At 62.7% G+C, this 114,416-nt stretch carries 104 protein-coding genes (2 of these 104 cut by a window edge); 58 read left to right on the top strand and 46 right to left on the bottom strand.

Annotation, left to right across the window (positions count from 1 at the left end; translation table 11 throughout):
* Together KW842_RS11770 and KW842_RS11765 are read left to right on the top strand one after the other, a co-directional pair.
* On the top strand, positions 1-350 hold the 3' portion of the coding sequence (locus KW842_RS11770) for a sigma-70 family RNA polymerase sigma factor (protein ID WP_218304255.1). It extends 205 nt beyond the left edge of the window; the window shows 350 of its 555 coding nt (coding positions 206-555); its start codon lies off the left edge, out of view; its stop codon occupies positions 348-350.
* The gene (locus tag KW842_RS11765; protein ID WP_218304254.1) at positions 347-1,081 is read left to right on the top strand and encodes an anti-sigma factor domain-containing protein; all 735 of its coding nucleotides are present in this window, start codon (positions 347-349) and stop codon (positions 1,079-1,081) included. Before KW842_RS11770 ends, KW842_RS11765 begins: the two co-directional genes overlap by 4 nt.
* A 23-nt stretch (positions 1,082-1,104) precedes the next feature.
* Here KW842_RS11765 and KW842_RS11760 read toward each other — a convergent pair whose 3' ends face one another.
* The 4 genes from KW842_RS11760 to KW842_RS11745 form a co-directional block, all read right to left on the bottom strand.
* Entirely contained in the window at positions 1,105-1,278 is a 174-nt protein-coding gene (locus KW842_RS11760) for a DNA gyrase inhibitor YacG (protein WP_218304253.1), read from the bottom strand.
* Positions 1,279-1,286: 8 nt separating this feature from the next.
* A complete protein-coding gene (zapD, locus tag KW842_RS11755) occupies positions 1,287-2,042 on the bottom strand; it encodes a cell division protein ZapD (protein WP_218304252.1) in 756 nt (251 codons plus the stop codon).
* Positions 2,043-2,138: 96 nt separating this feature from the next.
* Entirely contained in the window at positions 2,139-2,771 is a 633-nt protein-coding gene (coaE, locus tag KW842_RS11750; RefSeq protein ID WP_218304251.1) for a dephospho-CoA kinase, read from the bottom strand.
* A complete protein-coding gene (locus KW842_RS11745; protein WP_218304250.1) occupies positions 2,768-3,640 on the bottom strand; it encodes an A24 family peptidase in 873 nt (290 codons plus the stop codon). The genes coaE and KW842_RS11745 overlap by 4 nt, the downstream gene beginning before the upstream one ends.
* A gap of 154 nt (positions 3,641-3,794) precedes the next feature.
* On the opposite strand from KW842_RS11745, the gene KW842_RS11740 reads away from it, so the two are divergent.
* Positions 3,795-4,586 (top strand): sensor histidine kinase, encoded by a 792-nt coding sequence (locus KW842_RS11740; RefSeq protein ID WP_218304249.1) that lies wholly within the window; start codon positions 3,795-3,797, stop codon positions 4,584-4,586.
* Here KW842_RS11740 and KW842_RS11735 read toward each other — a convergent pair.
* The gene (locus KW842_RS11735) at positions 4,583-5,239 is read right to left on the bottom strand and encodes a response regulator (RefSeq protein ID WP_307729822.1); all 657 of its coding nucleotides are present in this window, start codon (positions 5,237-5,239) and stop codon (positions 4,583-4,585) included. The two genes, KW842_RS11740 and KW842_RS11735, sit on opposite strands and share 4 nt — an antisense overlap.
* A 156-nt stretch (positions 5,240-5,395) precedes the next feature.
* On the opposite strand from KW842_RS11735, the gene KW842_RS11730 reads away from it, so the two are divergent.
* Positions 5,396-6,034 carry a cysteine hydrolase family protein gene (locus KW842_RS11730; RefSeq protein WP_218304248.1) on the top strand — a complete coding sequence of 213 codons (639 nt, stop codon included), beginning with the start codon at positions 5,396-5,398 and terminating at the stop codon, positions 6,032-6,034.
* On the opposite strand, the gene KW842_RS11725 is transcribed toward KW842_RS11730, so the two are convergent.
* The 6 genes from KW842_RS11725 to uraH all read right to left on the bottom strand — a co-directional run bounded on the left by KW842_RS11725 (position 6,031) and on the right by uraH (position 13,039).
* Positions 6,031-7,254 carry a type II secretion system F family protein gene (locus KW842_RS11725; RefSeq protein ID WP_218304247.1) on the bottom strand — a complete coding sequence of 408 codons (1,224 nt, stop codon included), beginning with the start codon at positions 7,252-7,254 and terminating at the stop codon, positions 6,031-6,033. The genes KW842_RS11730 and KW842_RS11725 overlap by 4 nt on opposite strands.
* A 10-nt stretch (positions 7,255-7,264) precedes the next feature.
* The gene (pilB, locus tag KW842_RS11720) at positions 7,265-8,989 is read right to left on the bottom strand and encodes a type IV-A pilus assembly ATPase PilB (protein WP_229223625.1); all 1,725 of its coding nucleotides are present in this window, start codon (positions 8,987-8,989) and stop codon (positions 7,265-7,267) included.
* Positions 8,990-9,113: 124 nt separating this feature from the next.
* Positions 9,114-10,403, bottom strand: coding sequence for an HlyC/CorC family transporter (locus tag KW842_RS11715; protein ID WP_218304246.1), 1,290 nt, complete (start codon positions 10,401-10,403; stop codon positions 9,114-9,116).
* A 166-nt stretch (positions 10,404-10,569) separates the two neighbouring features.
* Positions 10,570-11,181, bottom strand: a complete 612-nt coding sequence (locus tag KW842_RS11710) for a VOC family protein (RefSeq protein ID WP_218304245.1) — start codon at positions 11,179-11,181, stop codon at positions 10,570-10,572.
* Positions 11,172-12,665, bottom strand: coding sequence for a tetratricopeptide repeat protein (locus tag KW842_RS11705; protein ID WP_218304244.1), 1,494 nt, complete (start codon positions 12,663-12,665; stop codon positions 11,172-11,174). Before KW842_RS11705 ends, KW842_RS11710 begins: the two co-directional genes overlap by 10 nt.
* A gap of 20 nt (positions 12,666-12,685) precedes the next feature.
* The gene (gene uraH / locus KW842_RS11700; protein ID WP_218304243.1) at positions 12,686-13,039 is read right to left on the bottom strand and encodes a hydroxyisourate hydrolase; all 354 of its coding nucleotides are present in this window, start codon (positions 13,037-13,039) and stop codon (positions 12,686-12,688) included.
* A gap of 109 nt (positions 13,040-13,148) precedes the next feature.
* On the opposite strand from uraH, the gene puuE reads away from it, so the two are divergent.
* The 10 genes from puuE (at position 13,149) to KW842_RS11650 (ending at position 28,725) form a co-directional block, all read left to right on the top strand.
* Entirely contained in the window at positions 13,149-14,102 is a 954-nt protein-coding gene (gene puuE, locus KW842_RS11695) for an allantoinase PuuE (RefSeq protein WP_218304242.1), read from the top strand.
* Between the two features lie 7 nt (positions 14,103-14,109).
* Complete coding sequence (gene xdhA / locus KW842_RS11690; protein ID WP_218304241.1) at positions 14,110-15,579, top strand: xanthine dehydrogenase small subunit; 1,470 nt, start codon at positions 14,110-14,112, stop codon at positions 15,577-15,579.
* 11 nt (positions 15,580-15,590) lie between these two features.
* Entirely contained in the window at positions 15,591-17,891 is a 2,301-nt protein-coding gene (xdhB, locus tag KW842_RS11685) for a xanthine dehydrogenase molybdopterin binding subunit (protein ID WP_229223624.1), read from the top strand.
* On the top strand, positions 17,891-18,910 hold the full coding sequence (xdhC, locus tag KW842_RS11680) for a xanthine dehydrogenase accessory protein XdhC (protein WP_218304297.1): 1,020 nt from the start codon (positions 17,891-17,893) through the stop codon (positions 18,908-18,910). Before xdhB ends, xdhC begins: the two co-directional genes overlap by 1 nt.
* A gap of 30 nt (positions 18,911-18,940) precedes the next feature.
* A complete protein-coding gene (gene guaD / locus KW842_RS11675; RefSeq protein ID WP_218304239.1) occupies positions 18,941-20,248 on the top strand; it encodes a guanine deaminase in 1,308 nt (435 codons plus the stop codon).
* A gap of 13 nt (positions 20,249-20,261) precedes the next feature.
* Complete coding sequence (locus KW842_RS11670; RefSeq protein WP_218304238.1) at positions 20,262-21,740, top strand: adenosine deaminase; 1,479 nt, start codon at positions 20,262-20,264, stop codon at positions 21,738-21,740.
* A gap of 445 nt (positions 21,741-22,185) precedes the next feature.
* Complete coding sequence (locus tag KW842_RS11665) at positions 22,186-24,561, top strand: TonB-dependent receptor (RefSeq protein ID WP_218304237.1); 2,376 nt, start codon at positions 22,186-22,188, stop codon at positions 24,559-24,561.
* Positions 24,562-24,734: 173 nt separating this feature from the next.
* A complete protein-coding gene (locus KW842_RS11660; RefSeq protein ID WP_218304236.1) occupies positions 24,735-26,441 on the top strand; it encodes a bifunctional UDP-sugar hydrolase/5'-nucleotidase in 1,707 nt (568 codons plus the stop codon).
* A gap of 2 nt (positions 26,442-26,443) precedes the next feature.
* The gene (locus KW842_RS11655) at positions 26,444-27,667 is read left to right on the top strand and encodes a phospholipase D-like domain-containing protein (RefSeq protein WP_218304296.1); all 1,224 of its coding nucleotides are present in this window, start codon (positions 26,444-26,446) and stop codon (positions 27,665-27,667) included.
* Positions 27,664-28,725 carry a S1/P1 nuclease gene (locus KW842_RS11650; RefSeq protein ID WP_218304235.1) on the top strand — a complete coding sequence of 354 codons (1,062 nt, stop codon included), beginning with the start codon at positions 27,664-27,666 and terminating at the stop codon, positions 28,723-28,725. Before KW842_RS11655 ends, KW842_RS11650 begins: the two co-directional genes overlap by 4 nt.
* On the opposite strand, the gene KW842_RS11645 is transcribed toward KW842_RS11650, so the two are convergent.
* Both KW842_RS11645 and KW842_RS11640 read right to left on the bottom strand, forming a co-directional pair.
* Positions 28,726-29,595, bottom strand: coding sequence for a hypothetical protein (locus KW842_RS11645; RefSeq protein WP_218304234.1), 870 nt, complete (start codon positions 29,593-29,595; stop codon positions 28,726-28,728).
* A 65-nt stretch (positions 29,596-29,660) separates the two neighbouring features.
* Positions 29,661-30,434, bottom strand: a complete 774-nt coding sequence (locus tag KW842_RS11640) for a DeoR/GlpR family DNA-binding transcription regulator (protein ID WP_218304233.1) — start codon at positions 30,432-30,434, stop codon at positions 29,661-29,663.
* A 69-nt stretch (positions 30,435-30,503) separates the two neighbouring features.
* Here KW842_RS11640 and KW842_RS11635 point away from each other — a divergent pair, with 69 nt between their 5' ends.
* Positions 30,504-31,079, top strand: coding sequence for an NUDIX domain-containing protein (locus tag KW842_RS11635; protein WP_218304232.1), 576 nt, complete (start codon positions 30,504-30,506; stop codon positions 31,077-31,079).
* On the top strand, positions 31,076-31,435 hold the full coding sequence (locus KW842_RS11630; protein WP_218304231.1) for a cytochrome c family protein: 360 nt from the start codon (positions 31,076-31,078) through the stop codon (positions 31,433-31,435). The genes KW842_RS11635 and KW842_RS11630 overlap by 4 nt, the downstream gene beginning before the upstream one ends.
* 7 nt (positions 31,436-31,442) lie before the next feature.
* Here KW842_RS11630 and KW842_RS11625 read toward each other — a convergent pair whose 3' ends face one another.
* The 4 genes from KW842_RS11625 to KW842_RS11610 form a co-directional block, all read right to left on the bottom strand.
* Positions 31,443-32,414 carry an ABC transporter permease gene (locus tag KW842_RS11625; protein WP_218304230.1) on the bottom strand — a complete coding sequence of 324 codons (972 nt, stop codon included), beginning with the start codon at positions 32,412-32,414 and terminating at the stop codon, positions 31,443-31,445.
* 7 nt (positions 32,415-32,421) lie between these two features.
* Positions 32,422-33,495 (bottom strand): ABC transporter permease, encoded by a 1,074-nt coding sequence (locus KW842_RS11620; RefSeq protein ID WP_229223623.1) that lies wholly within the window; start codon positions 33,493-33,495, stop codon positions 32,422-32,424.
* A complete protein-coding gene (locus KW842_RS11615; RefSeq protein ID WP_218304229.1) occupies positions 33,492-35,030 on the bottom strand; it encodes an ABC transporter ATP-binding protein in 1,539 nt (512 codons plus the stop codon). The genes KW842_RS11620 and KW842_RS11615 overlap by 4 nt, the downstream gene beginning before the upstream one ends.
* Before the next feature lie 75 nt (positions 35,031-35,105).
* Entirely contained in the window at positions 35,106-36,101 is a 996-nt protein-coding gene (locus KW842_RS11610; protein WP_090186160.1) for a BMP family protein, read from the bottom strand.
* A 498-nt stretch (positions 36,102-36,599) separates the two neighbouring features.
* Between KW842_RS11610 and KW842_RS11605 the strand changes: the two genes are divergently transcribed.
* Positions 36,600-38,873 carry a TonB-dependent receptor gene (locus tag KW842_RS11605; RefSeq protein ID WP_218304228.1) on the top strand — a complete coding sequence of 758 codons (2,274 nt, stop codon included), beginning with the start codon at positions 36,600-36,602 and terminating at the stop codon, positions 38,871-38,873.
* Between the two features lie 2 nt (positions 38,874-38,875).
* On the opposite strand, the gene KW842_RS11600 is transcribed toward KW842_RS11605, so the two are convergent.
* From KW842_RS11600 to mrtJ, 9 genes are all read right to left on the bottom strand, one after another.
* The gene (locus KW842_RS11600) at positions 38,876-40,045 is read right to left on the bottom strand and encodes a PLP-dependent aspartate aminotransferase family protein (RefSeq protein WP_218304227.1); all 1,170 of its coding nucleotides are present in this window, start codon (positions 40,043-40,045) and stop codon (positions 38,876-38,878) included.
* On the bottom strand, positions 40,042-41,409 hold the full coding sequence (locus tag KW842_RS11595) for a cystathionine beta-synthase (RefSeq protein ID WP_218304226.1): 1,368 nt from the start codon (positions 41,407-41,409) through the stop codon (positions 40,042-40,044). Before KW842_RS11595 ends, KW842_RS11600 begins: the two co-directional genes overlap by 4 nt.
* 130 nt (positions 41,410-41,539) lie before the next feature.
* Positions 41,540-42,487, bottom strand: a complete 948-nt coding sequence (trxB, locus tag KW842_RS11590) for a thioredoxin-disulfide reductase (RefSeq protein WP_218304225.1) — start codon at positions 42,485-42,487, stop codon at positions 41,540-41,542.
* A gap of 12 nt (positions 42,488-42,499) precedes the next feature.
* Entirely contained in the window at positions 42,500-44,299 is a 1,800-nt protein-coding gene (gene dsbD / locus KW842_RS11585) for a protein-disulfide reductase DsbD (protein WP_218304224.1), read from the bottom strand.
* Positions 44,296-45,189 carry an FAD:protein FMN transferase gene (locus KW842_RS11580; protein WP_373925172.1) on the bottom strand — a complete coding sequence of 298 codons (894 nt, stop codon included), beginning with the start codon at positions 45,187-45,189 and terminating at the stop codon, positions 44,296-44,298. Before KW842_RS11580 ends, dsbD begins: the two co-directional genes overlap by 4 nt.
* On the bottom strand, positions 45,186-46,319 hold the full coding sequence (locus KW842_RS11575; RefSeq protein WP_218304222.1) for a DUF3570 domain-containing protein: 1,134 nt from the start codon (positions 46,317-46,319) through the stop codon (positions 45,186-45,188). The genes KW842_RS11580 and KW842_RS11575 overlap by 4 nt, the downstream gene beginning before the upstream one ends.
* Positions 46,320-46,330: 11 nt before the next feature.
* Positions 46,331-46,564, bottom strand: coding sequence for a DUF4266 domain-containing protein (locus KW842_RS11570; RefSeq protein ID WP_218304221.1), 234 nt, complete (start codon positions 46,562-46,564; stop codon positions 46,331-46,333).
* Positions 46,561-49,194 carry a choice-of-anchor D domain-containing protein gene (locus KW842_RS11565; protein WP_307729820.1) on the bottom strand — a complete coding sequence of 878 codons (2,634 nt, stop codon included), beginning with the start codon at positions 49,192-49,194 and terminating at the stop codon, positions 46,561-46,563. Before KW842_RS11565 ends, KW842_RS11570 begins: the two co-directional genes overlap by 4 nt.
* An 11-nt stretch (positions 49,195-49,205) precedes the next feature.
* On the bottom strand, positions 49,206-49,577 hold the full coding sequence (mrtJ, locus tag KW842_RS11560) for a JDVT-CTERM system glutamic-type intramembrane protease (RefSeq protein WP_218304220.1): 372 nt from the start codon (positions 49,575-49,577) through the stop codon (positions 49,206-49,208).
* Positions 49,578-49,721: 144 nt separating this feature from the next.
* Between mrtJ and KW842_RS11555 the strand changes: the two genes are divergently transcribed.
* The 7 genes from KW842_RS11555 to pcp are packed head-to-tail and all read left to right on the top strand — an operon-like array spanning position 49,722 to position 55,349.
* Positions 49,722-50,291: an RNA polymerase sigma factor gene (locus KW842_RS11555; RefSeq protein WP_218304219.1), complete on the top strand. Its 570-nt coding sequence runs from the start codon at positions 49,722-49,724 to the stop codon at positions 50,289-50,291.
* Positions 50,288-50,986: a zf-HC2 domain-containing protein gene (locus KW842_RS11550; RefSeq protein ID WP_218304218.1), complete on the top strand. Its 699-nt coding sequence runs from the start codon at positions 50,288-50,290 to the stop codon at positions 50,984-50,986. Before KW842_RS11555 ends, KW842_RS11550 begins: the two co-directional genes overlap by 4 nt.
* Positions 50,983-52,323 (top strand): S8 family serine peptidase, encoded by a 1,341-nt coding sequence (locus KW842_RS11545; RefSeq protein ID WP_218304217.1) that lies wholly within the window; start codon positions 50,983-50,985, stop codon positions 52,321-52,323. The genes KW842_RS11550 and KW842_RS11545 overlap by 4 nt, the downstream gene beginning before the upstream one ends.
* Complete coding sequence (locus KW842_RS11540; protein ID WP_218304216.1) at positions 52,275-52,994, top strand: TorF family putative porin; 720 nt, start codon at positions 52,275-52,277, stop codon at positions 52,992-52,994. The genes KW842_RS11545 and KW842_RS11540 overlap by 49 nt, the downstream gene beginning before the upstream one ends.
* A 27-nt stretch (positions 52,995-53,021) precedes the next feature.
* The gene (locus KW842_RS11535; RefSeq protein WP_218304215.1) at positions 53,022-53,708 is read left to right on the top strand and encodes a DUF969 domain-containing protein; all 687 of its coding nucleotides are present in this window, start codon (positions 53,022-53,024) and stop codon (positions 53,706-53,708) included.
* Positions 53,705-54,661, top strand: a complete 957-nt coding sequence (locus KW842_RS11530; RefSeq protein WP_218304214.1) for a DUF979 domain-containing protein — start codon at positions 53,705-53,707, stop codon at positions 54,659-54,661. Before KW842_RS11535 ends, KW842_RS11530 begins: the two co-directional genes overlap by 4 nt.
* A gap of 37 nt (positions 54,662-54,698) precedes the next feature.
* A complete protein-coding gene (gene pcp / locus KW842_RS11525) occupies positions 54,699-55,349 on the top strand; it encodes a pyroglutamyl-peptidase I (RefSeq protein ID WP_218304213.1) in 651 nt (216 codons plus the stop codon).
* Between the two features lie 5 nt (positions 55,350-55,354).
* On the opposite strand, the gene KW842_RS11520 is transcribed toward pcp, so the two are convergent.
* The 3 genes from KW842_RS11520 to KW842_RS11510 are packed head-to-tail and all read right to left on the bottom strand — an operon-like array spanning position 55,355 to position 58,328.
* Positions 55,355-56,263, bottom strand: a complete 909-nt coding sequence (locus KW842_RS11520; RefSeq protein WP_218304212.1) for a LysR family transcriptional regulator — start codon at positions 56,261-56,263, stop codon at positions 55,355-55,357.
* Between the two features lie 15 nt (positions 56,264-56,278).
* Positions 56,279-57,193: a pseudouridine-5'-phosphate glycosidase gene (locus KW842_RS11515; protein ID WP_218304211.1), complete on the bottom strand. Its 915-nt coding sequence runs from the start codon at positions 57,191-57,193 to the stop codon at positions 56,279-56,281.
* 4 nt (positions 57,194-57,197) lie between these two features.
* Positions 57,198-58,328 (bottom strand): carbohydrate kinase, encoded by a 1,131-nt coding sequence (locus tag KW842_RS11510; protein ID WP_218304210.1) that lies wholly within the window; start codon positions 58,326-58,328, stop codon positions 57,198-57,200.
* Positions 58,329-58,535: 207 nt separating this feature from the next.
* Here KW842_RS11510 and xapA point away from each other — a divergent pair, with 207 nt between their 5' ends.
* The 7 genes from xapA (at position 58,536) to KW842_RS11475 (ending at position 67,147) form a co-directional block, all read left to right on the top strand.
* The gene (xapA, locus tag KW842_RS11505; protein ID WP_218304209.1) at positions 58,536-59,375 is read left to right on the top strand and encodes a xanthosine phosphorylase; all 840 of its coding nucleotides are present in this window, start codon (positions 58,536-58,538) and stop codon (positions 59,373-59,375) included.
* Between the two features lie 52 nt (positions 59,376-59,427).
* A complete protein-coding gene (locus KW842_RS11500) occupies positions 59,428-60,621 on the top strand; it encodes a phosphopentomutase (protein WP_218304208.1) in 1,194 nt (397 codons plus the stop codon).
* Positions 60,618-61,571 carry a deoxyribose-phosphate aldolase gene (deoC, locus tag KW842_RS11495; protein ID WP_218304207.1) on the top strand — a complete coding sequence of 318 codons (954 nt, stop codon included), beginning with the start codon at positions 60,618-60,620 and terminating at the stop codon, positions 61,569-61,571. The genes KW842_RS11500 and deoC overlap by 4 nt, the downstream gene beginning before the upstream one ends.
* Positions 61,572-61,586: 15 nt before the next feature.
* Positions 61,587-63,968, top strand: coding sequence for an aldehyde dehydrogenase family protein (locus KW842_RS11490; RefSeq protein ID WP_373925171.1), 2,382 nt, complete (start codon positions 61,587-61,589; stop codon positions 63,966-63,968).
* Between the two features lie 119 nt (positions 63,969-64,087).
* Positions 64,088-65,413: a thymidine phosphorylase gene (gene deoA, locus KW842_RS11485; RefSeq protein WP_218304206.1), complete on the top strand. Its 1,326-nt coding sequence runs from the start codon at positions 64,088-64,090 to the stop codon at positions 65,411-65,413.
* An 85-nt stretch (positions 65,414-65,498) separates the two neighbouring features.
* The gene (locus KW842_RS11480) at positions 65,499-65,906 is read left to right on the top strand and encodes a cytidine deaminase (protein ID WP_218304205.1); all 408 of its coding nucleotides are present in this window, start codon (positions 65,499-65,501) and stop codon (positions 65,904-65,906) included.
* A 5-nt stretch (positions 65,907-65,911) separates the two neighbouring features.
* Complete coding sequence (locus KW842_RS11475) at positions 65,912-67,147, top strand: nucleoside deaminase (protein ID WP_218304204.1); 1,236 nt, start codon at positions 65,912-65,914, stop codon at positions 67,145-67,147.
* Here KW842_RS11475 and KW842_RS11470 read toward each other — a convergent pair.
* From KW842_RS11470 to KW842_RS11450, 5 genes are all read right to left on the bottom strand, one after another.
* Positions 67,093-67,554: a VOC family protein gene (locus tag KW842_RS11470; RefSeq protein WP_218304203.1), complete on the bottom strand. Its 462-nt coding sequence runs from the start codon at positions 67,552-67,554 to the stop codon at positions 67,093-67,095. The genes KW842_RS11475 and KW842_RS11470 overlap by 55 nt on opposite strands.
* A 56-nt stretch (positions 67,555-67,610) precedes the next feature.
* Positions 67,611-68,372, bottom strand: coding sequence for a LytTR family DNA-binding domain-containing protein (locus KW842_RS11465; RefSeq protein ID WP_218304202.1), 762 nt, complete (start codon positions 68,370-68,372; stop codon positions 67,611-67,613).
* A complete protein-coding gene (locus tag KW842_RS11460) occupies positions 68,369-69,298 on the bottom strand; it encodes a sensor histidine kinase (RefSeq protein ID WP_218304201.1) in 930 nt (309 codons plus the stop codon). The genes KW842_RS11465 and KW842_RS11460 overlap by 4 nt, the downstream gene beginning before the upstream one ends.
* The gene (locus KW842_RS11455) at positions 69,295-69,546 is read right to left on the bottom strand and encodes a hypothetical protein (protein ID WP_218304200.1); all 252 of its coding nucleotides are present in this window, start codon (positions 69,544-69,546) and stop codon (positions 69,295-69,297) included. The genes KW842_RS11460 and KW842_RS11455 overlap by 4 nt, the downstream gene beginning before the upstream one ends.
* A gap of 101 nt (positions 69,547-69,647) precedes the next feature.
* The gene (locus KW842_RS11450; protein WP_218304199.1) at positions 69,648-70,226 is read right to left on the bottom strand and encodes a GNAT family N-acetyltransferase; all 579 of its coding nucleotides are present in this window, start codon (positions 70,224-70,226) and stop codon (positions 69,648-69,650) included.
* A gap of 74 nt (positions 70,227-70,300) precedes the next feature.
* Here KW842_RS11450 and KW842_RS11445 point away from each other — a divergent pair, with 74 nt between their 5' ends.
* Entirely contained in the window at positions 70,301-71,410 is a 1,110-nt protein-coding gene (locus KW842_RS11445; protein ID WP_229223621.1) for a collagen-binding domain-containing protein, read from the top strand.
* A 78-nt stretch (positions 71,411-71,488) separates the two neighbouring features.
* Positions 71,489-72,433: a choice-of-anchor A family protein gene (locus tag KW842_RS11440; protein ID WP_218304198.1), complete on the top strand. Its 945-nt coding sequence runs from the start codon at positions 71,489-71,491 to the stop codon at positions 72,431-72,433.
* On the opposite strand, the gene KW842_RS11435 is transcribed toward KW842_RS11440, so the two are convergent.
* Together KW842_RS11435 and KW842_RS11430 are read right to left on the bottom strand one after the other, a co-directional pair.
* The gene (locus KW842_RS11435) at positions 72,390-73,052 is read right to left on the bottom strand and encodes a TetR/AcrR family transcriptional regulator (RefSeq protein ID WP_218304197.1); all 663 of its coding nucleotides are present in this window, start codon (positions 73,050-73,052) and stop codon (positions 72,390-72,392) included. The two genes, KW842_RS11440 and KW842_RS11435, sit on opposite strands and share 44 nt — an antisense overlap.
* Positions 73,040-74,509, bottom strand: a complete 1,470-nt coding sequence (locus tag KW842_RS11430) for a PLP-dependent aminotransferase family protein (protein ID WP_218304196.1) — start codon at positions 74,507-74,509, stop codon at positions 73,040-73,042. The genes KW842_RS11435 and KW842_RS11430 overlap by 13 nt, the downstream gene beginning before the upstream one ends.
* A gap of 189 nt (positions 74,510-74,698) precedes the next feature.
* On the opposite strand from KW842_RS11430, the gene KW842_RS11425 reads away from it, so the two are divergent.
* From KW842_RS11425 to KW842_RS11385, 9 genes are all read left to right on the top strand, one after another.
* The gene (locus KW842_RS11425) at positions 74,699-76,015 is read left to right on the top strand and encodes an aspartate aminotransferase family protein (RefSeq protein ID WP_218304195.1); all 1,317 of its coding nucleotides are present in this window, start codon (positions 74,699-74,701) and stop codon (positions 76,013-76,015) included.
* Positions 76,016-76,026: 11 nt separating this feature from the next.
* Positions 76,027-77,142: an alanine dehydrogenase gene (gene ald / locus KW842_RS11420; RefSeq protein ID WP_218304194.1), complete on the top strand. Its 1,116-nt coding sequence runs from the start codon at positions 76,027-76,029 to the stop codon at positions 77,140-77,142.
* A gap of 22 nt (positions 77,143-77,164) precedes the next feature.
* Positions 77,165-78,658, top strand: coding sequence for a CoA-acylating methylmalonate-semialdehyde dehydrogenase (locus KW842_RS11415; RefSeq protein WP_218304193.1), 1,494 nt, complete (start codon positions 77,165-77,167; stop codon positions 78,656-78,658).
* A 13-nt stretch (positions 78,659-78,671) separates the two neighbouring features.
* Positions 78,672-80,042 (top strand): NAD(P)-dependent oxidoreductase, encoded by a 1,371-nt coding sequence (locus KW842_RS11410; protein WP_218304292.1) that lies wholly within the window; start codon positions 78,672-78,674, stop codon positions 80,040-80,042.
* A complete protein-coding gene (gene preA / locus KW842_RS11405) occupies positions 80,042-81,331 on the top strand; it encodes an NAD-dependent dihydropyrimidine dehydrogenase subunit PreA (RefSeq protein WP_218304192.1) in 1,290 nt (429 codons plus the stop codon). The genes KW842_RS11410 and preA overlap by 1 nt, the downstream gene beginning before the upstream one ends.
* Positions 81,332-81,425: 94 nt before the next feature.
* Complete coding sequence (locus KW842_RS11400; protein ID WP_218304191.1) at positions 81,426-82,883, top strand: NCS1 family nucleobase:cation symporter-1; 1,458 nt, start codon at positions 81,426-81,428, stop codon at positions 82,881-82,883.
* Complete coding sequence (hydA, locus tag KW842_RS11395; RefSeq protein ID WP_218304190.1) at positions 82,883-84,277, top strand: dihydropyrimidinase; 1,395 nt, start codon at positions 82,883-82,885, stop codon at positions 84,275-84,277. Before KW842_RS11400 ends, hydA begins: the two co-directional genes overlap by 1 nt.
* A 10-nt stretch (positions 84,278-84,287) precedes the next feature.
* The gene (locus tag KW842_RS11390) at positions 84,288-85,514 is read left to right on the top strand and encodes a Zn-dependent hydrolase (RefSeq protein ID WP_218304189.1); all 1,227 of its coding nucleotides are present in this window, start codon (positions 84,288-84,290) and stop codon (positions 85,512-85,514) included.
* A 32-nt stretch (positions 85,515-85,546) separates the two neighbouring features.
* Positions 85,547-86,920 (top strand): tetratricopeptide repeat protein, encoded by a 1,374-nt coding sequence (locus KW842_RS11385; protein ID WP_218304188.1) that lies wholly within the window; start codon positions 85,547-85,549, stop codon positions 86,918-86,920.
* Here KW842_RS11385 and KW842_RS11380 read toward each other — a convergent pair.
* On the bottom strand, positions 86,883-87,773 hold the full coding sequence (locus KW842_RS11380) for an SDR family oxidoreductase (protein WP_218304187.1): 891 nt from the start codon (positions 87,771-87,773) through the stop codon (positions 86,883-86,885). The two genes, KW842_RS11385 and KW842_RS11380, sit on opposite strands and share 38 nt — an antisense overlap.
* Before the next feature lie 96 nt (positions 87,774-87,869).
* Between KW842_RS11380 and KW842_RS11375 the strand changes: the two genes are divergently transcribed.
* Entirely contained in the window at positions 87,870-88,781 is a 912-nt protein-coding gene (locus tag KW842_RS11375; RefSeq protein WP_218304186.1) for an AraC family transcriptional regulator, read from the top strand.
* Here the strand turns inward: KW842_RS11375 and KW842_RS11370 are convergent.
* Positions 88,769-90,517, bottom strand: coding sequence for an allantoate amidohydrolase (locus KW842_RS11370; protein ID WP_218304291.1), 1,749 nt, complete (start codon positions 90,515-90,517; stop codon positions 88,769-88,771). The genes KW842_RS11375 and KW842_RS11370 overlap by 13 nt on opposite strands.
* Before the next feature lie 71 nt (positions 90,518-90,588).
* Positions 90,589-91,527 (bottom strand): LysR substrate-binding domain-containing protein, encoded by a 939-nt coding sequence (locus KW842_RS11365; protein ID WP_218304185.1) that lies wholly within the window; start codon positions 91,525-91,527, stop codon positions 90,589-90,591.
* A 117-nt stretch (positions 91,528-91,644) separates the two neighbouring features.
* Between KW842_RS11365 and KW842_RS11360 the strand changes: the two genes are divergently transcribed.
* From KW842_RS11360 to KW842_RS11350, 3 genes are read left to right on the top strand one after another with little or no spacing between them, the layout of a single operon-like run.
* Entirely contained in the window at positions 91,645-92,853 is a 1,209-nt protein-coding gene (locus KW842_RS11360) for a urate hydroxylase PuuD (RefSeq protein ID WP_218304184.1), read from the top strand.
* 11 nt (positions 92,854-92,864) lie between these two features.
* Entirely contained in the window at positions 92,865-94,091 is a 1,227-nt protein-coding gene (locus tag KW842_RS11355; protein ID WP_373925170.1) for a M20/M25/M40 family metallo-hydrolase, read from the top strand.
* A 1-nt stretch (position 94,092) separates the two neighbouring features.
* Positions 94,093-94,542, top strand: a complete 450-nt coding sequence (locus KW842_RS11350) for a thioesterase family protein (RefSeq protein WP_218304182.1) — start codon at positions 94,093-94,095, stop codon at positions 94,540-94,542.
* On the opposite strand, the gene KW842_RS11345 is transcribed toward KW842_RS11350, so the two are convergent.
* Positions 94,529-95,257 (bottom strand): transporter substrate-binding domain-containing protein, encoded by a 729-nt coding sequence (locus KW842_RS11345; RefSeq protein WP_218304181.1) that lies wholly within the window; start codon positions 95,255-95,257, stop codon positions 94,529-94,531. The two genes, KW842_RS11350 and KW842_RS11345, sit on opposite strands and share 14 nt — an antisense overlap.
* Positions 95,258-95,350: 93 nt before the next feature.
* Here KW842_RS11345 and KW842_RS11340 point away from each other — a divergent pair, with 93 nt between their 5' ends.
* From KW842_RS11340 to KW842_RS11330, 3 genes are read left to right on the top strand one after another with little or no spacing between them, the layout of a single operon-like run.
* The gene (locus KW842_RS11340; protein ID WP_218304180.1) at positions 95,351-96,619 is read left to right on the top strand and encodes a paraquat-inducible protein A; all 1,269 of its coding nucleotides are present in this window, start codon (positions 95,351-95,353) and stop codon (positions 96,617-96,619) included.
* Positions 96,612-98,234, top strand: coding sequence for an intermembrane transport protein PqiB (locus tag KW842_RS11335; protein ID WP_218304179.1), 1,623 nt, complete (start codon positions 96,612-96,614; stop codon positions 98,232-98,234). Before KW842_RS11340 ends, KW842_RS11335 begins: the two co-directional genes overlap by 8 nt.
* The gene (locus KW842_RS11330; protein ID WP_218304178.1) at positions 98,231-98,839 is read left to right on the top strand and encodes a membrane integrity-associated transporter subunit PqiC; all 609 of its coding nucleotides are present in this window, start codon (positions 98,231-98,233) and stop codon (positions 98,837-98,839) included. Before KW842_RS11335 ends, KW842_RS11330 begins: the two co-directional genes overlap by 4 nt.
* A gap of 1 nt (position 98,840) precedes the next feature.
* Here KW842_RS11330 and KW842_RS11325 read toward each other — a convergent pair whose 3' ends face one another.
* Both KW842_RS11325 and KW842_RS11320 read right to left on the bottom strand, forming a co-directional pair.
* On the bottom strand, positions 98,841-99,680 hold the full coding sequence (locus KW842_RS11325) for an alpha/beta hydrolase (protein ID WP_218304177.1): 840 nt from the start codon (positions 99,678-99,680) through the stop codon (positions 98,841-98,843).
* A 34-nt stretch (positions 99,681-99,714) separates the two neighbouring features.
* Positions 99,715-100,620 (bottom strand): LysR family transcriptional regulator, encoded by a 906-nt coding sequence (locus tag KW842_RS11320; protein ID WP_218304176.1) that lies wholly within the window; start codon positions 100,618-100,620, stop codon positions 99,715-99,717.
* A gap of 84 nt (positions 100,621-100,704) precedes the next feature.
* On the opposite strand from KW842_RS11320, the gene KW842_RS11315 reads away from it, so the two are divergent.
* From KW842_RS11315 to KW842_RS11305, 3 genes are all read left to right on the top strand, one after another.
* Complete coding sequence (locus KW842_RS11315) at positions 100,705-101,400, top strand: histidine phosphatase family protein (RefSeq protein ID WP_218304175.1); 696 nt, start codon at positions 100,705-100,707, stop codon at positions 101,398-101,400.
* Between the two features lie 9 nt (positions 101,401-101,409).
* Positions 101,410-102,624 (top strand): acyl-CoA dehydrogenase family protein, encoded by a 1,215-nt coding sequence (locus tag KW842_RS11310; RefSeq protein ID WP_218304174.1) that lies wholly within the window; start codon positions 101,410-101,412, stop codon positions 102,622-102,624.
* Positions 102,625-102,763: 139 nt separating this feature from the next.
* On the top strand, positions 102,764-105,265 hold the full coding sequence (locus KW842_RS11305) for a TonB-dependent receptor (RefSeq protein ID WP_218304173.1): 2,502 nt from the start codon (positions 102,764-102,766) through the stop codon (positions 105,263-105,265).
* A 149-nt stretch (positions 105,266-105,414) separates the two neighbouring features.
* Here the strand turns inward: KW842_RS11305 and KW842_RS11300 are convergent, their stop codons facing one another.
* The 3 genes from KW842_RS11300 to KW842_RS11290 are packed head-to-tail and all read right to left on the bottom strand — an operon-like array spanning position 105,415 to position 108,642.
* A complete protein-coding gene (locus KW842_RS11300) occupies positions 105,415-105,975 on the bottom strand; it encodes a hypothetical protein (protein ID WP_218304172.1) in 561 nt (186 codons plus the stop codon).
* Positions 105,976-106,030: 55 nt separating this feature from the next.
* The gene (locus KW842_RS11295) at positions 106,031-107,959 is read right to left on the bottom strand and encodes a sensor histidine kinase (protein ID WP_218304171.1); all 1,929 of its coding nucleotides are present in this window, start codon (positions 107,957-107,959) and stop codon (positions 106,031-106,033) included.
* Complete coding sequence (locus KW842_RS11290; RefSeq protein ID WP_218304170.1) at positions 107,959-108,642, bottom strand: response regulator transcription factor; 684 nt, start codon at positions 108,640-108,642, stop codon at positions 107,959-107,961. Before KW842_RS11290 ends, KW842_RS11295 begins: the two co-directional genes overlap by 1 nt.
* 130 nt (positions 108,643-108,772) lie before the next feature.
* Between KW842_RS11290 and KW842_RS11285 the strand changes: the two genes are divergently transcribed.
* The 3 genes from KW842_RS11285 to KW842_RS11275 are packed head-to-tail and all read left to right on the top strand — an operon-like array spanning position 108,773 to position 112,647.
* Entirely contained in the window at positions 108,773-109,429 is a 657-nt protein-coding gene (locus KW842_RS11285; RefSeq protein ID WP_218304169.1) for a hypothetical protein, read from the top strand.
* Between the two features lie 55 nt (positions 109,430-109,484).
* Complete coding sequence (locus KW842_RS11280) at positions 109,485-111,854, top strand: DNA polymerase II (RefSeq protein ID WP_218304168.1); 2,370 nt, start codon at positions 109,485-109,487, stop codon at positions 111,852-111,854.
* A 10-nt stretch (positions 111,855-111,864) separates the two neighbouring features.
* The gene (locus KW842_RS11275) at positions 111,865-112,647 is read left to right on the top strand and encodes an isocitrate lyase/phosphoenolpyruvate mutase family protein (RefSeq protein WP_218304167.1); all 783 of its coding nucleotides are present in this window, start codon (positions 111,865-111,867) and stop codon (positions 112,645-112,647) included.
* Here KW842_RS11275 and KW842_RS11270 read toward each other — a convergent pair.
* Positions 112,637-113,005: a DoxX family protein gene (locus KW842_RS11270; protein WP_218304166.1), complete on the bottom strand. Its 369-nt coding sequence runs from the start codon at positions 113,003-113,005 to the stop codon at positions 112,637-112,639. The genes KW842_RS11275 and KW842_RS11270 overlap by 11 nt on opposite strands.
* A 102-nt stretch (positions 113,006-113,107) precedes the next feature.
* On the opposite strand from KW842_RS11270, the gene KW842_RS11265 reads away from it, so the two are divergent.
* The 3 genes from KW842_RS11265 to KW842_RS11260 all read left to right on the top strand — a co-directional run.
* Positions 113,108-113,995: a LysR family transcriptional regulator gene (locus tag KW842_RS11265; protein WP_218304165.1), complete on the top strand. Its 888-nt coding sequence runs from the start codon at positions 113,108-113,110 to the stop codon at positions 113,993-113,995.
* Between the two features lie 123 nt (positions 113,996-114,118).
* The gene (locus KW842_RS27610; RefSeq protein WP_255583959.1) at positions 114,119-114,244 is read left to right on the top strand and encodes a hypothetical protein; all 126 of its coding nucleotides are present in this window, start codon (positions 114,119-114,121) and stop codon (positions 114,242-114,244) included.
* Positions 114,245-114,305: 61 nt separating this feature from the next.
* A protein-coding gene (locus KW842_RS11260; protein ID WP_218304164.1) for a glycoside hydrolase family 9 protein crosses the window boundary here: on the top strand, positions 114,306-114,416 show its start. The gene runs 1,593 nt beyond the window's last position; the window shows 111 of its 1,704 coding nt (coding positions 1-111); the start codon lies at positions 114,306-114,308; its stop codon lies off the right edge, out of view.

The raw sequence follows: 114,416 nt of genomic DNA, 5'->3' as shown, positions 1-114,416 counted from the left end.
ATGCCGGGCGCGGCGCCGGGCGTGGTTGGGTCTACAGCGTGGTGCGGCATCAGGCGCTGAACGCCCTGCGCGGCAGCGAGCGTGAGGTAGCGGTCGATACTGAAACGCTGGATGCGCTGCAGGAAGCACAGGGCGATACGGTGGCCGAGCAGTTTGAACTGCAAGCCAGCATGGGACGTTTGCATGACTGTCTTGAGCATCTCGATAGCGCCAAGCGGAATAGCCTGCTGTGCGCCTATGTCGATGGTTGCAGTCATCGCGAAATCGCGGAGCGCCTGAAGGCGCCGCTGGGCTCGGTGAAGGCCTGGCTTAAGCGCGGCCTCGCCGCATTGCGGGAGTGCATGGGATGAGCGAAACACCGGAACAATTACAGCAGCTGGCTGGGGAGTATGTGCTGGGCACGCTGTCGGCCGCCGAGCGGCGTGCGCTCGAACAGCGGATGACGCGCGAGCCGCTGCTGCGCGCCGAGGTGGCGGCATGGGAGCGCCGCTTGCTGCCCCTGACTTCGCTGGCGCCGCCGGTAGAGCCGTCAGCAGCGGTGTGGCCACGTATCGCGGCCAGCGTGCAGGCGGCGTTCAGCCCCGCAGGCGCAGCAGGGCCGGTGGACGCTGGCGTGACGCTGGCGGGCGGCTGGCGGCGCTGCTGGGATGATCTGCGGCTGTGGCGCGGCCTGGCTGGCGGTGCAGTGGCTGCCAGCCTGGTCTTGGCGGTACTGCTGGGCTTGCGTCCTTCCGCGCCCGAGGCGGCCTATATGGTGGTGCTGGTGGCGCCGCAAGACCGTGGCGCCGGCTGGGTGGTGCAGGCCAGCCTGAACCGTCAACTGACGCTGACGCCGCTGCACGGCACCGTCGTGCCGGACCGCAAGGCGCTGCAATTCTGGACCAAGGCGCCCGGCTGGAGCGGGCCGGTCTCGCTGGGACTGGTCGAGTCGGATCGCTCGCTGAAGCTGGCGCTGGATAAATTGCCGCCGGTGCAGCCGGATCAGCTGTTCGAAATCACGCTGGAGCCGGCTACAGGCTCGCCGACCGGCAAGCCGACCGGCCCGGTGCTGTACATCGGCAAAGCAGTGAAAGTGATGTAATCCGCAGCATCATGCTGCGCGGATTATTCTTCGTCGTTTGGATCTTTCGGCGGTGCGGCGGGAATCGCGTATTTTTCCTCGGCCCAGGCGCCGAGGTCGATCTTCTTGCAGCGTTCCGAGCAGAACGGGCGAAACTTGTTTTCCGGCTTCCACGCCACTTTGGCGGAGCAGGTCGGGCATTCAACTACAGTGGTCATGGGTATCGTCAGAAGTTACAGAGCGTGAGCTCGAATGGTACATCATCTTCCAACGGTTTGGGTTTCAGGTCGCCGCCTTGCGAGGTAAAGCGCGCCCACAACATGTATTTGTTGGCGGAGATCTCCGGAATCGCACCCTGCGATTCATCCAGCGTCAGGCGCAGCATCTGGTAGACCTTACCCTGCAACATTTGCTGATAGCTGCCAGCCACGGCGATCATCTTCACCGGCCCGCCGGAATCGCGCAGCAGGCGCAGCACCAGGGCCAGCGCGTCAAACAGCGGCGCCAGCGGGGTGAACCAGTTGATGATGTCGTTGAAGCGCGCCTCGGCCGGGCGCTGCTGCCAGGCGTAATACGAGGGCAGGTCGAATTCGCAGGCGCCGCCCGGAATGATGGTGCGGCCACGGATGCTCATCAGCCATTCATTCTCGCGCACGTTCTGGCCGGTCTTGCCCTGGGCCGCCACCAGCGCGCTGCTGACGCCGTCCACTTCGTTCAGGATGGCGTCCAGCATTTCCGGTTCGACATTGGGATTCATGCGGTAGCCCAGCAGCGTTTGGCGCTGGCGCTCCAGTTCTTGCAGCAGATCGGATTTCAGGTCGGCGCGGCCGGCCACTTCCAGCATATCGAAGATAGTCGCCAGCGCGACATGGTGCTGCATTGGATGTTCTTGATGCACAAAGAACTTGAATTTCTCGTACAAATCCTCCAGGCGCAACAACGTGCGTATGCGCTCGTTGAAAGGATATTCGTAGACGATCAAAATAACATCCCTCTATAGATGGACATGCAGCAATTAATTCTCGTGATTTTGAAGCAAGCCAAGCAAAATTACAAACGTTGCGAAGGCATTATTGCCTTATTCCGTGAAATTACCAGCGAATTCGCTGCGAATGTGCAGATAAAACGCATGCAAACGCTCAACTTGCGCCGTCAGATCCTCGATTCCTGCATTATTGACAATAACATCGTCCGCCGCCGCCAGCCTTTGCGCGCGGCTCACTTGTGCCGCCATGATGGCGCGGACCTGCGCTTCCGGCAAATTGTTACGCGCCATAACGCGCGCAATTTGCACTTCTTCCGCACAGTCTACCGCCAATAGCCGCGTCACCCGTGCACGCCAGGTGCCGGATTCGATCAGCAAGGGCACCGCGTAGATCACATAGCTGCCGGTCGCGGCGGCGGCGGCGGCCAGTGCCGCGTCGCGGATGCGCGGATGCAGGATGGCTTCCAGCCGCGCCTTGGCGCTGGTGTCGCTGAACACCAGCGTGCGCATGCGGGCGCGGTCCATGGCGCCGTCGGCGTCGGCAAATTCCGGCCCGAACGCGCGCAGGATGTCTGGCATGGCCGGGCCGCCGGGCGCGGTCATGCTGTGGGCGATCAGGTCGGTGTCGACGATGCTGGCGCCGCGCGCGGCGAACATGTCGGCCACCGTGCTCTTGCCGCTGCCGATGCCGCCGGTCAGACCGATGGCGAAGGGCGGACGGCTCATGGCCGGCCCAGGCTCATGGTCAGGCCCAGCAGTGGGCCGCCGTACAGCATGGCGATCAGGCCGGCGGCCGCCAGATAGGGGCCGAAGGGCATCGGATTGCTGCGCGCGCGTTTGGCAAACACGATCAGGCCGATGCCGACCACCGCGCCGACCAGCGACGATAGCAGGATGATGGCCGGCAGCATGGTCCAGCCCATCCACGCACCCAGCGCCGCCAGCAGCTTGAAGTCGCCATAGCCCATGCCTTCCTTGCCGGTGGCCAGCTTGAATAGCCAGTACACCGACCACAGCGCCAGGTAGCCGGCGGCTGCGCCGATCACTGCGTCCTGCAAGGGCACGAAAGTGCCGTTGATGTTGATCAGCAGGCCGGCCCAGATCAGTGGATAGGTCAGGTCGTCGGGCAGCAGCTGTGTGTCGGCGTCGATGAAGGTCAGTGCGATCAGCATGTACAGGAAGAACAGCGCCGCCAGCCCGGCATAGCCGCTGCCGAAGCGCCACACCACCGCCACCGACAGCACGCCGGTCAGCAGTTCGACCAGCGGGTAGCGCGCCGAAATGCGCGCCTTGCAGCTGCTGCACTTGCCGCGCAGGGCCAGCCAGCTGAACACCGGGATATTCTCCATGGCGGTGATCTGGTGCTGGCAATGCGGGCAGGCCGAGCGCGGCGCCATCAGGTTGTAGCGCTCGCTGTGCGGCAGTGGCTTGCCGCTTTCTTCGGCCACGTAATTGTCCGACTCGCGCTGCATCATGATCGGCAGGCGGTGGATGACCACGTTGAGGAAACTGCCAAACAGCAGGCCAAAAATGCCGGCGATGAGGCTGATGGCCAAGTCGCCGGCCGGCGCGAACAGCAGGGTGGTGTGCAGCATGGATATGGGGGGCTTAAATAGTCACGCGGCCATATTAAAGCATTCTGTCTGCGTTGCCGACCCTTTTTGAGATTGCACTCCCCCGTCGGGGAGATAGTAAAAACATTGGAACAATGGCAATGTGGCCGCTCTGCTTTTCCGCTCGGAGCACTCATTGTCGTCGTTTTCCCAGACACCGCTATTCCTGCTGCTCGGGCTGTTGCTGGCGTGCCTTGCGTTTGGCGCCGCCTTCCTGATCTGCCTGCGCCGTGTGCGGCGCACTTTCGAGGCACGCCTGCGCCTGCTGGCCGAACGCGAGCGCGTGGCCAGCAGCCTGCATGACACGCTGCTGCAAAGCATGCAGGGCATGATCCTGCGCTTCCAGGGCGTCGGCCACCGCCTGGCTGCCGACAGCCCGGAACGCGCCGCCATCGAGCAAATTCTCGACCAGGCCGATGAGGTGCTGGCCGAGGGGCGCCACCAGATACTGGCGCTGCGCATGCCGGTCGTGTATGGCGACAACCTGGGCGGCGCGCTGGCGGCGGTGGGGCAGTCGCTGCAGGAGAGTTTCAACACGCCGTTCCGCATGGTGATCGGCGGCGAGCCGGCGCTGGTCAACGGCGACTGTGGCGAGGAAATCTACGCCATCGCGCGCGAGGCGCTGTACAACGCATTCCAGCATGCGCAGGCCGGGCGGATCGAACTGGAGCTGCTGTACGGCTGCGAATTCCTGACACTGTACGTGCGCGACAACGGCAAGGGCATGGCGCGGCCACCGCGCAGCCTGGCCAGCATGCACGAGCGTGCCACCGCCATGGGCGGCATGCTGGAAGTGCTGAGCCTGCCGGAGCAGGGCACCGAAGTGATCCTCAAGCTGCCCGCCGAGGTGTGCTATCAGACGCCGCGCCATGCGGGCTGGCGGCGCCGGCTGGCGGCCTGGCTGGGCCGCACCGAAACGCACGGTTAATTGCTTGGCGGGCGAGGCCGGTTGCGCGTGCCGATGATGCCGCGCCCCAGCCCGATCAGCACGGCGTGCGTGCGGTCGTTAGCTTGCAGCTTGCTCATCAGGTTCTTCATGTGCACTTTGACGGTTTCCTCAGCGATGCACAGCTGGCGGCCGATCAGCCGGTTGCTCTTGCCCAGCGCGGCCAGTTCCAGCACCTGGATTTCACGCGGCGTCAGCGCGTCGCCCGGCAACTGGCGAGCCACCGCCCGCACCAGCAGCGGCGGCACCAGGCGCCGTCCCGCATGGACCGCGCGCATGGTGTCCAGCATTTCGCCGCGGGCGGCGCTTTTCAGCAGGTAGCCGGCGGCGCCGGCCTTCATGGCGCGCAGTACCAGCGCATCGCCTTCATAAGTGGTCAGCACGACGATGGCGGCACTGGGGAATTCTCCGCGGATCGCCTGCGTGGCCTGCACGCCGTCCAGGTCCGGCATCTGGATATCCATCAGCACCAGGTCGGGATGCTGGCGCCGGTACAGCGCGATTGCCTCGCGTCCGCCGCTGGCCTCGGCCACCAGCTGGAACGCAGGATCGCTTTCCAGCACGCTGGCAATGCCTTGCCGGAACAGCGGATGGTCGTCCGCCGTCATCACCGTTATGGGAGCCTGATCCATCATGTCGTCACTAGGGCGTGGAAAACATGACAGTGCCATAAAAGTGGCACCTTCGCCATAACTCGGTGGTGGTAGAGCTAACTACCATCGTGCAGGGATGGCGCGGCGGCGGCTTGCAACTAAGCTATGACTTCCCACCCACCACCGCAAAGGAAAGCCATGTCCACGCTCGCCCCGGCGCCACGCCGCGCCCTGGTTGTCATCGATGTGCAGAACGAATACGTTTCCGGCAACTTCAAGATTGAATATCCCGACGTGCAAGCGTCGCTGGTGCAGATTGGCCGGGCCATGGACGCGGCGCGCGCGCGCCAGATCCCGGTGGTGATGGTGCAGCATGTGCTGCCGCCGGATGCACCGATTTTCGCCAAGGGCAGCTTTGGCGTGCAGCTGCACCCGGAGGTGGCGCAGCGCCACTACGACAAGCTGGTCACCAAGGATTTGCCGTCCACCTTTGCCGGCACCGATTTTGGCGTCTGGCTCAAGGAACATCAGATCGACACGCTGGCCATCACCGGCTATATGACCCACAACTGCAACGACTCCACCATCCGCCAGGCCATGCATGACGGCTACAACGTCGAATTCCTGCATGACGCGGCTGGCTCGCTGCCGTACCGCAACCGCATGGGCAGCGCCAGCGCCGAGGAAATCCACCGCGTGGAATGCATTGTGCTGGAGTCGTCGTTCGCGGCGGTGATCGGCACCGACGAATGGATCGCCAGCCTGGATACCGGCAAGCCCGCGCCGCGCGACAATATTTACGCGTCCAATCAGCGCGCGATTGCCGAGCGCGGCTAGACCACCGAGCCGAGCTTGAAGATCGGCAGGTACATGGCGACCACCAGGCCGCCGATCAGCACCCCCAGGATGACCATGATGGCAGGCTCCATCAGCGAGGACAGCGAGGCCACTGCCTCGTCCACCTCGTCCTCGTAAAAATCGGCCACCTTGGCCAGCATGGCGTCCAGCGAACCGGATTCCTCGCCGATGGACACCATCTGCGTAACCATATTCGGGAATACTTCCGCGTTCTGCATGGCCACTGTGAGGCTGGTGCCGGTGCTGACCTCGGTCTGGATGCGGCGCGTCGCGTCCAGATAGACGGCGTTGCCGGCCGCGCCGCCGACCGAGTCCAGCGACTCCACCAGCGGCACGCCGGCGGCAAACATGGTCGACAGCGTGCGCGTCCAGCGCGCGATGGTGGCCTTGCGTATCACTTCGCCGAAGATCGGCAGCTTGAGCATCAGCTTGTCCATGAAGCGCTGCATCTGCGCCGAGCGCTGCCAGGCGCGCAAGAAGAAGTAGATGGCCGCGCCCAGCCCGCCGAAAATCACATACCACCACTGCACAAAGAATTCCGAGATCGCCATCACCAGCAGCGTCGGCGCGGGCAGGTTGGCGCCAAAGCTGGCGAACACTTCCTTGAACGCCGGCACCACCCAGATCATGATCACCGAGGTGACAATCATCGCCACCGCCAGGATCGACACCGGATACATCAGCGCCGATTTGATCTTGGCCTTCATGGCCTGGGTCTTTTCCTTGTAGATCGCCAGCCGCGTCAGCAGGTCTTCCAGAATACCGGCCTGCTCGCCGGCGCCAACCAGGTTGCAGAACAGCGGATCGAAGTACAGCGGGAATTTGCGGAATGCCTGGTTCAGGCTGGTGCCGGTTTCGATATCGGCGCGCAAATCCATCACCAGCTTGGATACGGACGGATTGGCGTGGCCTTTGCCGACGATGTCGAACGATTGCAGCAGCGGCACGCCGGCCTTCATCATGGTCGCCAGCTGGCGGGTGAACAGGGTGATGTCCTTGTCGGTGACGCGCTTGCCGGAGCGGTAGGCCTTCTTCCTGACCTTGGTGACCATGATGCCCTGGCGGCGCAGCGTGACGTTGACCACCGCCTCGCCGCCGGCGCGCAATTCGCCGCGCACAGTCTTGCCGGTCTTGTCCTTGCCTTCCCAGGCGAACACCGATTCCTTGACCTGACTGCCCGCGTTGCGCGATATCGCCATGTTCACCGTCCTATTCGTTGGTGCAGCCCAGTACTTCTTCCAGGCTGGTCAGCCCGGCCCTGACTTTGACCAGGCCGGACTGGCGCAGCGATTTCACGCCTTCGGCCTCGGCCTGGGCGGCGATCTGCATCGCGTTGCCATGCGCCAGGATCAGCGTCTCGATGGCCGGCGTGATCGGCATGATCTGGTAGATGCCGACCCGTCCCTTGTAGCCGCCGCCGTTGCAGCGCTCGCAGCCGACCGGGCCATAGGGGCGCCACGAATCGTCCACGTCCTCTTCCTTGAAACCGGCCTTGACCAGCAGCGCCGGCGCGATGTCCACCGGCTGCTTGCAGCTGCACAGGCGGCGCGCCAGGCGCTGGGCGGTGATCAGGATTACCGAAGAGGCGATATTGAACGGCGCCACCCCCATATTCATCAGCCGCGTCAGCGTGGACGGCGCGTCATTGGTGTGCAGCGTGGAGAACACCATGTGGCCGGTCTGGGCCGCCTTGATGGCGATGTCGGCGGTTTCCAGGTCGCGGATCTCACCGACCATGATGATGTCCGGGTCCTGGCGCAGGAAGGACTTCAGCGCCACCGGGAAGGTCAGGCCGGCCCTGTCATTGACGTTGACCTGGTTGACGCCGGGCAGATTGATCTCGGCCGGGTCTTCGGCGGTGGAGATGTTGATGCCGGGCTGGTTCAGGATATTCAGGCAGGTGTATAGCGATACCGTCTTGCCGGAGCCGGTGGGGCCGGTCACCAGCACCATGCCGTAGGGGCGCTGGATGGCGTCCAGCATCAGCTCCTTCTGGTCGGGCTCGTAGCCTAGCGAGTCGATGCCCATCTGCGCCTGCGTGGCGTCGAGGATACGCATCACGGTCTTTTCGCCAAACAGCGTCGGCAGCGTCGAGATACGCAGGTCGATGGTCTTGGTTGGCGACACGATCAGGCGCATGCGGCCATCCTGCGGCACGCGCTTTTCCGAAATGTCCAGCTTGGCCAGCACCTTGATGCGCGACACCAGCTTTTCCTTGATCGACAGCGGCGGCTGCGCATGCTCGATCAGCACGCCATCGACGCGGAAGCGGATGCGGTAGAACTTTTCAAACGGTTCAAAGTGCAGGTCGGACGCGCCCAGGTTGACCGCGTCCATCAGCATCTTGTTGAGGAAGCGTACCACCGGCGCATCTTCTACCTCGTTGGCGGCATCGGCGGCGGCCGGTGTTTCCTCTTCCTCGGCGAACTGGATATCGCCCTCGTCGCCGGCCAGGTCGGCGATGCTTTGTTCGCTGCTTTTGTTCAGGCGCGCCAGCAGTTGCAGCAGGCCGTCATGCGCGACGATCACCGGCTCGACTGTGGATTCGGTCTGGAACTTGATCTGGTCCAGCGCCTGGGTGTTGGTCGGATCGGAAATCGCCACCGACATCCGGTTGCCGCGCTTGGCCAGCGCGATAACGCGCTGAGTCTGCATCAGCTTGTTGTCGATGATTTTGGGCGGCAGCGCGTCGAGGTTCAGCGTGCTCACATCCAGCAGCGGATAGGAGAAGGTTTCAGCACAGAAGGCGGCCAGTGCCTTGGATTCAATCGCGCCGCTTGACAGCAGCACGTCGATGAATGCCAGCTTGTCCGCCACCGACTTTTTTTGCAGCGCTTCCGCCTGCGTGGCGGTGAGCCGGCCTGCCTGCATCAATGCCCGCGCCAGCCCCGGCATGGGGGCGCCTGAGATTGCGTTCGGTAGGACAGTGGCCATGGAAACGTCTAGTCAGGTTGGAGGGCTGATCCATTAAATGATGCTCTCCGGCATTACTTTTGTAAAGCCGTATCACTGACAGTGTACTCTGCTCTGTTGCGCGCGCCCACGCGTTTGTTTTGGTTTACAACAAGGCTTTGTTGCCGGCGCGCCGCAGCTTGACGACTTTGATCGCCTGGTCGTGCACCTGCACCACTTCGACGATGCATTGCTCAACCTTGAGGCTGACCGGCGCGTCCGGAATATCCTGCAGCAGCTCCAGCAGCATGCCGTTCAGCGTCTTCGGACCATCGAGCGGGAAGCGGAGATCGAGGCGCTTGTTGACGTCGCGCAGCGGGGTGGTGCCGTCCAGCAGGCATTCGCCGCTGGCGTCCCAGCCGAAGCTTTCAGCTTTGGAGGCGCTCGGGGTGGAGGTGGTGAATTCGCCGATCATCTCTTCGATGATGTCGTCCAGCGTGACCAGGCCTTGCACTTCGCCGTATTCATCGACGATGATGCCCAGCCGCTCCTTGTTCTCCTGGAAATACTGCAACTGGGTGAACAAACGGGTGTCTTGCGGAATGAAATACGGGGTGGTCAGCAATTCGCGGAAGTGCCCGGTGGTGAGTTCTTCTTGCTGGTTCAGCAGCGCCACCGCCTTGCGTACGTGCAGGATACCGACGATGCGGTTGATCTCGCCTTCGTAGACGGGCAGCTTGTTGTGGTAGCAGGTGGTCAGCTCGCGCTTGATTTCTTCGACCGGCATTTCCAGGTTCAGCGCCTCGACCTGGGCGCGTGGCGTCATGATGTCGGCCACCGAGATGGTTTCCAGGTCAAACAGGTTGAGCAGGATGCTCTTGTGCTTTTGCGGGATGAAGTTGCCGCCCTCCAGCACGATGGAACGCAGCTCTTCCGGCGACAGGCGCGGATCGTGGTTGTGCGAGCCGGCCTTGATGCCGAATACCTTCAGCAGCTGCGACACGAACAGGTTGACGAACCAGATCATCGGCTTGGACAGCGACATCAGCGGCTTCAGCACCATGCTGGTCGGCAGCGCGATTTTTTCCGGAAAGGTGGCGCCGATGACCTTGGGCGAAATTTCCGCGAACACGATCAGCAGGAAGGCAACCGCGCCAGTGGAGACGGTGATGACGTTATCGTCGTGGCCGAAGGACTGGATGGCGATCGAGGTCACCAGCGCGGTGGCGGCGGCGTTGAACAGCGTGTTGGCGATCAGTACCAGCGACAGCAGCTTATCGGTGCGGTCGAGCAGCCACAGCGTGGTGATTGCCTTGCGGCTGCCGCGTTTTGCTTCATGGCGCAGGCGATAGCGATTGGCCGCCATCAGGGCGGTTTCCGCCATCGCGAAGAAGGCTGAGCAGAGTATCAGGAAAAAGAGTGCAAGGAATTGCACCCAAAGGGGAACGGTATCCAAGGGGAAATGGCGTCCCATTCAGGCGCCAGCAGAACGCAATAGCGCAAATTCTAAGCGAATGATGCGTTGCGCGCAACTTGCTTAAAACAGCTCGTCCAGCTCCTTGAAGAATGTGCGCTTGGCGTTGCAGAACAGCATCTCCGATGAAAGTGGCTGGCATCATGATTCAATACCTGAAAACGAGTGGCAGGGCGGGACGGAAGTCGTGCGTACGGCCTTGGACTTCGTCGTCAAAGCTGATTTCCAGCAGATGCTCGCTGCCTTCGGCGAAAGTGACGCCGCTGGCGACTGCCGCAGCAGATAGCGCGGCGGACGGCTGGGTACAGCGTACGGCGGTGATCCGGCTCACGCCGGCCGCGTGGCGGGGCGGTGGCGGGAGCGGTTGGCCGCCAGCGAGGTAAAACCACATCGGCTCTGACAGTGGCGCTTCGCTGGCGATGCCGATGCTCATGTCCGGCGGCAGATAGGTTGGCCTGTAGTCAAAGACCGGGAGCGTCAATGCGCCGGCGTCGCGGAAACAGAGGCCGAAGGGTGAGGTGTCGCTGCCGGCGGAAAGCCGCTCGTGCAGTCTGGTCGGCGTGGTGAGCGGGCTGGTGGCTTCGACTGCGTCGGCGACCCACAATAGTTCAAGGAAGGCGTTGGCGAAGAAGAAGCGGCGATTGGCTGTGCCTTGGCCGGGATGCACATTGCCGCTGCCTTCGCTCAGGCCGAACGCACGCAGTGCAGCGGCTTCGGGCGCGCTGACACTGGCGCGGATGAAGATGTGATCTATTTGCATAACACCAGTGCATGCGCGGCGATAGGCGCGCCGTTTTCTTCACGGGCCTCCAGCGCTTGCGTAGCTAGCACAGCGAAGCCGGTGTCGGCGGCCAGTCGCTGCAGGTATGCCAGTGTGTGGGCGTAGCGGTTGGACGGGCGCAGCACATAGTCCGCACCTTCGCCAGCTTCGACTGAGAAGCAGAAACGTCCCCCCGGACGCAGCGCCGTATGCACCGCGCGGAACACCGGCGCCAGGTCGCCGATGTAGACGAAGACGTCGGCGGCAACGGCGAGGTCGAAAGCGGCGCCGCGGCCGTCCAGGTAGGTCAGCAGATCGGCGCAGGCCAGTTCGTCGTACAGGCCGCGCTCGGCCGCCTTGTCCAGCATCTGCTGCGACAGATCGACGCCATACAGCTTGCGCGAGTAAGCGCGCAGATAAGGGCCACACAAGCCGGTGCCGCAGCCCAGGTCCAGCGTCGCCAGCTCGGACGATGGCGCGACGTGGCGCAGCAGCGCATCCAGCACTGCGGGCGTTTTGTAGCCCAGCACTTCGGTCAAGTGCTGGTCGAAGTGGTTCGCGTATTGGTCGAACAGCGAGCGTACATAGTCGTTCGGCAGCGCGGCCGGTGTTTCTCCTTCACCGACGGAGGCCAGCGCGAAGGCAATGGTTTCCGGATTATCGCCATGCGCCAGCGCGGCACGGTAGGCAGCGATGGCTTCTTCCCGCCGCTCCAGCGAACGCAGAGCGTTGCCGCGATGGTAGTGCGCCAGCGCGTAGCCGGGCTTGTGCTTGAGCGCCTGATCGTAGCTGTCCAGCGCCGCCGCAAATTCGCCCAGCCGCTGCAACGAGGCGCCTTGCGCGCTGTACGCCTCCGCCCAGTCGGGACGCAGGTGAATGGCGCGGTCGAAGCTCTCCACCGCCTCAGGCAGATAACGCAGGCAGTGCAGCGCATGGCCGCGTGCCAGCCAGGCGTCGGCGTAGCGGTCTTTGAGATTGAGCGCATCCTCGGCCGCGCCCAGCGCGTCCAGATAACGCCCCTGTTCCTGCAGTACGATGGCGCGGTTGCAGTGCGCTTCCGCATACTGCGGCTGGATCGCCAGCGCGCGCTGGTAGCTTTCCAGCGCCTCGTCCAGGCGTGCGAGCCGACGCAGCGCGTTGCCGCGATTGCTCCAGGCCAGCGCATAGGCAGGAATCAGCGCCAGCGCGCGCTCATGGCTGGCCAGCGCTTCATCGGCGCGGCCGCTGTCGAGCAAGGCCACGCCCAGGTTGCAATGGGCGCCGGCCTGGCCGTCATTGACGGCGATTGCGCGCGAAATCAGTTCGATGGCAGTCGCGGCGTCACCCTGCTGGCGTGCGATCACGCCCAGCAGATGCAAGGCATCAAACTGCTGTGGATTGAGTTCAAGGACTTGCCGGTACAGCGCCTGCGCCGGCTGTAGCCGCCCCTGCTGGTGCAGTTCGACGGCTTGTTGAAGTAAGGATGCGGCCAGGGATTCAGTCATAGTGCCCGCATCTTATCATTTCAGCTTCCCCGGTAAGTTGAATAGGCCCATGGCGAGACGACCAGCGGCACATGGTAGTTCTGGTCGGCGTGGGCGATGCCGAAGGCCAGCGTCACCTCATCGATAAAGCGCGGCTCCGGCAGCGCCACGCCTTGCGCGGCGAAATAGTCGCCGGCGCTGAAGACCAGCTCATATTTGCCCTGTTTCAGTGCATCGCCCTCCAGCAGCGGGGCGGAACAGCGGCCATCTGCGTTGGTGACATCGCTCTTGATCAGCGTACGGCCCTGCGGCTGTACCGCATACAAAGCCACTTTGACGCCGGCGCCGGGCTTGCCCTGGGTGATGTCCAGAACGTGCGTGCTGAGTTTTCCCATGCTTGGTCCTATATTTGCTTGTGACAGGTATCTATTGTGTAAATCATATACTGCCATGGATCTGGGCATATATGATTAAGGTTATATTCCCCATAGACTTGCCATCGCCATGAGCACTTACGACAACTACCCGCGCGACCTGATCGGCTACGGCCCGAAACCGCCGCATGCGCAGTGGCCCGGCCAGGCCCGCGTGGCGCTGCAGTTCGTGCTGAATTACGAAGAGGGCGGCGAGAACAATGTGCTGCACGGCGACGCCGGCTCGGAGACTTTCCTGTCCGAGATCATCGGCGCGGCCTCGTTCAGCAGCCGCCACATGAGCATGGAGTCGCTGTACGAGTATGGCTCGCGCGCCGGCCTGTGGCGCATGCTGCGCATGTTCGAAGACCGCAAGCTGCCGTTGACGGTGTTTGGCGTATCGATGGCGCTCAAGCGCAATCCGGAGGCGGTGGCGGCGTTCCAGCAGCTGGGCCACGAAATCGCCTGTCACGGCCTGCGCTGGATCAGTTATCAAAACATGGACGAAGCCACTGAGCGCGCGCACATGAAGGAAGCGGTAGACATCATCCGCGAACTGACCGGCAGCGCGCCGCAAGGCTGGTACACCGGCCGCGATTCGCCGCAGACGCGCAGGCTGGTGATCGAGCATGGCGGCTTCCGCTACGACGCCGACCACTACGGCGACGACCTGCCGTTCTGGCAGAAGGTCGCCTACACCGATGCGCAAGGCCAGCCGGCCAGTGCGCCGCAACTGATCGTGCCGTACACGCTGGACACCAACGACATGCGCTTCGCCGCTGCGCAGGGTTTCAACTCCGGCACGCAGTTCTTCGACTATCTGAAGGACGCGTTTGACGTGCTGTACGCCGAGGGCGATCCGAACGGCCTGAATCAGCCGAAGATGCTGTCCATTGGCCTGCATTGCCGCATCGTCGGACGTCCGGCGCGCGCCGCCGCGCTGGCGCGCTTCCTCGACTATGTACAAAGCCACGACAAGGTGTGGATCACCCGCCGCATCGATATCGCCGAACACTGGCGCAAGGTTCACCCATTTGCTGAATGAGATTGTGATGTCCGAACCAATTCGCTTTTACTTCCGGGGCGCCGTCCAGGAAATCCACCATGCCGCGCCAACCCGCACCGTGCTACAGCACCTGCGCGAGGATCTGCATTGCACCGGCACCAAGGAAGGCTGCGCCGAAGGCGATTGTGGCGCCTGCACGGTGGTGGTGGGCAGCCTGAACGCCGAAGGCCAGCTGGAGATGAAGGCGGTGAATTCCTGCATCCAGTTCGCGCCCACGCTGGACGGCAAGGCGCTGTTCACGGTGGAGGATATGCAGCAGCCGGATGGCGCGCTGCATCCGGTGCAGCAGGCGATGGTGGAATGTCATGGCTCGCAATGCGGCTTCTGTACGCCTGGTTTCGTGATGTCGCTGTGGGGCATGTATCTGGACAAGGATGGCCAGCCGGCGCAGCGCAAGGAAATCGATAACTGCCTGTCCGGTAATCTGTGCCGCTGCACCGGCTACCGTCCGATCATTGATGCGGCGCAGCGCATGACCGAGTTGCCGAAAGTGTCGTTTGACCGCGCGGCGCTGACGCGGCAGTTGCAGGCATTGCAGCGCACCGCCGGCGCGACCTACACAGCGCAAGGGCATTCTTTCCACGCACCGCGCACGCTGGAGGAACTGGTGGCGCTGCGCGCCGCGCATCCGCAAGCGACGCTGTTGGCCGGCTCCACCGACATCGGCCTGTGGGTGACCAAGCAGATGCGCGAACTGGGCGACATCATCTATCTCGGCCATGTGACGGCGCTGCAAAGCGTGCAGCAGAAAGACGGTATGCTGGAAATTGGCGCGGGCGTATCGCTGAACGATGCGTATGCAGCGCTGTGCGAGCTGTATCCGGCGGAGCTGGGCGAGCTGTGGCAGCGTTTCGCTTCGCTGCCGATCCGTAACGCGGGCACGCTGGGCGGCAATGTCGCTAATGGCTCGCCGATTGGCGACTCCATGCCGTGGCTGATCGCGCTGGGTAGCGAGGTGGTGCTGCAAGGCCCGTCTGGCCGCCGCGTGCTGGCGCTGGAAGCCTTCTATCTCGATTATCAGAAAAAGGATTTGCAGGCCGATGAATTCGTCGCTGCCGTGCGCGTGCCACTGCCGCGCGCCAAGGTGCAGTTCCGCACCTACAAACTGGCCAAGCGCTTCGATCAGGACATCTCGGCCGTATGTGCGGCCTTCGCCTTCACACTGGATGGCGACACCGTGACCGATGCGCGTATCGCCTTTGGCGGCATGGCGGCCACGCCGCGCCGTGCGCCGCGCGCCGAAGCCGCACTGACCGGCTTGCGCTGGAACGAAGCCAATCTGCGCGTGGCGATGGACTTGCTGCAACAGGACTTTGCGCCGCTGTCGGATATGCGCGCATCCAGCACCTATCGCATGCAGACGGCGCAGAATCTGTTACGCCGCTTCTGGCTGGAGACACGCGCCGATGCGCCACTTGCGGCGGACGCCGTCAACGCTTACACCTGCCGCGCATGAAGGAGTCCAGCATGAATGAATGGAAAGCGGTTGGCGTCGCGCGTCCACATGAATCGGCCGAGCTGCACGTGCTGGGGCAGGCCACTTATACCGACGACATCCCCGAACTGCAAGGCACGCTGCATGCTGCGCTGGGCTTGTCGTCCAAGGCGCACGCGCGCATTGTAGCGATGGATCTGGCGCCTGTACGCAGTGCGCCAGGCGTGGTGGCGGTGTACAAGGCCGAGGATATCGTCGGCACCAATGATTGCGGGCCGATCATCCATGACGATCCGATCTTGTCGGCCGGTGAAGTGATGTATGTCGGCCAGCCGATCTTTATCGTGGTGGCCGATACGCACGATAACGCCCGCCGCGCCGCGCGCCGCGCTGTCGTCACCTATGAAGAACTGCCAGCTATTTTCACGCCACAGGAAGCCAAGGCTGCCGGTTCCTATGTACTGCCGCCGATGCAATTGAAGCGCGGCGATTATCAGGCTGCGTTTGAGAAGGCGCCGCGCGTGGTGAAGGGACAGCTGTTTGTCGGCGGCCAGGAGCAGTTCTATCTGGAAGGCCAGATCGCCTACGCGATTCCGAAGGAAGACAATGGCCTGCTGGTGCAGTGCTCGACGCAGCACCCGAGCGAGATGCAGCACGTCGTGGCGCATGCAATCGGCGTGCATTCACACAAGGTGCAGGTCGAATGCCGCCGCATGGGCGGCGGCTTTGGCGGCAAGGAATCGCAATCGGCCTTGTGGGCGGCATCGGCGGGCATCGCAGCATCCAAATTGCGCCGTCCGGTCAAGCTGCGCGCGGATCGCGATGACGATATGCTGGTCACCGGCAAGCGCCATTGTTTTTATTATGAGTATGAAGTTGGCTACGACGACAGCGGCAAGATTCTTGCGGCACGCGTTGATATGACCTTGCGCGCCGGCTTCTCGGCGGATTTGTCCGGGCCGGTGGCGACGCGCGCAGTCTGCCATTTCGATAACACTTACTATCTGTCGGACGTGGACATCCGCGCCGGATGCGGCAAGACCAACACCCAGTCGAATACCGCTTTTCGTGGCTTCGGCGGCCCGCAAGGCGCCATCGCGATTGAATACATCATCGACGAGATTGCGCGCAACCTGGGCCGCGATGCGCTGGATATCCGCCGCCTCAATTTCTACGGCCAGACCGAACGCAACGTCACGCCATACGGCCAGCAGATCAACGACAACGTGATCGAAGCGCTGACGACCGAGCTGGAACAGAGCAGCGAATACCGCGCGCGCCGCGAGGCGATTGCAGTGTTTAACGCCAGCAGCCCGGTGCTCAAGAAAGGCATCGCCCTCACGCCGCTGAAGTTCGGCATCGCGTTCAACGTCACGCATTTGAATCAGGCGGGTGCGCTGGTGCATGTGTATGTCGACGGCTCGGTATTGGTCAATCACGGCGGCACCGAGATGGGGCAGGGCATCAACACCAAGGTGATGCAGGTGGTGGCGCACGAACTGGGCGTGGATATGTCGCATGTGCGCGCCACGGCGACCGATACCAGCAAGGTGGCGAATACCTCGGCCACGGCGGCATCGACCGGCGCGGATTTAAATGGCAAGGCGGCGCAGGATGCGGCGCGGCAGATCCGCGAGCGGCTGGCTGCTTACGCGGTCAAGCTGTATGGCGGCGAGGACGGCCAGCCGGTGCGCTTCCAGGATAATCAGGTACTGGTGAACGGCCACCGGGTGCAGTTTGCGGAGCTGGTGCAGAAGGCTTATCTGGCGCGCGTGCAGCTGTGGTCTGACGGTTTCTACGCAACGCCAGGCCTGCACTGGGACCCGAAGACCATGAGCGGCCATCCGTTCTCGTACTACGCTTACGGCGCGGCCGTGTCGGAAGTGGTGGTCGATACACTGACCGGGGAATGGAAGCTGCTGCGCGCGGACGCTCTGTATGATGCGGGCCGTTCACTGAATCCGGCCATTGATATTGGCCAAGTGGAGGGGGCGTTCATCCAGGGCATGGGCTGGCTGACCACCGAGCAGCTGTGGTGGAACGCGGCGGGCAAGCTGATGACGCATGCGCCGTCCACCTACAAGATTCCTGGCATCTCTGATTGTCCGGAGGATTTCCGCGTCAAGCTGTTCGATAACGGCAACGTGGAAGACAGCATCCACCGCTCGAAAGCCGTGGGCGAGCCGCCGTTGCTGCTGCCGTTCTCGGTGTTCTTTGCGATACGCGACGCGATTTCGGCAGTGGGTGGGCATCGCGTGAATCCGCCGTTGAACGCGCCGGCAACCAGCGAAGAGATTCTGCGCGCCGTCTCCATCGTGGAAGTGATGGCGTGATGCATGCCTGGCTGACAGCGCAAGTGCAGGAGCCAGCGGTGCTGGTGACCGTGGCCATCGTTGAGGGCTCCGGCCCGCGCGAGCCCGGCGCCAAGATGCTGGTGACGGCGCGCAACCAGTACGACACGATCGGCGGCGGCCACCTGGAAATGTGCGCCATCGAACTGGCGCGCGAAATGCTTGAAGGCGCGGCCAGCGCGCGGCTGGAGCGTTATGCGCTCGGGCCGACGCTGGGGCAGTGCTGCGGCGGCGTGGTGCATCTGGCGTTTGAGCTGGTTGGCCACGATCTGGCTGCCGTGCTGCAAGGCTTGCGCGCCCGGCCGCGTGAAGACTGCTGGCGCCTCAGCGCCATCGATGGCCCGGCCGCCGCACTGCTGCTCGGCGCTGATGGCTTGCGCCCGGTGGCGGGCGGGCAGGGGGCGTCCGCTCCGGCGATTGACCGCGAGCGCGGTACGCATGTGCTGCGCGATGCGGACGGACGCCGCTGGCTGGCCGATCCCTGCCTGGCGCCGCGCGCACACCTGGTCTTGTTCGGCGCAGGCCACGTCGGAGCGGCCATCGTCCGGCTGCTGGGCGAGCTGCCGTGCACCGTCACCTGGGTCGATGAGCGCGAAGACATGTTCCCAGCCAGCCTGCCTGCCAACGTCACCGTGGAAGCCACCGATATGCCGGAAGCCTGCGTCAGCGCCGCCCCGGCCGACGCCAGCTATCTCGTCATGACCCACAGCCACGCACTGGACCAGCGCCTCAGCGCAGCCATCCTTTCGCGCGGCGACGTGGGCTGGTTCGGGCTTATCGGATCGCACACCAAACGGGTACAATTCGAGCGCCGCCTGGCCGCACGCGGCCTGCCGCAAGAGCGCATAGACGCCATGGCCTGTCCCATCGGCCTGCCTGGCATTTCCAGCAAACTTCCCGCCGCCATTGCCGCCTCCGTGTGCGCGCAGCTGTTGATGGTGTGGGAGCGGCAGCAAATTGCTGCGCTCAGCACGCCGGCACGGCTGGCCTTCGCAAGCTAAACTACGCACTCAGATTTAAGAAAGACCGATATGACCTCCAACCTGCAAGCCTATCGTGGCAGCTTGCTGCACTTCGTCGCCGATCCGGCCTTCAACGACCAGTCCCACAACTGGCACGAAGATGGCCTGCTGATCGTCGAAGACGGCAAAGTCCAGGCGGCCGGCGACTACGCCGCGCTGCACGCCACCCTGCCTGCGGGCACGGTAGTGCACGACTACAGCGGCAAGCTGCTGATGCCGGGCTTTATCGACACCCACATCCACTATCCGCAGACCGATATGATCGCCTCGCCGTCGGAAGGCCTGCTGCCATGGCTGGAGAGCTACACCTTCCCATCCGAGCGCCAGTTCGGCGACAGCCAGCACGCAGCCAACGTGGCCGATTTCTTCCTCGACGAGCTGCTGCGTTGCGGCACCACCACCGCCATGGTCTACTGCACCGTGCATCCAGAATCAGTGGACGCCTTCTTCGCCGCCAGCGAGCAGCGCGGCTTGCGCATGGTGGCCGGCAAGGTGATGATGGACCGTAACTGTCCCGACTTCCTGCGCGACACCGCTGAAAGCAGCGCGCGTGATACCGAAGCGCTGATCCAGCGCTGGCACAAGCGTGGCCGTTCGCTGTATGCGATCACGCCGCGCTTCGCGCCTACATCGACCGAGCGCCAGTTGCAGCTGGCTGGCGAGCTGGCGGCGGCCTATCCGGATACCTATATCCAGACCCACGTATCGGAAAACGAAGCCGAATGCGCGTGGGTGCGCGAGCTGTTTCCCAATTCGCGCAGCTACATCGACGTGTACGACAGCTATGGCATGATGCGGCCGCGCGCCATGTACGGCCACTGCATCTGGCTAAATGAGCATGACCGCCGCCGCATGGCCGAAACCCAGTCCGCAGCTGCCATCTGCCCGACCTCCAACCTGTTCCTCGGCAGCGGCCTGTTCGACTTTGAGCGCGCAGACGACGCGGGCGTGCTGCTGTCACTGGCGACCGATGTCGGCGCCGGCACTTCGTTCTCGATGTTGCAAACGATGAATGAAGCCTATAAAGTAGCGCGCTTGAAGGGCAGTTACCTGCCGGCTTTGCGCATGTTTTATCTCGCCACGCTGGGCGCCGCGCGCAGCATGCAGCTTGAAGGCACCATCGGCAATTTCGCCAGCGGGGCGGAGGCGGACTTCATCGTCATCGACCCGCAAGCCACGCCGCTGCTGCAGCGCCGTACCTCGCGCAGCAACAGCCTGGAAGAGCTGCTGTTCGCATTGGCCTTGCTGGGCGACGACCGCGCGATAGCGGCCACCTATGCGGCCGGCCGACAGGTGCATGCCCGTGACATGACTTAACCAAGGACCTACCATGAAGAAAAACCTCGTCAGCCTGAAAGCCGCCGCGCTGGCCGCCGCCGTGTTCTGCGCCATGCCGCAGGCACAAGCCGCCAACGCCAACGAAGAGGCCACCAAGCGCCACTTCGCCACCCTGGTCGCGGCGGGCAAGGAGCCGAAACTGGCCGAGCTGACGATGTTCTTCACGCTGATGCCCAAGGGCGGCGACCTGCACCACCATTATTCCGGCGCGATCTATGCCGAACAGTATCTGAGCTGGGTGGACAAGGAGGGCTTCTGTGTCAACAAGAGCAACTATCAGATCGACACCAGCAAAACGTTGACCAAGACCGAGCAGGCCAAGCCGCTGGCGGAGCGTAGCTGCCTGTCCGGCGTGGACACGCTGCAGGACAACACCTTCCTGGCCAATCTGCTGCAGCGCTGGTCGGACAAGGACTTCTACAACCACAGCGCCATCCAGTCGCCGCCGGACCGCCAGTTCTTCGACACCTTCGCCTATTTCAACCCGGTGGCGTCGACCAATGCTGTCGACGGCCTGCAGCGCCTGAAGCAGCGCGCCATCCAGGAAAACGTCAGCTACATCGAAACCATCTACGAGATCGCACCGATCGCGCAGGATGCGGACTTCGACAAGAAAGCGCTGTCCGGCGGCGTTAGCGACGCCGACTTCGCCGCGCTGTCGGCCAAGCTGGAAAAAGACCAAGCCTTCCAGGGCTGGATCGCTTCTTACCTGAAGAACGTGGACACGGTCAGCGTTGGCATTGACGATGCCAACTTCACGCTGCGCTACCAGCCGTTCGCGCTGCGTTTCCTGTCGCCGTCGCAGGTGTATGCGCAGATCGTGTCCAGCTTCAAGCTGGCCACCTCGAATCCGAAGATCGTCGGCGTCAACATCGTCGGCCAGGAAAGCGTGCATGTGTCGATGCGCGACTATGCGCTGCACATGCAGATGTTCAAATACCTCAAGTCCAAATTCCCGCAGGTGAAACTGGCGCTGCACGCCGGCGAGCTGTCGCTGGGCATGGTGGAGCCGGAAGGCCTGACCTTCCATATCAAGGATGCCATTGATGTGGCCGGCGCCAGCCGTATCGGCCACGGCATGGACATTGCTCACGAGAGCAATCCCCTGGCCATCATGAAAAAAATGCGTGATCAGAAGATCCCGGTCGAGGTCAACCTCAGCAGTAACGACTTCATCCTCGGCATCAAGGACCAGGCGCATCCGGTGACGCTATTCCGCAAATATGGCGTGCCATATGTGTTGTCGACTGATGACGCGGGCGTTTCCCGCAACAACTTATCCGGTGAATATGTACTGTATGCGGCCCGTTACCAGCCGGATTACGCGGAAGTGAAAAAACTGTCCTACGACAGTATTCGCTACTCTTTCCTTGCTGAAGCGGAAAAACAACGTATTTTGAAAGCGCTGGACGGTAAATTTGCCAAATTTGAGGCTGATATTGCCGGCGCCGCCGCCAATAGCAAACGCTAAATAAAGTATTTTCCTCAAACAAAGCCGGCGCCTCCATGCGCCGGCTTTGTTTTTTGTCAAAATTTAGCGCCATTTTGTCGCAGTTTTACTACATTTTAAAGAAATCTCTTCAATAGTTGTCATGAACAAAATTCATCGACATCCGCAGCTCTTATAATTCCGCCGAATTACGCCTCTGCTATCTATGAAAATTGCACGTTTGCAATCATTTCATATTCATTTATATGTTTTTCCACTTAATTGCTTAGTAAAAACGTATTTGTCGCGGGTTTTGCGGCATGCAATAGTTATTGGCAGTTAGAGCAATTTGACAACTTTTGTTGTCATACCAGTGTCATTTAACGCAGATACACTCTCACTTTGGTGCAGAGAAAGATTGCTCTTCACATACAATTTCGGTTCGTTTTCGTTAAAGTTTTTACAATAACACTCTAAGGGGTTTTTAATGCAATCCAAACAATCTCCGGTCTTGCGCTTGAGCGTAATCGCCGTGGCGGCTCACCTGGCTGCAATGGCAGCGGGTTCCGCTTTTGCACAGGAGGCAGCAACCGCCACTCCAGGCAAGGCCGAGGTGGTCATCACCGGTAAAAAACTGGGTATGGGCCTGATGGTAACGGAAGACGCGCCAAAAGCACGTTCGACGATTACTGCGGAAGAATTGGAAAAGCAGCGCCCAACCGGCAACGCTTATGAAGCACTGGAAATGCTGCCAGCAGTTAACAGCTACAACTACGACGCGACCGGCCTGTTCGGCGGCGGCATGACCCTGCGCGGCTTCAACTCCGACCAGATCGGCGCCACCATCAACGGCGTGCCAGTCAATGACTCCGGTAACTTCGCTATCTACCCACAAGAGTATGTGGACCAAGAGAACACCTGCACCCAGTTCGTGACCCAGGGTTCGACCGACGTGGATTCGCCACAAGTTGGCGCCACCGGTGGTAACTTCGGCATCACCACCTGCGCGCCAGAGAAAAAACAGCGCGTGCGCGTAATGCAGACCATCGGTCAGCTGAACATGCAAAAAACCTTCGTGCGCTATGACACCGGCGCTCTGCTGGATGGCAAGTTCACCGCCTTCATCTCCGGCTCGCACGCCGAAGCCGACAAATGGAAAGGCAAAGGCGAAGCAAACCGTAACCACATCGATCTGGGTGTGAACTACGACTGGGACCGTTTCAACTACGTCCACGCCACCGTTCTGTTCAACAAAGCAGTCAACAACAACATCAACAACCTGACCCTGGCCGAGATCAACGCCAACGGTTACTACTTCGACTACGCCGACACCTTCAAAGGTCACCTGACCCCAGTCAAGGGCACCGTGCAGAACGAAACCACCCAGTCGCCAGCCTACTATGGCCTGGGCGTGAACCCGTTCAAAAACATCGTCGCTTCGGCAGTCAGCAAATTCCGCCTGACCGAAAACCTCGACCTGGCTGTGACTCCATACCTGTGGTACGGCTTCGGTAACGGCGGCGTGCAGCAACGCGCCCAGTCGGAAAAGGCTTTCTACAACCCAGCCACCGGCAAGCGTGACCTGGCAGTTGACCTGAACGGCGACGGCGATACCCTGGACACCGTCCTGGTAGCCAACGCCAGCGTGACCCGCACCGTGCGTCCTGGTGTGAACATCGCCACCATCTACAACCTGGAAAACCACGAAATCAAGGCAGGCGTTTGGTGGGAACGTGCTCGCCACGAGCAGACCGGCCCTATGCTGGCACTGACCAACGACGGCAACCGCGCCGACGTATGGCTGCAAGATGGCCAGATTCAGCGTCCTGACGGCCACGCCGCCAACAGCCGCGACTGGATCTCGATCTCGACCGCTTACCAGGCCTTCATGCAAGACACCATCAGCCTGATGGACGACAAGCTGAAGCTGAACATCGGTGTACGCGCTCCGCACATCAAGCGTGACTTCACCAACTTCGGTGACGAGAACAACAACGTCAAGCCGTACCAGTACGTCAAGACCTACAGCGAAGTGCTGCCACAGTTCGGTGCCCGCTATCGCATCACCAACGATGACCAGATCTTCACCTCGATCGCCAAAAACATGAAGGCGCCGCCGAACTTCGTGTTCGGTAACATCGGCACCAGCGTGGTGGTTGATCCAGTGACCCTGCTGCCGACTTCCTTCGTGGACGTGACGCCAGAAACCTCGTGGAGCGGCGACGTGGGCTACCGTCACCAGGATTCGAAGTTCATCGCAACCGTGACCGCGTTCTACACCGACTTCAAGAACAAGCAAATGACCGCGTTTGATCCAGACACCGGCCGTAGCTTCTACCGTAACATCGGTGGCGAGAAGCACAGCGGTCTGGAAATCGAAGTGGGTAACACCCCAATCAACGGCTGGGCATTCTACGGCTCGCTGGGCTACCTGAAATCGGAACTGGAAGACAACCTGCGTGGCAGCGCCACCGTGGTTCTGCCAACCGCCGGCAAGGAAGCGCCAAACGCGCCACGCCGCAAGGCTGGCCTGTCGGTTGAGTACCAGGACGGTGCGTTCTGGGTTCGTGTAAAAGCACGCGCCACCAGCAAGCAATACGCTTCGCTGCTGAACGACGAAGTCGCTCCTGGCTACACCACCTACGGTCTGGACGGTGGCTACACCTTCGCCAACTACGGCTGGCTGAAGCGTCCTAAGCTGACCGTCAACGTCAGCAACCTCACCGACAAGCAGTACCGCAACCCGTCGTCGACCACCGTGATCAACTCGCTGCCATACCAAGGCCTGGCAGCGAACGGCGCCACCCGCTACTACCTGGGCGCCCCACGCTTCGTGTCGGCAACCCTGTCGGTTGACTTCTAATCGTTTATCGCGGCGGGTTGCTGCCCGCCTCTGATGCACGCTCAACACCCTATAAGTCCTGTACTTATAGGGTGTTTTTCATTTGGCGGCGCATTTTGTAACGTAATATTTTCCGCTCTGCGCAAGGCGCTTTGGACGGTACAATGACCGATTCAACACAACGGTTTACTGCAATGAAAAAACATCTGAGCCCGCTCGTCGGCATGACGCTGGCGGCCTTGCTGGGCGGCTGCGCATGGCTGCCGAAACAGCCGCTGCCGCCTGGTGTGACCGAGATCCAGCTGGTGGCGCTGAATGATTTTCACGGCAATCTGGAAGCCAGCAAATACACGCTGGACAGCGCCTCAGGCGGCGGTGAAAAGGTGATCACCGCGGGCGGCATCGACACGCTGGGTGCGGCGCTGCAAGCGTGGCGCAAGGATGATCCTGAGCTGCTGCTGGTCGGCGCCGGCGACCTGATAGGCGCCAGCCCGGCCATCTCCGCGATGTGGGCCGACGAACCGACCATCGGCGCGATGAACTTGCTGGGCCTGCGCGCCACGTCGGTTGGCAATCACGAATTCGACCAGGGCCGCATCGAGCTGCTGCGCCAGCAGAAGGGCGGTTGCGTATCGCCACGCGCCGACAAGGCCTGCAAGTTTGAAGGCGCCTATCAAGGCGCGCAGTTCCAGTACCTGGCGGCGAACGTGGTGGACATGGTCACCCGCAAGCCGGTGCTGCCGGCCTATAAAATCGAAACCGCGCATGGCGTCAAGATCGGCTTCATCGGCACGGTGCTACGTGAGACGGCCGAGTCGGCGCTGGCGTCCGGCATCGCCGGCCTGGAGTTCATCGACGAGGCGGACGCCATCAACCGCCAGCTGCCGGAACTGCGCAAGGAAGGCGTGGGTGTGTTCGTGGTGCTGATCCACCAGGGCGGCCTCACCACCGATAAATTCGACCAGCAGAATTGCAGCAATCTGAAAGGGCCGATCGTGGATGTGGTCAAGCGCCTCGATCCGGCGATCCGCCTGGTGATCAGTGGCCACTCGCATCAGGGTTATCTGTGCAAGGTTGATGGCCGCCTGGTGACGCAGTCCGATATGGGCGGCCACGTCATGGGCCGCATCACGCTGAGCGTGGACACCAACAGCAATAGCGTGCGCGATGTCAGCGCACAGCAGGTGGTGATGGTGCCGGGTAAATGGCCCGCCGACCCGGCGCTGGACGCCTATCTGAAGAAAGCCCGCGCCAGCAGCACCGCCGCGCTGGCGCGTCCGGTGGCGAAGATCGCGGTGGGCAGCGTGAAGCGCGACAAGGACCACAAGCGCGAGTCCGCGCTGGGCGACCTGGTGGCGGACTCCATGCTGGCCGCAGGCCGTCCGTTCGGCGCGCAGATCGCGCTGCAGAATCCGGGCGGCATCCGTCAGGACCTGGAGACGGCGCCGGGCAATGTGGTGACGCTGGGACACGCGATGGCGGTACTCCCGTTCGGCAATACGCTGATCGCGATGAATTTGCGCGGCGCACAGATCGTCGAGCTGCTGGAAGAACAGTGGGCCGGTGCCCGCGACCAGAAGCGCGGCCTGCTGCAAGTTTCGGAAGGCTTCAGCTACGAGTGGGACGAGTTCAAGCCGGAAGGCCAGCGCATCGTGCCGGACAGCGTGAAACTGAACGGCGTCAGGCTGGACATGGCCTCCACCTATCGCGTGGTGACCAATAACTTCCTGGCCGAAGGCGGCGACGGCTTCCCGGCCTTCAAGCAAGGCAGCAACCGCGCACCGACCAATATCCGTGACATCGACGCGCTGACCAGCTATCTGGCCAAGCGCGAGCAAGACCAGAAACCGGCCGGCGCAGCCGCGCCGCAGACACGCTACCAGAGCATACAAAAGGAGTAATGATGCGTCGTATTTTAGTTTCCGCCCTGATGGCGGCTGGCGTGCTGGCCGCGCCGGCGCATGCCGAATTTTCGATACCCGGCTATGAACTGGTGCAGACCGCGCCGGTCGAAACGCCGCTGCACAGCGATGACCTGCGCAGCGCGGCGCAAGTGTGGACCGAATTGTTTGACAACGCCAAAAGCGAGATCGTCATCGGCCAGTTCTACGCGGTGATCAAGCCGGGCAGCGTGTTCGACAAAGTGGTCGAGCATCTGGAGACGGCCGGCAAGCGCGGCGTGAAGATCCGCTTCCTGCTCGACCAGAAAGGTGTGGGCCTGTCGGAGAAGCCGACCATCGAACGGCTCAAGGCGATTCCTAACCTGGAATTCCGCGTCCTCGATTTCAATAAGCTGACCGGCAACGGCATCATCCACGCCAAGTACCTGGTGGTGGACGGCGCGACCGCCTTCATCGGCAGCCAGAATTTTGACTGGCGCTCGTTCGAGCATATCCACGAAACCGGCTTGCGCATCACCGATCCGAAAGTGGTGTCGCAGGTGCTGGCAATCTTCAACCAGGACTGGCGCGCGCAGGCGCTGACTTCGGCCGGCCAGGTGGCGCCGGCGCTGAACGTCAAGACTGTGGCGGCGGACATCCATCAAAACGCCTTCCTGCTGTCCAGCCCCAACCAGTACAACCCGGCCGGCGTGGGCGATTCCGAGAGCGGCCTGCCGGCGCTGCTGGCCGAAGCCAAGAGCGAAGTGCGCATCCAGCTGCTGGACTACGCGCCGCTGAGCTACGGCCCGAAAGGCACGCGTCCTTACTACGCGGTGATCGACAACGCAGTGCGCTCGGCCGCCAACCGTGGCGTCAAGGTCAAGCTGATGGTCTCCAACTGGAACCTGGAGCAGCCGGCGCAGGTGTACCTGAAATCGCTGGCCATCCTGCCGAACGTGGAAATCCGTGTGGTGACGCTGCCGGTGGCCTCGGCCGGCTTCATTCCATTTGCGCGCGTCATCCACAGCAAGACCATGGTGATCGATAACCAGGTCGCGTGGGTCGGCACCAGCAACTGGAGCGGCGGTTATTTTGACCTGTCGCGCAATCTGGAAGTGGTGATGCGCAACGAGAAAATGGCGCAGCGCCTGGCCGCGCTGCAGGAGCAGACCTGGAACTCGCAGTACGCGCAGCCGCTGGACATCAACAAACAATACCCTAAGCCATCGAAAGGCAGCCCTGAATGAAAAAGCTTGCATGCATACTGGCGCTGAGCAGCGCCTTCGCTTCCTTCAATGCCCACGCCTGGGGCAATGACGGCCACCGCGCGGTCGGCGCGATTGCCGACCAGCTGATCAAGGGCTCCAACGCCGAGAAGCAGGTACAGGCCTTGCTGCTGCCGGGCGAAAGCCTGGCCAAGGTGGCCTCGTGGGCCGACTGCGTGAAAGGCACTTACTGCGGTCCGCAGACCGAAGAGATGGTGGCTTACACGACCGCCAATCCGAAGCACAGCGAATACCACTACACCGACGTGCCGTACCAGCTGGCGCATTACGAAGACCATGGCGTCGGCACCGCCGAGCATGACATCGTGCAGACGCTGAAGCAGTGCATCGCCGTGCTGCAAGGGAAGGGCGATGCCACCACCAATCCGCACAATTTCACGCCACGCCAGGCGCTGCTGATGCTGACCCACCTGACCGGTGATATCGCGCAGCCGCTGCATGTGGGTGAAGGCTATGTCGCCAAGAATGGCGGCTTCATGGTGCCGACGCAAAAGCAGCTGGATGACAAGGAAGCCTTTGGTACATCGGGCGGCAACAACCTGCAACTGGACGATATCAAGCTGACGCAGAAAAGCGGTGAGCTGATCCCTGCCGGTCCAGCGGAGGACAAGCCTGCACCAGCCACGCCGGCGCGTCCGGCGCAGACCACGCGCGCCTTCCACTCCTACTGGGACACGACGGTGGTCAACTATGCGTTCCGCCGCATCGGCGCACGCACGCCGGAACAGTTCGCGCAGATGGTCATTGCCGGCAATCCGGTGGTGGCGGCGAACAGCGGCGATCCGGTGACCTGGCCGTATCAGTGGGCGGATCAGACGCTGGTGGTGGCCAAGCTGGCCTACACCGACGTGACGCCGGGCGCGGCGATGCAACAGACCAGCAAAAAGGGCGAGACTTACTACACCTGGCCGCTGGCGATTCCGGACAACTATCCGGTGCCGTCGTCGGCCGCCGCCAAGGCGCAGCTGATTCAGGGCGGCTACCACCTGGCCGCGGTGCTGAAAGCGATCTGGCCATAATCACTTCCCGGTAATCGGATTGAACCAGAGTTCGCCGCGTGACAGCGGCGTCTCTGTTGTCAGGTGTGGATTCTTCAGGTGCAGCACGCGCCGTCCGGATAGCTTGCCCGCCTTGATGCTGTCGCCTTTGTATTGCTGGAACAGAGCGTTCAGCGAACCATCCCTGATCATGATCTCCATGCCATCCGTGATGCGGCGCGCCAGCTGCTGGCCTTCGGCATCGCGCCGCAGGAAAAAATACAGCGGCAACGGATACTGCAACAGCAAGGCCGGCTCGATCGTCATGCCAGGATACGTCAAACGGCGCTCCCGCCACTCGCGCTGCGCTTCATCAATGCCGCGCGAGAACCAGTCGAAGCGGCCCGCGTTCAGCATCGCAAACAGGCCCGTATAGCTGGTGCCTTCAACGACCGTCAAGCCTGCACCGCGCAGCAGCGACACATCCACCCAGCCCTTGCCCTGGCCAGCGCGCAGCTCGCGCAAATCATCCAGTGTGCGCACTGCTGCAAAGCGCGGCAGATCCTCATCGCGCACCAGGAACATGCGGTAACCCAGCAGCCCCTTATCGATCGGAAGGCGCACCGGCAGGAACTGGCGCTCCAGTTCAGGTGACGTGGCGCGTGCGAACACATTGATGCGGCCGCCCGGCGTCAGCAGCTCCTGCGTCACGCGCGGCGGCGACATGGCCTGTGGCGACTGATGCAGCTCGAACGGCCCATAGCGCGCCGCAGTCTTTTGCAAGGCCACGCGCAGCACCGCCCAGTCATAATCGTAACGGCTGTCCGCATCATCCACGCTGGTGAGCGGATACACCAGGCGGGTAACGGCGCCGCAACTGCCCGCCGCCAGCCAGCAGGCTGCCAGCAGCATGGACCACAAGCCGAATTTTTTTGAAGCGTGAGACGTCGACATCCAGCCAGTGTGTCACACAAATATTAAGCCTTGGTGACTTCGATCCCCAGCGCGCGATAGCGCTCCACCGCTGCTTCCGGCGCGTCGCGGCTGACGATGATGGCGCTTACCTGCGTCAACGGCGCAATCTGGTAGGGCGAAGCGGTGTCCAGTTTCTCCGGCGACGCCAGCACCACTGTCCGCCGCGCCATGCGGCTGATGGCGCGCTTGACACCGGCCTCGTCGAAGTCACCGGTGCTGATGCCCGATTCCGGATGCAGGCTGCACACGCCCATGAAGTAGATGTCGGTGCCGATCTGCGCGATCGCTTCCAGCGCCGATGGTCCCATCGCCACGATGGAGTGCTTGAACAGCCGGCCGCCGATCAGGATCACCTCGGCCAGCGGATGCCCGGCCAGCTCCACCGCCACCGACGGGCTGTGCGTCACCACCGTGCAGCACAGCGTCGGCGGCAAGGCGCGCGCCAGTTGCACGGCGGTGGTGCCGCCATCGATGAACACCACCTGGCCGGGCGCGATCATGGCGGCCGCCGCGCGCGCGATCGACGGCTTGGCCTCGCTGGAGATCTGCTGGCGCGCGCCGAAGTCGCCCATGGCCGGCGAGGGCGGCAGCGGCGGATCCAGCGGCAGCGCGCCGCCATGTACGCGTTGCAGCAGCCCCTCTGCGGCCAGTTCGCGCAGGTCGCGGCGGATGGTGTCTTCTGACAGGCCCAGCTCATCGCTGAGCGTGCGGGCGACGATCTGCCCATCCTGTTTCAGGCGGGCGAGCAGCAGTTCTTTGCGTTGGCGGGTTAGCATATGCACGAATTTTCTTGATATTGCACGATATTGCATGATATCGTCAAAAAACGCAAACAGGAGAGCGCCATGCCCGAAGACCGTATCCGCATTCATCAGGTTGAGACTTTGTCCGACGACTGGTTCCTGCTGAAGAAGACCACCTTCGATTACCGCCGCCGCGACGGCAGCTGGCAGCGCCAGACGCGCGAAACCTATGATCGCGGCAATGGCGCCACCATCCTGCTGTATAACCGTGCACAGCGCACGGTGGTGCTGGTGCGGCAGTTCCGCTTTCCGACCTACGGCAACGGCCATGACGGCTTTCTGATTGAAGCGGCGGCCGGGCTGCTGGACCAGGCCAGCCCGGAGCAGCGCATCAAGGCCGAGGTGGAGGAGGAAACCGGCTACCGCATCGGCGAGGTGCGCAAGGTGTTCGAGGCGTTCATGAGCCCCGGTTCGGTGACGGAACGCCTATACTTCTTCGTGGCGGAGTACGAGGCCGCAGCGCGCATTGGCGAAGGCGGCGGCATCGTTGAAGAGGGCGAAGACATTGAAGTGCTGGAGTTACCGCTGGAACGCGCCCTGCAAATGATCGCCTCCGGCGACATCGCCGACGGCAAAACCATCATGCTGCTGCAGTATGCGGCACTACATTTGTTATGAAGAGACTGTTGTTGATTGCATTGCTGGCGGCAGGCCAGGCCGGCGCTGCTGGCGATCCCAAAGTTGGCGCGCGGCTGTTCCAGCGCTGCGCGTCCTGCCACGCGGTGGGGCCGTATGCAAGCGCAGGCTATGGGCCGCAGCTGAACGCCATCGTTGGACGCAAGGCGGCGTCCACCAGGGACTACAAGTATTCGGAAGCGATGCGGAAGTCGGGCCTGGTGTGGACCGAGAAGAATCTGGCGGCATTTGTGCGCGCGCCGCATGACGTGGTGCCCGGCACCAGCATGCGTTTCTGGGGAATCAAGGATGAACAGCAGGTCGCCGACCTGCTGTCCTATATGAAGACCTTTAAATGAAGGCCGTTTAACGCGACTTGACGAACGGCGTACCCAGCGCTTTCGGCGCCACCGACTTGGCCATCAGACCAGCCAGCACGATCACGGTCAGCACGTAAGGCACCATCTGGATCAGCGCACCCGGCACGCGGCCGATCACTGGCAACTCGACGCCTTCGATCTGGATCTGCACCGCGCCGAAGAAACCGAACATCAGGCAGCCGAGGAAGGTGTAGAGCGGACGCCAGTTACCGAATACCATGGCGGTCAGCGCCAGGTAGCCAGCGCCGGCCGACATATCGCGCAGGAAGAAGCCGCTCTGCACGATCGACAGATAGGCGCCAGAGAAGGAGCACAGCACGCCGGCGATGATCATCGCCATGTAGCGCTGACGCTCGACGTTCACGCCGGCCGCATCGGCCGCGTGTGGATTCTCGCCGCAGGCGCGCAGGCGCAGGCCGAAGCGGCTGTGGTAAATCACCCAGTGCACCAGCGGCACCAGCAGGAAAGCCAGATAGACCAGCACCGAGTGGCCGCCGATCAGGTGCGCATACAGCCAGCCGATGAAGGGGATGCCTTCCACCGCCGCAGTACCCGGCAGCACCACGTCAAACAAACGCGCCGAACCCAGGTCCGGCGTGCGGCCGCCTTGCTGGAAGATGTACTGCGCCACCACGAAGGTCAGGCCGCTCATGGCGATGTTGATGGCGATGCCGGCCACCAGCTGGTTGCCCTTCTGGGTGATGGCCACATAGGCTTGCAGCGTGGCCAGCAGCACCGACACCAGGATGCCAGCCATGACGCCGTTCCATGGATTTTGCGTGGTGTAGGCCACCGCCGCCGAGACAAACGCCGATGCCAGGATCTTGCCTTCCAGGCCGATGTCGATCACGCCCGAACGTTCGGCGAACAGGCCGGCCATGCCGGCGAAAATCAGCACTGGCGCATTGCGCACGGTGGATACCAGGATACTGCCGATATGCAGGTCATCTAAAGTCATATCGTCCTCACTTCTTGAATTTCAGCGCTTTGGCGATGGCCGGCGCGTACAAGTTTTCCATCGCGCCGCAGAACAGGATGATCAGGCCCTGGATCAGGATCACCGTCTCAGGCGGGATGTTCTGCTTTTCCAGCGACAGATCGAAGCCACCTTGCGTCAGCGCGCCGAACAGTACCGCCGACAGGAAAATCCCTACTGGGTGCTGCCGCCCCATCAGCGCAATCGCGATGCCGATGAAGCCCGCGCCGCCGACGAAGTTCAGCGACAGGTAGTGGGTCGAACCCATGATGGAGTTGACTGAACCCAAACCGGCCAGCGCGCCCGAGATCAGCATGACGATGATGATCATCTTGCTGATGCGGATGCCGGCGTAGTGCGCGGCGTGCTTGTTCAGGCCGGTGGCCCGCAGCTTGTAGCCCCATGCCGAACGCGATACCACCACGCCGTAGATCACCAGCGCGATGATGGCGATGAAGAAGCTGATGTTGAGCGGCGTCTCGCCCAGGATAGGAAACCATTCGTTCAGGCGCGGCATTTCGGCGGCGGCGCTGAAGGCGCGGCTGGCCGGATTCTGTTCGCCCGGCGGCACCAGCTTGACGATCACGGTGTTCATCAGCGAAGCGGCGATGTAGTTGAACATGATGGTGGTGACCACCACATGGCTGCCGCGTTTCGCTTGCAGGTAGCCGGGCACAAAGGCCCACAGCGCGCCGAACAAGGCCGCGCCCAGCATGCCGGTCGGGATCAGCAGCCATGGCGACAGCGAGCTGTCGAAGGCCAGCATGGCCAGGGTCAGGCCCAGGCCTGCAAAGTACATCTGGCCTTCTGCGCCGATGTTGAACAGGCCGGCCTGCATGGCGATCGATACCGCCAGGCCGGTGAAGATGAAGGTCGAGGCGTAGAACAGCGTGTAGCTCAGGCCTTCCGGGTTGATGACGGCGCTGTTGATCAGGATCGCCAGCGATTCGACCGGGCTCTCGCCCAGGTAGTGAATCACCAGCGCGGTCACCAGCAGTGCCGACAGCAGGTTCAGAACGGGCATTACAAACGCGGTTGCCCAGCGTGGCAGGTCTTTATTCATGATTTGTGCATCCCGCCCATCAGCAAGCCGATACGGGTTGTGTCGAATTCTTCAATTTTCAGTTCGCCGGTGATGCGGCCGCCGCACATGACCAGGATACGGTCCGCCAGCGCGCGCACTTCTTCCAGCTCCACGGACACCAGCAGGATGGCGACGCCCTGGTCGCGCAGCTTGAGCAGCTGGGTGTGGATGCTTTCGATGGTGCCGATGTCGACGCCGCGCGTAGGCTGGCCGACCAGCATCAGCTTAGGCTGCGCCAGCACTTCGCGCGCGATCACCACCTTCTGCTGATTGCCGCCGGAGAGCAGGCCGATACGCAGGTCGTGGTTGTTCGGGCGCACATCGAAGTTGCGCATCAGTTCCGCGCAACGGCCGGCGATAGCCTTGAAGTCCAGCAGGCCCCACTTGTTTTTCAGCTTGTCCTGGTAGCCGAAGATGGTGTTGTGCATGACCGAGAAGGCCTTGATCACGCCATCGCGCAGACGGTCTTCCGGCACATGGCCGATGCCCAGTTCGCGGAAGGTGCGCGGCAGGCCGTCGGCGTCGGCACGATCGCGGGGGGACAGACCGGGCAGCGGCTTGCCGAGGAAGTCCAGCTTGCCGGAGGTCGGCAGGCGCATGCCCGACAGGATTTCCATCAACTCGCTCTGGCCGTTGCCGGACACGCCCGCCACCGCCACGATTTCGCCGGCGCGCAGCGTGAAGCCGATATCGGCCAGCAGTTTGACGCCCTGGCCGTCCAGCAGTTGCAGGTCCTGCACTTGCAGCACCGGCGCGCCCGGATTGTAGGGTGCGCGCGGCAGGTTGTTTTCGATCGGACGGCCGACCATCATATTGGCCAGGTCTTCCTTGGTGGTGCCGGCGGTCGGCACCGCGCCGATCACGCGGCCGCCGCGCATCACGGTCACGGTGTCGGTGATGTCGAGGATCTCTTGCAGCTTGTGGGTGATCAGGATGATGGTCTTGCCCTGTTCCTTGAACAGGCGCAGGATTTCAAACAGCGACTCGGTTTCCTGCGCGGTCAGTACGGCGGTCGGCTCGTCCAGGATCAGGATGTTGGCGCTGCGGTAGATCTGCTTGAGGATCTCGACGCGCTGCTGCGCGCCCACCGACAAATCGTGGATGGTGGCCAGTGGATCGACGTCGAGGCGGTAGCGCGTGCAAATCTCGCGCAGCTCGGCTTCCACGGCGGCGCGCTTGGCTTTCAGCTTGAAGCCGCCTTCGCTGCCCAGCATCACGTTATCCAGCACGGTCATGTTCTCGACCAGCATGAAGTGCTGGTGCACCATGCCGATACCGAGGGAAATCGCCTCCTGGCTGTTGTGGATGCGACGCGCCTGGCCATCGAGCAGGATCTCCCCGCCGTCGGCGCGGTAGTATCCGTACAGGATGCTCATCAGGGTCGATTTGCCGGCGCCGTTCTCGCCCACCAGGCCATGGATGGAACCCTTGGCGATGGCGAAGCTGACGTCCGTGTTCGCTTTCACAGCTCCGAAATGCTTGGAGATGCCGCGAAATTCTACTGCTGGCTGCATAGGATCGTTTTTTAATTAAGTAAAACGCGCCGCAGGGGGCAATCCCCGGCGGCGCGCTCTATATTCAAACAGGTATTAAACCGGGCAGGCTGCGCCCGAGCGGATGTCGATGACCTTGATCTTGCCATCGATAATATCCTTGCGTGCACCCAGCACGCGCTTCTCGATTTCCGGCGTGATCAACTTGCGATTGTTCTCGTCCAGCGCCCAGTCCACGCCGCCTTCCTTCAGGCCCTTGGCGGTGACGCCGGCCTTCCAGGTGCCGTTCTTCATCTGCATGAAGGAATCGTAGACGGCGTTGTCGACGCGCTTGACCATCGAGGTCAGGATGCTGCCTGGGTACAGGCTGTTCTGGTTCGAATCGACGCCGATCGCCAGCTTGCCTTTTTCCTTGGCGGTTTGCAGCGTGCCCAGGCCGGAACCGCCGGCCACGGCAAACACCACATCGACGCCACGGTCGAATTGCGAACGGGCCAGCTCACCGCCCTTGGCCGGGTTGTTCCACGAGTCCGACGAGGTGCCGACCATGTTCGAGGTCACATCGACTTTGGGATTCACCGCCTTGGCGCCCTGCGTGTAGCCGCAGGCGAAGGTGCGGATCAGCGGGATATCGACGCCGCCGATGAAGCCCAGCTTCTTCGACTTGGACGCCATGGCCGCAGCCACGCCCGCCAGGTAGGAACCTTCTTCTTCCTTGAAAGTGATGGAATTGACGTTGGCGCCTTGCGCCACACCGTCGATCAGCACGAAGTGTACTTTAGGGAATTCTTTGGCGACCTTTTGCACGGCGGCCTGCTGAGCAAAGCCGATGGCGGCGATCAGGTCGAGATTTTTGCGGGCGAGGCCGCGCATTACCTGTTCAGCCTGGGTATCGCTGGAGGCTTGCACCTCGATGAAATTGATATTGGTTTCTTTTTTGAAGCGCGTTGCGCCTTCGAAAGCGGACTGATTGAACGACTTGTCGAACTTGCCGCCTGCGTCATACACGATGCCCAGTTTTGGGGCAGCCGCGGACGCGCTGGCAGCGATAAACAGTGCTGCAACCGTCAAACTAAGTTGTGAAAGTTTCATGAATAGGCTCCTGGAAGAACGATATTGTATATTTTTATTGGCCGTAGCATGTAATTACTGGCCGTTTTATTCCTCTAAATCCCTGATTTCTATCGCTAAGTGCTAGCAACTTGCTAAATTATTGCCTGAATTGCAATCCGTGGGCGCCGGCTGAATTGTCGATTGCTTGTCGCAATGCAGCAACAGGGCGCGCCGAATTAAATATTTTTATATCGTTGCTTTTTTGTCCTGGTGGACCGAGGTCGCGCCGTCGATGACAACCTGGTTTCATAGAGAAAACCCCGGAAGCGGGCGCGGCGGGCCGATCCATGACTATGCACCAGCGCGAATATGTACGACAAATTCGTTTTTTCTTAGCTATTTATACAAAATAGATATGAATCAAGTCCCGCAAAAGTCCGCTTTCCTGGGTTTTTTTCCGTGCTAGCATGATTGGTAATGTGTATATCGTTATAACTAAAACATACACTCACACATACATTCAAGGGAGCAGGACATATGAGCAAGCAACGCAATTTCGCCATGCGGTCGATGGTCGCACTGGCGGTCGCCAGCGCTTTTCCACTGGCACAGGCACAGGAAGCGCCAGCCAGCAAAGATCAGCTGGAAACCGTGATCGTGACCGCGCAGCGCCGCGCCGAGAACATCAAGGACGTGCCGATGTCGATCGCCACCATCAAGGGCGACAAGCTGGACACGCTGACCGCCGGCGCCGGCGATATCCGTATCCTGTCCGGTCGCACGCCGTCGCTGAATATCGAGTCCGACTACGGCCGCGCTTTCCCGCGCTTCTATATCCGTGGCCTGGGCAATACCGACTTCGACCTGAACGCCTCGCAGCCGGTCGGCTACGTGATGGACGACATCGTGATGGAAAACGCCATGCTGAAAGGCTTCCCGGTGTTTGACGTTGACCAGGTCGAGGTGCTGCGCGGTCCGCAGGGCACGCTGTTCGGCCGCAACTCGCCGGCTGGCGTGATCAAGTTCGATTCGGCCAAGCCGGTCTTTAAACAAGAAGGCTACGTACAGTTCGGCGTGGGCAATTACTCGGCCAAGACCGCCGAAGGCGCGTTCAACATCCCGGTCAGCGACACCGTGGCGCTGCGCTTCGCCGGCACCAGCCAGCATCGCGGCAACCGCGTGCACAACACCAATCCGGATACCACCAAGGGCACCCGCGACTTCGAAGGCTACGGCGACAACGCCTTCCGCATCCAGGCGCTGGTCAAGCCGACCAAGGACTTTGACGCGCTGTTCAACTACCACCAGCGTAATTACCACGGCAGCGCCACGCTGTTCCGTGCGAATATCCTCAAGCAGGGCACCAATGACCTGGTCGACAACTTCGACTATGGCTCCTACCCGACCGACGGCGTCAACTATCAAAAGCTGAAAACCCAGGGCGGCAGCATTCGCCTGAAATACAATCTGAGCGACATCACGCTGCACTCGATCACTGGCTACGAAAAACTCGACTTCAACAGCCGCGCCGACGTCGATGGTGGCTACGGTGCCGTCTACGCGCCGCCATATGGCCCTGGCCGCATTCCATTCGTGGTGGAAACCGCCGACCTGCTGCCTAACCACAAGCAGTTCTCGCAAGAGTTCCGCGCCGAGTCCAACTACAGCGGCCCGCTGCAATGGATCGGCGGCCTGTACTACTTCAACGAAGCGATCCAGATCGACAGTATCAGCTTCGACAGCCTGGCGCCGGGCAATCCGCAGAACATTCCGTACGCACGTCAGAATCAGAAATCGAAATCGTGGGCGGCTTTCGGCTCAGTCAACTATGCCGTGTCGGACAAGCTGAAACTGCGCGCCGGCCTGCGCTACACCGACGACAAGAAAGACTTCTTCGCTTCGCGCACCGACTACAACGCCGCCAATGTGCTGGTCACCGTGCCGCACACGCTGGACAGCAAGACCGACAATGTCAGCTGGGACGTCAGCGGCACCTACGAGCTGACCAAGGAAACCAATGTGTTTGCCCGTATCGCTACTGGCTACCGCGCGCCATCGATGCAGGGCCGCCTGAACGGCCTGGGTGATGTGCCTACCATGGCCGGCGTTGAGCGAGCGCTGTCGTATGAAGCCGGTATCAAGCAGGATCTGTTTGACAAGCGTGCGCGCCTGAGCGCCACCGTGTTCCAGTACCGTATGAAGGACAAGCAGCTGACCGCCGGCAGCGGCGGCGTCAATATGAATCGTCTGCTGAATGCCGACAAGGTGACGGGCCAGGGGATCGAGCTTGATCTGCAAGCCAATCTGGGTTACGGCTTCAGCGGCTCGGCGGGTTATAGCTTCAACGATACCGAGATCAAGGACAAGAACGTGCGCGTGCAGTACTGTGGTAACGGCGCCAACAATCTGGGCATGGGCTGCACGCCGACCAACGTCGCAGCGCCAGGCTACCCAGGCTACGTTCTGATCGACGGCAACGACATGCCGCGCGCACCGCGCAATCAGGCCAACTTCTCGCTGAAGTACAGCACCGAAGTGGGCAATGGCGAGCTGTATGCAATCACCGACTGGAGCTATCGCAGCAAGTACAACTTCTTCCTTTACACCGCTGTCGAGTACACCGCCAAGCCACTGACCGAAGGCGGCCTGCGCGTTGGCTACAAGTGGGGCGACGGCAAGTATGAAGTGGCTGCCTTCGGCCGTAACATCACCGACAAGGTGGTGGCACTCAGCGCGATTGAGTTCAACAACCTGACCGGCATGCTGAACGAACCGCGCACCTACGGCGCCACGTTCAAGATGAACTTCTAAGTTCAGATCGCATCGAGGGCGGCGCGCAGGTCGCGCCGCAGGTCTTCCACATCCTCGATGCCGACCGACAGCCGTATCAGCCCGTCACCGATTCCCAGCCGCGCACGTTGCTCGGCGGGGATCGATGCATGGGTCATCAGGGCCGGATGTTCAATCAGGCTTTCCACACCACCTAAACTCTCCGCCAGGGCAAAGATCTCGCAGCGTTCGAGGAAGCGGCGCGCGCCCGCCAGGTCGGTATCCAGGTCGATCGAGATGATGCCGCCGAAGCCGTGCATCTGGCGCTTGGCCAGCTCGTGCTGCGGATGCGAGGCCAGACCAGGGTAGTAAACCTTGCGCACTTCCTTTTGCTGTTCCAGCCACTGCGCCAGTTGCAGCGCACTCTCGCAATGACGCTGCAGGCGGATCGCCAGCGTCTTCACGCCGCGCAGTGCCAGGAAGCTGTCGAACGGGCCGGCAATCGCACCGACCGAGTTTTGCAGAAAGGCCAGTTGCTCGCGCCATGCCTGCTGGCGTGGCTCAGCGCCAACTACGGCGATGCCGCCGATGATGTCTGAGTGGCCGTTCAGGTATTTGGTGGCCGAGTGCACCACGATGTCGAAACCCAGTTCCAGCGGGCGCTGCACAATCGGACTGGCGAAGGTGTTGTCGGCCACGGCGATGATGTTGTGTTCGCGGCAGATGGCAGCGATGGCTTGCAGGTCGGCCAGCTTGAGCATTGGATTGGTCGGCGTCTCCACCCACACCATGCGCGTCTCTGGACGGATGGCCTTGCGCAGATTTTCAGGATCGGTCAGGTCAACATAGGTGAACTCATGGCCGGCGCTGCGGCGGCGCACGCGCTCGAACAGGCGATAGGTGCCGCCATACATATCGTCACCGGCGACGATGTGGGCGCCGGCGTCCAGCAGTTCCAGTACCGTCGAGATGGCCGCCAGGCCGGAGGCGAAGGCGAACGCCTGTGCACCGCTTTCCAGATCGGCGACGCAGCGCTCCAGCGCCCAGCGGGTCGGGTTGTGCGAGCGGCCATAGTCCAGCCCCTTGTGCACGCCGGGACTCTGCTGCACGAAGGTGGAGGTGGCGTAAATCGGCGGCATGATGGCGCCGGTGGAGGGATCGGGCGACTGGCCGGCGTGGATCACGCGCGTGGCGAGGTTGAGTTTATCGGTCACGGTAAAGTCCTGCGCAAATGGTTGAGAAGGTCGAAGCGGGTAATCAGGCCATGGAACACGCCGCCTTCGGACACTACGGCAGTCAGGCCCCGGTCCAGCGTGCTGCGCAGCGCATGCAGGCTGGCGTTGGGCCGCAGCGTTTCCAGCCGCGCGGTCATGGTGGCGCCAACCAGGCTGGTGAACTGGGCGGCGTCATTGTCCACTTTCAGCAGCAGGTCGGATTCGTCGATGATGCCAACCAGGCGTTCACCGTCCAGCACCGGCAATTGTGCCAGATCGGCGGCGCGCATGCGATTGAAGGCGACCAGCAGCGTGTCTTCGGGCGAAACGCTGATAACTTCACCGCGATCATGGCGGCGGCCGATCAGGTCGCGCAGATCGCCGGTCGGCTCATGGCGTAGCAGGCCCTGGTCATGCATCCAGCCGTCGTTGTAGACTTTGGACAGATAGCGCGTGCCGGTATCGCACACCAGCGTCACCACGCGCTTGGGCGTAGTCTGTTCGCGGCAGTATTTGAGTGCGGCGGCGAGCAGCGTGCCGGTCGACGAGCCGCCAAGAATGCCTTCGGCGCGCAGCAGCAGGCGCGCGCTGTCGAAGCTTTCCTGGTCGGTGATGGTGTAGGCTTTTTTGACGGAACTCAGGTCGGCGATCGATGGAATGAAATCCTCGCCGATGCCTTCCACCGCCCACGAGCCGCTGGTGTCGCTGACTTTTCCGGTGGCCACGTATTCAGTCAGGATAGAGCCTTGCGGATCGGCCAGTACGAATTCCACGTGCGGAGCGACTTTGCGGAAGTAGCGGCTCAAGCCGGTCAGCGTGCCGGCCGAGCCCACACCGACCACAATCGCATCGACCTCGTGTCCCATCTGCGCCCAGATTTCCGGACCGGTGCTGGTTTCATGCGCCAGCGGGTTGGCAGGATTGTTGAACTGGTCGGCGAAGAAGGCGCCGGGGATCTCTGCGGCGAGACGCGCCGCCATATCCTGGTAATACTCCGGGTGGCCCTTGCCGACGTCGGAGCGGGTGGTGCGCACTTCGGCGCCCAGCGCTTTCAGGTGCAGCACTTTTTCGGTGGACATTTTGTCGGGCACCACCAGCAGCACGCGGTAGCCCTTGAGGCGGCCGGCCAATGCCAGGCCCAGGCCGGTGTTGCCGGCGGTGGCTTCGATGATGGTGCCGCCCGGCTTCAAACGGCCATCGCGTTCGGCGGTTTCGATGATCGAGAGGCCGACGCGGTCCTTGATCGAACCGCCGGGATTTTGGGATTCCAGCTTGGCGTACAGCTGGCACACGCCGGTATCCAGTTGGGTAAGTTGGACCAGCGGCGTGTTGCCGATCAGTTGGAATAGTGCAGGGGTAGGCATCGACTCTCCTGGAGTGAGCGGCGCGCGGCGATTGTGTCGGCGCGGCCCTCGGTAAAAGCTGCGGATGTTAGGCCGCACGATTGCAGGAGTGAACGAATTTTTCCGTGCTTAGTTATAAATAAATTGTGTTTTAACCTTCCTGCTGCTCCAGGTAGCGCTGCGCGTCCAGCGCCGCCATGCAACCGCTGCCGGCGCTGGTGATGGCCTGGCGATACACATGGTCCTGCACATCGCCAGCGGCAAACACGCCGGCGACTGAGGTCAGGGTCGCCATGCCCGCGCTGCCGCTACGGGTCTTGAGATAGCCATTGTGCATTGCTAGTTGGCCCTCAAAGATGCCGGTGTTGGGCCGATGGCCGATGGCGATGAACACGCCGTGCACCGGCAGCTGTTCCAGCTCGCCGCTGAGGTGTTGCAGCCTCAGGCCGGTCACGCCGCTGTCGTCGCCGCATACTTGATGCAGCGTGGTGTCCAGTTTTAGCGTGATGTTGCCATGTCTGACCTTGTCCATCAGGCGATCGATCAGGATAGGCTCGGCGCGGAACTTGTCGCGCCGGTGTACCAGCGTGACGTGCGAGGCGATGCCGGACAAGTACAGCGCTTCCTCGACGGCGGTATTGCCGCCGCCGATCACAGCTACCTCGCGGCCACGGTAGAAAAAACCGTCGCAAGTGGCGCAGGCCGAAACGCCGCGTCCCAGGTAAGCCTGTTCCGATGCCAGCCCCAAATACTGCGCCGACGCGCCGGTGGCGATAATCAGCGCGTCGCAGGTGTACTGGCCTGCGTCGCCGACCAGGCGGACCGGTTTTTCGTCCAGATGGGCGGTGTGAATATGATCGGTCACCATGCGGGTGCCGAAGCGCAGTGCGTGGCTGCGGAAGCGCTGCATCAGCTCCGGGCCTTGCACACCGAGTGGATCGGCTGGCCAGTTCTCGACGTCGGTGGTGGTCATCAGCTGGCCGCCTTGTTCGGCGCCGGTGATCAGCGTGGGGTGCAGATTGGCGCGCGCCGCGTAGACGGCGGCCGAGTAGCCGGCCGGGCCGGAACCGAGGATGAGCAAACGGGAATGTTGGGGCATGGGTGGACTCGCTTAGCTGGCGGTGCGCTGCAATTGGCGCAGGAATGAATCGGGCGGCATGAAGCCGATCACGCGGGCCTTTGGCACTTCCTGGCCGCTGGCGTTGAACAGGATGATGCCGGGCGGGCCAAACAGCTGGAAGCGTTTCATCAGCGCGCGGTCGTCGGCGCTGTTGGCGGTCACGTCAACCTGGATCAGCTGCATGCCGCGCATGGCGGAGGCGACGCGGCTGTCGGAGAAAGTCATGCGCTCCATTTCCTTGCAGGCGACGCACCAGTCGGCGTAAAAGTCCAGCATGACCGGCTGCTTGGCGTTGGCCAGTAGCTTTTCCAGTTCGGCGACGCTGCGGATGCGGGTGAAGCGTGGCTCGGCGTGGCCGGCGTCCGCTGTGCCGGCGCCACTGCCGGCGCGCAGATGCGCCAGCGGTTGCAGCACGTCGGTGCCGTTGCTGGCCGCGCCGATCAGCTGGAACAGGCCGGCCAGCAGGAACACCACGCCCAGCGCCCTGGCCGCGTGAGCGCCGATGCCTGCGCCGGCCGGCACTGCGGCGCCCGGACGCAGGAATACCGCGCACAGGATGGCGAGCGCACCCCAGAGCGCCATGCTGGCGGTTACCGGCAGCACCGGGCCGATCATCCAGATCGCCACTGCGATCAGCAGCAGGCCGAACACGGTTTTGACGTGGTTCATCCAGGCGCCGGCGCGCGGCAGCAGGCTGCCGGCGGACAGGCCGGTCAGCAGCAGCGGCACGCTCATGCCGGTCGCCATGGCGAACAGCGCCCAGCCGCCTATGACCGCGTTGCCGGTTTTGCTGATGTAGAGCAGGGCGCCAGCCAGCGGCCCGGCCACGCAAGGACCGACGATCAGCGCCGACAATGCGCCCATGATGAACACGCCGGCAATCTTGCCGCCGCTCTGGCGGCCGCTGGACTCGCTGAGCCGGCTTTGCAGCGCGCCTGGCAGCTGCAACTGGTAGACATCGAACATCGACAAGGCCAGCGCAAACAGCAGCGCGCCAAAGGTCAGCAGCACCCACGGTTTTTGCAGCGCGCCGGCCAGTCCTTCGCCGGCGATCCCTGCCGCCACACCCAGTGCGGTGTAGACCATCGCCATGCCCAGGCTGTAGGCACCGGCCAGCAGCAAGCCACGGCGGCGCGTGACGTTCCCTTCGCCGACGATGATCGAGGACAGGATAGGCACCATCGGCAGCACGCATGGGGTGAACGACAGCAGCAGGCCAAACACCAGGAAGGCGCCGCCAATGCGCCACACGCTGCCGCCTTGCAGCATGCGCTGGGCCAGCGAGGCGTCATCCTCGGCGTGTTCCGGCGTTGCCGTAGTCGTCGGCTGGCTCGCGGTTGGCGGCGCTTCTACGCCGCCGGCCAGTGCCGTCAGCAAGCCCACTGCAGCCGGATCGATGCTATAGCTGCGCACCTCGGGCGGATAGCACAGGCCAGCGTCGGCACAGCCTTGGTAGCCAACCGTCAGCGTGAACGGTCCGGTGCCGCTGATCGGCACATCCAGGCTGAGCGACGAATAATACGTCTCCATCTCCTTGCCGAAGTTCTCATCAAACTTGCGCTGCCCGGCCGGCAGCTGCGGCTGTCCGATGCCGGGGCCGGTGAACGAAAGACGCTCGCGATACAGGTGGTAGCCCGGTGGAATGCTCCAGTGCAGCTTGACGGTATGCGCGTCGCGCAGTTCCGCCTTCAGCACGAAGGCTTGTTCCGGCGGCAGGAAGTCATCCGCCTGCGCCAGCGGCAGCGATGCGGCGAGCAGCAGCGCGCACAGCCAGTTGAAAATTGCCTTCATATTGTTCTCCGAAAAATGTGTCCAGCGTGATCGACAGCGAGGTAGCTCATGCCGCAGCGATCAAGGAAATCCAGTCCATCCTGTTCCAGCAGCATGGCGATGGTGGTGCAGCTGCCGGCGGTGATCGCCAGCGGCGCCACCACGCTGACCGAGCGCCAGTACGACACCGGCATGCCGCTGTGCGGATCGAGCACATGGCAGTAGCGCTGGCCGTCTATCTCAATAAAGCGTTCGTAATCGCCGCTGGTGGTCAGTGCGCCACGGCTGACCGGAATGGCGGCCACCGTGGCCGCCATGTCACGCGGGTCCTGGATGCCAATTTGCCAGGGCGCGCCATCCGGACGCGGGCCGAGGAAGCGCATATCGCCGCCCAGGTTGACGTAGCCGTGCCTGACATCCAGGCCGGCCAGTACCTCGGCCGCGCGGTCTACCGCATACTCCTTGCCGAAGCCGCCGAAATCCAGCTCCATGCCGGGCAGCGGCAGGAATACGCTGGTGTCGTCGTAGCTCACACTGCGCCAGCCGACCAGCGGCAGCAGGTCTTCCAGTGCCCCCGGCTGCGGCACGCGGCCGTGACGGAAGTCCCAGGCCTTGCGCAGCACGCCGGAGGTGATATCGAAGCAGCCCTGGCTGGTGGTGTACAGCGTGTCGGCATAGGCCAGCAGCGACGCCGTCTCGCGGTCGCAGGCGATCGCATGGCGGCCGGCGGCGGCGTTGATCCGGCTTAGCATGCTGTCGTCGCGGTAGCGCGAATACTTGCGCTCGATGCGCTGTACCTCGTCGATGGCAGGAGCGGCGATGGCATGCGCCTGCCTGGCGCCAGCCGCCGCCAGGATGATTTCGCAGCGGCTGCCCATGGCGGCGAAGCTGACGGTGTGCAGATCGCTCACCACAGCCGCGTAAAGCCGATTTGCAGGCTGGTGGCGCGCAGCGGCGCCAGGCCGGGACTGCCGCTGCCGAACACGCGCCAGGCGCCGCGCTGCTGGTAGCGCTCCAGCTTCACATCGACGCTCCAGTCCTGGTCGATCTGTTTGGCCAGCTTGAGGCCAGCGGTGACCGCACCAAAGCCGGATAGCCGCTGGTCGGCCGAGGTGAACGCCGCCCCGCCAAACACATAGCCGGGCGGGAAGGGCGCACCGATATTGGCGTCGTACACCGGATCGAAGTAGAAATCGGCTGCGCGCTGCGTGTACAGCCGCAGCGCGGGCGTGATGGTCCAGCCGCCCGCCAGCGATTGCACCCATTCGCCCGACAGCGTGTGGGCGCTGATGCCGAAGGTGTCGCGGTAGTAGCGGTAGCTCAGGCGGCTGGTGGCGTCCAGCGCGACGAAACGGTGATTCCACTGCGCCAGCACGGTGTGCTGCTCGCGCGTGCGCGGCCGGTTGTCGACCAGCTTGTACGGGTCGGAGTAGTAGCCATGGCCGGTGGAGTAGGTGTAGGTCAGCTGGCCGATATCGAATGGCGTGAACACCTGCGTCACGCCGGCCAGCAGGTTGACGGTCTGGCGGCTCTCATTGGTGACGATGCGGTTGACCGGATTGATCGCGTCATCCGATCCACCAATGCCCAGCGCCCAGATGGTGTTCTTGTCAGCGCTGTCGATGGTCGCCTGCAAGGACAGCGCGCGCGAGCGGTAGTCATGCTCGGTGGAGAAGGCCGTCCCCACGCTAACGGTACCGCCCGGCAGATAGCGGGTGACGCTGACATCGCCGGCCTTGCGGTCGTCGCTCATGCGCGATGCGCCGGATACCGCCGTGTGATAGCGCGGCGTGGCGCCGGATACCGCGTCGGAGGTGGCGCTGGCGGAGATCGACCATTCACCCGCCACCGGCGCCATCACCGAGATGGCTGGTGCATGCACGCGGATGCGGTCCAGACCGGACTGGTCTTCGCGGTAGTCCAGGTATTTGAAGCTGATGGCGCCACGTTCCGGCGCCGTCTCGGCATGCGCTACGCCGGGCAGCAGCATAGCCGCCGCCAGCAATGCCGGTCCAACGGCTGCTTGTTTGTGCTTGTCCATGAAGTTCCTTGTCAGTTACAGCCGCAGCCGCCGCCGCCAACCGCGCTGCCGCCCGAAGCGGCTTCCTTGCTGGCGTAGATGTGTTCATTGAAGCGGGTGGCGAGGCCGTCGCCCTGGATCAGCATGTCGGGCCGCGCCAGTTCGCCTTTTTCCCATGGCTGCACCGGCGTCAGCGCGCAGCCGGACAGGCCGGCTGCCGCCGCGCACAGTAGCAGTGCGCGCACAGCGTTGATACGGGCGCTCATTTGGCTGCTCCCAGCGCAGCCTTGATGCGGCTTTCCAGCACATCGCGGTCGGCGGCGCGGAAGCCGCTGTGTTCATACAGGACCTTGCCATCGGGGCCGATCAGCACGCTGCTGGGCATGCCCTTGACGCCGTAGGCGCGCGGTGTTGCGCCAGTGGCGTCGAAGGCGATCACGAAGCGCGCCGGCGTAGTGCCCAGGAAGTTGCGGGCGTCGTCGGTCTTGGCGTCCACATTGACGCCGATGATCTGCAAGCCCTGGCTGCCGTAGCGGGCCTGCATATCGTTCATCCACGGGAAGGACTGGCGGCACGGGCCGCACCATGAGGCCCAGAAGTCGAGGTACACCAGCTTGCCACGGTACTGTTCCAGTTTGACCGCGCCATCCGGGCCGTTCAGGTTGAACGCAGGTGCCGGATTGCCGGTCGCCGTTTCGGCCGCCTGTGCCGGCAGCGACACCAGCGACACTGCGCAGGCGGTGACGCCAGCCAGCGTGCCCGCGACGATGGCGGCGCGCGCTTTGCGGCGGCGCCACAGCAGCACGGCAGTCGCCAGCACCAGCAATACCGCCAGCATCGGATCGTCACCGTCCTGCGCAGCGGAGCAGCCGCCACCGCCACGGTTGTGCGAAACGCCGCCGCCCGATGCTGCCGCCGCGCCCTGGCCGCTGAGCGCGATGTTCCAGCTGGCGCCACTTGCTTGCAGGCTGACGTTGCCGCTGGCATTGCCGGCGGACGCCGGGGTAAAGCGTACCGGCAGTTCGCACGATGCGCCTGCGGCCAGCGTCAACGGGAAGGCTGCGCAGCTGCTGCTGTCGCTGGCCGCCGTGAATGGACCGCTGAAGCTGGCGCTGTTGATGGTCAGCGCCGCGCTGCCGCTATTGGTCAGCGTGAAACGCTTGACCGGACCTGCGTCGCCGACGGTGGCGCTGCCGAAATCAAATGCCTGCGGATTGACGGTCAATGCAGGTGTGACGACCGGTACGGCCACGCCATTGCCGTTCAGGACGAGCGTCAGTTGCGCGCCGCCGTCGGTCATCAGCACCACATCGGCGCTGCGCGCACCGGCCGCGCCGGGCTTGAAGCTGGCGTCGATGCTGCAGCTGGCGCCAGGGCTGACGGTGGCGCCGACCACGCAGCTGCCCGCCAGCGCGAAGTCGCCGGGGTTGCTTCCACCAAGCGCCAGTGCGGTGATCTTCAATGCCGCGCTGCCGTTGTTGCTGAGCGTAGTGCGGTGCGCAGCCGCCTGCTGGCCAACCTGGGTGGCGGTGAAAAGGACCGGTGCTGTATCCGACAGCACAGGACGCGCCACGGCCGCAGTGGTGCCGGCGCCGGTGACGCTGACCGACAAGTCAGGCGCATTCGAGCGTACCAGCAAGGTGGCGTTGACCGCGCCTTCCGCCGTCGGGGCGAAGGATAACGTCAGGTCGCAGCTGGCCGCCACCGCCAGCGTGCCGGCGCAGCCGCCGCTACCCAGCGTGACTGATGGCGCGCCGCTGACAGCGATGCTGCTGAAGTTGACCGGTACATTGCCGCGATTCGTCACGGTCACGCTTTGCGTGGCCGCAGCCGCGCCAACCGTCTGCGTGCCGAACGACAGCGCGCTTGGGTTGGCCGCCAGCGCCGGTGCGGCCACGCTGGCGTTGCCGGACAGGCCGACCGCCAGATTGCCATTGCTGGCGTTGGACGCCAGGTTCAGGCTGGCCGTGAACGCACCGGCCACGGTTGGCGTGGCCACCACCGTGACGGTGCAGCTGCCGCCCGCCGCCACAGCGGTGGACGTGGCGCAGCTGCCGCCCAGCTGGAAGATGGCGGCATTGGCGCCGGACAGGCTGATGCTGCTGAAGTTGAGTGCCGCCTGGCCGGCGTTGCTGACGGTGATGGTCTGCACCGCCGAAGCGCTGCCGGTCAGCAGCGCGCCGAAGTTCAGCGCATTGGCGGACAGCGCGACGGTTGCGGCAGGCGCCGCGTTGCCGGTGCCGCTCAGTGCGACGCTGCTGCCGCCGCCGGTCGCATTGTGGCTGAAGTTCAGCGCCGCGTTGCGCGCGCCGCCGGCGCTGGGGCGGAACACCAGCTGCACGTTGCAGCTGGCGCCGGCCGCTACGCTGACGCCGGCGCCGCAGTTGCCGCCGCTGATGCTGAAATCGCCGGCGTTGGCGCCAGCGACGCTGACGGCGCTGATGGCCAGCGCCGCGTTGCCGGAATTGGTGAGGGTGGTGCTGAGCGCGGCGCTAGCCTGGCCGACGGTAGTGCCGGCGAACGAGAGGCTGGCCGGCGCCAGCGACGCTGCCGGTGCGGCGGTTACGTTCGGATTGCCGATGTAGGCCGCCAGATCGGACAGCTCGGCGGCCGTAAATTTGCCGTTGTATAGCGAACCCATGCCGCCGCGATTGGCGGCAAAGGCGCTGCTGATCACGCCGGGATTGTTCGCTGCGGCGAGGATGCCGTTGACATTATTGGCGGGCGACGGGCCGTGGCAGGAAGCGCAAGCGGTGCCGCCGGATGCCGGGCCGTTCTGGTACAGGCTTTTGCCGTTCAGGGCGTCGGCAGCCTGCGCGGACGGCGCCAGCATCAGCAGGGCCCACGCGCCGGCTGCGCATAGCACGCCGGTGTGGGGTGGTCGAATTCTCTTCATCGCTTCTCCAATCAGCTAAGGGCAAAATAAGGTGCAACAACAGATCCGCAGACGGTCAGTGCGCCGGCGTTGCATAGCGCGTGCAGCAGCGCGCACCTGCGCCAGTCCTGCCAGCGCTGGTAGACCGCACCAAACAGCAGGCCAGGTCCGAACACCAGCGCGGCTGCCGTCAGGCCCGAGCCCAGGTGCAGGGCGCTGAACGCCAGCGCGCTGGCCAGCAACGCGGGCGCGGGCGCGGTGCGTTGCAACAGCCACGCGTGCAGTCCGGCGCGCATAATCCATTCCTCAAGCAGCGGCGCCAGCAGCACCAGGCGCAGCACAGTGGCCAGGTCCGGCTGTAGCAGGGCCGGACCGCAGAAGAGGGATGAGGGTGAGGCAAGCACGCTGGCTGAACAATCCGTCAATGTTGTGACGGTCAATACCCACGGGCCTGAAAATGGTTCAAAATTGCTAGTGAATTTATTTTTGCTTTTTTATTGAACCTTTTTTCCTGCGCCTGGTATTCACGGCATTACAGGAGAATTTGCATGCGGATTGAGGCGGTTGTGTCGGACGAGCTGGATGAAAATGCCTTATTGCGGCGTATCGTTGGCGGCGACCGGCTGGCCTTCCAGGCCTTGTATCGCGCATATTTTTCCCGCCTGGCGCGTTTTTTGGACCGCATGACCCGCGATGTGCCGCTGATTGAGGAAATCATCAACGACACTATGCTGGTGGTGTGGCAGAAGGCGGATACGTTTGATGGCAGCTGCAAGCTGTCCACCTGGATTTTTGGCATCGCCTACCGGCAGGGACTGAAGGCGCTGCGCGGCGCCGATGCGCCACAGGAGCCGCCGGAGGAGCAGTCCGGCGAGGATGCTGCGCAACCGGAACACGCGATGGCGGCGCAGCAGTTGCGTCAGGGCGTCAGCCGGGCGCTGGATGCGCTGCCGGTGGAGCAGCGGGTGGTTGTCAGCCTGACTTATTACCATGGCATGGCCTATCAGGAAATTGCCGACACCATGGGGTGTCCGGTGAACACGGTGAAAACGCGCATGTTTCATGCGCGGCAGAAGCTGAAAGGCATGCTGTCCGATCATATGGAAGAAATGCAATGAGTACCCCACGCATGATGAGCGGCGCCGAACATCTGGCGCTACAGGAACTGCTGCCCTGGTACGCGTCCGGCGCACTGGGCGAGGAAGAGGCCGGGCGCGTGCAGCAGCATTTGCGCGACTGCGCGGCCTGCCGCGAAGACCTGGCGTGGCAGCGCAAGCTGCTGGAAACGGCAGGGCCGGCGCCTGCCGGGCTGGACCCGGAGCGCGCACTGGCGCGACTGTTGCCTCGACTGGAACCGCTACCGTCACCAGCCACCGCTGCAATGCCTGCACCTGTCGGCGCCGCAGTTCTCTCGCCTGCGCCGGGGCTGGGCCAGCGCCTGCGCGCCTGGCTGGGTACTTCGCCAGGTGGCATCGGGTGGCGTGGCTTGGCGCTGGGGGCGCAGTGCGCGGCGATCACTGTGCTGGCGTCGTTGCTACTGTGGCCGCGCGATGAGCCTGCGTCCTATCAAGCGCTGGGACGCGGCGCGGCGGCGACGCCGGATCTGCTCGTGGTGTTCAAGCCGGCGGCGCGGCTGGAAGAGGTGCAGCGCATCCTGCAGGCGCATGGCGCCCAGATCATTGGCGGCCCCACGGTCACCGGCGCGTATATGCTGGAAGTGGAGCACAGCCGCCAGGCCCAGCTCCTGGAGGCGCTGCGCGCCGATCCGGCAGTCGAGCTGGCGGAATCGCTGACGGCCGGAAGCGCGCCATGAAAACCATTCTGTGCTTGTGCTTGTGCCTTTGCCTGAGCTTGTTGGCCGGCGTCGCCAGTGCGCAGTCGGCGGCCGATCTGCCGCAGATCGGACTGGAGACGCAGCAGCAGGCTGCAGGCGTGGGCGCCAGCGTTGGCGAAGGCGGCGACGGCCCGGCCAATAGCGCGGCCAGCACTGCGGCCAACACCGCCGAAGTGCTGGTCATGTTCCACCTGCCTGCACCACACTTCCGCAGCGATAGCTACGGCAGCGCCGACTACCGCGATGACGCCGGCCGCGCGGCGCGCCAGCGGCTGGCATCGGCGGTGGCGCGCGACTACCAATTGACGCTGGTGGAAGACTGGGCGATGCCGGTACTCAGCATCGATTGCTACCGCATGCGCCTGCCGGCCGGGATGGCCGCCGCACCGCTGCTGGAAGCCCTGTCGCGCGACAAGCGCGTAGCGTGGGCGCAGCTGATCCAGGACTTTGTTGCACAAGCCGGCGCCGATCCGCTTTACCGCGCGCAGCCCGCCGCCGGCGCATGGCAGCTGGATCAAGTGCGCAAGATTGCCACCGGCCGCAAGGTCGTGGTGGCGGTGGTGGACAGCGGCGTGGAAAGCAGCCATCCCGACCTGGCCGGACAGGTTCTGCTGGAAGAGAATTTCGTCGACCGCCAGAAGTATGTGCCGGAGCTGCACGGCACTGCCGTCGCGGGCGTGATCGCTGCGCGCGCCGGCAATGGCGTCGGCATCGAAGGCGTGGCACCGGAAGCGCGGCTGCTGGCGTTGCGGGCCTGCTGGCAAACCGGCACAGCCACCCGCTGCAACAGCTTTACGCTCGCCAAGGCGCTGAATTTCGCACTGGCGAACGGCGCGCAAATCATCAACCTCAGTCTGTCCGGCCCGCAGGACCGCCTGTTGCAGCAACTGGTGGAAGTAGCGCTGGCGCGCGGTATCCGCGTGGTCGGCGCGGTCGATCCGGGCCGCGCGGACGGCGGCTTTCCGGCCAATACGCCCGGCGTGTTTGCAGTGGCCTCGGACGGCGCCACGCCGTCTGCCGCCAGCCACGCCTTGCTGGCGCCGGGCCGCGACATCCCCACCACCATGCCGGGCGGGCGCTGGGGCGTGGTGGCCGGCTCCTCATACGCCGCCGCCCACGTTTCCGGCATGCTGGCCCTGCTGGAGCAACTCAAGCCGCAGCTGCCGGCGGCCAGGCTGCGCGACGGGATTGTCGTCAATGAGGCCAGCGTGGCGTTGACGGGAATAGATCTGTGTGCCACCATCAGCCGCATTTCAGGAAAGTGCTCATGCGCGTGTACACCCAGTTCCAGCAGCCGATACGCACACTCGCCCTGAGCATGTCGCTATGCTGGCTGGCGCCGGCGGCGCAGGCCCAGCTGAGTGGCAGCGCCGGTCTGCTATCCAATTATCTGTATCGCGGCATCTCGCTGAGCGACGACCAGGCGGCGGCGCGGCTGGCGCTGAATTATGACGGCGCCGATGGCTGGTTCGCCGGCGGGCAGGTGGTGAATGGCCAACTGGCGGTGGAACAGCATCGCAGCCTGCAGTGGACCGGCTATGCCGGCTATGCACAGCGGCTGGCGTCCGGCTTGTCCTGGGAGGCCGGGGCCAGCGCCTACGCCTTTCCGCGCAACTCCAGCTGGAATTTTCACGAGATGTATGTGGGCCTGTCCGGCGCCAAGCTCAGTGGCCGGCTGCATTACTCGCCCGACTATCTGGGGCTCGGCGAGCGTACGCTGTATGGCGAACTCAACGGCGGCTGGGTGCTGGCTCCGCGCTGGCAGGCGTTCTGGCATGGCGGCTATCTGTATTCGCGCGATCAGGCGCTGAGCAACCGCGCCGAGGCGCGCATCGGCGTGGCCACCGGACTGCATGGCTGGCAGGCGCAGGTATCGCTCGACCTGACGCGCACACGCAGCGCCATGCGCAACAATGCCTATACGGGCGCCAATGTCGAGGCGGACTGGCGCCGCCAGATGGTGGTAAGCTTCGCGCGCGCCTTCTGAGCAAGGCCATTCTTATGGGAAGCGGATATGCAAACTGTGGTTAATCTGTGGCCGCTGCTGGGCGTGGCCGTTATCGTCGCCGGCTTCGCGCTGCGCGCACACCCGGTGCTGGCGGTGGTGGCGGCATGTTTTGTCACCGGCTTTGCCGCCTTCATGCCGGTCGAGCAGTTGCTGGCCACGCTGGGCGCGGCCTTCATCAAGACCCGCAACCTGCCGCTGATCCTGCTGCTGCCGATTGCCGCCATCGGCCTGCTGGAGCGCTACGGATTGCGCGAACATGCGCAGGCCTCGATTGCACGCATCCGCTCGGCCACCACCGGCCGGCTGCTGATCGTCTACCTGGCCATCCGCGAAATCAGCGCCGCCTTCGGGCTGACCAGCCTCGGCGGCCATGCGAGCATGGTGCGGCCGCTGGTGGCGCCGATGGCGGAAGGCGCGGCCGAGGCACGCTACCCGAATATCACCATGGACATGCGCTACCGCATCCGCGCCATGTCCGCCGCCACCGACAACGTCGGGCTGTTTTTCGGGGAGGATATCTTTGTTGCCTTCGGCGCCATCGTGTTGATGCAAACCATACTGCAAGGCGAAGGCATCGAGGTCGATCCGCTGCACATGGCGCTGTGGGGCATACCGACCGCCATCTGCGCCTTTATCATCCACTCGTGGCGGCTGTACCGGCTGGACGCGCAGATTGCCCGGAGCGTCAAATGATACTCTCGCTGGATTTCTTCTACTACGTGCTGGGCGCGATGCTGCTGCTGATCGCCGGCATGGCGCTGCGCGACCGGCACAACCCGAAGCGCTACAGCAGCGCCCTGTTCTGGGCCTTGTACGCGGTGATCTACCTGGCCGGCGAGCAGCTGCCGCCGGTGGCGGCCGGCCTGCTGATGGTGCTGATGGCGCTGATCGCCGGCTTCGGCGGCGTCACGCTGGGCCGCTATGGCGAACGCTCCGCCGAACAACGGCGCGACAGCGCGCAGCGGCTGGGCCACAAGCTGCTGATCCCGGCGTTGCTGATCCCGTTGACCACGGTGATCGGTTCGACGCTGTTCAAGGACGTGCAGTGGGACGGCCGCTTCCTGATGGACCCGAAACACATCACGCTGATCAGCCTCGGCTGTGGTTCGCTGTTCGCGGTGGCCACCGCCTGCTGGCTGACCCGCTCGACGCCGCTGCAGGCGATGCGCGAGTCGCGCCGCCTGGTCGATCATCTGGGCTGGGCGGTGGTGCTGCCGCACATGCTGGCGGTGCTGGGCCTGCTGTTCACCGAGGCCGGCATGGGCAAGGCGGTGGCGCATGTGGTCACCTCGTATATCAATATGGATGCGCGGCTGGTGGCGGTGGCGGTGTACTGCCTCGGCATGGCGCTGTTCACCATCATCATGGGCAATGGCTTCGCGGCGTTTCCGGTGATTGCCGGCGGGGTGGGCATACCGGTACTGGTCGGCGTGTATCACGCCAATCCGGCGGTGATGGCGGCGATCGGCATGTTCAGCGCCTATTGCGGCACGCTGATGACGCCGATGGCGGCCAATTTCAACATCGTGCCGGCGGCGCTGCTGGAACTGCCGGACAAGAATGCTGTGGTCAAAATGCAGGTGCCGACCGCATTGCCATTATTGTTAGCAAATATTGCGCTGCTTTATTTTTTAATGAATCTGTGAGAGGCTGCTGGGTTAACGCATCACGGAGTTCGTGGAGATGAAAAAGATAATATTGTTAACGGGCTTCGAGCCGTTTAACAAAGAGACCATCAATCCCTCCTGGGAGGCAGTACGCAGCCTGCAGGGCTGGCACGAAGGCGATTTTGTGGTCCATGCGCGGCAGCTGCCGTGCGTGTTCGGGCGCGCGCTCAAGGTCATGCACCAGGCGGTGGAAGAACTGCAGCCGAGCATCGTGATCGCGGTCGGGCAGGCTGGCGGCAGGGTGGATATTTCGGTGGAGCGCATCGCCATCAATATTGATGATGCGCCGATTCCGGACAACCAGCAACGCCAGCTGGTGGATCAGCCCATCGTCAACGGCGGCCCGGCGGCGTATTTCTCCACCTTGCCGATCAAGGCCATCGTCAGCGAGCTGCGCGATGCCGGCTTGCCGGCGTCGGTGTCGCAGACGGCCGGCACCTTTGTCTGCAACCATGTGTTCTATGGTTTGATGCACCAGGCGCACGAATGGGGCACCACCATGCGCGCCGGTTTCATCCACATTCCCTATCTGCCGGAACAGGCGGCGCGCAATCCGGGGACGGCCAGCATGAAGCTGGAAGATGTTATCGAAGGCTTGCGCATCGCCGTGCGCACCACGCTGGCGCACACGGTTGATGTGCGCGCCGTGGGCGGGCTGACGCATTAGTCAAATTAATCGGCGCGCGCTGGGGGATTCAAAATATTCAGGAAGGCGCGCACCACCGGTGCGTCGTCGGTGGTGGTGTAGCTGATGTACAGATTGGCCGATGGCGGATCGGTGCGGATCGGCACGAACACCACGCCGGGCCAGCCGATGCGGCTGGTGGTTTCCGGCATCAGCGCCACGCCCAGGCCGGCGCCGACCATGGCCAACAGGGTTTGTGGCTCGGACGCCTCCTGGAAGATGGTCGGCTGGAAGCCGGCTTTCACGCAGCATTGAATCAGATAGCGCGGGAACGAGGATTTATCCAGGGCCAGCGTCAGCATCGGCTCGTCGGCGATGTCGATCAGTTCGATGGCTTCCTGCTTGGCCAGCGGATGATGCTCATTCAGCGCCACGCACACATCTTCGCGGAAGCAGAGTTCCTGGCGCAGGTTGTCGTTCTTTAGCACGTCCTCGTCCAGCTTCGGCTCGCGCCAGAAGCCGACGTCGATCTGCTTGGCGCGCAGCGCTTCGTATTGCAGCGTGGGACCCAGCTCGTGCAGGGTCCAGGTCACGCGCGGGAACTTGGTCTGGAATTCTTCCAGCAGGCTGGGAATCGGCCCCCACATCGCCGAGCCGACAATACCGACCCGCAGCCGGCCCACTTCACCACGGTCGATCTGGCGGATGGTGTCGATGGTCATGCGCATCTTGGCCAGCAGCTCGGAGGCTTCGCCCATCAGCGCCTTGCCTGCCACCGTCAGCTCGAAGGTGCGGGTGGTGCGGGCGAACAGTTTGACGCCCAGTTCGCTTTCCAGTTTCATGATCTGCTGGCTCAGCGGCGGCTGCGAAATATGCAGTCGCTCGGCGGCACGGCTGAAACTTTTTTCTTCAGCGACAGCGAGGAAGTACTTCAGTTGTTTCAGATCGATGGACATGGCGGGCCGCCGTCGTTAATGGGTGGATTGCATGGCCACCGCCAGCGCGGCGCCGCAACGGGCATTATTTTTCACCAGGGCGATATTGGTGGCCAGGCTGCGGCCCTCGGTCAGCGCCTTGATACGGCTGAGCAGGAACGGCGTGACGTTCTTGCCGGTGATGCCTTGCTGATCCGCTTCCTGCAAGGCTTGTCCAGTGATGCGGTCGATTTCTTCTTTCTGCATCGCCTCGGCGGCCGGCACCGGATTGCTGACCACGACGCCGCCTTTCAGGCCCAGCTGCCACTTGGTCTGGATGAAGCTGGCTTGTTCAGCGGCGCTGTCCAGCTGGAAGTCGGCGTTGAAGCCGCTCTCGCGGGTGAAGAAGGCAGGGAAACCGCGCTGGCCTACGCTCACCACCGGCACGCCGAAGGTTTCCAGGTATTCCAGCGTCAGGCCGATGTCGAGGATGGACTTGACGCCGGCGCACACCACCGCCACCGAAGTCTGCGCCAGTTCCTGCAAGTCGGCCGAGATGTCGAAGCTGGTTTCGGCTCCACGGTGCACGCCGCCGATGCCGCCGGTGACGAACACCTGGATGCCGGCCAGTTCCGCGCAGATCATGGTGGCGGCCACTGTGGTCGCGCCCAGCTGGTTCTGCGCCAGCACGAAGGGCAGGTCGCGGCGGCTGACTTTCATCGCGTCAGGTGAAGTGCCCAGTAGCTCCAGCTGCTCGTCCGAGAGGCCGATGCAAATTTTGCCGCCAATGATGGCGATGGTGGCCGGTACGGCGCCGCCGTCGCGGATGAGCTGTTCCACTTCACGCGCCATCTGCACGTTTTGCGGGTAGGGCATGCCGTGCGAGATGATGGTCGATTCCAGCGCGACGATGGCTTTGCCGGCGGCGCGGGCGGCGGCCACTTCCGGTGAGAACAATAAGTATTGGTGCATGGTCTTATCCTTTATTCGGGAACAGCGGAGCGTTCATATCAAAATCGTGTATTTCGTCGAGCACGTCGGCGGCCAGCACCGGCGATACCGTCTCGGGGCTTTCCAGCGTCATCGCGGCTACCTTCAGGCCACGGCGGCAGGCCAGCGTCAGGTCGTCGCTGCCCTGGTAGAGCGACCAGCAGACGGCGGCCGAGAAAGCGTCGCCGGCGCCGGTGACATCCACCACCTCGACCTGATGGGCGGCCAGCCAGACCAGCTCGCTACCGCGCGTGTGGTACACGCCCTGGCCGCCACAGGTGACGATGACATCCTGCGCACCTTGCATGCGCACTTCGTTGCAGGCAGCGCGCACATCAGCCTCGGTCGGCAGCGCGCGGCCGGCGCGGGTTTCCAGTTCGCCGCGATTGAGTATCAGTAAGCGCAGTCCGCGCAGGTCGGCCGGCAAGCGGGCCATCTTCGGCTGCGAGACGGCGATGATCACCAGCGGCACATTGTCGCTGCACGCACTTTCCAGGAGCGTGGTGATACTGCCGGCCGGCAGGTTGAGATCGGCTACGGTCATCGCGGCGGCCAGGCGCTGCGGCGAGCGGCTGGCGAGGAATTCCGGCGTCATGCGGTCGTACAGCGCCATGTCGGCCAGCGCCACCACCAGTTCGCCCTTGTCGTCGAGGATGGCGGTGTAGGTGCCGGTGGCGGCATCCTGCAACTTGAGGCTGCCGCGTACATCGATGCCGGCGCGTTCGGCGTGCTCTTGCAGGCTGCGGCCTGCACCATCGTCGCCGACGGCGGTCAGCAGCGCTACCGGCAGATTCAGGCGGGCCAGGTTTTCAGCGATGTTGCGCGCCACGCCGCCGTAGACTTCCTCGGCGGTGGCGGGATTGGAGGTGCCTAGCTGCATCGCCTCGACGCTGCGCAGCTTGCGGTCCAGGTTGGCGGCGCCGATGCACAGCACCGGGCGCTTGTCCGGCAGCACGTAGGCGCGCCCCAGCAGGCGCCGTTCACGTATCAGGCCAGCGATGTGGCCGGCCACGGCCGAGCGCGACAGGCGCAGCTCGACCGCCAGGTCTTGCTGGGAAATAAAGGGGTTGGCGCGGATCAGCTGGTATAGCTGTTCCTTTTTGGAGGAATCGGTCATGATGCTTTCAAACAGTTGTTTGCAATCATAAACATTTGTCCGAATCGAGTCAACCGCGCCCAGCGGCTCAGTTTGCGTTGGTTTATAATACCTCTGATTTATATCGCTTTTATATAAATGGCTAAGAAAAATGGTATTTGCCATACATATGCACGATGATGCATAGTGGCAGCTTCCCCAGCCATATCAAAATTCTTTGAGGATTCCATGTCTAATAATTCCCCGTTCCAGGCAGCTGACATTATTCGCGCCCGTCTTCCACAAGGCTTCAAGCCACGCGTTGCGATGATTCTCGGTTCCGGCCTGGGCGTGCTGGCGGAACAAATGACCGACTCGGTCACTATTGGCTACGACGAACTGCCAGGCTTCCCTATCTCCACCGTGCACGGCCACGCCGGCGAACTGGTGATCGGCACGCTGGCGGGCGTCCAGGTAGTGTGCATGAAGGGCCGCGGCCACGTCTACGAAGGCTACGGCCTGGGCGTGATGACCAGCGCCGTGCGCACCATGAAGCTGCTGGGCTGCGAAATGCTGTTCGTGACCAATGCGGCCGGCTCGCTGCGTCCTGAAGTGGACGCCGGTTCGCTGGTGGCGCTGACCGACCACATCAACTTCCTGCCAGGCACCCCGATGATGGGCCCGAACGATGAGCGTTTCGGTCCGCGCTTCTTCAGCATGGCCAACGCCTATGACGCCGACTTGCGCGCGCTGCTGCATTCTTCGGCCAAAGAGAAAAACGTGACGCTGCACGAAGGCGTGTACATCGCTTACGCTGGCCCTAACTTTGAAACGCCTGCGGAAATCCGCGCGTTCAAGACCCTGGGTGCTGACGTGGTGGGCATGTCGGTGGTGCCGGAGGTAGTGTCGGCGCGTCACTGCGGCCTGAAAGTGGTGGGCGTATCGGCCATCACCAATCTGGCGGAAGGCCTGTCGCCGTTCCCGCTGTCGCATGAGCAGACGTTGAAATACGCAGCGGTGGCTGCAACTTCGCTGGTCGAAGTCATCCTGGGCTTCCTGGGCAACGTGGCGAAAACGCCGCAGGCTTAAGGAACCAACGGGGGCGGCGCAGTCCGCCCCTTTTTGCTTTTAGGAGTACATCATGAAACGCGCATTTATCCTGTTGCTCGATTCGTTCGGTCTGGGCGCCACGCCCGATGCGGCGAAGTACAACGATGCCGGCGCCAACACCTTCGGCCACATCGCCGAGCAGGTCGCCAAAAGCGGCAAGCCGATGTCGCTGCCGACCATGGAAAATCTGGGCCTGACCGCCGCCGCCCATCTGGCCAGCGGCGAGTGGGCCACCGGCTTCACCCAGCGCGAAGGCTTCACCGCCGCCTACGGCGCCGCGCGTGAACGCTCAACCGGCAAGGACACGCAGTCCGGCCACTGGGAAATCGCCGGCGTGCCGGTGGAATTCGACTGGGGCTACTTCCCGAAGACCGTGCCGTCGTTCCCGGCCGAGCTGACGCAAAAGCTGCAAGAGCTGACCGGCGTGCCGGGCTTCCTGGGCGACTGCCACGCATCCGGCACGGAGATCATCAACAAGCACGGTGACGAGCATGTCGCCACCGGCAAGCCGATCATCTACACCTCGGCCGATTCGGTGCTGCAAATCGCCGCACACGAAGAATCGTTCGGCCTGGAGCGCCTGTATGAAGTGTGCGAGATCGCCTTCAAGCTGGTGGAACCGTACAACATCGGCCGCGTGATCGCGCGTCCCTTCGTCGGCGCCAACGGCAACTACACCCGCACCACCAACCGTCACGACTACGCTGTCGCGCCGCCAGCGCCAACGCTGCTGGACCACGTCAAGAACGACGGCGGTGAAGTCATCGCGCTGGGCAAGATCAGCGACATCTTCGCGACGCAGGGCGTATCGCGCGTGGTCAAGGGTAAGGACAATATGGCGCTGTTCGACGCGCTGCTGAAAGTAGCCGATGAAGCCGGCGACAAGTCGCTGACCTTCGTTAACTTCGTCGACTTCGACCAGGCCTTCGGCCACCGCCGCGATGTCAACGGCTATTCCAACGCGCTGCATGAAATGGATGCGCGCCTGCCGGAATTCATCGCCAAGCTGAAGGAAGACGATCTGGTGGTGATCACCGCCGACCACGGCTGCGATCCAACCTGGCCAGGCTCCGACCACACGCGTGAACACATCCCGATGATCTTCTTCGGTCCGAAGGTGAAAGCGCAATCGCTGGGCATTTCCGAATCCTTCTCCGACATCGGCCAGACCCTGGCCCATCACCTCGGCGTCAAGCCACTTTCGAACGGAAGCAATCTGTTATGAGCGACTTCAAGCGCAATGAAGCGGTCCCGCTGGACCTCAGCTGGATTAACCATATCCGCGTCAATAAATCCGCATCCGACCGCCGCGCCGCCAGCCTGGCGAACCGCCGCACGGTGAAAAAGGAATACCAGGCCGCCTGGCTGGTCAAGGCCATCGGCCTGATCGACCTGACCACGCTGTCCGGCGACGATACGCCTGGCCGCGTTGAGCGCCTGTGCCGTAAGGCGATTCGTCCGCTGCGCGCCGACCTGGTGGAAGCACTGGGCCTGCAAGACATCAACCTGGCCACCGGCGCCGTCTGCGTGTACCACGAGATGATCAAGCCGGCGGTGGACGTGCTGCAAGGCCGTTTGCCGATCGCCGCTGTATCGACCGGCTTCCCGGCTGGCTTGACCAGCATGGAAACCAAGGTGCGCGAGATCGAACTGTCGGTGGCCGCTGGTGCTTCCGAGATCGATATCGTCATCACCCGTCAGCACGTCCTGACCGGCAACTGGCAGGCGCTGTACGACGAAATGCTGGCTTACCGCAAAGCCTGCGGCGAAGCGCACGTCAAGGCGATTCTGGCGACCGGTGAACTGGTCACGCTGGAAAACGTGGCCAAGGCATCGTGGGTCTGCATGATGGCCGGTGCGGACTTCATCAAGACCTCGACCGGTAAAGAACCGGTCAACGCGACCATCCCTGTGTCGCTGACCATGGTGCGCGCGATCCGCGACTACCACGAGCAGACCGGCTTCAAGATCGGCTACAAGCCAGCGGGCGGTGTCGGCACGGCCAAGGCCGCGCTGCAATATCTGACGCTGATGAAAGAAGAATTGGGCAATGAGTGGCTGGAACCGCATCTGTTCCGCATCGGCGCATCGAGCCTGCTGACCGACATCGAACGTCAGCTGGAACACTACGTGACCGGTAACTACTCGGCCGCTCACCGCCACGCGCAACCATAAGAATCGGATACCGTCATGCCAACCATTAAAGAGATCCTCAACACCATGGAATACGGCCCAGCACCGGAAAGCACGAAAGAAGCGCAAGCGTGGCTGGAACAACGCGGCCGCCAATTCGGCCTGTTCATCAATAACGAATGGAGCGAGGCCGGTGAGCTGTTCGCTTCCATCAATCCAGCCGACGGCAGCAAGCTGGCAGACCTGACCCAGGGCAGCGCGGCCGACGTTGACCGCGCGGTTGCCGCCGCACGTGCCGCGCAACCGGGCTGGCAAGCGCTGGGTGGCCATGGCCGCGCCAAGATCATGTATTCGATCGCACGCCTGATGCAGAAACATGCGCGCCTGTTCGCCGTGCTGGAAACGCTGGACAACGGCAAGACCATCCGCGAAACCCGCGATGTCGATCTGCCGCTGGTGGCGCGTCACTTCTACTACCACGCCGGCTGGGCGCAACTGCAAGCCGAAGAATTTGCCGACTACCGCGCCGTGGGCGTGGTCGGCCAGATCGTGCCATGGAACTTCCCGCTGCTGATGCTGGCGTGGAAAATCGCCCCTGCGCTGGCTGCCGGTAACACCGTGGTCTTCAAGCCGGCTGAATTCACTTCGCTGACCGCGATGCTGTTCGCCGACATCTGCGTACAAGCTGGCGTGCCTGCCGGTGTGGTCAACATCATCACCGGCGATGGCCGCGTGGGCGAAGCCATCGTCAAGCACGCAGGCATCGACAAGCTGGCCTTCACCGGTTCGACCGAAGTCGGCCGCTTGATCCGCGAAGCGTCGGCAGGCAGCGGCAAGAAGCTGTCGCTGGAGTTGGGCGGCAAGTCGCCATTCATCGTGTTTGAAGATGCGGACCTGGACGCTGCTGTTGAAGGTCTGGTCGATTCGATCTGGTTCAATCAGGGCCAGGTGTGCTGCGCGGGTTCGCGCCTGCTGGTGCAGGAATCGGTGCAGGAGAAATTCCTGGCCAAGCTGCGCGCCCGCATGGACAAGCTGACCCTCGGTTCGCCGCTGGACAAGTCGATGGACATCGGCGCGCTGGTCGATCCGGTGCAGAAGCAGCGCATCGAAGGCCTGGTGCAATCGGCACGCGACGAAGGCTGCACTGTGTACCAGCCAGCGTGCGAACTGCCGGCCGATGGCTCGTGGTTCCCGCCGACCCTGATCACCGGCGCATCGACCGCCGCCGCTGTGGCACAGGCTGAAATCTTTGGCCCGGTGCTGGTGGCGATGAGCTTCCGCACGCCGCCAGAGGCCGTGCAGCTGGCGAACAACACCGTGTACGGCCTGGCCGCGTGCGTGTGGACCGAAAACATTTCGCTGGCGCTGGACGTCGCGCCGGCGATCAAGGCCGGCGTGGTGTGGATTAACACCGCCAACCAGTTCGACGCCGCTTGCGGCTTCGGCGGCTACCGCGAATCCGGCTACGGCCGTGAAGGCGGCCGCGAAGGCATGTACGAATACCTGACCGCCAAGTCGGAAGATGCGCGTCCCGCCGCGCCAGTGATCGAGCCGAAAGCCAAGGCCAAGGCCGCGCCGGTTGCGGGTGGCGCGTTTGCCATCGACCGCACTGCCAAGTTGTACATCGGTGGCAAGCAGGCCCGCCCTGACGGCGCATACAGCCGTGCGATCCATGGCGCCGATGGTGAATTCATCGCCGAAGTGGGCGAGGGCAGTCGCAAGGACATCCGCAATGCGGTGGAAGCTGCACACAAGGCCGGCGGCTGGACCAAGGCCACCTCGCACAACCGTGCGCAAGTGCTGTACTACATCGCTGAAAACCTGGCCGCACGCGGCGAGGAATTCGCTGCCCGCATTGCCGCGATGACCGGTTCGAAGAACGCAGAGAAGGAAGTGCAGGCGTCGATCGAGCGTCTGTTCTACTGGGCTGCGTGGGCTGACAAGTACGACGGCCTGGCGCATCAGCCGCCGATGCATGGCATTACCGTGGCGCTGAACGAGCCGCTGGGTGTGATTGGTATCGTGTGCCCGAACGAAGCACCGCTGCTGGGCTTCATCTCGCTGGTGGCGCCCGCCATCGCGCTGGGTAACCGCGTGGTGGTGGTGCCGTCGGAAGCGCATCCGCTGTCGGCGACTGATCTGTATCAGGTGTTTGATACCTCGGACCTGCCGGCTGGCGTGGTCAACATCATCACCGGTTCGGCCGATGAACTGGCGCGCACACTGGCGACGCACGGCGATATCGATGCGGTGTGGCGTCACGACGGTTCGGCCGAAGGCTGCGCTGAAGTGGAACGCCTGTCGGCATCGACGCTGAAGCGTACCTGGGTAGGCGGCGCCAAAGGCCGCGACTGGTACAGCACTTCGCAAGCTGGCGGCCGCGCGGTATTGGCGCACGCGTCGCAAGTCAAAAACATCTGGATACCTTACGGCGTCTAAGCACAGCAGCATCCCGTCATTCCGGCGAAGGCCGGAATCCATAGAAGGTCGGCTTTGACGACTCAGCATGGATTCCGGCTTCCGCCGGAATGACGCGTTTTGAATTACGGGAGAATTACATGTCCTATTTACCCCAAGAGATCATCCGCAAAAAGCGTGATGGTGGCACCTTGTCCACCGAAGAGATTCAGTTCTTCGTTGGCGGCATCACCTCCGGCCGCGTGACCGAATCCCAGATCGCCGCGCTGGCCATGGCGGTCTACTTCAACGATATGAGCATGGACGAACGCGTGGCCTTCACGCTGGCGATGCGCGATTCCGGCGAAGTGCTGGACTGGCGTTCGCTGGACCTGAACGGTCCTGTCGTCGACAAACACTCCACCGGTGGCGTCGGCGACGTTGTCTCGCTGCTGCTTGGCCCGATGGTCGCAGCCTGCGGCGGCTATGTGCCGATGATCTCCGGCCGTGGCCTGGGCCACACCGGCGGCACGCTGGACAAGTTTGATTCCATCCCCGGCTACACCACCGTGCCGGACAACGCGCTGTTCCGCAAAGTGGTGAAGGAAGTCGGCGTGGCCATCATCGGCCAGACTTCGTCGCTGGCGCCATCGGACAAGATCTTCTACGGTGTGCGCGACGTCACCGCCACGGTGGAATCGGTGGCCATGATCACCGGTTCCATCCTGTCGAAGAAGCTGTCGGCAGGCCTGGACGCGCTGGCGATGGACGTGAAAGTCGGCAGCGGCGCCTTCATGCCGACCTATGACAAGTCGGTGGAGCTGGCCGAGAGCATCGTCAAGGTCGGCAATGGCGCGGGCATGATGACCTCGGCCATCCTGACCGATATGAACGAATCGCTGGCGCCTTACGCGGGTAACGCGGTCGAAGTGCGCGGTGCGATCGATTACCTGACGGGCAAATCGCGTCCGGCGCGCCTGCACGAGGTGACGATGGCGCTGTGCGCCGAGATGCTGGTGCTGGGCAAACTGGCGGCGACCGAGGAAGAGGCGCGCGCCAAGCTGCAAGCGTCGCTGGACAGCGGCGAAGCGGCCGAGCGCTTTGCACGCATGGTGACGGCGCTGGGTGGCCCTGCTGATTTGATGGATAATCCAGATAAATACCTGGAGCGTTCGCCGATCATCGTGCCGGCGCCGGCGCTGAGTTCCGGCTACGCTGCTTCGGCCAACTGCCGTGAGATCGGTTTGGCTGTGGTGTCGCTCGGTGGCGGTCGCCGCCGCGCGGCGGATCCGATTGACTTTGCTGTTGGGCTGACCGATCTGCTTGGCCTGGGCGACAAGATTGAAGCCGGCCAGCCGCTGGCGATGGTGCATGCGCGCACGCAGGAAGCGGCCGAGCAAGCCATCCGCGAAATCCAGGCGGCGTATCAGATTACTGATGCTGCGCCGTCCACGAATCCGGTTGTCTACCGCACCATCCGCCCGTAAACCACGCGTCGCTCCCGCGCAGGCGGGAGCCCATACTCAGCATGGATTCCCGCCTGCGCGGGAATGACGGCTGTGGGAGTCCGCTATGAATAAAACTGAACTGATCGCCGAAGCCGCCGCCGCGCGCCTGAAGGCTTACGCTCCGTACTCCAACTTCAAAGTCGGCGCGGCCTTGCTGACCAATGACGGTAAAGTTTTCCACGGCTGTAACGTGGAAAACGCGGCCTACGGTTTGTGCAACTGCGCCGAACGCACCGCATTCTTCAGCGCGTTCGCGCACGGCTACCAGCCTGGCGATTTTGAACAATTGGTGGTCATCGGCCAGACCGACGGCCCAATCGCACCATGCGGCGCCTGCCGCCAGGTGATCCTCGAACTGGGCGGCAACGAGCTGCCAGTGCTGCTGACCAATCTGAACGGCGACATCTTCGAAACCACCGCTGCCGCGCAGCTGCCGAATGCGTTCGGCGGCCAGGACCTCAAGCACAAGTAAATGTAATGGCGCACAAAAAGACGATTGATGTGCAGGCGGCGGTCGCGATTGCAGCGGCCGAGGCCATCGCGGCCAGGACCCAGGGCACATTCGGCGTCGGTGGCCTGATGCTCGACCAGCATGGCAACGTGCTGAAGTCCTTGCACAACAACGTCGTCAAGGACGGCTTGATCTTTGACCCGACCGCCCACGGCGAGCGCCAGCTGATCGACTGGTACTACGCCGAACGCGCCAAGGGCCGCGCGCTGCCGCCGCCGCAGGACATCACCATCGTCACCTCGCTGGACCCGTGCTGCATGTGCAGCGGCGCGATCCTGGCCGGCGGCTTCAATGTGGTGGTGGCCGCGCCGGATCAGGAATCCGGCATCAACTACGACCACAGCGCCAGCTTCGGCGCACTGCCCACGCTGCTGCGGGCACAGGCTGCCGACAGCTTCAGCTATCCGGCCATCCTGGGTTCGTCGCTGTATGCGCGCGCGGCCAGCGGTGCGGCGCCCAAGTCTTTCTTCATCGGCAAAACGATTTCCGAAGCGACGCAAGCCTTGTGCTCGCTTGTGTTTGAGGCCACGTCGGCCGAAGTGATGGAAAAATTCAGCGCCGATCATCCGCAGGAACTGCTGAAAGATCCCGCTGCGCTGCCAGCCAGCCACGCCATCGTACGTGCCTTGAAGCAGCAATATCCTGATGCGCTGACCTACCGTTGCGCGCCGTGCCAGCCGGATGCCGGCCTGGCGCCTTTCCTGTTGCAGGCGATGGCGCGCGACCGCGAACATGGCGGAACAGGGGATGCGGTGGCTTTGCTGGATGGGTATGGCAATTTGCTGCTGTGCATGCCGGGACGGATGGCGCAGTCGGGCATCCGCAGCGCCTTCATGGAAACCACGCGCGCTTATGCCCAGCTGCGCTACAAGCTGATGCTGGGCGCCAGCCGCGAACAGCGCGACCAGGTGCGCCACTATCTCGGCCATCCGAAGGAGGGCACATTCGTGTTTGCGCGGGGACCGGACGCCAGCGCGCTCAGTTTCATGAATCTCGGGGCCTACGGCTCCACCATGGAAGGCCCGCTGCCATTGAAGAATCCTGCCCAGTTGCAGTACGTGCTGCCTTCAATGCCGGAGGCCGACATGGCCGCACTGTGCGCCGCCATGCCGCCGCTGTACCGCAACATCATCCGCATCCGCCCGACTCAGGTGGCGGACTCCGCGCTGGCGGCCGCGCTGCTGGCGGCAAACGGATCGTAGGTTCCGATACTCCAGACATGGCCTTCAAGGTCGCTGCAGGTGAAGCCGCGGCCACCGTAGTCCTCATCCTTGATGTCCAGCAAGATCTTGCCGCCGGCTTCCAGCACGCGGCCATACACCAGGTCGGCGTTATTGACCACCAGGTAGGCGCTTTGCGTGACCTTGCCGCCGATATCCGCCGGCTGTTTCAACAGCTGGCCGTATTCGGTGTCGAAGGCGGAACCCAGCATGATCATGCTGTTGCCGAAGGTGAGCTGAGCGTGGGCGACCGTGCCGTCTTCATTCGGCACCACGAACTGCACGGTAAAGCCGAGCGTGTCGCGCAGCCATTCAATCGCGGCTGGCGCGTTGCGGTAGCGCAGGCATGGTATGACGCCGCACAGGGTTTGCTTGGGTATGCTGGACATTATTCCCTCCCTAAAAGGTAGCAGTTCAGTATAGCCCCGCGCGCGTCGAATGCACGTTACATTTGCTGGAATAAATGGGTGTGGCCGCGGCTCACTTCCAGCAACTCGGGATGGCTGCGGATGCGCACCATCTGCCGCCCGCGCAGGTCGCGCGTGACTTCCTGAATCGCATCCACGCGCACCAGCGTTGAACGGTGGATGCGCCAGAATTCGTTCGGGTCCAGCTCGTCGGCCAGCTCCTTCAGGGTCTTGCGTATCAGGACTTCCGACTGCTCAGTCTGTACCCGCGTGTATTTTTCGTCGGCCTGGAAGAACAGCACTTCGCGGGTCGAGATCATGCGCAGGTTGGTGCCGACTACCGCCTGTATCCAGCGCAGGTATTCCTGCTTCGCCGGCGGCTTGCTGTGGTGCGACAGCAACTGGCTCAGCTGCCGTTCGATATTAGTCGGCTGTTGCCCGATCAGCGATTGCAGCCGCGCGCAAGTGGTCTTCAGGCGTTCGCCGCCGACCGGCTTCAGCAGGTAATCCAGCGCGCCTTGCTCGAACGCTTCAATCGCATACTGGTCGTAGGCGGTGACGAAGACGAGGTGGCAGCGGTTGAACAGCATGCGCGCCGCCTCGATGCCGGACAGGCCGGGCATGCGGATGTCGAGGAAGACGATGTCCGGCTGGTGCTGGCCGGCCAGCGCGACGGCTTCGATGCCGTTGACGGCTTCCGCCACGATCTGCAATTCGGGCCAGGCTTCCTGCAGGCGGCTGCGCAGCTGCTGGCGCATGCCTTCTTCATCGTCAGCGATGAGGGCGGTAGGGCGGCTCATTTGGCGCCCCCGGCAAAGATGTCCGGCGCATACGGCACGCGGATGCTGGCGCGGGTGCCGCCGGTCAGCGGTGCTTCGATCACCAGCTGCGCGCGGTTGCCGTACTGGATGCGCAGGCGTTCGCGCACATTGGCCAGGCCGAGGCCGTCGCCGGCGAAGTGGTTGAAGCCGATGCCGTCATCGATCACGTCCACTTGCAGCATCTGCCCGTCGACCGAGGCGCGAATGTCGATGCGGCCGCCGTCGATCTTCGGCTCCAGGCCATGCTTGATAGCGTTTTCGATCAGGATCTGCAACATCATCACCGGAAAAGTGGCGCTCAGCATTTCTGCCGGCACGTCGATCGACACCGCCAGCCGCGTGCGCATGCGGGCCTGCATGATGGCCAGGTAGGCGCGCGACATTTCGATTTGCCGCGCCAGCGTGCCTGAACCCTTGGCGCGCATTTGCGGCAGCGTGGCGCGCAGGTAGTCGATCAGGTTCTGGTGGATGCGCGCCGCCTGCGGCGGATCGGTTTCGATCAGTTGGCCGATCAGCGCCAGGGTGTTGAACAAAAAGTGCGGCTCGACCTGCGCCTGCAACGCCGCCATGCGCGCCTCGACCACGCGCCGTTCGATGCCTTCCTCGTCGGCGTGGGTTTCCGCATTGCGCGCCTCCAGCTCGGCCTTGCGCTTGCCGCCGGCCAGCACCTTCAGGCCGAAGGAGGCCAGGATGAAGGTCCACAACTGCTCATCGACGTGCAGCACCGACACCGACAGGATCAGCAACAGCAGCCAGATGATGACCAGCTTGCGCCACTCGACCTGCGCCAGCCAGTCAAAGAAATGCCACCACACGCTGACGGCGGTTTCGCCGATCTCGCGGACGATGTCCAGCAGGCTTTTGGCATTGTTATAGCCGGCCTGGGCCAGCTTGTTCTTTTTCATTCAACATCCTTGTAAGGCGTATAGCGCGAACGGCGGGCGACCAGGCTGGCGCCGCATGCCAGCTTCACCAGCAGGAACACGACAAATAGCGTCAGGGCCAGCGGCAGCACGGCGCACACCAGGGCCAGCACCAGCGCCGCGCCCAGCAGGGCTTGCGGCGACATGCCACCGATCAGGCGGCCGCCATAGCGCAGGGCGCGGCTGAAAGCGTGAAAGATTTCATCGAACAGGGCGCTGACTTTGTTCATTTGTTTCTCCATAAAGGATGTTGCGATGGAGGTACTTTAGCAAACCACGCAGCGCCGCTGTAGCGGATTCCGATCAACTGCAATTTGGCGGGGCTGGCCGGTTATTGCGCCGGATGAATGGCAGCTTCCCAGTCGCGCCGCAGCAGGCCGTAGATGATGCTGTCCGACACTTCGTCGCCGACGAACCAGCGCTCGCGCAGATGGCCTTCGCGCTGGAAGTGCAGGCTTTGCAGCAGGCGTTCTGAGGCAATATTGTCGGGATGGATATCAGCTTCCAGGCGGCGCAGTTCCAGCGGGCCGAAGGCGTGGGCGATCAGCGCCCGCAACGCCTCCTGCGTATAGCGCTGGCCCCAGTACGGCCGGCCGAGGATGTAGCCCATTTCGCAGCGGTGATTGCGCTGGTCGAAGGCATACAGCGTGACGCTGCCGATCACTGCACCAGCGTTTTGACCATCTCTTAACACCATCGCCAGGCGCAACGCGCTGCCGTCTGCGTAGCCCGCCAGCGTTTTCTGGATGTGTTCGACCGCCTGATCCAGGTGCTGCCACTCGGTACTGCTGAAGTAGCGCATGGCCTGCGGATCGGAATGTACATCAAACATTGCTTTCGCATCATCATTTTGGACGAAGCGCAACGTCAAGCGATTGGTTTGTAACTGAAAAGGTAAGAAATTGCTCATGGGATTTTTTAAGCCGTGATATACTAAAAACAATAATTGTTTAATTTTAGAAATTATCTAAAGGACAGCCTCAGATGGCGCGTATTCTTTCACTGACTACCTTGGTAACTGCCGCCGTATTTTCCGCTCACGTCCACGCAGCCGACAAGCCTGCCGCGTTGACTGCGACGCAGATGCTGCAACAGTTTAACTTGGTGGTCAGCAAAGATCTGACTTCCACTTCGCACGTGCAGGGCCGCACCTTTGTTGGCGGTAACGCGGTCGCGCAGGACTTCGTGCAGAAACCGGAAAAGATCGCCGCATCCAACTATGCGGGCGTGACCGTGCTGGGCAATTTCAGCGGCAATAACAACGACGCGCACGTGGATGCGCTCGGCCTGTATGTTGCGGGCAGCACCACCAAGGTCATCGTCAACAAGGGCGACGCTTTTGTCGAGGGTTCCGCTACCAATGGCTCGTTCCAGGGTAATACCTGGATCGGAGGCACGGCCACCAGCGTTAACCTGAACGGCGCCGCCTATGCCGGCACTTTGGTCAGCACCAACAATAATCAACAGCTCGCTGACCAGACCTCTACCATGGTGAGCAACAAGGCTGCCGCTACCTCGACCGATTTCGGCGCCGTGATGACCGGCCTGTCGAAGCAGCTGTCGGCGCTGCAAGGCAGCAAGGACAGCAGTGTGAGCATCGATAGCGCCACCAACAGCAAGGTGACCTTCAGCGGCACCGCCGACGCCTCCGGCCTGCTGGTGTTCGACCTGACCAAGAATAACCTGGACAGTAGCGTTTTCTCGTCCCAGATCACCGACTTCTATTTCAATCTGAGCGGCGCCACCACCGTCATCTTCAATACCAACGACAAGAACCTGAGCCTGACTGCCAACTTTGAGAACGCGGTATCCAACGGCAGCAAATTCATCTGGAACTTTGCCGGCGCTGAAAGCGTGACCGTGGGCCGTACCTTTGGCGGCCAGGTGCTGGTGGCGGATGGTACTTTCAGTAACATCAACGGCGCCAACGTGGAAGGTGGCGTGTATGCCAAGAATGTCAATGAATATGGCCAGATCCACATCCAGGCATTCACCGGCGTGATTCCTTCGGCCGTGCCAGAGCCAGGCACGTATGCCATGCTGCTGGGTGGCTTGGCACTGATGGGCCTGGTGGCGCGCCGCCGCAAACAATAGGCCACGCTCGGCTGCAAAGTACACAAATTTGCAGTTGTGATATCCTTCCGGTAACAAAGATTTCAAAAAGGAATTGTAATGACGAATTTGGTCAAATCGACTTTAGCGGTTGCGGCCCTGGTGCTGGGCTCGCTGGGTAGCGCGCAGGCGGGTGTGCTCGACCTGAGCGGCGCGGTTGGCAAGGCCAACGTCTTTTCCTTTACTGATTTCAGCGCCCCGTATGCAACTGTGCAGGGCGCCATCATGGCCGGCCGCGATGTGACGCTGACCTCCTATTCGGTCAACCAGAATAATCAGGATGCCTACGGCCGCTACTCGCTGGTGGTCGGCGGGCATCTGAACTTCAGCAACGGCACTATCTTCAATGGCGATGTGTACGCCGCCGGCGGCGTGACTTATCCTTCATGGGGCGCGCCGCTGAGCGCCGGCTACAGCACCTACAGCGGCACGGCGCCGGTCAATATGACCCAGCTGGCCAGCAGCCTGACCAGGACTTCCGCACAACTGGCGGCGATTACGCCGACCTCCATCGCTACGCAGACCGACAACCGGATTATCCTCACTGGCACTAAGAGCGCGGTAGAAGTGATTTCGGTCGATGCGACCATGATGAACAAAGCCACTGACTTCGTGCTGAGTAACTTCGCCACCGATGCGACCATCATCGTCAACGTGGTCGGCAACAGCGCGACCATTCAGGGCGGCTACCAGCAGTTCGACAACTACAATGTGCTGTTCAACTTTGTCGGCGCCACCGAGCTGAAAATCGGCACTGGCGCAGCGATCAGCATTCTGGCGCCGACCGCTTCGGTGTTAAACGGTTCGGGTCATATCGATGGCACGGTGGTGGTGAATTCCTGGGACTCGGGCGTGACGATCAAATCCGGCAACGCATTTGCAGCCACCAACATCGCCGCACTGGCCGTGCCGGAGCCAGGCGGCTATGCCATGGTGCTGGCCGGCCTGGGCCTGATTGTGTTCACTGGCCGTCGCCGCCAGAAGCCTGTTGTGGCGTTACGCTGATCGCTGCCAGCACCATATCGACGATGACCTTTTCGGCATCGTCGAAATCCTTTTTCGTCAGCTGTTTGCGGTTTAGCACCAGCGCCATCTGGGTGGCAAAGTCCGCATAGGACTGGGTCATCGCCCAGATCGCAAACAGCAGATGCGTCGCATTGACCGGCGCAATCTTCCCCGCGCTGATCCACTGTTCGAATACCTCGATATCCTTGCGCACCAGCGGCACCACGCGGCTCTGTATCTGCTCGCCGTAGAGCGGTGCGCCACTGATCACTTCCATTGCATAGACGCGTGAGGCCCACGGATTCTCGCGCGAGAATTTAAGCTTGGCCTGCACATAGGCGCGTAGCACTTCGCGCGGGTCCTGATCCGCCGCCGCCAGGCTTTCCATGCGCGCCAGCCAGTCGTCCAGCACTTCGTCCAGCACGCGCTGATACAGCGCCTGCTTGGTGGGGAAGTAGTACATCAGGTTCTGTTTCGACAGCCCGGCGTTTTCCGCCACCGTGGCGATCGACGTGCCCTCATAGCCGCATTCGGCGAATACGCGCACCGCTTCGGCGGTGATTTCGGCTTCCAGCTTGTCGCGATTGAGCACGCGGCGATTGATTTTTATTGTCGGCATATGAGTCTCAGGAAGTTGAGCAGTTGCGGATGGTCGGCGTAGGCGACATTGAAGCGGAACCAGATTGCTTCTGGCGCGTTCTGCATGAAGAAGTCGCACGGCGACAGCAGAATGCCGTGCTTGAGCGCGAGGTCGGCGATGACCTGGCCGTTCCATGCGGGCGAGGGCGCGTCATGCCAGCCGGCGCTGACGAACATGCCGCCACGCGGCCGCGCCAGCAAGGTCATGCCGACTTCGCGCAGGCTGGCCATGGCGCGCTCGCGGCCGGCGTCCAGCTGCGTCACCAGCTTGTCCAGCATGCGCTTGTACTGGCGCGCAGTGATGGCGTGGTAGACGGCGCGCTCGTTGATCTCCGAGGTGGTGAGCCCGGCCAGCATTTTCACCCGCAGCAGTTCCGCTATCAGCGACGCCGAGGCGCTGATCGAGCCGACGCGCAGCACCGGCGACAAGGTCTTGGAGAAGCTGCCGACGCGTATCACCCGCCGCAAGCCATCCATGGCCGCCAGCGATGCTTCGCCGCGCGGCGCCAGCTCGCGGTAGATGTCGTCCTCCACCAGCCAGAAATCGAACTGCTCGGCCAGGGCCAGCAGGCGGTGCGCCTGCGCCACCGTCAGCGAAGTGCCGAGCGGATTTTGCAGCACCGTGTTGACGAACATGAGTTTGGGCTGCGCCAGCGCTGCCTGCCGCGCCAGCGCATCCAGGTCCAGGCCATGCTCGCCGCGCGGAATGCCAACCGCGATGCAGCCGTGATGGCGTATCAGCGACAGCAGGTTGCTGTAGCCGGGATCTTCAACGAACACGGTGTCGCCCGGCTTGGTCAGCGTGCGCAGCACCAGGTCGAAGGCGTGCGTGGCGCCGTGGGTCAGTAGAATTTGTTCCGGCTGCACCGGATACAGTTCCGCGCTCAGCGTGGCCGCCATGTGCTGGCGCAGCGTGGGGAAGCCGAGTGGATGGCCGTAGCCGCGCAGCCGCGCCGCTGGAATGCGCATTGCCTGGCGCACCGCGTCGAGGATGGTGTCCTCGCCATACCACTCGGGGGGCAGCCAGCCGGCGCCCACCGGCAGCGCTTCCGACATGCCGGAATACAGATCGGCGGTCAGCGCGTCGATGGCGAGTGGGGTGATCAGGGGCGCGGCTTGCGCGGCAGCCGGCAGCAGTGTCGCCGGCAGGTCCTGGCGCGCGACGAAATAGCCGGAGCCGCGCCGCGAGGATAGCAGGCCCAGCGTCACCAGCCGGTCGTAAGCCTCGACAACTGTAAAGGTGCTGACGCCATTACACTTGGCGAATTGTCGCACCGATGGCATCTTAGTGCCAACGTGCAACTCCTTGCGGCCAACCATGCCGCTGATGGCGGAGACGATCTGCTCCACCAGCCCGCCTTTCTGCCGGCGCTCGATGGCAACACAGGGCCAATCGCCCGGCCCGCCTTGATCGATCACAGGACTCGTTTGTTCCATCCTTGACTCCACGCAGCAAAAGTGAAACTGTAGTGTTTTTGTTGCCAGTACGGTTGGACAGTTTGATGATCCGTGTATCTGTGCCATAGTTGTCCTGCTGTCTATTATTGCATCATCATTTTGCCAACTGGTAAATTATTTTTACGGTTCGCCAAAAATCCGAAAGCAGTTGTTTCATAGGAGATGTGCATGAACGAGTCACGACCCGAATCGATGGCGTCCTTCTGGATGCCGTTCACGAACAACCGCGATTTCAAAGCCCATCCGCGCTTGCTGGTATCGGCCGAGGGCATGTACTACAAGGATGTCGATGGCCGCAGCATCCTCGACGGCACCGCCGGCCTGTGGTGCGTGCCTTGCGGCCACGCGCAGCCGAAGATCGTCGCTGCGGTGCGCGAGATGGTCGGCCAGCTGGATTTCGCGCCGACCTTCCAGATGGGCCACCCGGCCGCTTTCGATCTGGCCGAACAACTGATGGCGTACACCAACCATCGCTACGGCCACGTGTTCTATACCAACTCCGGTTCCGAGGCGGTGGATACCGCGCTGAAGATCGCGCTGGCGTACCACAAGGCGCGCGGTGAAGCCAGCCGTACCCGTTTCATTGGGCGCGAACGGGGCTATCACGGTGTTGGCTTTGGCGGCATATCGGTGGGCGGCATCGCCGGCAACCGCAAGCCGTATGGCGTGATGTTGCCGGGCGTCGATCACCTGCCGCACACGCACAACCTGGAGAAGAACGCCTATACGCGCGGCGAGCCGGAACATGGCGCCAACCTGGCCGATGAGCTGGAGCGCATCGTGGCGCTGCACGATGCATCGACCATCGCTGCGGTGATCGTTGAACCGGTCGCTGGTTCAACCGGTGTGCTGATACCGCCGAAAGGCTATCTGAAGCGGCTGCGCGAGCTGTGCACCAAACACGGAATCCTGCTGATCTTCGACGAAGTGATCACCGGCTTCGGCCGCCTGACCACGCCGTTTGCCGGCGACTACTTCGACGTCGAGCCGGACATGATGACCACTGCCAAAGGACTCACCAACGGCACCATTCCGATGGGCGCGGTATTCAGCAAAAAGCATATCCACGATGCCTTTATGGATGCACCGGCTGGGATTGAACTGTTCCACGGCTATACCTATTCAGGCCATCCAGTCGCTTGCGCCGCTTCGCTGGCGACGCTGGAAGTATTCAAGCAGCAGAAGATACTGGAACACGCGGCCGGCATGGCCGACTACTGGGCTGACGCGGTGCATTCGCTGAAAGGCCTGCCGCATGTAATCGACATCCGCACCATTGGCCTGATTGCCGGCATCGAGCTGGCGCCGATTCCAGGCAAGCCAGGCGTGCGCGCATTTACCGCATTCAAAAAAGCCTTCGAAGACGGCATCCTGATCCGCACCACCGGCGACATCATCGCCCTGTCGCCACCGCTGGTACTGGAGAAAAAACACATCGACGAACTGTTCGGAAAGCTGAGGGAAGTCCTTAAAAACCTAGACTGAAGGAGACAAGCATGCTGGTCGGCGTCCCAAAAGAGATCAAGAACCAGGAGTCCCGCGTTGGCCTTACCCCGGCCAGCGTCAAGGAACTCGTTTTGCGTGGTCACCAGGTACTGGTGCAAACAAATGCCGGCGCTGCCATCGGCCTGACGGATGCGATGTACCAGGCATCCGGCGCCACCATCATCGCGGAAGCGGCGGAAATATTTGCGCGCGCCGAGATGATCGTGAAGGTGAAGGAGCCGCAGCCGCAGGAATGCGCGATGCTGCGCGAGGGGCAGATCCTGTACACCTATCTGCACCTGGCGCCGGACCCGGAACAGACCAAGGCGCTGGTGGCGTCGGGTGCGGTGTGCATCGCCTACGAAACCATCACCGGTCCCAACGGCGGCTTGCCGCTGCTGGCGCCGATGAGCGAGGTGGCGGGGCGCATGTCGATTCAGGCCGGCGCCGCGCACCTTGAAAAATCCAAGGGCGGCATGGGCCTGCTGCTGGGCGGCGTGCCAGGCGTGGCACCGGGACATATCGCCATCATCGGCGCCGGTGTGGTCGGCACCAACGCCTTGCAGATGGCAGTCGGCATCGGTGCGCGCGTGACGATACTGGACAAGAACATCGACCGCCTGCGTCAACTGGACCTGGTGTACGGCAACCGCATCGTCACCATGTATTCCAACGCGCACGCGATCGAGGAAGCGGTGCTGGATGCGGACCTGGTGATCGGCGGTGTGCTGGTGCCAGGCGCAGCGGCGCCCAAGCTGGTAAGCAAGGAAATGATCACGCGCATCAAGCAGGGGGCAGTGGTGGTGGACGTGGCGATCGATCAGGGCGGATGTTTTGAAACTTCGCGCGCCACCACCCACGAGCAGCCGACCTTTGTGGTGGACGGCGTGGTGCACTACTGCGTTGCCAACATGCCGGGCGCGGTGGCGCGCACCTCGACCTTCGCCTTGAACAACGCAACGATAGGCCATGCGCTGGCGCTGGCCGACAAGGGCTGGCAAAAAGCGCTGAAAGCCAATCCGCATCTGAAGAATGGTTTGAACGTCTGCCAGGGCAAGGTCACCTATGAAGCGGTGGCCCACGGTCTTGGCTATCACTATGTCGAAGCGGACAGCCTGCTGGGCTAAGCCGTTCATTTGAAAGAGCATCATGGATACCATCACCCATTACATCAACGGCGTTAGCGTCGATACGCAAAGCGGACGCCATGCAGACGTGTTCAATCCCGCATTGGGCGAACCCGTCGCCAGGGTGGCGCTGGGCACGACGGAGGAAGTTGACGCCGCCGTGCGCGCCGCCGAAAAGGCCTTCCCGTCGTGGTCGGCCACACCGCCGCTGACGCGCGCGCGCGTGCTGTTCAAATACCTGCAACTGTGCCAGCAGCATATCGACGAATTCGCGGCCCTGGTCACGCGCGAGCATGGCAAGACCTTCGCCGACGCGCAGGGCGAAGTCGCGCGCGGCATTGAGATGGTGGAGTTCGCGGTCGGCATTCCGCAAATGCTGAAGGGTGAGTTCACCGACCAGATTTCGCGTGGCATCGACGCCTGGTCGATGCGCCAGGCGCTGGGCGTGGTGGCCGGCATTACGCCGTTTAACTTCCCGGTGATGGTGCCGATGTGGATGTTCCCGGTGGCGCTGGCGTGCGGGAATACCTTTGTTCTCAAGCCTTCCGAGCGCGATCCGTCGGCATCGCTGCTGCATGCACGGCTGCTGAAGGAAGCTGGTTTGCCGGATGGCGTATTCAATGTTGTGCAAGGCGATAAGGTGACCGTCGATGCATTGCTGGATCATCCAGTGGTGCAGGCGGTGAGCTTTGTCGGCTCGACGCCGATTGCCGAATACATTTACTCGCGTGGCTGCGCCGCTGGAAAACGCGTGCAGGCATTGGGTGGTGCGAAGAACCATATGGTGGTGATGCCGGATGCAGACATGGAAATGACGGTCGATGCGCTGATGGGTGCGGCCTATGGATCGGCTGGTGAACGCTGCATGGCGATTTCCGTCGTCGTCGCCGTTGGCGATGCGGGCGACAAGATTGTCGATGCACTGGCAAAGCGCACCGCTGCACTGAAAGTGCGCGACGGCATGGCGGCGGACGCCGAAATGGGGCCTGTGGTAACGCAGGCGGCCAAGCAGCGCATAGAGCGCTTGATTGGCGAAGGTGTCGAGCAAGGTGCGAAGCTGGTGGTGGACGGCCGCAATTACAAAGTGGCCGGACGTGAGAACGGCTACTTCATCGGCGGCACATTGTTCGATCATGTCACGCCGGAGATGAGCATCTACAAGGAGGAGATTTTCGGCCCGGTGCTGTGCATGTTGCGCGCGCCGGATGTGGGCAGCGCGGTAGAGCTGATCAACCGCAATGAGTATGGGAATGGCGTAGCGATTTACACGCGCGATGGCGGCGTGGCGCGCGAGTTCGTGCGGCAGATCCAGGTTGGCATGGTCGGCGTGAACGTGCCGCTGCCGGTGCCGATGGCATTCAACAGTTTCGGTGGATGGAAGCGCAGCCTGTTCGGTGACCACCATGCGTACGGACCGGAAGGTGTGCGTTTCTACACGCGTCACAAAGCGGTGATGCAGCGCTGGCCGAACACCGCCAGTGCTGGCGCAGAATTTGCATTCCCTCAGATGAAATAATTCACCAGGACCCATCATGATCGAGTCGATTAGCTACCTGCCAAAAGCGAAGGAAGCCAAAGAATCACTGGCAGCACACTTCACTGACCTTGCACCGCCATTGAACGCGCGCCAGGCGGCGATTGAAGCTTCGCGCTGCCTGTATTGCTACGACGCGCCGTGCACGCGCATCTGCCCATCGGACATCGATGTGGCCAGCTTCATCCGTAATATCCACGATGAGAATATCAATGGCGCCGCCGTTGGCATCCTCAAGCAGAACATCCTGGGCGGCAGCTGCTCGCGGGTCTGCCCGACAGAGATTTTGTGTGAAGACGCTTGCGTGCGCAATCACGATGCCGAAGGACAGCCGGTGAAAATCGGCCTGCTACAGCGCTACGCCATCGACAATATGCAACTGGACGCGCATCCATTCAAACGCGCCGCCTCTACCGGCAAGAAGGTGGCGGTGGTTGGGGCGGGACCGGCCGGGCTGTCGTGCGCGCACCGGCTGGCGATGCTGGGCAACGAGGTTGTGATTTACGAGGCGCAGCAAAAATCTGGCGGGCTGAATGAATACGGCATCGCTAAATACAAGCTCACCGATAACTTCGCACAGAAGGAAGTGGCCTTCCTGTTGCAGATCGGCGGCATCACCATCAAGCATGGCCAGACATTGGGCGGCAATCTGCAACTGCGCGACCTGCACACCCATTACGATGCAGTATTCCTTGGCCTGGGCCTGGGCGCCAGCAAGCAGCTGGGCCTGACCGGTGAAGATGCGCCCGGCCTGCTGGCTGCGGTGGACTATATCGCCGCGCTGCGCCAGGCGGATGATCTGAGCAAGCTGCCGGTGCCGTCGCGCGCCATCGTTATCGGCGCGGGCAATACGGCCATCGATATGGCGGTACAGATCCAGCGCCTCGGTGCGGATGAAGTGACGCTGGTGTATCGGCGCGGCTTCGAGGCGATGAGCGCGACCGTGCATGAACAGCATATCGCCAAGGAGAACCAGGTACGCATGCGTACATGGGCGCAGCCGCAGCAGGTACTGCTGGATGCCGCTGGCCGCGTGCAGGGTATGCGCTTCGAGAAAACGGCGGTGATCAATGGCCGCCTGGCAGGTACCGGCGAGACTTTCGATATCGCTGCAGATGCGATTTTCAAGGCCATCGGGCAGGGCATGGAGGAAGCCGGCATCAGCGATCCGCTGGCGAAAACGCTGAAGCGTGACGGCGACAAAATTTACGTCGACGACCAGTTCCGTACCATCCTGCCGCGCATCTATGCCGGCGGCGATTGCGTGGCGCCAGGGCAGGACCTGACCGTTCAGGCGGTCCAGCATGGCAAGCTGGCGGCGCACGCTATTCATCACGATATCACCGGTCTGAAGGAGGCTGCATAATGGCTGACCTGAGCGTAGAATTTTGCGGCATCAAATCCATCAATCCGTTCTGGCTGGCCTCCGCGCCGCCTACGGACAAGGCCTATAACGTGGTGCGCGCATTTGAAGCCGGGTGGGGCGGCGTGGTGTGGAAGACGCTGGGCGAAGATCCTGCCGCCGTGAATGTGTCGTCGCGCTACTCGGCCCATTACGGCAAGAACCGCGAAGTCCTCGGCTTTAATAATATCGAACTGATTACCGACCGTTCGCTGGCTTTGAACCTGCAGGAGATTACGCAGGTGAAAAAGGATTGGCCGGATCGCGTGATCATTGTTTCGCTGATGCTGCCGTGCGAGGAAAGACTGTGGGCGGATATCCTGCCGTTGGTGGAAGCCACCGGCGCCGACGGCATCGAGCTGAATTTCGGCTGCCCGCATGGCATGCCGGAGCGCGGCATGGGCGCGGCCGTGGGCCAGGTGCCTGAATACGTGGAGATGGTCACGCGTTGGTGCAAGCAGAACACCAGGCTGCCGGTGATCGTCAAGCTGACGCCGAACATCACCGATGTGCGCGCGCCGGCGCGTGCGGCCAAGGCTGGCGGCGCGGATGCTGTTTCGCTGATCAACACCATCAACTCGATTACGCATCTGGACCTGGACCAGATGGTGGCGTTTCCGATTGTTGGCGGCGCCAGCACCCACGGCGGTTACTGCGGTCCGGCGGTGAAGCCGATTGCGCTGAACATGGTGGCCGAGATCGCGCGCGATCCGCTCACGGCAGGCTTGCCGATTTCCGGCATCGGCGGCATCGGCAACTGGCGCGACGCCGCCGAGTTCATCGCGCTGGGCGCCGGCTGCGTGCAGGTCTGCACGGCGGCGATGCTGCACGGCTTCCGCATTGTCGAGGAAATGAAGGATGGCTTGTCGCGCTGGATGGATCAGAAAGGCTATCAGAGCATCAGCGAATTTTCCGGCAAGGCCGTGCCTAACACGACCGATTGGAAATACCTGAACATGAATTACCAGGTGATCGCGCAGATCAACCAGGATGACTGTATCAAGTGCGGCCGCTGTTACGTGGCGTGCGAGGATACGTCGCACCAGTCGATCAATCAGCTGATCGATGCTGCGACTGGCGCGCGTACCTATGAGGTCAACAAAGAGGAGTGCGTTGGGTGTAATCTGTGCGAGATCACCTGTCCGGTGCAGGGTTGCATTACCATGGTGCCGCAGGATACCGGCAAGCCCTATATGAACTGGACGCAGGATCCGCGCAATCCGCGCGCGGAAAAAGTGGCAGAGACGGCATGATTGAGCCTGGCATGCCGCCTTGCGGGTTGAAAGAGGGCATAGAGGTACGAAACTTGCAGTGGTGGACGGATACATCAACCCGTTGGAGAGCGCCTTGAGCATAGAACCATCCGGCAGCACGCAACTCTGGAACGAAGACCTCGCGCCGACCACCGCGGCACAGCGTACCTGGCGCTGGTATCACTTCTCCGCGCTGTGGGTGGGCATGGTGATGTGCATCCCGGCCTACACATTGTCCGCCAGCTTGATCGAAGGCGGCATGTCCGGTTACCAGGCGGTGCTGACGGTGTTCCTTGCCAATGCGATTGTGCTGCTGCCGATGCTGCTGATCGGGCATGCTGGCACCAAGTACGGCATTCCCTACGCGGTGCTGGCGCGCGCTTCCTTCGGCACGGCCGGCGCCAAGCTGCCGGCGCTGATGCGCGCCATCGTTGCCTGCGGCTGGTATGGCATCCAGACCTGGTTCGGCGGCCAGATGATCTACACGCTGCTGGGCGTGATGAGCGGCGGCGATGTCGGGGGCGATAAGATCGCAGGGCTGGGCATCAATGGCGGACAGCTGTTGTGCTTCCTGGCTTTCTGGGCGATCCAGTTCTACTACATCGTGCACGGCATGGTATCAATCCGCAAGCTGGAGACCTACACTGCGCCGTTAAAGATCGCCATCTGCTTCGTGCTGCTCGGCTGGGTGCACAGCAAGGCCGGCGGCTTTGGCGACCTGCTGTCGGCGCCGTCGCAGTTTGTCGCAGGAGGGAAAAAAGAGGGCCAGTTCTGGTCCGTGTTCTGGCCTTCGCTGACGGCGATGGTGGGCTTCTGGGCCACGCTGGCACTGAACATTCCCGATTTTACCCGCTTCGCCAAAACCCAGCGCGACCAGGTCATCGGCCAGACCGTCGGCCTGCCTGTGCCCATGGGATTGCTGGCGGCGATGGCGGTGATCGTGACTTCGGCTACGGTGGTCTTGTACGGCAAGGCGATCTGGGACCCGGTCGATCTGTCGAGCCGCATGACCGGCGTGGCGGTGCTGGTGGCGCTGGTGATCCTGCTGATCGATACGGTATCGGTCAATCTGGCGGCGAACCTGGTGGGACCGGCGTATGATTTCTCGGCACTGGCACCGAACAAAATCAGCTACAAGACCGGCGGCTATATTACCGCCGCCATCGCCATCCTGATGATGCCGTGGAAGATACTGGAATCCACGCAGGGCTATATCTTCACCTGGCTGATCGGCTATTCGGCGCTGTTGGGGCCTATTGCCGGCGTGCTGATCGTTGACTACTACCTGGTCCGCAAGACCGAGCTGAATGTGACTGAGCTGTACCGCGAAGATGGCCAGTACTCGTATGGAAATGGCTGGAATAGGGCAGCGCTGGTGGCGTTTGTGCTGGGCGTGCTGCCGAATATCCCCGGCTTCCTGAATGCCGCATTTCCCGCTTCCTTCCCGGATGTGCCGGAAATGTTTAAAACGATTTATACCTATGCATGGTTCGTGGGCGTCGCCATTTCGGCGCTGATGTATGGGATCATGATGAAAGAGAAGGCTCTGTGATGAAGACTATTATTCGTGGCGGAACCGTCGTCAATGCCGACCGCGCCTTTCGCGCCGATGTGCTGTGCGATGGCGACAAGATCGTCGCTGTGGGCGAAAACCTGGAGGCGCCCGCTGGCGCCAAGGTTATCGACGCCGGCGGCCAGTATGTGATGCCGGGCGGGATAGACCCGCACACGCATATGAACTTGCCGTTCATGGGCACGGTGACGCAGGACGATTTCTACACCGGCACGGCCGCCGGCCTGGCGGGCGGCACCACCACCATCATCGACTTTGTGATTCCGGCGCCGCAGCAGAACCTGATCGAAGCCTATAGCCAGTGGCGCGACTGGGCGCGCAAGTCGGCCGGCGACTACACTTTCCATGTGGCGATCACCTGGTGGGACGAGACGGTGCACCGCGACATGGGTATCCTGGTTGAAGATCATGGCGTCAACAGCTTCAAGCACTTCATGGCCTACAAGAACGCCATCATGGCGGACGACGAGACGCTGGTGAAAAGCTTCCGCCGCTGCCTGGAGCTGGGCGCGATACCGACCGTGCATGCGGAGAATGGTGAATTGGTGTACCAGCTTCAGCAGGATCTGCTGAAGCGCGGCCTGACCGGACCCAGCTCGCATCCGCTGTCGCGGCCACCGGAGGTGGAGGCGGAAGCCGCCAACCGCGCGATTGCGATTGCCAATGTGCTCAATACGCCGCTGTACATCGTCCACGTCTCATGCGAAGAATCGCTGGAGGCCATTACCCGCGCTCGCGCGCATGGACAACGGGTGTATGGCGAGGCACTGGCCGGTCATCTGATCGTGGATGACAGCGTGTACCAGAGCGATGACCTGGAATTTGCAGCGGGCCACGTGATGAGCCCTCCATTCCGCAGCAAGCATCACCAGAAAGCGCTGTGGCAGGGCCTGCGGGGCGGGAATCTGCATACCACGGCCACCGACCACTGCACCTTCTGCGCTGAGCAGAAAGCGATGGGCAAGGACGACTTCACCCGCATTCCGAATGGTTGCGGCGGCGTGGAGGATCGCATGTCGGTGATCTGGGATGCCGGCGTCAACAGCGGCATGCTGACGCCGTCAGAATTCGTTAAAGTCACCTCCACCAACACGGCGCAAATCTTCAATATCTATCCACGCAAAGGCGTGATCGCGCCGGGGGCGGATGCCGATGTTGTGGTGTGGGACCCGGAAGGCACCCGCACCATCTCCGCGCTGACGCAGTTTGCCAGGGGCGGCTTTAATGTATTTGAAGGACGCACCGTGCGCGGTATTCCGAGCACCACGCTCTCCGGCGGCAACGTCGTGTTCCATCGCGGTGTGCTGATGGCGGTGGAAGGTGCGGGCCGCTACATCAACCGTCCTGCGTTCAAAGCCACGTCGGCGCGTTAAGGAGTCTCACATGAAAATTAATGGTGATCGCCTGTGGGCGTCGTTGATGGAGTTGGCAAAAATCGGTGCAACCGACAAGGGCGGCGTCAAGCGCCTGGCGCTGACTGATCTGGACAAGCAGGGCCGCGACCTGGTGGTCGGCTGGGGCAAGGAGGCCGGCCTGTCGATCACTATCGACCAGATCGGCAATGTCTTCATGCGCCGGGATGGCATGAACAACGCGCTGCCGCCAGTGATGACCGGTAGCCATATCGACACCCAGCCGACGGGCGGCAAGTTCGATGGCAACTACGGTGTGCTGGCCGGGCTGGAAGTTGTGCGCACGCTGAACGACTTGAAGATCAAGACCGAGGCGCCAGTCGAAGTCGCTTTCTGGACCAATGAAGAAGGCTCGCGCTTCGTGCCGGTGATGATGGGCTCCGGCGTATTCTGCGGCGCGTTCTCGCTGGAGACGGCTTATGCAGCGCGCGACGTGGATGGCAAGTCGGTCGGCGAGGAGCTGGAGCGCATCGGCTATAAAGGCCCGCAAGTACCAGGCGATCATCCTATCGGCGCCTACTTTGAAACGCATATCGAACAAGGCCCGGTGCTGGAAGACGCCGACAAGGTGATCGGCGTGGTACCCGCCGTGATGGGCCTGTCGTGGTACGACTGCGTGGTCACCGGCATGGAAGCACACGCCGGTCCCACGCCCATGCATTTGCGTAAGGATGCGATGCAGGTATCGACCCGGATCATGCAGGAAGTGGTGGCCATCGCCAACCGCTATCCTCCCTATGGGCGCGGTACGGTCGGCATGGTGCAGGTATTCCCGAACAGCCGCAACGTGATACCGGGCGAGGTGAAATTCAGCATCGACCTGCGCAATGTCAACGATGAACTGCTCAACACCATGCATGAAGAAATGCTGGCCTTTATCGACAAGACCCGCAGCGAGACGGGCCTGAAGATTGCGATTGAGCGGGTGTCCTACTATCCGCCATGTCCGTTTCATCCCGAATGCGTGGACGCGGTGCGCAATGCTACCGCCAAGCTGGGATATTCGACCATGGATGTGGTGTCCGGCGCCGGGCATGACGCCATCTATGCCGCCCGCCTGGCGCCGTCCGGCATGATCTTCGTACCGTGCAAGGACGGCATCAGCCACAATGAAATCGAGGACGCCAAGGCCGAGCATCTGGAGGCCGGCTGCAACGTTCTGTTGCACGCCATGCTGGAACGCGCTCGCATTGTTTGACCACCGCGCGGGCGCAGTGCATACTGCCCCGCATGCATACCGATCCTCAGCAAGCCTATCTCGACGCCAATCAACGCCTGGCCGCCGGCGATCTTGCCGGTGCCGAGGATGGCTATCTGCAAGCGCTTGCGCTGCAACCGTGGCACGCGGCGGCGCGCGCGAATCTGGGTTATCTGAAAGAGCAACAGGGCGCTGCCGCCGAGGCGGAGTTCCATTATCGGCAGGCGCTTGCGCTGATGCCGGATCATGCGCAGCTGCATTTGAACCTGGGTGCGCTGCTGCTGAAAGAGAAACGCTTCGCGGAGTCCGAGGAAGCGATACGCGCGGCGGTGGCGTGTGCGCCGACTTCGGCCTCCGCCTGGAACCAGCTGGGCATGCTGTTGGTGTGTACCCATCGCGAGCCGGAGGGCGAGGCCTGTTACCGGCAGGCGCTGGCGCTGGAGCCTGAACATGCGCGCACACAGTTCAACTTGAGTTACCTGCTGCTGCGGCAGGCCCGCTTTGAGGAAGGCTGGCGTATGCTGGATGCGCGCTGGCAGTTCGATCAATTCCCTCTATCCTTCGATTGCCCGTTCTGGGAAGGCGAAGCGCTGGCCGGCAAGTCCATCGTCATCGGACTGGAAGCCGGACATGGCGACATGATTCATTTCTGCCGTTATGCGCCGATGCTCAAGGCATGTGGCGCGGCGAGGGTAGACGTTGTATGCCATCCGGCGCTGCGGCGTTTATTCACTACCTTGCCTGGCGTGGATCATGTGCACGCCTTGGGCGAACAACTGCCGCAAGACTGGGATTACTGGACGCGTGCCATGCGCTTGCCGGGATTGCTTGGCACGGATATGGCATCGATTCCGGCTCAAACGCCGTATCTGCGGGCCGAGCCTGAATTGGCCGCAGATTGGCGCGGCGTGCTGCCTAAGGATGGCCTGCGTGTCGGCCTGGCGTGGCGCGGCAACGTCAACTTCGAGAACGATGCGGACCGCTCCTTGCCGTCACTGATGGCGCTGGCACCGCTGGCCGCCAGCGGCGCGCATTTCGTCAGCTTGCAGAAGGGGCCGGGCGAAGTGGACGCGCAGATGCCGCCAAGTGGTATGTCTTTGCAGCCCCTCGGTGCGCAGCTTGAGGACTTCGCGCAGACGGCCGCGCTGATCGCCAATCTCGACCTGGTCATCAGCGTCGATACGGCGGTGGCGCATCTCGCTGGCGCGCTGGGCAAGCCATGCTGGCTGCTGCTGCCCGATTACCGCTGCGACTGGCGCTGGATGGCGGAACGCGCCGACACGCCTTGGTATCCATCCATGCGCCTGTTCCGCCAGCCGCGCGGCGGAGGGTGGCCGCCGGTCATCGCGGATGTGGCGGCGGCGCTGCTCAGCTTCGGAAGTAGTGCTGCTCCAGGTCTTCGATAAGCCCCGGCCCGGAAGGCTGCCAGCCCAGCTGCCGTGTCAGCGTGCTGGACGCAGGACAGTCCGCACTGAAGAAGCGCGCCAGGAAACCGAAGTGTTCGGGTGCCTGTTCCGCCGTCAGGCTGATGACCGGCAGGCCCAGGCCCTTGCCGATGGTTTCCGCAATCTTGCGCGTTGCAATGCCTTGCTCGGCGATGGCATGATAGCGTGATCCCGCCACACCATGTTCCAGCACCAGCCGATAGAGGCGCGCCGCATCGGAGCGGTGCACGGCCGGCCAGCGATTGGCGCCGTCGCCTATGTACGCCGACACTCCTTGGGCGCGGGCGATATCCACCAGACGCGGCGCGAAGCCATAGTCGCCATCACCATGGACCGACGGCGGCAGGCGCACCAGCGATGAGCGTACGCCCCGATCCGCCAAGGCCAGCGTCAACACTTCGGACGCGGTGCGGTGCTGCGCTGGGCCGCCGCTGTCCGGTGCGTCGTTTTCCGTGCCGACGCGGCCATGCGGCAGCAGCGCGCTACCCGAGGTGGTGATCAACGGCTTGCCGCTGCCCGCCAGCACCTCACCCATGGCTTCGATGGCGCGGCGGTCGGTTTCGCCGGCCGCATGGAAGTCTTTGAAATCGTGAATAAAGGCGGTGTGGATTACACCGTCGCATGCCTGCACGCCAGTCCGCAGCGCGTCGAGATCCGACAGCTCGCCGCGATGCACGGCGATACCTCTGCTGCGCAGCAGCGCCGCGCCATCATCGCTGCGGGCGAGGCCCAGCACCTCGTGTCCCGCCGCGTTCAGTTCCTGAATAATTGCCGAGCCTACCCAGCCCGTTGCGCCTGTGACGAATACTTTCATGTCCATCTCCTTGTGTCGATGGATGCATGATAGGAGATGATCGCGGGACGATCCATGCTGTAGAATCCGTAATTTCTTTGCGTTCGTCCGAAAATCATGGATCCATTATCAGACGTGCTGTCGCTGCTCAAACCGCGCAGCTATATGGCCGGCGGCTTTGACGCTGCTGGCGACTGGGCGCTGCAATTCCATCGGCCCGAGGGCATCAAGTGCTATGCGGTGGTCAATGGCGAGTGCTGGCTGTCGGTGGAGGATGTCGCCGAGCCGGTGCGCCTGAAGGCCGGCGACTGCTTTCTGCTGCCGCGCGGGCGCGCGTTCCGCCTCGCCAGCGACCTGTCGCTGCCGCCCGTGAACGCGCTGGAGCTGCTGCACAAGCGGCGTGTCGGCGGCATCGGCATCATCAATGATGGTGGCGGTTGCATGATCGTCGGCGGCCACTTTGTTTTCAGCGGCAAGCACACCAGCATTCTGCTGGAGGCGCTGCCGCCGATCGCGCATGTGCACAAGGACAGCGACCGCGAGGCGCTGCGCTGGTCCTTGCAGCGGCTGGCGACCGAGCTGCGCGAGCAGCGTCCCGGCCATGTGCTGATCGCGCAGCACATGGCGCACATGATGCTGGTGCAGGCCTTGCGGCTGGTGCTGGTGGAAGAGGCGAGCAGTGGCGTCGGCTGGCTGTATGCGTTGGCCGACCCGCAGATCGGCAGCGCCATCGGCGCGCTGCATGGCGATCCGGCCCAGCGCTGGACGCTGGAACGGCTGGCGCAGCATGTCGGCATGTCGCGTTCCACGCTGGCGCTCAAGTTCAAGCAGACGGTTGGTACGTCGCCGATGGAATACCTGACCCGCTGGCGCATGCTGCTGGCGGGCGACCGGCTGGTGAATTCCAGCCAGCCGGTGTCAGTGATTTCGCAGGCGCTGGGTTATGAATCGGACAGCGCATTCAGCACCGCCTTCAAGCGGGTGATGGGGTGCTCGCCGCGCCAGTATGTGCGTGATCAGTCCTTGTAGCTGCGCAGGAAATCCAGCAGCACGCAAGCGGCGATGTCGGCATCGTCGGCGGTCATGGTTTCCAGCGGATTGTGGCTGATGCCGCCGTTGCCGCAGCGGGTGAACAACATGGCCACGTCGGTGACGGCCGCCATCGCCATTGCATCGTGGCCGGCGCCGGACAACAGCTCGAAGCGCGGCAGGCCGGCACGTTCGATGGCGTCGCCAAACTGCTGCATCAGGCGCGGCGCGCAAGGTGCGGCGCTGGCTTCCAGCAGTGTCTGCACAGTGAACTCGATCTGGCGGCGTGCGCAAATCGCGGCGATGCCGTCCAGGACATCGTTGACCGCCGTCTGGCGCACCGCGTCATCGGCGGCGCGGATATCCAGCGACAGCTTGCAGGCACCGGGTATCACATTGACTGAACCGCCAGGCACTTGCAGCTGGCCCACCGTGCCGACCAGCGACGGGGCTTGCGCGCAGCGCTGCTCGACCAGCAGAATGATTTCGGCGGCGGCTGCCGCAGCGTCTTTGCGCATCGTCATCGGCGTGGTGCCGGCATGGCTGGCCAGGCCGGTGAGTTCGACCAGATAGCGCGAGCTGCCGGCGATGGCGGTGACGACACCCAGCGCCAGGTCGCGCTCCAGCAAAACCGGGCCTTGCTCGATATGGACTTCCACAAATCCCAGCAGGCTGGCGGGATCGCGGGCAATCGCCGGAATACGCGATACGTCGTGGCTGGCGGCCAGCAGCGCATCGCGCATGCTGACGCCATCGGCGTCGGTCTGGTCAAGCAGCGACAGGTCGAAGCGGCCGGTCACCGCCGTGCTGCCCAGGAAGGTGCTCTTGAAACGCACGCCTTCTTCTTCCGCGAAGCCGATGACTTCCAGGTTGAAGGGTAGCGTCTCGCCGCGTGCTTGCAGGTGGCGCACGATGGCGATTGGCAGCAGGATGCCGAGACGGCCGTCGTACTTGCCTCCGTTGCGCACGGTGTCGTAGTGAGAGCCGGTGAGCAGTGTTTTCGCGTTTGGCGTGGTGGAGCGATACACGCCGGTCACGTTGCCCACCGCGTCGATATGCGCGTCCATGCCGGCGGCGCGCATCCACTCCAGCAGTTGCGCGGCGGTCTGGCGATGCGCGGGTGTCATGTAGGCGCAGGTGAGCGCATGTTCATCGTCGCTCCATGCCGCCAGTTCTTCGCTCCATTGCATGATGGAGGGGCCGAAGTCCAGCTGTACCGCCAGCAGGTCGTTCAGGCGGATCTCGGCGATGCGTTTAATCTGGCGCAGGCATTCGGCGATTTCGTCTGCGCGCTGGTTTTTCAGCCGGCGCGCAAAGGTGGCGATGACTGCCTGCCGTGTCAGTCCCTGTCCGGCCGGGCCTTTGACGGCCAGGATGAACGGGAAGCCGAAGCGGGCGTTGTAGTCCGCGTTCAACTGGTGCAGCGTGGCGAATTCCTCCGCGCTGCACAGGTGCAGTCCGGACTTGGCTTGTTCGCTAGTGGATTCCGCAGTCAGCTGTCCGGCAACGGCGGCCTTGCCCGCCAGCTCGGGGTGGGCACGTATCAGGCCCAGTTGTTCATCCAGCGTGGCGGCGCTGACCACCGCCTGCAAGGTCTGCTTCAGCGCAGTGACGCTGGCGAAAGGACGCTGCGCTGCGGCGCGTTCCGGTATCCACGGCGAATGCTCATAGATGCCGCGCAGGCGTTCGATGAAGCTGGTGCTGTCGCAGCTGTTCAGGTCGGAGAGTGTCGTCATCATGACTCCATCATAACGCGCCAGCAGCGGCGCGATATATGCGCCATGCGGTACGGTTTATATGGCTGTGCTTAGTTCTGCGTCAGCGCCTTGGCGGCCGCTGCAACCTGCTCGCGCAGCCACTTGTGTTCCGGCGCCTGATGCACGCGTTCGTGCCACAACTGGTAGAAGCGCATGGCCGGGAATTTGACCGGCACAGCGTACTTCTTCAGGTTCATCTGTTTTTCGTAGTGGCGCACGAATTGGCTGCCGGTGGTCAGCACCAGATCGGTTTGCGCCAGCATATTGGGGATCAGCCCGAAGTAGGCCGACTCCACCACCACATTGCGTTGCAGGCCCTGGCGATCCAGGTAGTCGTCGATCACGCCCTGGTAGCCGGGCAGGATCTGGGTCGGCGCCACATGCGGCAGCGCGAGGTAATCGTTCAGCGTCATCTTGTTGCTGTCGGTACGCAGCGCATACGGACAGTCGGCGCGCATCACGCACACGATGGGATCTTCAAACAGCTTGGACATATGCAGGTGCTCGGGCGGCTCGTCCCAGTTGGCGATCACCAGGTCCATGCCGCCGTCGGAAAGCAGGCGCACATAGTCCACGCCGGCGCCCAGGCTGTGTATCTTCAGGCGGCTGCTGGGAGAACTGCGACGCAGCAGCGCCACCAGATTCGGCAGGAACTGGCTGTCCAGATAGTCCGGCGCGGCGACATGAAAAGTGCGCGCCTCTTCCTGTGGCACGAAAGGTGCCTTCTTCAGAAACAGGCTCTCGGTTTCATCGAGAATGCGCTTTGCTGGTGCAAGCAGGCTTTCACCATGCTGGGTCGGCACCATGCCACGCGCGCCGCGCACCAAAAGGGGATCACCGGTCAGTTCTCGCAGCTTGCGCAGCGAGGCGGAAATCGATGGCTGCGGCTGATTCAGTTTCAGCGCGACGCGGGAGACGTTTTTCTCCACCAGCAGCAGGTAGAGGATGCGGATCAGGTGAAGGTCCAGGTGTTGCGGCAAAGCGGACATGTGTTGGTTTCGTTCATACGGAAATGGATATGTTTAATATACTCTAATGTTCATGTAGCAGGAATCAAATCCGTTTATCTTCTGTAAATTAGCCACATTCTTGACCTCTGAAACTACATGGAATATTTGATCCCTTATGGCCTGGAGTGGGCTAACCTGCTGGTGCGCTGGCTGCATATCATCACCGGTATCGCCTGGATAGGCGCGTCCTTCTATTTTGTGTGGCTGGACAATTCCATCCGTCCACCGGCGCCGGGATCGGAGTTGGCGAAGAAGGGCGTCTCGGGTGAACTATGGGCGGTGCACGGCGGCGGCTTCTACAATCCGCAAAAATATCTGGTGGCGCCGGCTGAACTGCCGAAGGAACTGCACTGGTTTAAGTGGGAAGCGTATTCCACCTGGCTGTCCGGCATCGCGTTGCTGACCATCGCCTATTACTTCAACGCGCAGGCGATGATGGTCGACAAACAGGTGGCGGATATCAGCAGCCTGCAAGCGGTCGGCATCGGTGTCGGTACGCTGCTGGTAGGCTGGACGGTGTATGACCTGTTGTGCCGCTCGCCGCTGGGCAAGCATGACTTGTGGTTTGGCGTGACCATTTTTGTGTTGATCGTGGCGGCCGCATATGGGCTGACGCATGTGCTGAGCGGCCGCGCGGCCTACATCCACGTGGGCGCGCTGATCGGCACCATTATGGTCGGCAATGTGCTGATGCTGATTATTCCGGGGCAGCGCAAGATGGTCGAAGCCATGTCGGCCGGCCGCACGCCGGACCCTGTGCACGGCCAGAAGGCCAAGCAACGCAGTGTTCACAACAACTACTTCACGCTGCCGGTACTGTTCATTATGATCAGCAACCATTATGCGATGACTTACCGAAATGATCGTGCATGGCTGGTGCTGGCGTTCATCATGGCGGCCGGCGTATTCATTCGCCACTTCTTCAATCTGCGGCACAAGGGCCGCGTCGAGTGGCGTTATCCTGCCATCGGCGTGGCCTTGCTGGCGGGCGTTGCGGTGGCGATTGCGCCAGCCAGGCCGGTGGCGGTGGTGCCGGCGGCTGATCCGGCAGCGGAATTCGCCAAGGTGAAAGCGATCATCGATACACGCTGCCTGTCGTGCCATGCAGCGCATCCGACCCAGCCTGGCTTTGCCGCCGCGCCGCTGGGCGTGGCGTTTGACACCGCAGCGGAGATCCACCAGAACGCGGAAAAAATTTACAGGCAGGTAGTGCAGACCAAGGCGATGCCGCTGGCTAACCTGACCAATATGACCGACGCCGAACGGGCGCAAATCGCCGCCTGGTATGAGGCTGGCGCAAAATGAAGGAACAAGCAATGATCAAGCAAAAACTGGCCGCATGGATCGATGCCCACTTCGACGAGGAAGTCGGCGTATTGCAGCAACTGCTGCGCGTGCCGACCGATACCCCGCCCGGTAACAATGCACCGCACGCGGACATGGTGGCGGAACTGGTCAGGGCGTATGGCTGGACGGCGGAAAAGCACGCAGTCCCGGAGCAGGCCGTGCGCGATTACGGCATGCAGAGCATCACCAACCTGATCGTGCGCCGGCCTTACGCGGCCGGTGGCCCGACCGTGGCGCTGAATGCGCACGGCGATGTGGTCCCGCCGGGCGACAACTGGACCTATCCGCCGTACGGCGGCGTGGTGGCGGATGGCTATATCTACGGCCGCGCGGCGGCAGTGTCCAAATGCGACTTCGCCACTTATATCTTCGCCACGCGCGCGCTCGAGGCGCTGGGTGTTCCGCTCAAAGGCGGGCTGGAACTGCACTTTACCTACGACGAGGAATTCGGCGGCCTGCTGGGACCGGGCTGGCTGCTGGAGCAGAAACTGACCAAGCCTGATTATGTGATCGCGGCTGGCTTCAGCTACAACATCGTCACCGCGCACAACGCCTGTTTGCAACTGGAGATTACCGTGCACGGAAAATCCGGTCACGGCGCGATGCCGGAGACAGGCCACGATGCCTTGCAGGCCGCCACACGCATCCTGAACGCGATCTACGATCAATTGCCGGAACTGAAAAAGACCAAATCGAAGATCGCCGGCATCGACTCGCCGACCATGCTGGTGGGCCGTATCGACGGCGGCACCAATACCAATGTGGTGCCCGGCAAAGTGGTATTGAAAATGGACCGCCGCATGATACCGGAAGAAGATCCAGTGCAAGTGGAAGCGCAGGTGCGTGCGCTGATCGAAAACGCGGTGCGTGGCCAGCCCGGCATTACGCTGGAGATCAAGCGCCTGCTGCTGTCGCATGCGCTGCGCGAACGTCCGGGCACGCAGAAGCTGGTGGCCAGCCTCCAGCAAAACGCGCTCACCTTCATCGGCGAAACCATCCCGGCGCAAGGCACGCCGCTGTACGCGGATGCGCGGCTGTACGGCGAGCATGGCATTCCGGCGGTGCTGTACGGCGCCGGCCCGCGCACCGTGCCGGAATCGAACGCCAAGAAGGCCGACGAGCGCCTCTATCTCGAAGATCTGCGCAAGGCGACGAAGGTGGTAGCATGCACCTTATTCGATTTCCTTGGGGAGTGAGATGTTTGCTAAAAAACTGATGGCTGGCTGGGGCGATATGGACTTCAACAGCCATATGCGCAACACCGCGTTTCTCGACAAGTCGGGCGACGTGCGGATGCTGTTCCTGTCGGAGCACGGCTTCCCGATGAGCGAATTCATGCGGCTGAAAATCGGCCCGGTGGTAATGAAGGACGAAATCGCCTATGTCAAGGAAGTGCTGCTGCTGGAGGAAATCACCGTCACGCTGTCGCTGGCAGGACTGGCCGAAGACGGCAGCCGCTGGATACTGCGCTCGGACATCATCCGCCCGGACGGCAAGCTGGCAGCGCGCGTCAACAGCACCGGCGGCTGGCTGGACCTATCGGCGCGCAAGCTGATCGTGCCGCCGCCCAAGCTGATGGCAACCTGGCAGGCGCTGGTCAAGACCGACGATTTCCAGGAGCTGCCTTCCAGCGTCAAGGCAAAGTAAAGTATTTGCGGTGCAGTTCCGCCTTCAGCCCTTGCGCCTGCAAGCGGCTGGCGGCGGCATTGAGCGCAGGCGCCAATGCGCGCTGCTCTGCGCCGAGATAGAGATACAGCGCCAATTCCTCCAGCGGCTTGCCGATGCGCCCCTGGTCCAGCGTGGCCTGAGACGCGGCGCTCAGACTGCCATCGTCGTAGATGCAGGCCTGGTCGCGGCCTGTCAGCACCATTTGCAGGCAAGCCGGCACGGTTTGCACATCATGCGGGATTAGCTGCGGTTGCAGCGATTCCAGCCTGGTTTGATACGCATGCACGCCGCGCTTGTAGCTGACCGTGCGCGCCCGCTTCGCCAGTTGTGCCCAACTGTCGATGCCCGGCTGTCCGGCCGGCGTGAATGCGTAAGTGCGTGACTGCACAAACGGTTGGTCCAGGCGCAGGTATTGTGGATGACGGCGGCCATAGTCCTTGACCCGTCCCATTTCGCCAGCAAGGCTGCCGTCGGCCATCATGGCGGCGCTGCGCCGTCCGGGCAGGCTTTGCAGCTGGCAGCGCTGGCGCACTTCCGCGCATAGCCGCCGCAGATAGTCGCTCGCATATTGGTAGACGCGGGAATCGGCTTCATGGGTGGTGCCGAAGATAAGCGTATCGGGGCCCTGCGCCTGAACGGGCACGGATGCGATGGCAAGGGCGATTGCCGGGATGGCTGGCCAGCAGCGGGACATAGCTGTCTCCGATAGGTGCTTATGTGAGTGCTTTATCATAGCCGATACGGCTTTGCCGTATGATATGGTCATTATTGACCATCCGGCCAGCCTGTGTATCGATACGATTTAATCAGCTGTCACGATTGCGGTGTGCTGCATCAGCGCCGCCCGCTGCGCCCGCGCGAGAAAGCGCGCTGCGTGCGCTGCCGTTCGGTCCTGTATCGCGGCATCCATTCGAATGCTGGCCACATGGCGGCGATCACCATGGCCACCGTGTTCACGTTTTTGATCGCACAGTTTTTCCCCATCGTGGAGCTGGAAGTCGGCGGCTACAACACCAGCGCCACGCTGCTGGGCGCCATACGCGTGCTGTGGACGGAGCAGATGCAGCTGGTGGCGGTGGTGGTATTCCTGTTTACGATATTGCTGCCGGCGGTGGAGCTGGGTTCCTTGCTGTATGTGACGATGTCGCTGCGGGCCGGCCAGCGGCCGCCGGGATTCGACCATTTGCTGCGCGCGGTCGGTATGGCGCGGCGCTGGGGCATGACCGAGGTGCTGATGATCGGCATCCTGATCACCATCGTCAAGATGACCAGTCTGGCCCAGATCGTGCTGCATCCTGGCCTGTTTGCCTTTGGCGCGCTGACGCTGATGCTGGCGATCGTGGTGTCATTCGATCCGAAGATTTTGTGGAATATCGGCGAGCACTTGCCGGGACCGCGACGCGTGGCGCAGAAGACCTTCAAGTACGCCGCGCTGGTGAAGGGAGCGCCGCTGCTGGCCTGCCATAGCTGCGGGCTGGTGGAGTCGCTGAAGTACACGGTGCGGCACCAGTACTGCGCGCGCTGCGGCGCGCGCCTGAATCGCCGCCGTCCGGACAGCGTGGGACGCACCTGGGCCTTTCTGCTGGCGGCGGCGATTCTGTACATTCCCGCCAATCTGCTGCCGGTGATGTACACGCATTCGCTGTTCGGCAAAGAGGATGACACCATCATCAGTGGCGTGGTCTATTTCTGGACCAGCGGCTCGCCCGCGCTGGCGGTGATCATCTTCATCGCCAGTATTGTGGTGCCGGTGGCCAAGCTGGTGGCGCTGGCGCTGCTGGCGTGGACGGCGCAGCGGCGCTCCCGCTGGCAGCCCTTGCAGCGCACGGTGTTGTATCGCATCGTGGAGTTTGTTGGACGCTGGTCGATGCTGGATATTTTTGTCATTACGCTGACGGTGGCGCTGGTGCGCTTCCAGTCGTTGGCGGTGATCACGGCCGGTCCCGGCGCGCTGGCGTTTTGCGCGGTGGTGGTGCTGACCATGATCGCGTCTATGCAGTTTGATCCCCGCCTGATCTGGGACCCTGTCGATACACATGGAGAGAAGCATGTCTGAAAACGAGAACGGCAATCCGCCGTTGCCCGAGCCGGAGGTGGAGAAGGCCAATCGCTGGATGCCGTCGCTGGTGTGGCTGATACCCTTGCTGGCGGCGCTGATCGGCCTGACGCTGGTGGCCAAGACGCTGCTGGATCAGGGGCCTACCGTCACGGTCAGCTTCCGCAGCGCGGATGGGCTGGAGCCGGGCAAGACCAAGGTCAAATACAAGGACGTGGACATCGGCCTGGTGCGCACGATTTCGCTGGCGCGTGATCTGTCCAAGGTGCTGGTGACCATCGACATGAGCAAGGAGGCCAAGCGTTTCACGGCGGAAGACACGCGTTTCTGGGTGGTGCGGCCGCGCATCGGCGCGAGCGGCGTGACCGGCCTGAATACCTTGTTGTCCGGCTCTTACATTGGCGTGGATGCGGGCAAGTCGGAGGAGACCACGCATGAATTCACCGGCCTGGAAAAGCCGCCGCAAGTCACCCGCGACGAGAAGGGCACGTCTTACATGCTGCACAGCGAGTCGCTGGGATCGATCGATGTCGGCGCGCCGATCTTCTATCGCCGCATTCAGGTCGGCCAGGTGACCGGCTTCGACCTGGAAGAGAAGGGCCGTGGCGTGAAGATGTCGGTGTTCATCGCCGCGCCTTACGATCAGTATGTCGGCAAGAACACCCGCTGGTGGCATGCCAGCGGCGTCGATGTACGGCTGGATTCAAGCGGTTTCAAAGTGAACACCCAGTCGCTGGCTGCGCTGCTGGTGGGCGGCATCGCGTTTGAATCGGTCAGCGGGCAGAAGCCTTCGGCAGTGGCGCCGGGCGGCAGCGTGTTTGCACTGGCGCCCGATCAGGCCAGCGCGATGCGCGAGCCGGATGGCGTGGCGGTCACCACGGTGCTGTATTTCGATCAGTCGCTGCGCGGCCTGTCGCCGGGGGCACCGGTCGACTTCCGTGGCATTGTGCTGGGCGAGGTGCGCTCAGTGGGCGTGGAATTCGACCGCGTGAAGAAGAGCTTCCGCATGCCGGTGACGGTGGATATGTATCCGGCGCGGCTGGGACGCAACTTTGCGCGTACCGTGGAGGAAGACCAGGAGCGCAACGCCGGCGCGCAAGTGCTGGAGCGGCTGGTGTCGCGCGGCTTGCGTGGACAACTACGTACCGGGAATCTGCTGACCGGGCAGTTGTACGTGGCGCTGGATTTCTTCCCGAATGCGGCGCCGGCCAAGGTTGACACTACCCAGGAAGTGGTGGAATTGCCGACCGTGCCTAACAGCCTGGATGAATTGCAGACGCAGCTGTCCAGCATCGCGCGCAAGTTGGACAAGGTGCCGTTCGAGGAAATCGGCAAAAATCTGCGCGACACCTTGAAGAGTGCCGATGTGCTGATGAAGCGTCTGGATGCGCAAGTGGTGCCGGAGCTGAAAGACACGCTGGCGGCGGCGCGGAGAACCTTCAGCGAAGCGGACCTGCTGCTGCAAAAGGATTCGCCGATGCAGTCCGACCTGCGTGAAGCCTTGCGGCAGGTGACGGAAACCATGGAGTCGCTGAATGCGCTGGCGGATTATCTGGAACGGCATCCCGAGTCGCTGATACGCGGCAAGCCGGAGAAAAAAGGAGAGCAAAAATGATGCGTGTTGGTGCAGGCGTGTTGGCCATGGCGGCGGCGATGCTGACGGCGTGCGGCAGCGTGCCGCAGGAAAAATTCTATAGCCTCAGCAATGGGCTGGGCGTCGGCAAGCCCGCGTCGGCAGAGAACACCGCGCCGGCATACTACATCGAGGTGCCGGCGGTGGTGGTGCCGAAGCAGGTGGCGCGCAATCAGCTGGTGGTAAGCACCGGCGCTGGCCGGATCGATGTGCTGGAACAGGAGCGCTGGTCGGCGCCGCCAGCGGCGGAGATCGGCCAGGCTTTATCGCTGGCGATTACCGGCGAACTCGGGACCATCGACGTATCCCGCAACCCGGTGCCGGACAAAACACCGGTTTATCGCATCAGTACCAATGTGCAGCGCTTTGAATCGGCGCCGGGACAGTACGCGCTGATCGACGCCGTATGGAGCGTTCGTCTGGCCGGCACCACACAGGTGCTGACCTGCCGCAGCGTGGCTCAGGAAAGCGCCGGCCCCGGCTATGACGAACTGGTGGCCGGCCACCGCCGCGCTATCGCCCGCATCGGCGCCGATATCTCCAAGGTCGTGCGAGCGCTGGCGGCCGGTGAAAAACCGGCCTGCTGATTCAGTCCTTTTTCGGGGCGAGCAGCGTCCGGAAGGCTTTCAAGGCGGCGGGGTGATAAATAGTCGCATGCGTTTCGGCCGGCCAGTCTTCGTAGTGGTAATTCAGGTTGTCAGTCTTGCCGAAAGCAGTTGCGAGTGCAGACTTGTTAATGAAGGACTGGCCGTCCGCGCTGGAACCGATGTACAGGTTTTTCCTGCTGCTGAAAGCCATCTTCCCAGCTGGTTGGGACAGCAATTTCCCGGCATTCCACCACAGGCTCGGGTCCAGCGCGATGTAGGTGTCGAACATCTCCGGCTCCTGTACCAGCGTTTCGAGTACGAACAGTCCGGCCAGCGACTCGCCGGTGATCGCACGCTCTTGCGTCACACGGTAACGCTTCGCTACTTCCGGCATGAGTTCATCCCGTATAAAGCGGCGGTATGCCTGCGATCCGCCGACGCGCGGCGCGATGCTGCGGTCCTTGGCGACGTCTGTCGGCCCGGTCAGATCGCGGCGCCTTTCGGTGTTTTCGATGCCGACCAGCAGGAAGGGGCGGGTGCTCATATTGGCCGTGCCGACCTGCAGCAAGCCGGCAACGTGCAGGAAGTCTTCCGCCAGGCCGCCGTCCGGCATGTACATGACGGGCAGCGGCGTGTCTGCGGCAAGGCCCGACGGGCGATAGACATTAATGCGGCGCTTTTCACCCAGGGCCGAGGAGTCGATCAGCCAGCTTTCGCCGATGATCAGCGGCGTCGCTGGTGGCGAGGCGGCGGCGGTCCGGGCGATGCACATCAGAGCGGCGACAAACAAGCATGCAACTGCTGATGGCAGGGTCCAGCGATAGAAGTGTATGTGTTTCATATTCCTGAGGATAGAGGGGGATGAAGTTCGTGGTTCAGTGCTGCATGGTGGCCGCAATCTGCTTGCGCAGCCAGGTGTTGGCCGGGTCGTTGTCGACGTTGGCGTGCCAGTATAGATAGACGTCCAGTGACGGCATGGGCAAGGGCAGCGGCAGGATCTGGTTGTTGAATTGCTGGTTGACGATGCGTGCCAGGCGGTCGGGCATGGTCAGCGCCAGGTCGGTCTGGCTGACCACGCGGCAGGCTGCGAAGTAGTGCTGGCAGCGCAGGCGGATGCGGCGTTGCAGGCCTTGCCGGCTCAGTTCCACATCTTCCAGCCCCGGCCCGCGCCGGCGTGAACTGGTCTGGATGTGCTCCAGCTGTAAATACGTCTCCAGCGTCAGCGCGCGCCGCTTCACCAGCGGATGGCCGCGCCGCACCAATACCACGGTCTGATCGCCGGCCAGCTGCGTGCGGCGGATATCGTTCGACAGCGGTAGCAGCACGTCGATGGCGGCGTCCAGCGTGCCGGCAGCCAGTTCGCCTTCCAGTTCGCGGCGGCTCACTTGCAGCGTGTTCAAGGTGGCCGATGGCGCCTGCTGCGCGACGCCAGCCATCAACGGCGGCAGTACGCTGGCTTCCAGCACGTCGCGCACCGCCAGCGAGAAGCTGCGTTCGCTGCTGGCGGCGTCAAAGCGCGCGGCACCGGTCAGCGTCACCTCGAATCCACGCAAGGCGCGCCGTACCGGTTCGATGATGGAGCGGGCCAGCGGCGTTGGCGTCATCACATGGCCCTGGCGCTCGAATAGCGGATCATCGAATAGCTGGCGCAGGCGATTCAGCGCGTGGCTGATGGCCGGCTGCGTCAGATGCATTTTCTGGCTGGCGCGGGTGATGCTGCCTTCCGTGTATATCGCGTCCAGCACGATGAACAGGTTGAGATCGACCTTGGATATATGCATGGTATTTATTCGTGAGCATTAATACTATTCATTTGATGAATTATAGGCCAGCCGCTAAGCTATAGCTCTCTGGTAGGAGGCGAGATGGGACAAATTTTTCTGGTGCGCCACGGGCAGGCTTCCTTCGGCAAAGCCAATTACGATCAGCTGTCGGAGCTGGGCTATGAGCAGGCGCGTCTGCTGGGCCAGTGGTACGCCAATACACATCAGCGCTTCAACCGGGTGATCAACGGCGGCATGGCCCGCCATCGCCAGACGGCCGACGCCTGCATGGGCGCGCTGCCGAAGAAGCTGCTGATTGACACCGAATGGATCACCGACGCGGACTTCGCCGAGTTCGATCACAAGGAAGTGCTGCTGCGGCATTGTCCCGAGTTTGCCGACGCGGCAGCATTCAAGACGCTGCTGGCCAATCACGTCGATCCGCCGCGCGCGCTGGAGCAGCTGTTCCGCGACGCCATGCAGCGCTGGATGGCCGGCAGCGATTACACCGAAAGCTGGCCACAGTTCCGCGGCCGCTGCGTGAACGCGCTGCAACGGCTGGATGCAGACAGCAGCAAGCAGACCACCATCGTGTTCACCTCCGGTGGCGTGATCGCGGCGCTGATGCAGCACCTGCTTGGGCTGCAGGACCATCAGGTGATGGCGCTGAACTGGACGCTGGCCAATTGCGGCGTCACCAAGCTGCTGCAGCGCCCCGGCCAGTTCACGCTGAGCTATCTGAATAATTACGCGCACCTGGAGTGGCTGGGCCAGCCGGGTGCGGTCACATACCGATAAGGAGACACGATGGACTTCGATTACAGCCCGAAAGTACAGCAGCTTCAGGCCAGGCTGACGGCCTTCATGGACGAGCATATTTATCCGAACGAAGCCGCCTTCCACGCCGAGGTGGACGCCAACCGCCAGGCCGGCAACGCCTGGGTGGCGACCCGCATCATGGAAGAACTGAAGCTGAAGGCGCGCGCCGCCGGCCTGTGGAATCTGTTCCTGCCGGATTCCGGCCGGGGCGCCGGCCTGAGCAACCTGGAATACGCGCCGCTGTGCGAAATCATGGGCCGGGTGCACTGGGCGCCGGAAGTCTTCAACTGCTCGGCGCCGGACACCGGCAATATGGAAGTGCTGGCGCGCTACGGCACGCCGCAACAGCAGCAGCAATGGCTGGAACCACTGTTGGACGGCCGTATCCGCTCCTGCTTTGGCATGACCGAACCGGCGGTGGCCTCGTCGGACGCGACCAATATCGAAAGCGCCATCGTCCGCGATGGCGACGAGTACGTGATCAACGGCCGCAAGTGGTGGTCGTCCGGCGCCAATGATCCGCGCTGCGCGGTGTTCATCTTCATGGGCAAGAGCGATCCGGACAATCCGAGCCGCCACCAGCAGCAGTCGATGATACTGGTGCCGCGCGACACGCCTGGCGTCAACATCCTGCGCCATCTGCCGGTGTTCGGTTTCGACGACGCGCCGCACGGCCACGCTGAAGTGCTGTTCGAGCATGTGCGGGTACCGGCCGCCAACCTGCTGCTGGGCGAGGGCAGGGGCTTCGAGATCGCCCAAGGGCGCCTCGGACCCGGCCGTATCCACCACTGCATGCGCCTGATTGGCCTGGCCGAGCGCGCGCTGGAGCAGATGTGCAAGCGCAGCCTGGCGCGGGTTGCATTCGGCAAGCCGGTGGCGCAGCAGGGCGTGACGCTCGAGCGCATCGCCGAGTCGCGCATCCTGATCGACCAGGCGCGTTTCCTGGTGCTGAATGCGGCCCATATGATGGATACCGTGGGCAACAAGGTGGCGGCCAAGGAAATCGCCATGATCAAGGTCGCCGCGCCGGCGATGGCCTGCAAGGTGATCGACTGGGCCATCCAGGTGCAGGGCGGCGGCGGCATGGCCGATCCCTTCCTGGCCCATGCCTACGCCAGCGCCCGTTCGCTGCGCCTGGCGGACGGACCGGACGAGGTGCACCGCAGCCAGATCGGTAAAATGGAACTTGCTCGTTACAAATAACCCTTTGAGGTTGAAGGTAATCGTTTTCCGCACATCTGTTGCGCGGATTTCCCACTTGTATTGACTTCTTTGGAAGCCTGATTTAATCTTGCTCGTCACTTAAGTTAAACGATTAACTAAAATTAAAACGGAGACGACCATGAAGAAACCCATCCACCTGACGCCGATGGCCTCGGCGCTTGCCTTGGCCTTGCTGGCCATGAACGCCCACGCGCAGCAGGAAGAATCCACCACCAAACCCGGCACCCTGGATACTGTCGTGGTAACCGCGAATAAACGCGTCGAAAAATTGGAAAGCGTTCCAATGTCGATTTCGGTGATGAGCGAGCAGGAAATCCAGCGCACCAATATCCGCGAGATCGAAGACGTGGTGGCGATGATGCCATCGCTGACGCTGAACGCCGGCACCACTGCCGCCAACAACGCCATCTTCATGCGCGGCATCGGCACCGTTTCGGTCGGCATCGGCGTCGAGTCGGACGTGGCGGTGATTATCGATGACATCCCTATCGCCACCCAGTTCCAGGCCTTCAAGGACCTGGCCGACGTGGCCCGCATCGAAGTGCTGAAAGGCCCGCAGAGTACGCTGTTCGGCAAGTCGGCGGTGGCCGGTGCGGTCAACATCGTCACCAAGCAGATTTCCGGCCCGATGACCTATCGCGCCAGCACCTACCTGACCAATGACCACGAATGGCGCGTCAACGCCTCGGCCGGCGGCCAGCTGGATGAGCACTTCGCGATGCGCCTGTACGCCGGCAAGACCCGCATGCCGGGCAATTTCCACAATCTGACCGATGGCCGCGATGTCAACGGCTCGGGCGGCAAGACCTTTATGGCCAAGCTGCAGTGGAATCCGATCGACTCGGTGCAAGTGGATCTGACGCCGCGCTATAACTACCAGGAAAACTCGCGCGGTGTGACGGCGGTGAATGGTTTCGTGCTGCGCACCGGCTCGGCCGCCGCCGGCACCCAGGTGTCGACGCCGATCGGCCTGGATGGCGTCTACCTGAACGGCAATCCGCTGCTGCCGGCGTCGCAACTGCTGGCTGGCATCAACGTCAATGACAAGGGCAACCGCAATGTGCGCCGCGATTTCCCGACCGGCCTGATCTCCAGCGACCGTGGCGTGGGCCTGAAAGTATCGTGGACGCTGCCGAATGACGCCACGCTGATGTCGATCACCTCGTGGAGCAAATACCTGGCCAACGACTTCCGCGACCAGGACTTTACCGACCGGCCGACCATCGCCGCCGCCGGCCAGACCGTGCCGACCATCGGCAACTACCAGTTTGGCACCTACGATATCCGTTCCAAGACGCAGGAAATCCGCTACGTCTCGCCGGACACCGGCACCTTCAAGTACGTGGCCGGCCTGTGGGCGGCGCATAACGAGATTTACCGCCACTTCATCCGTGGCTACTGCGTCGCGCCGATGACCTGCAACGCCAACTCGCCATCCAGCCCGACCAACTACTACACCGACATCTACAACACCAATAAATCGGTGTTCGGCCAGGCGTCGTGGGAGTTCATGCCGACCTGGACGCTGACCGCCGGCCTGCGCGTCAACGAGGAAATCTCGGGCTACCACTACAAGCGCAACTTCTACACCGACCAGCTGGACGAGGCGTCCTTCAAGCCAGGCCCGGTAGGCGTCGACCAGTTCCACAGCATCGGCAACACCGACCGCGCCACCACCGGCAAAGTCAGTATCCAGAAGCAGGTCAGCCCGGACTGGATGGTTTACAGCCAGTTCTCCACCGGCTACAAGGGCGAGGCGTATGACGTGACCTCGGGCCTGAAGGCATCGGCGGCGTTCCCGATCAAACCGGAAACCAGCCAGAGCCTGGAGATCGGCACCAAGGCCAATCTGTTCAACAACCGCATGTCGATCGCGGCCACGGCCTACCTGTCGGACTTCTTCGGCTACCAGCAGAACGTCACCTATGTGCTGCCGAACGATCCAACCATCTACAGCCAGCTGAATTCGATTCCGCACATCTCGACGCGCGGCTTCGAGCTGGACATGAACGCGCTGTTGGCGCAGAACCTGACCATGAACGCGGCGCTGGCCTACACCCGTCCGAAGATCGATCAGTGGGCCAACGGTCCTTGCTACAGCGATCCGACCAATGTGGCGGTGGGCACCACCAAGTACGCAGCGAATGGCTCGATCGCCGGCCAGAACGCGGCCTGCTTCCCGATCTCGCCAGGCTCGACCACCGGCGTGCAGAACCTGGACGGCGGCGTGTTCCCAGGTACGCCGAAGATCAAGCTGAACATCGGCGCCAACTATGACTTCGCGATCCCGCAAATGCCGTTCAAGGGCTTCGTCAACGTCAACGTGCGCTACCAGGGCAAGTACAGCACCAATATCAACAACGATCCGAATGCTGAAAATGATGGCTATTCGATCACGGATCTGGGCTTTGGTGTACGTGATGGCAAGGATCGCTACAAGCTGAGCTTCCGCGTCAACAACCTGTTCGACAAGTTCTACATCCCGAATGCCAACGCCAGCGGCCCGTCGTCGTTCCGTGCTGGTGCGACCTCGACCTCGCCGCAGGTTTCGGCCAGCAGCTGGGTGCCGCCGCGTGATGTGTTCCGCTACTTCAGCGTCAAGCTGGACGTGAAATTCTAAGCGTTATGCGTCTGGTGAATCTCAGGCATCAGAAAGATAAATTGGATTAATAGATTGGCGACAGGCATGATTGCACCTGTCTCCTCTATTCTCCTCCAAGGAAATAGATTTAGCCCGCTCTCTGTAGCGGGCTTTTTTTTGCTCGCCGATTAGCGGGGGACGTAGCGCCAGCCTTTGCCATCCAGTGCGAACTTCAAGTCGGTCTTGATGGCGGGCTTGGCGGGCAGCGACAGCGTCGCCTCGCAATGCAGAATCCCGCTCTTGCGGATGACTTCGCAGTTATCGACAGCTTTGACCTGCAGCGTCGTCATCGCCTGCTGGATCTGCTCATCCTTGGCCGCTTCCGGATCTGCCGCAGCCAGCTCGGTCGCCCAGGCGCGTATCAGCGCTTGCGCCTCGGCCGGTGTGGGGCCGGGATATTGTGCGTGTTTGCGTTCAACGCCTATCCATTCGGCGCCATCCTGGCGCAGCGGCAATACGACGTAGCCGTCGCGCATGGCCGCGCTCATGCCGACTAGGCAGACGACTTCTGCTGGTACTTCCGGTGACGGCTGGCAGCCAAGTAAGCTGGTGACCCGCATGGCGATGGGCAGCGTGGCGCGCGACTTGGCAATGCCAGCGTCAACCGCAGCCTGGATTTGTTGCTGGGTGGGCGTGCTGGCCGCATGGGCTGGCGAGACGGCAAGCAACGCTGCGGCGAGAAGTGTCAATGAAATGGAATGCACGGCAACCTTGTATGAGTGACAAAGGCCGCGAGTCTACCATCTATCCCTTGCGTTCCAGTGGCAGCCACAGTGTGAAGACGGTGCCGGCGCCGCTGCATGCCCAATGGACCGTGCCATCCACCGAAGCAGCGCGGCGGCGCTGGTTTTGCAGGCCGCGTCCGCCCTGGCGCAGCGCCTGCTCCAGATCGAAGCCGCCGCCGTTGTCGGCGATATACACCTGCACGCCATGCGCATCGGCAGTGGTGCCGACGCGGATCTCGGTCGCCGTCGTATGGCGCAAAATATTGGCGATGCTTTCCTGGACGATGCGCAGGATGTGCAAGGCGCTGGACGGATTCAGCCACGGCAGCGACGGCGTTTCGCGCACCTCCCACAGCAGGCTGACGCCGGTGCCTTCCAGCCGTGGCTCCAGGCGGAAGCGCAGGGTGGCCAGCAATAGCAGCAGGTCGGCCTCCACCGGCTCCATCGAATCGATGGTCAGTTTGAGGTCATCCAGACAATCTTTCAGGATTTGCGACACGCGTTCATCGCTGATATTGCCGCGTTCCACCGAGCGGATCGCGCTGATCAGCGATGAGCCGAGGCCGTCGTGCATGTCCTGCATCAGCCGCTGGCGTTCGTCGCTGATGGTCTGGCGCAGCTCGATGGCACGCAGCCGCTGGTGGCTGTCTTCCAGTTCCGCCTCGCGTTTTTTCAGGCGCTCGGCCAGGCTGGCGTTGACCCGTTCGACCTCGGCGATCGCATCGATATAGCGCCGGTACATCAGGATGCCGAAGGTGATAAAGCACACCGCCGGCGCATAGGCGCCCAGATACCAGCCTTCGGCGCTGATCAGATTGTTTTGCAGCAGCCAGTCGGACACGCCCATCGCAGTGCAGGCGAACAGGCCGTACACCACCAGCCGTCCCTCGGTCGAATGGCGCCAGGCGCAGACGCCGCCGACCACGCAGGCCACGCTGCTCATCAGGGCGGCCACCGGATAAATCAGCGGCGTCACGGTCGGCATATTTGGCAGCAGCGCCAGCCCCGGCAAGGTCAGCACGCCAACCAGCAGCGTCACTGCCAGCAGCGCGTGCGTCAGCCAGCGCAGCGGCCGCTGGTGCAGCTGGCACAGGAAGAAATGCACCGCCAGCACCAGCCAGAACAGCGAATTGACCGTCAGCCAGGCGAACCAATCGTTTTCAACCGGCAGGTCGATATAGAAATGCAGGCCGCGCAGGAAGGCGGTGGCGGCCAGGTTGAAGAACAGCAGGTAGGCAATCTCATGGGGACGACGCAGCCAGACGAACACCGCAAACACGCCGACCGCCATGAAAGCGGAACTCAGCAGCGCCGGCAATTGCTGCTGTAGCCACAGGCGAACGTGATAGGCGGCGCGCAAGCTGCTGGCCGGTCCCAGGCGCAGCGACGACAGCGATGTCTGCGACGCGTAGCTATGCTCCAGCCGCAGCAATATTTCGTGCACCGGCTGCGCGCCTGCATCGCTGTCGAGCATGAACCAGAGCGGCGTACGGGTGCTGTTCCACGAAGGGCCGTTCTGCTGCGCCTGGTGCGCCAGCTTGCCGTTGACGTAGACGGCGATGGTGCCGTCGGTCTTGACGCGGGCGCCGTACAGCGCCAGATGACGGCCGTCGGCTGGCAGTTGCCCGACCGCGATTTTCAGCCAGGTCACGTGGATCGCGGCGGAGGGCGCATTGCCGGCGCCCGACACCGCCTGCCGCAGCAGCGCAATCGGCGGGCTGAATGGCAGCGGCACCGGCTGCCACGCCGCAGGCAGGGTGGCGCTGTCCACGGTCTGCGGCGGCGGCGTGTAGCCGCTGCTGACGGTTTCCTGCCAGCCAGCGTGGCTCAGGCGCAGTGGCGCGCCGGCAGCGCCGCTGTCGTCGAGGTATAGCGAGGCTGCCACGATCAGCACCGCGATCGAAAACAGCAGTAGCAGATTGGCCAGCAGGCGCGAGGCGCGGTCCATCAGGATAGCAGGCCCTGGGTGCGCGCTTCGTAAATGGCTTCGGCCTTGGAGGTCACCTTCAGTTTGCTGTAGATGCGCCGCACGAAGGTGCGCACGGTGAAGTGCGATAGCTGCATCAGGTTGGCGATTTCATGCACGGTGAAGCCTTTGGTGATGAAGTCCAGCACCTCTTTTTCACGTTGCGACAGCAGCGGCGGCGCATGTTCGTCGGGCGGGCTGGCGGCCGGCTCGGTCGGCGTGTTGCGGAAGCGCGCCAGGACTTGCCGCGCGATGATCGGGCTGATCGGGCTGCCGCCTTTGGCCAGGCTGCGGATTTCGTCGCTCATCTTGGACGGCGAACTGTCTTTCAGCAGGTAGCCGGCGGCGCCGGCCTCGATCGAGCGCATGACATGGGTCTCATCGCCAAAATTGGTGCTGACCATGATGTTGCAACTGGGCCACAGCTGGGCGGCGGCACGAATCACTTCGATGCCGGAGCCGTCCGGCAGGCCGAGATCAACCAGCAAGACGTCGGCCGGTGGACCGGACAGCAGGGCCAGGCCTTCGGACTGGGTGCCTGCGCGGCCGACTAGTTGCATGTCGGCACTATCTTGTACGACGACGCTGAGGGCGCTGCTGAAATCAGGATCGTCTTCGACGATGGCGACGTGAATGGGACTGTCGGGAGGAGGGGTATGCGTCATCCGGCCATTCTACGATGGATCGCCGGCGTCCAAGCCCGATCAGGGGGCCGTGTAGCACATTCGTGCTACATACAGGGTGCTATATCGCAACATAAAATCCTTCTGGCTCATCATTAGTCCGATCTCTCTCATGCACGTCCCGAACAGCTTGCCGCAGCGCCCATCGCGGCGCCCCATGCTGGAACTGTCGCTGACAGGCCAGCCGCGCTCCTGGCAGGTGCGCGAACACCTCTACCGCTGCCACGGCTATGGCCGGGCGCGCTGGGGGATGGATGTGGCGTCGGTCATGGAAGCGATTGCACGCGAATATCCGAAGGCGCAGCCCAGCTTGCGCCATGAATACGACGGCCTGAGCGGCGAGCAGCGGCTGGAACTGACGCTCGATTGCCTGCCGCCTGGACCCGGTCCCGCCCGCTTGTATTATGTGTTTGACGCCGACTATGGCGCGCTGATCGAAGTCCACCTGCACTGGATCAATCACGGCGACCCGTCGCAGGAACAGCGGCTGCCGCTGGTGCAGGCCGCCACCCGCCTGGTGGGCGAGCTGATGAGCTATCGCTGGTCCGGCCTGTCGACGCGGCGCGGCGCGGTGCGCGGACCGGGCGCCTTGCTGCTGTTCTCGGGCTGCGACCAGGATGGCGCTTCGGTGGAAATCAGCCTGGACGGCGTTGCCTTTGATGTCGAACGGCCAGGCGCGCCGGGCCAGCCTGAGCATCGGCCCGCACCGCGCGGACCGGCGGCCTTGCGCCTGTCCTACCGGGCCGGTAGCTGGATCAGGAGCGAATAGCAGCGAAGTAAGGCCGGAGTAGTGTGGCTGTATGTGCATACAGTATAATTCTGGCATGACGCATACCGCACAAACCGGCTTTATCCTGACCCGTCACTGGCGCGACACGCCGAGCGGCACGGAGATCGATTTCTGGCTGGCGACCGACGCCGGCCCGAGGAAGGTCCGCCTGACCGCGCAGACCTCGGTCGCCTTCGCCGAAGCGTCCTTGCGCGAAGCGATCCAGGCGCAGATCAAGCCGGACGCGGGCATCGAACTACGCGAACTGCAACTCAAAACTTTCCAGCAGCAGCCGGTGGTGGGCGTGTACGCCTCGCGCTACAAGCAACTGACCGCGCTGGAACGCACGCTGCGCGAACACGGCGTCAAGCTGTATGAAGCCGACATCCGCCCGCCCGAGCGCTACCTGATGGAGCGCTTCATCACCGCCGGCGTGCAGACCGAGGGCGGCCATGCCAGCGGCTGCGTCATCCACAACTGCAAGCTCAAGCCTGCGCCGGACTACCGGCCGACGCTGAAGATGGTATCACTGGACATCGAAACCAGCGCCTACGAAGACCTGTATTCGATCGCGCTGGAAGGCTGCGGCCAGCGCCAGGTCTACATGCTGGGCGAGGCGCCAGCCGATCCGCCCGAGGTCGATTTCGATCTGGAATACCTGGCCACGCCACGCCAGCTGATTGAACGCCTCAACGCGTGGATGGCGCGCCATGATCCGGACGTGATCACCGGCTGGAACGTGGTGCAGTTCGACTTGCGCGTGCTGCAAAAGAATGCCGACAAATACAAGGTGCCGCTGGCGCTGGGACGTGAAGGCAAGGGCATTGAATGGCGCGAGCATCCGGGCAAGCAGGGCTATCTGTTTGCGCCGCTGCCGGGCCGTATCATCCTCGATGGCATCGACGCGCTGAAAGCCGCGTCGTGGATGTTCCCGTCCTTCAGCCTGGAAAATGTGGCGCAAGCGATGCTCGGTGAGGGCAAGGAAATCGGCGACGACTACGACAAGATGGCCGAGATCGAACGCCGCTTCCATCATGACAAGCCGGCGCTGGCCACCTACAACCTGAAAGACTGCGAACTGGTCACGCGCATCTTCGCCAAGGCCAATCTGCTGGCCTTCATGATCGAGCGCGCTACCGTGACCGGACTGGCGGCCGACCATCTGGGTGGATCGATCGCTGCCTTTAACCACCACTACCTGCCGCGCATGCACCGCGAAGGCTATGTCGCGCCGAATGTTGGCGATGTCAGTGGCGGCGCCTCGCCGGGCGGTTTCGTGATTGACTCCAAACCGGGGCTGTACGACTCGGTGGTGGTGCTGGACTACAAAAGTTTGTACCCATCGATTATCCGCACCTTCCTGGTCGATCCGGTCGGCCTGATCGAGGGCGAGATCGCAGCAGATCCGGCCGATGTGGTGGAAGGCGTCAACGGCACCGTGTTCTCGCGCGAGAAGCACTGCTTGCCGGCCATCACCACCGATATCTGGAAGCAGCGCGATGCTGCCAAGCGCGCCAGGAACGAGCCGCTGTCGACGGCGCTGAAACTGCTGATGAATTCCTTCTGCGGCGTGCTGGGCGCGACCGAGTGCCGCTTCTTCAATCCCCGCCTGGTGTCGTCGGTGACGCTGCGCGGCCACCAGATGCTGAAGCAGACCCGCGAGCTGGTCGAAGCGCAAGGCTACGACGTGATCTACGGCGATACCGACTCGATCTTCATCTGGCTGAAAAAGGAATACCCGAATCAGGAAGCGCTGGCGATCGGCCATCGTCTGGCCGATGACATCAACCACTGGTGGCGCACCATGCTGAAGGAAAAGCACGGGCTGGAGTGTCACCTGGAAATTGAGTTCGACACGCACTATCAGAAATTCTTCATGCCGACCATACGCGGCACCGATATGGGCAGCAAGAAGCGCTATGCCGGCCTGGCGGTCAACGCCAAGGGCGAGGAAGAAGTCATCTATCGCGGCCTGGAAGTGGCGCGCAGCGACTGGACGCCGCTGGCGCAGCAATTCCAGCAAGGGCTGTTCACCCGCATCTTCAAGGACGAACCATACCAGGACTTTGTGCGCGACTATGCGCAGCGCACCTTGTCCGGTGACCATGACGATCTGCTGGTCTACCGCAAGCGCCTGCGCCAGCCGCTGGACGAATACAAGGTCAACGTGCCGCCGCAAGTGCGCGCCGCCCGCATCGCCGATGAGTACAACCAGTCGCAGCGGCGTCCACTGCGCTACCAGAACGGCGGCTGGATCAGCTACATCATGACTACCGGCGGGCCGGAGCCGCTGGAAGTGGTGCGCTCGCATATCGACTACGAACACTATCTGACCAAGCAGCTGCAACCGATCGCCGACTCGATCCTGCTGCCGATGCAAGACAGCTTCACCAGCCTGACCACGGCGCAAGCCAGCCTTTTTTAATGGAGAGTTTATGAGCGAGTTCAAAAAACTGCATGACGGCAGCAAACTGCTGCACCTGCCGAACGCCTGGGACGCCGGCAGCGCGCGCCTGTTTGAAAGCCTGGGCGCGTCGGCGATTGCCACCACCAGCGCCGGCGTGGCGTGGGCGCAGGGTTATGCGGACAACGATCACCTGCCGGTGGACAGCGCGATCGTGGTGGCCGCCAACATCGCCCGCGTGCTGACGGTGCCGCTGTCGGTGGATTTTGAAAACGGCTATTCGTCCGACGCGCAGCAGGTGGCGCGCAATGTGCTGCGCTTGATCGATGTAGGCGTGGCCGGCATCAATCTGGAAGACGGCAACGATGCACCGTCGCTGCTGGCCGATAAAATCCGCGCCATCAAGCAGCTGGGCCGGGAGATTTTCGTCAATATCCGCACCGACGTTTATCTGAAAGGTCTGGCGCCGGAAGGCGAGCGCGTGGCGGAAGTGCTGAAGCGCGCGGCGCTGTACAAGGAGGCGGGTGCTGACGGCCTGTTCGTGCCGGGCATCTGCCAGGTGGCGGAGATCAAACAGGTAGTGGCTGGCGCTGGTTTGCCGGTCAACGTGATGGATTGGCCTGGCTTGCCGCCGGCGCAGGAGCTGCACGCGCTGGGCGTGGCGCGCCTGAGTGCCGGCAGCGGCATCCCGCAAGCGCTGTGGTCGGTCGCCGCCGGCATGGCGCAGGGCTTCATCGACAGTGGCAACGCTGGCCCGCTGATCGCCAAGGCCATGCCGTATGGCGATCTGCAGGCCTTGTTCCTCAAGCCTTAGCCTTGTTGGTGTAGAAGGCCACTACTTGCAGCAGGCCGCCGGCCATGGCGATGTTTTTCAGGAAGTGGATCAGCTGGTTCTGGTCGCCGAAGTTGTTGTGGAAGGCCAGCGCCGTCACCACGGAGAACGCGGCCAGCACGGCGGCCACGATACGGGCCTTGTAGCCGAAGGCCAGTGCCAGGCCGCCGCCCAGTTCCACCACTACCGCAGCGGCGAAGGCCAGCGTCGCGAACGGCAGGCCGGAGGAGGCGATGTAGCCGATAGTCCCTGCCGGCGCCATCACTTTGCCGATGCCGCTGAAGACGAAGATGGTTGCCAGCAGTACGCGGCCGATGGTCGAGATGGTATTGGTGTTCATGGTATTGCTCCTGAAGATTGGTTAGATGGGTGTATCTTACATTTCGGATATCCATCCGAATAGCCTATATAATTAGATGCTTATCATCTAAAGAATAGATATATGCTTGACGCCATGTCCATCGACCAACTGCGTACTTTTATCGCTGCGGCCGACGAGGGGAGTTTTTCCGCTGCCGGGCGCAAGCTGCGGCGTGCGCAGTCGGTGGTCAGCGCCACGTTGGCCAATCTGGAGCAGCAGGTGGGTTTTGCGCTGTTCGAGCGCACCGGGCGTTATCCGCGCCTGACCGAGGGCGGCGCTGCGCTGCTGGAGCAGGCCCGGATCGCGGTCGATGGCATGAATGCCTTCAAGGCGCGCGCCCGTACGCTGGCTGAAGGGCAGGAGGCCGAGCTGGCGGTGGCGGTGGACGTGATGTTCCCGATCTCTACGCTGACATCGGCGGTGCAGGCGTTCAAGCTTGAATTCCCTGATACACCGATCCGGCTGTATGTTGAAGCGCTGGGCGCGGTGGCGCAGCCTTTACTGGAGGGGCACTGCCGGGTGGCCATCATTGGCTCGCTGCCGGAAATTCCGGGCGGATGCGCTTCCGAATTCCTGCTGGCGGTAGAGGCGGTGGCGGTGGCCGCGCCTCAGCATCCGCTTGCCTTGCGCAAGGGCCGGATTACGCATCAGCAGGCTGGCCAGCATGTGCAGCTGGTGCTGACCGACCGCTCAACGTTGACGGCCGGCCGCAACTTCGGCGTGATGGCGAGCCAGACCTGGCGCCTGGCTGATCTCGGCGCCAAGCATGCTTTCCTCAAGGCTGGCTTGGGCTGGGGGCATATGCCCTTGCACATGGTGGAGGATGATTTGCGCGCCGGGCGGCTGGTGCGGCTGAATGTTGCCGTGCATCCGGCTCTGGGTGGCGGTTTCTCGATGCACGCGATTCACCGCAAGGACCATCCACCGGGGCCGGCGGGGCGCTGGTTTGTCAATCATCTGAAACAGTAGCGGGTGTGAGAGGGCGTACAGCGGCGTGTTTTTCGCGGCCGCATGATGGTCTGACCATTTATTCAGCCCATGCCACAAGGCGCCAGTTCTGAGTGCGAGCAGGCGTTTAGAGTCCATACCGAAATGATGTTTAAAACTTTCGCCACCAAGGAGGAGCTGGCTAATGCGGTTTATCAGCTCACCTGGCGCATGGCGGCGTTTGGCAGCGTGTTGCTCAGCGCCGGCTTTGCGTTCGCACGCTACCTTTGAATTGCTCTCCTGCGCAAAATGCGCCATCATATTTGAAAACGATTTCAAATATGGAGGAGACATGAAGAAAGCTATCCTGGCCTGGACCATCGCCAGCCTTGGCGCGTGCAGCGCGGCCATCGCGGACGACATCAAACTGAATCAGCTCGGCTTTCTGCCCGGTGCGGCGAAA

Origin of the sequence: Duganella sp. sic0402, assembly GCF_019219065.1 — a bacterium.
Taxonomy (GTDB): domain Bacteria; phylum Pseudomonadota; class Gammaproteobacteria; order Burkholderiales; family Burkholderiaceae_D; genus Rugamonas.
The sequence above is the reverse complement of the archived record's forward strand: the minus strand, read 5'-3'. Positions and strand labels throughout refer to the sequence as shown.

Bases quoted from the DNA above. Each gene is read 5' to 3' on its own strand.
- KW842_RS11765 (WP_218304254.1), top strand. From the start codon at position 347: ATGAGCGAAACACCGGAACAATTACAGCAGCTGGCTGGGGAGTATGTG.
- KW842_RS11760 (WP_218304253.1), bottom strand. From the start codon at position 1,278: ATGACCACTGTAGTTGAATGCCCGACCTGCTCCGCCAAAGTGGCGTGG.
- coaE (WP_218304251.1), bottom strand. From the start codon at position 2,771: ATGAGCCGTCCGCCCTTCGCCATCGGTCTGACCGGCGGCATCGGCAGC.
- KW842_RS11745 (WP_218304250.1), bottom strand. From the start codon at position 3,640: ATGCTGCACACCACCCTGCTGTTCGCGCCGGCCGGCGACTTGGCCATC.
- KW842_RS11735 (WP_307729822.1), bottom strand. From the start codon at position 5,239: ATGATGGATCAGGCTCCCATAACGGTGATGACGGCGGACGACCATCCG.
- KW842_RS11730 (WP_218304248.1), top strand. From the start codon at position 5,396: ATGTCCACGCTCGCCCCGGCGCCACGCCGCGCCCTGGTTGTCATCGAT.
- KW842_RS11725 (WP_218304247.1), bottom strand. From the start codon at position 7,254: ATGGCGATATCGCGCAACGCGGGCAGTCAGGTCAAGGAATCGGTGTTC.
- pilB (WP_229223625.1), bottom strand. From the start codon at position 8,989: ATGGCCACTGTCCTACCGAACGCAATCTCAGGCGCCCCCATGCCGGGG.
- KW842_RS11710 (WP_218304245.1), bottom strand. From the start codon at position 11,181: ATGCAAATAGATCACATCTTCATCCGCGCCAGTGTCAGCGCGCCCGAA.
- KW842_RS11705 (WP_218304244.1), bottom strand. From the start codon at position 12,665: ATGACTGAATCCCTGGCCGCATCCTTACTTCAACAAGCCGTCGAACTG.
- uraH (WP_218304243.1), bottom strand. From the start codon at position 13,039: ATGGGAAAACTCAGCACGCACGTTCTGGACATCACCCAGGGCAAGCCC.
- puuE (WP_218304242.1), top strand. From the start codon at position 13,149: ATGAGCACTTACGACAACTACCCGCGCGACCTGATCGGCTACGGCCCG.
- xdhA (WP_218304241.1), top strand. From the start codon at position 14,110: ATGTCCGAACCAATTCGCTTTTACTTCCGGGGCGCCGTCCAGGAAATC.
- xdhB (WP_229223624.1), top strand. From the start codon at position 15,591: ATGAATGAATGGAAAGCGGTTGGCGTCGCGCGTCCACATGAATCGGCC.
- xdhC (WP_218304297.1), top strand. From the start codon at position 17,891: ATGCATGCCTGGCTGACAGCGCAAGTGCAGGAGCCAGCGGTGCTGGTG.
- guaD (WP_218304239.1), top strand. From the start codon at position 18,941: ATGACCTCCAACCTGCAAGCCTATCGTGGCAGCTTGCTGCACTTCGTC.
- KW842_RS11670 (WP_218304238.1), top strand. From the start codon at position 20,262: ATGAAGAAAAACCTCGTCAGCCTGAAAGCCGCCGCGCTGGCCGCCGCC.
- KW842_RS11665 (WP_218304237.1), top strand. From the start codon at position 22,186: ATGCAATCCAAACAATCTCCGGTCTTGCGCTTGAGCGTAATCGCCGTG.
- KW842_RS11660 (WP_218304236.1), top strand. From the start codon at position 24,735: ATGAAAAAACATCTGAGCCCGCTCGTCGGCATGACGCTGGCGGCCTTG.
- KW842_RS11655 (WP_218304296.1), top strand. From the start codon at position 26,444: ATGCGTCGTATTTTAGTTTCCGCCCTGATGGCGGCTGGCGTGCTGGCC.
- KW842_RS11650 (WP_218304235.1), top strand. From the start codon at position 27,664: ATGAAAAAGCTTGCATGCATACTGGCGCTGAGCAGCGCCTTCGCTTCC.
- KW842_RS11645 (WP_218304234.1), bottom strand. From the start codon at position 29,595: ATGCTGCTGGCAGCCTGCTGGCTGGCGGCGGGCAGTTGCGGCGCCGTT.
- KW842_RS11640 (WP_218304233.1), bottom strand. From the start codon at position 30,434: ATGCTAACCCGCCAACGCAAAGAACTGCTGCTCGCCCGCCTGAAACAG.
- KW842_RS11635 (WP_218304232.1), top strand. From the start codon at position 30,504: ATGCCCGAAGACCGTATCCGCATTCATCAGGTTGAGACTTTGTCCGAC.
- KW842_RS11630 (WP_218304231.1), top strand. From the start codon at position 31,076: ATGAAGAGACTGTTGTTGATTGCATTGCTGGCGGCAGGCCAGGCCGGC.
- KW842_RS11625 (WP_218304230.1), bottom strand. From the start codon at position 32,414: ATGACTTTAGATGACCTGCATATCGGCAGTATCCTGGTATCCACCGTG.
- KW842_RS11620 (WP_229223623.1), bottom strand. From the start codon at position 33,495: ATGAATAAAGACCTGCCACGCTGGGCAACCGCGTTTGTAATGCCCGTT.
- KW842_RS11615 (WP_218304229.1), bottom strand. From the start codon at position 35,030: ATGCAGCCAGCAGTAGAATTTCGCGGCATCTCCAAGCATTTCGGAGCT.
- KW842_RS11610 (WP_090186160.1), bottom strand. From the start codon at position 36,101: ATGAAACTTTCACAACTTAGTTTGACGGTTGCAGCACTGTTTATCGCT.
- KW842_RS11605 (WP_218304228.1), top strand. From the start codon at position 36,600: ATGAGCAAGCAACGCAATTTCGCCATGCGGTCGATGGTCGCACTGGCG.
- KW842_RS11595 (WP_218304226.1), bottom strand. From the start codon at position 41,409: ATGCCTACCCCTGCACTATTCCAACTGATCGGCAACACGCCGCTGGTC.
- trxB (WP_218304225.1), bottom strand. From the start codon at position 42,487: ATGCCCCAACATTCCCGTTTGCTCATCCTCGGTTCCGGCCCGGCCGGC.
- dsbD (WP_218304224.1), bottom strand. From the start codon at position 44,299: ATGAAGGCAATTTTCAACTGGCTGTGCGCGCTGCTGCTCGCCGCATCG.
- KW842_RS11575 (WP_218304222.1), bottom strand. From the start codon at position 46,319: ATGGACAAGCACAAACAAGCAGCCGTTGGACCGGCATTGCTGGCGGCG.
- KW842_RS11570 (WP_218304221.1), bottom strand. From the start codon at position 46,564: ATGAGCGCCCGTATCAACGCTGTGCGCGCACTGCTACTGTGCGCGGCG.
- KW842_RS11565 (WP_307729820.1), bottom strand. From the start codon at position 49,194: ATGAAGAGAATTCGACCACCCCACACCGGCGTGCTATGCGCAGCCGGC.
- KW842_RS11555 (WP_218304219.1), top strand. From the start codon at position 49,722: ATGCGGATTGAGGCGGTTGTGTCGGACGAGCTGGATGAAAATGCCTTA.
- KW842_RS11550 (WP_218304218.1), top strand. From the start codon at position 50,288: ATGAGTACCCCACGCATGATGAGCGGCGCCGAACATCTGGCGCTACAG.
- KW842_RS11545 (WP_218304217.1), top strand. From the start codon at position 50,983: ATGAAAACCATTCTGTGCTTGTGCTTGTGCCTTTGCCTGAGCTTGTTG.
- KW842_RS11540 (WP_218304216.1), top strand. From the start codon at position 52,275: ATGCGCGTGTACACCCAGTTCCAGCAGCCGATACGCACACTCGCCCTG.
- KW842_RS11535 (WP_218304215.1), top strand. From the start codon at position 53,022: ATGCAAACTGTGGTTAATCTGTGGCCGCTGCTGGGCGTGGCCGTTATC.
- KW842_RS11530 (WP_218304214.1), top strand. From the start codon at position 53,705: ATGATACTCTCGCTGGATTTCTTCTACTACGTGCTGGGCGCGATGCTG.
- pcp (WP_218304213.1), top strand. From the start codon at position 54,699: ATGAAAAAGATAATATTGTTAACGGGCTTCGAGCCGTTTAACAAAGAG.
- KW842_RS11520 (WP_218304212.1), bottom strand. From the start codon at position 56,263: ATGTCCATCGATCTGAAACAACTGAAGTACTTCCTCGCTGTCGCTGAA.
- KW842_RS11515 (WP_218304211.1), bottom strand. From the start codon at position 57,193: ATGCACCAATACTTATTGTTCTCACCGGAAGTGGCCGCCGCCCGCGCC.
- KW842_RS11510 (WP_218304210.1), bottom strand. From the start codon at position 58,328: ATGACCGATTCCTCCAAAAAGGAACAGCTATACCAGCTGATCCGCGCC.
- xapA (WP_218304209.1), top strand. From the start codon at position 58,536: ATGTCTAATAATTCCCCGTTCCAGGCAGCTGACATTATTCGCGCCCGT.
- KW842_RS11500 (WP_218304208.1), top strand. From the start codon at position 59,428: ATGAAACGCGCATTTATCCTGTTGCTCGATTCGTTCGGTCTGGGCGCC.
- deoC (WP_218304207.1), top strand. From the start codon at position 60,618: ATGAGCGACTTCAAGCGCAATGAAGCGGTCCCGCTGGACCTCAGCTGG.
- KW842_RS11490 (WP_373925171.1), top strand. From the start codon at position 61,587: ATGCCAACCATTAAAGAGATCCTCAACACCATGGAATACGGCCCAGCA.
- deoA (WP_218304206.1), top strand. From the start codon at position 64,088: ATGTCCTATTTACCCCAAGAGATCATCCGCAAAAAGCGTGATGGTGGC.
- KW842_RS11480 (WP_218304205.1), top strand. From the start codon at position 65,499: ATGAATAAAACTGAACTGATCGCCGAAGCCGCCGCCGCGCGCCTGAAG.
- KW842_RS11475 (WP_218304204.1), top strand. From the start codon at position 65,912: ATGGCGCACAAAAAGACGATTGATGTGCAGGCGGCGGTCGCGATTGCA.
- KW842_RS11470 (WP_218304203.1), bottom strand. From the start codon at position 67,554: ATGTCCAGCATACCCAAGCAAACCCTGTGCGGCGTCATACCATGCCTG.
- KW842_RS11465 (WP_218304202.1), bottom strand. From the start codon at position 68,372: ATGAGCCGCCCTACCGCCCTCATCGCTGACGATGAAGAAGGCATGCGC.
- KW842_RS11460 (WP_218304201.1), bottom strand. From the start codon at position 69,298: ATGAAAAAGAACAAGCTGGCCCAGGCCGGCTATAACAATGCCAAAAGC.
- KW842_RS11455 (WP_218304200.1), bottom strand. From the start codon at position 69,546: ATGAACAAAGTCAGCGCCCTGTTCGATGAAATCTTTCACGCTTTCAGC.
- KW842_RS11450 (WP_218304199.1), bottom strand. From the start codon at position 70,226: ATGAGCAATTTCTTACCTTTTCAGTTACAAACCAATCGCTTGACGTTG.
- KW842_RS11445 (WP_229223621.1), top strand. From the start codon at position 70,301: ATGGCGCGTATTCTTTCACTGACTACCTTGGTAACTGCCGCCGTATTT.
- KW842_RS11440 (WP_218304198.1), top strand. From the start codon at position 71,489: ATGACGAATTTGGTCAAATCGACTTTAGCGGTTGCGGCCCTGGTGCTG.
- KW842_RS11435 (WP_218304197.1), bottom strand. From the start codon at position 73,052: ATGCCGACAATAAAAATCAATCGCCGCGTGCTCAATCGCGACAAGCTG.
- KW842_RS11430 (WP_218304196.1), bottom strand. From the start codon at position 74,509: ATGGAACAAACGAGTCCTGTGATCGATCAAGGCGGGCCGGGCGATTGG.
- KW842_RS11425 (WP_218304195.1), top strand. From the start codon at position 74,699: ATGAACGAGTCACGACCCGAATCGATGGCGTCCTTCTGGATGCCGTTC.
- ald (WP_218304194.1), top strand. From the start codon at position 76,027: ATGCTGGTCGGCGTCCCAAAAGAGATCAAGAACCAGGAGTCCCGCGTT.
- KW842_RS11415 (WP_218304193.1), top strand. From the start codon at position 77,165: ATGGATACCATCACCCATTACATCAACGGCGTTAGCGTCGATACGCAA.
- preA (WP_218304192.1), top strand. From the start codon at position 80,042: ATGGCTGACCTGAGCGTAGAATTTTGCGGCATCAAATCCATCAATCCG.
- hydA (WP_218304190.1), top strand. From the start codon at position 82,883: ATGAAGACTATTATTCGTGGCGGAACCGTCGTCAATGCCGACCGCGCC.
- KW842_RS11390 (WP_218304189.1), top strand. From the start codon at position 84,288: ATGAAAATTAATGGTGATCGCCTGTGGGCGTCGTTGATGGAGTTGGCA.
- KW842_RS11385 (WP_218304188.1), top strand. From the start codon at position 85,547: ATGCATACCGATCCTCAGCAAGCCTATCTCGACGCCAATCAACGCCTG.
- KW842_RS11380 (WP_218304187.1), bottom strand. From the start codon at position 87,773: ATGAAAGTATTCGTCACAGGCGCAACGGGCTGGGTAGGCTCGGCAATT.
- KW842_RS11375 (WP_218304186.1), top strand. From the start codon at position 87,870: ATGGATCCATTATCAGACGTGCTGTCGCTGCTCAAACCGCGCAGCTAT.
- KW842_RS11370 (WP_218304291.1), bottom strand. From the start codon at position 90,517: ATGACGACACTCTCCGACCTGAACAGCTGCGACAGCACCAGCTTCATC.
- KW842_RS11365 (WP_218304185.1), bottom strand. From the start codon at position 91,527: ATGTCCGCTTTGCCGCAACACCTGGACCTTCACCTGATCCGCATCCTC.
- KW842_RS11360 (WP_218304184.1), top strand. From the start codon at position 91,645: ATGGAATATTTGATCCCTTATGGCCTGGAGTGGGCTAACCTGCTGGTG.
- KW842_RS11355 (WP_373925170.1), top strand. From the start codon at position 92,865: ATGATCAAGCAAAAACTGGCCGCATGGATCGATGCCCACTTCGACGAG.
- KW842_RS11350 (WP_218304182.1), top strand. From the start codon at position 94,093: ATGTTTGCTAAAAAACTGATGGCTGGCTGGGGCGATATGGACTTCAAC.
- KW842_RS11345 (WP_218304181.1), bottom strand. From the start codon at position 95,257: ATGTCCCGCTGCTGGCCAGCCATCCCGGCAATCGCCCTTGCCATCGCA.
- KW842_RS11335 (WP_218304179.1), top strand. From the start codon at position 96,612: ATGTCTGAAAACGAGAACGGCAATCCGCCGTTGCCCGAGCCGGAGGTG.
- KW842_RS11330 (WP_218304178.1), top strand. From the start codon at position 98,231: ATGATGCGTGTTGGTGCAGGCGTGTTGGCCATGGCGGCGGCGATGCTG.
- KW842_RS11325 (WP_218304177.1), bottom strand. From the start codon at position 99,680: ATGAAACACATACACTTCTATCGCTGGACCCTGCCATCAGCAGTTGCA.
- KW842_RS11320 (WP_218304176.1), bottom strand. From the start codon at position 100,620: ATGCATATATCCAAGGTCGATCTCAACCTGTTCATCGTGCTGGACGCG.
- KW842_RS11315 (WP_218304175.1), top strand. From the start codon at position 100,705: ATGGGACAAATTTTTCTGGTGCGCCACGGGCAGGCTTCCTTCGGCAAA.
- KW842_RS11310 (WP_218304174.1), top strand. From the start codon at position 101,410: ATGGACTTCGATTACAGCCCGAAAGTACAGCAGCTTCAGGCCAGGCTG.
- KW842_RS11305 (WP_218304173.1), top strand. From the start codon at position 102,764: ATGAAGAAACCCATCCACCTGACGCCGATGGCCTCGGCGCTTGCCTTG.
- KW842_RS11295 (WP_218304171.1), bottom strand. From the start codon at position 107,959: ATGGACCGCGCCTCGCGCCTGCTGGCCAATCTGCTACTGCTGTTTTCG.
- KW842_RS11290 (WP_218304170.1), bottom strand. From the start codon at position 108,642: ATGACGCATACCCCTCCTCCCGACAGTCCCATTCACGTCGCCATCGTC.
- KW842_RS11285 (WP_218304169.1), top strand. From the start codon at position 108,773: ATGCACGTCCCGAACAGCTTGCCGCAGCGCCCATCGCGGCGCCCCATG.
- KW842_RS11280 (WP_218304168.1), top strand. From the start codon at position 109,485: ATGACGCATACCGCACAAACCGGCTTTATCCTGACCCGTCACTGGCGC.
- KW842_RS11275 (WP_218304167.1), top strand. From the start codon at position 111,865: ATGAGCGAGTTCAAAAAACTGCATGACGGCAGCAAACTGCTGCACCTG.
- KW842_RS11270 (WP_218304166.1), bottom strand. From the start codon at position 113,005: ATGAACACCAATACCATCTCGACCATCGGCCGCGTACTGCTGGCAACC.
- KW842_RS11265 (WP_218304165.1), top strand. From the start codon at position 113,108: ATGCTTGACGCCATGTCCATCGACCAACTGCGTACTTTTATCGCTGCG.
- KW842_RS27610 (WP_255583959.1), top strand. From the start codon at position 114,119: ATGATGTTTAAAACTTTCGCCACCAAGGAGGAGCTGGCTAATGCGGTT.